Origin of the sequence: Sphingobium sp. TA15 (genome assembly GCF_037101235.1) — a bacterium.
GTDB classification, from domain to species: domain Bacteria; phylum Pseudomonadota; class Alphaproteobacteria; order Sphingomonadales; family Sphingomonadaceae; genus Sphingobium; species Sphingobium indicum.
Genome location: NZ_AP025355.1, coordinates 781,361 through 896,703 on the forward strand (window position 1 = coordinate 781,361; position 115,343 = coordinate 896,703).

At 65.1% G+C, this 115,343-nt stretch carries 99 protein-coding genes and 4 tRNA genes (2 of these 103 running past the window's edge); 56 read left to right on the forward strand and 47 right to left on the reverse strand.

Annotation, left to right across the window (positions count from 1 at the left end; all coding sequences use genetic code 11):
- The 3 genes from Sj15T_RS03925 to recN form a co-directional block, all read left to right on the forward strand.
- A protein-coding gene (locus Sj15T_RS03925) for a histidine kinase dimerization/phosphoacceptor domain -containing protein (RefSeq protein ID WP_013039965.1) crosses the window boundary here: on the forward strand, positions 1 to 272 show its final stretch. 742 nt of this gene lie to the left of the window's left edge; 272 of the gene's 1,014 nt are visible here — the last part of the coding sequence; the start codon falls outside the window, past its left edge; the stop codon is at positions 270 to 272.
- Between the two features lie 59 nt (positions 273 to 331).
- Positions 332 to 1,117 (forward strand): outer membrane protein assembly factor BamD, encoded by a 786-nt coding sequence (locus Sj15T_RS03930; protein WP_007689057.1) that lies wholly within the window; start codon positions 332 to 334, stop codon positions 1,115 to 1,117.
- A 150-nt stretch (positions 1,118 to 1,267) separates the two neighbouring features.
- Complete coding sequence (recN, locus tag Sj15T_RS03935) at positions 1,268 to 2,932, forward strand: DNA repair protein RecN (protein ID WP_013039966.1); 1,665 nt, start codon at positions 1,268 to 1,270, stop codon at positions 2,930 to 2,932.
- 82 nt (positions 2,933 to 3,014) lie between these two features.
- On the opposite strand, the gene Sj15T_RS03940 is transcribed toward recN, so the two are convergent.
- The 3 genes from Sj15T_RS03940 to Sj15T_RS03950 are packed head-to-tail and all read right to left on the reverse strand — an operon-like array spanning position 3,015 to position 4,467.
- Positions 3,015 to 3,698, reverse strand: a complete 684-nt coding sequence (locus Sj15T_RS03940) for an MIP/aquaporin family protein (RefSeq protein WP_013039967.1) — start codon at positions 3,696 to 3,698, stop codon at positions 3,015 to 3,017.
- Positions 3,695 to 4,126: an arsenate reductase (glutaredoxin) gene (gene arsC, locus Sj15T_RS03945; protein WP_013039968.1), complete on the reverse strand. Its 432-nt coding sequence runs from the start codon at positions 4,124 to 4,126 to the stop codon at positions 3,695 to 3,697. Before arsC ends, Sj15T_RS03940 begins: the two co-directional genes overlap by 4 nt.
- An 11-nt stretch (positions 4,127 to 4,137) precedes the next feature.
- On the reverse strand, positions 4,138 to 4,467 hold the full coding sequence (locus Sj15T_RS03950; RefSeq protein ID WP_013039969.1) for a metalloregulator ArsR/SmtB family transcription factor: 330 nt from the start codon (positions 4,465 to 4,467) through the stop codon (positions 4,138 to 4,140).
- 199 nt (positions 4,468 to 4,666) lie between these two features.
- On the opposite strand from Sj15T_RS03950, the gene ligA reads away from it, so the two are divergent.
- Entirely contained in the window at positions 4,667 to 6,802 is a 2,136-nt protein-coding gene (gene ligA, locus Sj15T_RS03955; RefSeq protein WP_013039970.1) for an NAD-dependent DNA ligase LigA, read from the forward strand.
- A gap of 64 nt (positions 6,803 to 6,866) precedes the next feature.
- Here the strand turns inward: ligA and Sj15T_RS03960 are convergent, their stop codons facing one another.
- Positions 6,867 to 7,340 (reverse strand): Lrp/AsnC family transcriptional regulator, encoded by a 474-nt coding sequence (locus Sj15T_RS03960; RefSeq protein ID WP_007689069.1) that lies wholly within the window; start codon positions 7,338 to 7,340, stop codon positions 6,867 to 6,869.
- A gap of 203 nt (positions 7,341 to 7,543) precedes the next feature.
- On the opposite strand from Sj15T_RS03960, the gene Sj15T_RS03965 reads away from it, so the two are divergent.
- The 7 genes from Sj15T_RS03965 (at position 7,544) to Sj15T_RS03995 (ending at position 15,323) form a co-directional block, all read left to right on the forward strand.
- Positions 7,544 to 9,259 (forward strand): HAMP domain-containing sensor histidine kinase, encoded by a 1,716-nt coding sequence (locus Sj15T_RS03965; protein ID WP_193377930.1) that lies wholly within the window; start codon positions 7,544 to 7,546, stop codon positions 9,257 to 9,259.
- Between the two features lie 49 nt (positions 9,260 to 9,308).
- Positions 9,309 to 10,346 (forward strand): polysaccharide deacetylase family protein, encoded by a 1,038-nt coding sequence (locus tag Sj15T_RS03970; protein WP_013039972.1) that lies wholly within the window; start codon positions 9,309 to 9,311, stop codon positions 10,344 to 10,346.
- Between the two features lie 25 nt (positions 10,347 to 10,371).
- A tRNA-Ile gene (locus Sj15T_RS03975) sits at positions 10,372 to 10,447 on the forward strand.
- A 432-nt stretch (positions 10,448 to 10,879) separates the two neighbouring features.
- Positions 10,880 to 12,160 (forward strand): CmpA/NrtA family ABC transporter substrate-binding protein, encoded by a 1,281-nt coding sequence (locus tag Sj15T_RS03980; RefSeq protein WP_013039973.1) that lies wholly within the window; start codon positions 10,880 to 10,882, stop codon positions 12,158 to 12,160.
- A gap of 31 nt (positions 12,161 to 12,191) precedes the next feature.
- The gene (gene ntrB / locus Sj15T_RS03985; protein WP_253720702.1) at positions 12,192 to 13,148 is read left to right on the forward strand and encodes a nitrate ABC transporter permease; all 957 of its coding nucleotides are present in this window, start codon (positions 12,192 to 12,194) and stop codon (positions 13,146 to 13,148) included.
- An 18-nt stretch (positions 13,149 to 13,166) separates the two neighbouring features.
- Complete coding sequence (locus Sj15T_RS03990; RefSeq protein ID WP_013039975.1) at positions 13,167 to 13,970, forward strand: ABC transporter ATP-binding protein; 804 nt, start codon at positions 13,167 to 13,169, stop codon at positions 13,968 to 13,970.
- 69 nt (positions 13,971 to 14,039) lie between these two features.
- Positions 14,040 to 15,323 carry an alginate export family protein gene (locus Sj15T_RS03995; RefSeq protein WP_013039976.1) on the forward strand — a complete coding sequence of 428 codons (1,284 nt, stop codon included), beginning with the start codon at positions 14,040 to 14,042 and terminating at the stop codon, positions 15,321 to 15,323.
- A gap of 448 nt (positions 15,324 to 15,771) precedes the next feature.
- Here the strand turns inward: Sj15T_RS03995 and Sj15T_RS04000 are convergent.
- From Sj15T_RS04000 to Sj15T_RS04010, 3 genes are all read right to left on the reverse strand, one after another.
- Positions 15,772 to 15,848: transfer RNA gene (locus Sj15T_RS04000), tRNA-Pro, on the reverse strand.
- A gap of 134 nt (positions 15,849 to 15,982) precedes the next feature.
- Positions 15,983 to 16,195 (reverse strand): hypothetical protein, encoded by a 213-nt coding sequence (locus Sj15T_RS04005; RefSeq protein ID WP_007689093.1) that lies wholly within the window; start codon positions 16,193 to 16,195, stop codon positions 15,983 to 15,985.
- Positions 16,196 to 16,350: 155 nt separating this feature from the next.
- Positions 16,351 to 17,721, reverse strand: a complete 1,371-nt coding sequence (locus Sj15T_RS04010) for a M28 family peptidase (protein WP_013039977.1) — start codon at positions 17,719 to 17,721, stop codon at positions 16,351 to 16,353.
- 102 nt (positions 17,722 to 17,823) lie between these two features.
- On the opposite strand from Sj15T_RS04010, the gene ettA reads away from it, so the two are divergent.
- The 8 genes from ettA (at position 17,824) to trxA (ending at position 31,462) form a co-directional block, all read left to right on the forward strand.
- Positions 17,824 to 19,509, forward strand: coding sequence for an energy-dependent translational throttle protein EttA (gene ettA / locus Sj15T_RS04015; RefSeq protein WP_013039978.1), 1,686 nt, complete (start codon positions 17,824 to 17,826; stop codon positions 19,507 to 19,509).
- A gap of 721 nt (positions 19,510 to 20,230) precedes the next feature.
- Positions 20,231 to 22,576: a PAS domain-containing sensor histidine kinase gene (locus Sj15T_RS04020; RefSeq protein WP_013039980.1), complete on the forward strand. Its 2,346-nt coding sequence runs from the start codon at positions 20,231 to 20,233 to the stop codon at positions 22,574 to 22,576.
- Entirely contained in the window at positions 22,569 to 23,027 is a 459-nt protein-coding gene (tsaE, locus tag Sj15T_RS04025; RefSeq protein WP_013039981.1) for a tRNA (adenosine(37)-N6)-threonylcarbamoyltransferase complex ATPase subunit type 1 TsaE, read from the forward strand. Before Sj15T_RS04020 ends, tsaE begins: the two co-directional genes overlap by 8 nt.
- Positions 23,024 to 24,010, forward strand: coding sequence for a phosphotransferase (locus Sj15T_RS04030; protein ID WP_041385858.1), 987 nt, complete (start codon positions 23,024 to 23,026; stop codon positions 24,008 to 24,010). The genes tsaE and Sj15T_RS04030 overlap by 4 nt, the downstream gene beginning before the upstream one ends.
- On the forward strand, positions 24,007 to 24,717 hold the full coding sequence (locus Sj15T_RS04035; RefSeq protein WP_013039983.1) for a nucleotidyltransferase family protein: 711 nt from the start codon (positions 24,007 to 24,009) through the stop codon (positions 24,715 to 24,717). The genes Sj15T_RS04030 and Sj15T_RS04035 overlap by 4 nt, the downstream gene beginning before the upstream one ends.
- Complete coding sequence (gene addB / locus Sj15T_RS04040) at positions 24,710 to 27,688, forward strand: double-strand break repair protein AddB (protein ID WP_013039984.1); 2,979 nt, start codon at positions 24,710 to 24,712, stop codon at positions 27,686 to 27,688. The genes Sj15T_RS04035 and addB overlap by 8 nt, the downstream gene beginning before the upstream one ends.
- A complete protein-coding gene (gene addA / locus Sj15T_RS04045; protein WP_013039985.1) occupies positions 27,669 to 31,112 on the forward strand; it encodes a double-strand break repair helicase AddA in 3,444 nt (1,147 codons plus the stop codon). Before addB ends, addA begins: the two co-directional genes overlap by 20 nt.
- 29 nt (positions 31,113 to 31,141) lie before the next feature.
- Positions 31,142 to 31,462 (forward strand): thioredoxin TrxA, encoded by a 321-nt coding sequence (trxA, locus tag Sj15T_RS04050; RefSeq protein WP_013039986.1) that lies wholly within the window; start codon positions 31,142 to 31,144, stop codon positions 31,460 to 31,462.
- Positions 31,463 to 31,568: 106 nt separating this feature from the next.
- Here the strand turns inward: trxA and Sj15T_RS04055 are convergent, their stop codons facing one another.
- The 3 genes from Sj15T_RS04055 to argJ are packed head-to-tail and all read right to left on the reverse strand — an operon-like array spanning position 31,569 to position 34,237.
- Complete coding sequence (locus Sj15T_RS04055; protein ID WP_007689113.1) at positions 31,569 to 32,180, reverse strand: glutathione S-transferase family protein; 612 nt, start codon at positions 32,178 to 32,180, stop codon at positions 31,569 to 31,571.
- An 18-nt stretch (positions 32,181 to 32,198) separates the two neighbouring features.
- Positions 32,199 to 32,996 carry an inositol monophosphatase family protein gene (locus Sj15T_RS04060; protein WP_013039987.1) on the reverse strand — a complete coding sequence of 266 codons (798 nt, stop codon included), beginning with the start codon at positions 32,994 to 32,996 and terminating at the stop codon, positions 32,199 to 32,201.
- Between the two features lie 14 nt (positions 32,997 to 33,010).
- A complete protein-coding gene (gene argJ, locus Sj15T_RS04065) occupies positions 33,011 to 34,237 on the reverse strand; it encodes a bifunctional glutamate N-acetyltransferase/amino-acid acetyltransferase ArgJ (RefSeq protein WP_013039988.1) in 1,227 nt (408 codons plus the stop codon).
- Between the two features lie 233 nt (positions 34,238 to 34,470).
- Between argJ and secA the strand changes: the two genes are divergently transcribed.
- The gene (secA, locus tag Sj15T_RS04070) at positions 34,471 to 37,200 is read left to right on the forward strand and encodes a preprotein translocase subunit SecA (RefSeq protein ID WP_007689124.1); all 2,730 of its coding nucleotides are present in this window, start codon (positions 34,471 to 34,473) and stop codon (positions 37,198 to 37,200) included.
- A 153-nt stretch (positions 37,201 to 37,353) separates the two neighbouring features.
- Here the strand turns inward: secA and Sj15T_RS04075 are convergent, their stop codons facing one another.
- The 3 genes from Sj15T_RS04075 to Sj15T_RS04085 all read right to left on the reverse strand — a co-directional run bounded on the left by Sj15T_RS04075 (position 37,354) and on the right by Sj15T_RS04085 (position 38,472).
- Positions 37,354 to 37,779 (reverse strand): DUF983 domain-containing protein, encoded by a 426-nt coding sequence (locus Sj15T_RS04075; RefSeq protein WP_020820873.1) that lies wholly within the window; start codon positions 37,777 to 37,779, stop codon positions 37,354 to 37,356.
- A 328-nt stretch (positions 37,780 to 38,107) separates the two neighbouring features.
- Positions 38,108 to 38,308, reverse strand: coding sequence for a hypothetical protein (locus Sj15T_RS04080; RefSeq protein WP_013039990.1), 201 nt, complete (start codon positions 38,306 to 38,308; stop codon positions 38,108 to 38,110).
- 74 nt (positions 38,309 to 38,382) lie between these two features.
- Positions 38,383 to 38,472 (reverse strand) — tRNA-Ser (locus tag Sj15T_RS04085).
- A 250-nt stretch (positions 38,473 to 38,722) separates the two neighbouring features.
- Here Sj15T_RS04085 and Sj15T_RS04090 point away from each other — a divergent pair.
- From Sj15T_RS04090 to mazG, 11 genes are all read left to right on the forward strand, one after another.
- Positions 38,723 to 39,760, forward strand: a complete 1,038-nt coding sequence (locus Sj15T_RS04090) for a lytic murein transglycosylase (RefSeq protein WP_013039991.1) — start codon at positions 38,723 to 38,725, stop codon at positions 39,758 to 39,760.
- Positions 39,761 to 39,840: 80 nt separating this feature from the next.
- The gene (locus tag Sj15T_RS04095) at positions 39,841 to 41,004 is read left to right on the forward strand and encodes a D-alanyl-D-alanine carboxypeptidase family protein (protein WP_013039992.1); all 1,164 of its coding nucleotides are present in this window, start codon (positions 39,841 to 39,843) and stop codon (positions 41,002 to 41,004) included.
- A complete protein-coding gene (tmk, locus tag Sj15T_RS04100; protein WP_013039993.1) occupies positions 41,001 to 41,642 on the forward strand; it encodes a dTMP kinase in 642 nt (213 codons plus the stop codon). Before Sj15T_RS04095 ends, tmk begins: the two co-directional genes overlap by 4 nt.
- Positions 41,639 to 42,601, forward strand: coding sequence for an AAA family ATPase (locus Sj15T_RS04105; protein ID WP_013039994.1), 963 nt, complete (start codon positions 41,639 to 41,641; stop codon positions 42,599 to 42,601). The genes tmk and Sj15T_RS04105 overlap by 4 nt, the downstream gene beginning before the upstream one ends.
- A gap of 43 nt (positions 42,602 to 42,644) precedes the next feature.
- Entirely contained in the window at positions 42,645 to 44,207 is a 1,563-nt protein-coding gene (gene metG / locus Sj15T_RS04110; RefSeq protein WP_013039995.1) for a methionine--tRNA ligase, read from the forward strand.
- A 4-nt stretch (positions 44,208 to 44,211) separates the two neighbouring features.
- The gene (locus Sj15T_RS04115) at positions 44,212 to 44,985 is read left to right on the forward strand and encodes a TatD family hydrolase (RefSeq protein WP_013039996.1); all 774 of its coding nucleotides are present in this window, start codon (positions 44,212 to 44,214) and stop codon (positions 44,983 to 44,985) included.
- A complete protein-coding gene (locus tag Sj15T_RS04120) occupies positions 44,982 to 45,761 on the forward strand; it encodes an MBL fold metallo-hydrolase (protein WP_013039997.1) in 780 nt (259 codons plus the stop codon). The genes Sj15T_RS04115 and Sj15T_RS04120 overlap by 4 nt, the downstream gene beginning before the upstream one ends.
- A gap of 16 nt (positions 45,762 to 45,777) precedes the next feature.
- A complete protein-coding gene (locus Sj15T_RS04125) occupies positions 45,778 to 46,413 on the forward strand; it encodes a TIGR02281 family clan AA aspartic protease (protein WP_013039998.1) in 636 nt (211 codons plus the stop codon).
- Positions 46,410 to 47,705, forward strand: coding sequence for an MFS transporter (locus Sj15T_RS04130; RefSeq protein ID WP_013039999.1), 1,296 nt, complete (start codon positions 46,410 to 46,412; stop codon positions 47,703 to 47,705). Before Sj15T_RS04125 ends, Sj15T_RS04130 begins: the two co-directional genes overlap by 4 nt.
- 134 nt (positions 47,706 to 47,839) lie before the next feature.
- A complete protein-coding gene (locus Sj15T_RS04135; RefSeq protein WP_013039050.1) occupies positions 47,840 to 48,841 on the forward strand; it encodes an IS30 family transposase in 1,002 nt (333 codons plus the stop codon).
- A 156-nt stretch (positions 48,842 to 48,997) separates the two neighbouring features.
- Positions 48,998 to 49,789, forward strand: a complete 792-nt coding sequence (gene mazG, locus Sj15T_RS04140) for a nucleoside triphosphate pyrophosphohydrolase (RefSeq protein WP_013040000.1) — start codon at positions 48,998 to 49,000, stop codon at positions 49,787 to 49,789.
- Between the two features lie 42 nt (positions 49,790 to 49,831).
- On the opposite strand, the gene hflX is transcribed toward mazG, so the two are convergent.
- The 7 genes from hflX to dusB form a co-directional block, all read right to left on the reverse strand.
- On the reverse strand, positions 49,832 to 51,163 hold the full coding sequence (gene hflX / locus Sj15T_RS04145; RefSeq protein WP_013040001.1) for a GTPase HflX: 1,332 nt from the start codon (positions 51,161 to 51,163) through the stop codon (positions 49,832 to 49,834).
- 65 nt (positions 51,164 to 51,228) lie between these two features.
- A complete protein-coding gene (hfq, locus tag Sj15T_RS04150; protein ID WP_013040002.1) occupies positions 51,229 to 51,723 on the reverse strand; it encodes an RNA chaperone Hfq in 495 nt (164 codons plus the stop codon).
- Positions 51,724 to 51,866: 143 nt separating this feature from the next.
- A complete protein-coding gene (locus Sj15T_RS04155) occupies positions 51,867 to 53,240 on the reverse strand; it encodes a sigma-54 dependent transcriptional regulator (RefSeq protein ID WP_007689171.1) in 1,374 nt (457 codons plus the stop codon).
- Positions 53,230 to 55,494, reverse strand: a complete 2,265-nt coding sequence (locus Sj15T_RS04160; protein ID WP_013040003.1) for a HAMP domain-containing histidine kinase — start codon at positions 55,492 to 55,494, stop codon at positions 53,230 to 53,232. Before Sj15T_RS04160 ends, Sj15T_RS04155 begins: the two co-directional genes overlap by 11 nt.
- Before the next feature lie 95 nt (positions 55,495 to 55,589).
- Positions 55,590 to 57,035, reverse strand: coding sequence for a nitrogen regulation protein NR(I) (gene ntrC, locus Sj15T_RS04165; RefSeq protein WP_013040004.1), 1,446 nt, complete (start codon positions 57,033 to 57,035; stop codon positions 55,590 to 55,592).
- Complete coding sequence (locus Sj15T_RS04170) at positions 57,035 to 58,144, reverse strand: ATP-binding protein (RefSeq protein ID WP_007689189.1); 1,110 nt, start codon at positions 58,142 to 58,144, stop codon at positions 57,035 to 57,037. The genes ntrC and Sj15T_RS04170 overlap by 1 nt, the downstream gene beginning before the upstream one ends.
- Positions 58,141 to 59,160, reverse strand: coding sequence for a tRNA dihydrouridine synthase DusB (gene dusB / locus Sj15T_RS04175; protein WP_013040005.1), 1,020 nt, complete (start codon positions 59,158 to 59,160; stop codon positions 58,141 to 58,143). Before dusB ends, Sj15T_RS04170 begins: the two co-directional genes overlap by 4 nt.
- Positions 59,161 to 59,266: 106 nt before the next feature.
- Between dusB and Sj15T_RS04180 the strand changes: the two genes are divergently transcribed.
- Together Sj15T_RS04180 and Sj15T_RS04185 are read left to right on the forward strand one after the other, a co-directional pair.
- The gene (locus tag Sj15T_RS04180; RefSeq protein WP_041385862.1) at positions 59,267 to 60,433 is read left to right on the forward strand and encodes a bifunctional 2-C-methyl-D-erythritol 4-phosphate cytidylyltransferase/2-C-methyl-D-erythritol 2,4-cyclodiphosphate synthase; all 1,167 of its coding nucleotides are present in this window, start codon (positions 59,267 to 59,269) and stop codon (positions 60,431 to 60,433) included.
- 5 nt (positions 60,434 to 60,438) lie between these two features.
- Entirely contained in the window at positions 60,439 to 60,957 is a 519-nt protein-coding gene (locus tag Sj15T_RS04185) for a CinA family protein (RefSeq protein ID WP_007689197.1), read from the forward strand.
- On the opposite strand, the gene Sj15T_RS04190 is transcribed toward Sj15T_RS04185, so the two are convergent.
- Positions 60,903 to 61,379, reverse strand: coding sequence for a type II toxin-antitoxin system RatA family toxin (locus Sj15T_RS04190; protein ID WP_013040007.1), 477 nt, complete (start codon positions 61,377 to 61,379; stop codon positions 60,903 to 60,905). The genes Sj15T_RS04185 and Sj15T_RS04190 overlap by 55 nt on opposite strands.
- 4 nt (positions 61,380 to 61,383) lie before the next feature.
- On the reverse strand, positions 61,384 to 62,367 hold the full coding sequence (lipA, locus tag Sj15T_RS04195) for a lipoyl synthase (protein ID WP_013040008.1): 984 nt from the start codon (positions 62,365 to 62,367) through the stop codon (positions 61,384 to 61,386).
- Positions 62,368 to 62,387: 20 nt separating this feature from the next.
- On the opposite strand from lipA, the gene Sj15T_RS04200 reads away from it, so the two are divergent.
- From Sj15T_RS04200 to Sj15T_RS04210, 3 genes are read left to right on the forward strand one after another with little or no spacing between them, the layout of a single operon-like run.
- Complete coding sequence (locus tag Sj15T_RS04200) at positions 62,388 to 63,038, forward strand: carbonic anhydrase (RefSeq protein WP_013040009.1); 651 nt, start codon at positions 62,388 to 62,390, stop codon at positions 63,036 to 63,038.
- 1 nt (position 63,039) lies between these two features.
- Positions 63,040 to 63,774: an NYN domain-containing protein gene (locus Sj15T_RS04205; protein ID WP_007689209.1), complete on the forward strand. Its 735-nt coding sequence runs from the start codon at positions 63,040 to 63,042 to the stop codon at positions 63,772 to 63,774.
- A complete protein-coding gene (locus Sj15T_RS04210; protein ID WP_007689210.1) occupies positions 63,774 to 64,055 on the forward strand; it encodes an acylphosphatase in 282 nt (93 codons plus the stop codon). Before Sj15T_RS04205 ends, Sj15T_RS04210 begins: the two co-directional genes overlap by 1 nt.
- A gap of 150 nt (positions 64,056 to 64,205) precedes the next feature.
- Here the strand turns inward: Sj15T_RS04210 and ahcY are convergent, their stop codons facing one another.
- From ahcY to Sj15T_RS04225, 3 genes are all read right to left on the reverse strand, one after another.
- Positions 64,206 to 65,615: an adenosylhomocysteinase gene (gene ahcY / locus Sj15T_RS04215; protein WP_007689212.1), complete on the reverse strand. Its 1,410-nt coding sequence runs from the start codon at positions 65,613 to 65,615 to the stop codon at positions 64,206 to 64,208.
- Between the two features lie 121 nt (positions 65,616 to 65,736).
- The gene (locus tag Sj15T_RS04220) at positions 65,737 to 66,288 is read right to left on the reverse strand and encodes a hypothetical protein (protein WP_013040010.1); all 552 of its coding nucleotides are present in this window, start codon (positions 66,286 to 66,288) and stop codon (positions 65,737 to 65,739) included.
- A 162-nt stretch (positions 66,289 to 66,450) separates the two neighbouring features.
- Positions 66,451 to 67,011, reverse strand: a complete 561-nt coding sequence (locus tag Sj15T_RS04225; RefSeq protein ID WP_007689217.1) for a YqgE/AlgH family protein — start codon at positions 67,009 to 67,011, stop codon at positions 66,451 to 66,453.
- Between the two features lie 145 nt (positions 67,012 to 67,156).
- On the opposite strand from Sj15T_RS04225, the gene Sj15T_RS04230 reads away from it, so the two are divergent.
- Together Sj15T_RS04230 and Sj15T_RS04235 are read left to right on the forward strand one after the other, a co-directional pair.
- A complete protein-coding gene (locus tag Sj15T_RS04230; protein WP_007689220.1) occupies positions 67,157 to 67,639 on the forward strand; it encodes a peroxiredoxin in 483 nt (160 codons plus the stop codon).
- Between the two features lie 74 nt (positions 67,640 to 67,713).
- Positions 67,714 to 69,168 (forward strand): AMP nucleosidase, encoded by a 1,455-nt coding sequence (locus Sj15T_RS04235; RefSeq protein ID WP_013040011.1) that lies wholly within the window; start codon positions 67,714 to 67,716, stop codon positions 69,166 to 69,168.
- A 130-nt stretch (positions 69,169 to 69,298) separates the two neighbouring features.
- On the opposite strand, the gene Sj15T_RS04240 is transcribed toward Sj15T_RS04235, so the two are convergent.
- From Sj15T_RS04240 to Sj15T_RS04260, 5 genes are all read right to left on the reverse strand, one after another.
- Positions 69,299 to 70,060, reverse strand: coding sequence for an alpha/beta fold hydrolase (locus Sj15T_RS04240; protein ID WP_013040012.1), 762 nt, complete (start codon positions 70,058 to 70,060; stop codon positions 69,299 to 69,301).
- 4 nt (positions 70,061 to 70,064) lie between these two features.
- Positions 70,065 to 70,745, reverse strand: a complete 681-nt coding sequence (locus Sj15T_RS04245) for a DUF2238 domain-containing protein (RefSeq protein ID WP_013040013.1) — start codon at positions 70,743 to 70,745, stop codon at positions 70,065 to 70,067.
- Between the two features lie 10 nt (positions 70,746 to 70,755).
- Positions 70,756 to 71,781, reverse strand: a complete 1,026-nt coding sequence (locus Sj15T_RS04250) for an aspartate-semialdehyde dehydrogenase (protein ID WP_013040014.1) — start codon at positions 71,779 to 71,781, stop codon at positions 70,756 to 70,758.
- 194 nt (positions 71,782 to 71,975) lie between these two features.
- Positions 71,976 to 74,192, reverse strand: a complete 2,217-nt coding sequence (locus Sj15T_RS04255) for a S9 family peptidase (RefSeq protein ID WP_013040015.1) — start codon at positions 74,190 to 74,192, stop codon at positions 71,976 to 71,978.
- 127 nt (positions 74,193 to 74,319) lie between these two features.
- Positions 74,320 to 74,394, reverse strand: a tRNA-Val gene (locus Sj15T_RS04260).
- Positions 74,395 to 74,528: 134 nt separating this feature from the next.
- Between Sj15T_RS04260 and Sj15T_RS04265 the strand changes: the two genes are divergently transcribed.
- A complete protein-coding gene (locus Sj15T_RS04265; RefSeq protein WP_007685859.1) occupies positions 74,529 to 74,657 on the forward strand; it encodes an entericidin A/B family lipoprotein in 129 nt (42 codons plus the stop codon).
- A gap of 18 nt (positions 74,658 to 74,675) precedes the next feature.
- Here the strand turns inward: Sj15T_RS04265 and Sj15T_RS04270 are convergent, their stop codons facing one another.
- The gene (locus Sj15T_RS04270; RefSeq protein ID WP_013040016.1) at positions 74,676 to 74,864 is read right to left on the reverse strand and encodes a hypothetical protein; all 189 of its coding nucleotides are present in this window, start codon (positions 74,862 to 74,864) and stop codon (positions 74,676 to 74,678) included.
- 171 nt (positions 74,865 to 75,035) lie between these two features.
- Here Sj15T_RS04270 and hslV point away from each other — a divergent pair, with 171 nt between their 5' ends.
- Both hslV and hslU read left to right on the forward strand, forming a co-directional pair.
- Complete coding sequence (gene hslV, locus Sj15T_RS04275; protein WP_013040017.1) at positions 75,036 to 75,602, forward strand: ATP-dependent protease subunit HslV; 567 nt, start codon at positions 75,036 to 75,038, stop codon at positions 75,600 to 75,602.
- Between the two features lie 147 nt (positions 75,603 to 75,749).
- Positions 75,750 to 77,051, forward strand: coding sequence for an ATP-dependent protease ATPase subunit HslU (gene hslU, locus Sj15T_RS04280; protein WP_007685854.1), 1,302 nt, complete (start codon positions 75,750 to 75,752; stop codon positions 77,049 to 77,051).
- A gap of 165 nt (positions 77,052 to 77,216) precedes the next feature.
- Here hslU and proS read toward each other — a convergent pair whose 3' ends face one another.
- Both proS and phaR read right to left on the reverse strand, forming a co-directional pair.
- The gene (gene proS, locus Sj15T_RS04285) at positions 77,217 to 78,743 is read right to left on the reverse strand and encodes a proline--tRNA ligase (RefSeq protein ID WP_013040019.1); all 1,527 of its coding nucleotides are present in this window, start codon (positions 78,741 to 78,743) and stop codon (positions 77,217 to 77,219) included.
- Between the two features lie 102 nt (positions 78,744 to 78,845).
- Positions 78,846 to 79,424: a polyhydroxyalkanoate synthesis repressor PhaR gene (gene phaR, locus Sj15T_RS04290; protein WP_041385865.1), complete on the reverse strand. Its 579-nt coding sequence runs from the start codon at positions 79,422 to 79,424 to the stop codon at positions 78,846 to 78,848.
- Between phaR and Sj15T_RS04295 the strand changes: the two genes are divergently transcribed.
- On the forward strand, positions 79,423 to 80,511 hold the full coding sequence (locus Sj15T_RS04295) for an alpha/beta hydrolase (protein WP_013040021.1): 1,089 nt from the start codon (positions 79,423 to 79,425) through the stop codon (positions 80,509 to 80,511). The two genes, phaR and Sj15T_RS04295, sit on opposite strands and share 2 nt — an antisense overlap.
- Positions 80,512 to 80,562: 51 nt before the next feature.
- Positions 80,563 to 81,735, forward strand: a complete 1,173-nt coding sequence (locus Sj15T_RS04300; protein WP_041386373.1) for an acetyl-CoA C-acetyltransferase — start codon at positions 80,563 to 80,565, stop codon at positions 81,733 to 81,735.
- Positions 81,736 to 81,873: 138 nt separating this feature from the next.
- Here Sj15T_RS04300 and alr read toward each other — a convergent pair whose 3' ends face one another.
- From alr to Sj15T_RS04340, 8 genes are all read right to left on the reverse strand, one after another.
- Entirely contained in the window at positions 81,874 to 82,920 is a 1,047-nt protein-coding gene (gene alr, locus Sj15T_RS04305) for an alanine racemase (protein ID WP_013040023.1), read from the reverse strand.
- 41 nt (positions 82,921 to 82,961) lie between these two features.
- Positions 82,962 to 84,551, reverse strand: coding sequence for an MFS transporter (locus Sj15T_RS04310; RefSeq protein ID WP_013040024.1), 1,590 nt, complete (start codon positions 84,549 to 84,551; stop codon positions 82,962 to 82,964).
- A gap of 242 nt (positions 84,552 to 84,793) precedes the next feature.
- Complete coding sequence (locus tag Sj15T_RS04315) at positions 84,794 to 85,165, reverse strand: tRNA-binding protein (RefSeq protein WP_013040025.1); 372 nt, start codon at positions 85,163 to 85,165, stop codon at positions 84,794 to 84,796.
- A gap of 73 nt (positions 85,166 to 85,238) precedes the next feature.
- Positions 85,239 to 87,224, reverse strand: a complete 1,986-nt coding sequence (locus Sj15T_RS04320) for an acetyl/propionyl/methylcrotonyl-CoA carboxylase subunit alpha (protein WP_013040026.1) — start codon at positions 87,222 to 87,224, stop codon at positions 85,239 to 85,241.
- 163 nt (positions 87,225 to 87,387) lie between these two features.
- Positions 87,388 to 88,374, reverse strand: coding sequence for a biotin synthase BioB (bioB, locus tag Sj15T_RS04325; RefSeq protein WP_013040027.1), 987 nt, complete (start codon positions 88,372 to 88,374; stop codon positions 87,388 to 87,390).
- A 116-nt stretch (positions 88,375 to 88,490) separates the two neighbouring features.
- Entirely contained in the window at positions 88,491 to 90,656 is a 2,166-nt protein-coding gene (scpA, locus tag Sj15T_RS04330; RefSeq protein WP_013040028.1) for a methylmalonyl-CoA mutase, read from the reverse strand.
- Positions 90,657 to 90,804: 148 nt separating this feature from the next.
- Positions 90,805 to 91,242: a methylmalonyl-CoA epimerase gene (gene mce / locus Sj15T_RS04335; protein ID WP_041386375.1), complete on the reverse strand. Its 438-nt coding sequence runs from the start codon at positions 91,240 to 91,242 to the stop codon at positions 90,805 to 90,807.
- A gap of 114 nt (positions 91,243 to 91,356) precedes the next feature.
- Positions 91,357 to 92,889 (reverse strand): acyl-CoA carboxylase subunit beta, encoded by a 1,533-nt coding sequence (locus Sj15T_RS04340; RefSeq protein ID WP_013040030.1) that lies wholly within the window; start codon positions 92,887 to 92,889, stop codon positions 91,357 to 91,359.
- 120 nt (positions 92,890 to 93,009) lie between these two features.
- On the opposite strand from Sj15T_RS04340, the gene Sj15T_RS04345 reads away from it, so the two are divergent.
- Complete coding sequence (locus tag Sj15T_RS04345; protein WP_013040031.1) at positions 93,010 to 94,425, forward strand: helix-turn-helix transcriptional regulator; 1,416 nt, start codon at positions 93,010 to 93,012, stop codon at positions 94,423 to 94,425.
- A gap of 83 nt (positions 94,426 to 94,508) precedes the next feature.
- A complete protein-coding gene (locus tag Sj15T_RS04350; RefSeq protein WP_013040032.1) occupies positions 94,509 to 95,222 on the forward strand; it encodes a 2OG-Fe dioxygenase family protein in 714 nt (237 codons plus the stop codon).
- 3 nt (positions 95,223 to 95,225) lie between these two features.
- Here Sj15T_RS04350 and gor read toward each other — a convergent pair whose 3' ends face one another.
- Complete coding sequence (gene gor / locus Sj15T_RS04355) at positions 95,226 to 96,572, reverse strand: glutathione-disulfide reductase (protein WP_013040033.1); 1,347 nt, start codon at positions 96,570 to 96,572, stop codon at positions 95,226 to 95,228.
- A gap of 101 nt (positions 96,573 to 96,673) precedes the next feature.
- Positions 96,674 to 98,179 carry a glucose-6-phosphate isomerase gene (gene pgi / locus Sj15T_RS04360; RefSeq protein ID WP_013040034.1) on the reverse strand — a complete coding sequence of 502 codons (1,506 nt, stop codon included), beginning with the start codon at positions 98,177 to 98,179 and terminating at the stop codon, positions 96,674 to 96,676.
- A 235-nt stretch (positions 98,180 to 98,414) separates the two neighbouring features.
- On the opposite strand from pgi, the gene lepB reads away from it, so the two are divergent.
- The 4 genes from lepB (at position 98,415) to era (ending at position 101,219) form a co-directional block, all read left to right on the forward strand.
- Positions 98,415 to 99,239 carry a signal peptidase I gene (gene lepB / locus Sj15T_RS04365; RefSeq protein ID WP_013040036.1) on the forward strand — a complete coding sequence of 275 codons (825 nt, stop codon included), beginning with the start codon at positions 98,415 to 98,417 and terminating at the stop codon, positions 99,237 to 99,239.
- Positions 99,194 to 99,907, forward strand: a complete 714-nt coding sequence (gene rnc, locus Sj15T_RS04370) for a ribonuclease III (RefSeq protein WP_013040037.1) — start codon at positions 99,194 to 99,196, stop codon at positions 99,905 to 99,907. The genes lepB and rnc overlap by 46 nt, the downstream gene beginning before the upstream one ends.
- Before the next feature lie 79 nt (positions 99,908 to 99,986).
- A complete protein-coding gene (locus Sj15T_RS04375; RefSeq protein WP_013040038.1) occupies positions 99,987 to 100,274 on the forward strand; it encodes a GIY-YIG nuclease family protein in 288 nt (95 codons plus the stop codon).
- A gap of 36 nt (positions 100,275 to 100,310) precedes the next feature.
- Positions 100,311 to 101,219: a GTPase Era gene (gene era, locus Sj15T_RS04380; protein ID WP_013040039.1), complete on the forward strand. Its 909-nt coding sequence runs from the start codon at positions 100,311 to 100,313 to the stop codon at positions 101,217 to 101,219.
- Between the two features lie 91 nt (positions 101,220 to 101,310).
- Here era and topA read toward each other — a convergent pair whose 3' ends face one another.
- The 3 genes from topA to plsY form a co-directional block, all read right to left on the reverse strand.
- Positions 101,311 to 103,899 carry a type I DNA topoisomerase gene (topA, locus tag Sj15T_RS04385; RefSeq protein WP_013040040.1) on the reverse strand — a complete coding sequence of 863 codons (2,589 nt, stop codon included), beginning with the start codon at positions 103,897 to 103,899 and terminating at the stop codon, positions 101,311 to 101,313.
- 113 nt (positions 103,900 to 104,012) lie between these two features.
- Positions 104,013 to 105,095, reverse strand: a complete 1,083-nt coding sequence (gene dprA / locus Sj15T_RS04390) for a DNA-processing protein DprA (RefSeq protein WP_013040041.1) — start codon at positions 105,093 to 105,095, stop codon at positions 104,013 to 104,015.
- Positions 105,092 to 105,706, reverse strand: a complete 615-nt coding sequence (gene plsY, locus Sj15T_RS04395) for a glycerol-3-phosphate 1-O-acyltransferase PlsY (RefSeq protein ID WP_041386377.1) — start codon at positions 105,704 to 105,706, stop codon at positions 105,092 to 105,094. Before plsY ends, dprA begins: the two co-directional genes overlap by 4 nt.
- 240 nt (positions 105,707 to 105,946) lie before the next feature.
- On the opposite strand from plsY, the gene murI reads away from it, so the two are divergent.
- The 4 genes from murI to Sj15T_RS04415 all read left to right on the forward strand — a co-directional run bounded on the left by murI (position 105,947) and on the right by Sj15T_RS04415 (position 111,024).
- Entirely contained in the window at positions 105,947 to 106,750 is an 804-nt protein-coding gene (gene murI, locus Sj15T_RS04400) for a glutamate racemase (protein WP_013040043.1), read from the forward strand.
- A 153-nt stretch (positions 106,751 to 106,903) separates the two neighbouring features.
- Entirely contained in the window at positions 106,904 to 108,124 is a 1,221-nt protein-coding gene (gene hemA, locus Sj15T_RS04405; protein WP_041386379.1) for a 5-aminolevulinate synthase, read from the forward strand.
- Between the two features lie 186 nt (positions 108,125 to 108,310).
- On the forward strand, positions 108,311 to 109,303 hold the full coding sequence (locus tag Sj15T_RS04410; RefSeq protein ID WP_013040045.1) for a ligase-associated DNA damage response exonuclease: 993 nt from the start codon (positions 108,311 to 108,313) through the stop codon (positions 109,301 to 109,303).
- Between the two features lie 137 nt (positions 109,304 to 109,440).
- The gene (locus Sj15T_RS04415) at positions 109,441 to 111,024 is read left to right on the forward strand and encodes a cisplatin damage response ATP-dependent DNA ligase (protein WP_013040046.1); all 1,584 of its coding nucleotides are present in this window, start codon (positions 109,441 to 109,443) and stop codon (positions 111,022 to 111,024) included.
- A 15-nt stretch (positions 111,025 to 111,039) separates the two neighbouring features.
- Here the strand turns inward: Sj15T_RS04415 and Sj15T_RS04420 are convergent, their stop codons facing one another.
- Positions 111,040 to 111,825, reverse strand: coding sequence for a hypothetical protein (locus Sj15T_RS04420; protein WP_041386381.1), 786 nt, complete (start codon positions 111,823 to 111,825; stop codon positions 111,040 to 111,042).
- Positions 111,826 to 112,277: 452 nt separating this feature from the next.
- Between Sj15T_RS04420 and Sj15T_RS04425 the strand changes: the two genes are divergently transcribed.
- The 3 genes from Sj15T_RS04425 to Sj15T_RS04435 all read left to right on the forward strand — a co-directional run.
- A complete protein-coding gene (locus Sj15T_RS04425) occupies positions 112,278 to 113,483 on the forward strand; it encodes a saccharopine dehydrogenase family protein (protein WP_041386383.1) in 1,206 nt (401 codons plus the stop codon).
- A gap of 92 nt (positions 113,484 to 113,575) precedes the next feature.
- Entirely contained in the window at positions 113,576 to 114,748 is a 1,173-nt protein-coding gene (locus Sj15T_RS04430; protein WP_013040049.1) for a carboxynorspermidine decarboxylase, read from the forward strand.
- A gap of 148 nt (positions 114,749 to 114,896) precedes the next feature.
- A protein-coding gene (locus Sj15T_RS04435) for a type III PLP-dependent enzyme (RefSeq protein ID WP_013040050.1) crosses the window boundary here: on the forward strand, positions 114,897 to 115,343 show its 5' end (the start). The gene runs 747 nt beyond the window's last position; only the first 447 of its 1,194 coding nucleotides appear in the window; the start codon lies at positions 114,897 to 114,899; its stop codon lies beyond the right edge, outside the window.

A 115,343-nucleotide genomic window follows, 5' to 3' on the forward strand; every position in this document is an offset into this window, starting at 1 on the left:
TGACCGAAGCGGTCAACAACGCCATTGAACATGGCCTGCCGCATCGGGGCGGCAGCATCCATGTCGGCCTGGACATCAGCGACGGTACGATAACGCTCGACATCACGGACGATGGAAAGGGACTGCCCGCCAATTTCGACCCTGGTTTCGGCCAGAGCCTGGGCCTGCGGATTTCCAACGCCCTTGCCGGCCAACTGAACGGCCGCTTCTCGCTCATGCCCGCGGCGAAGGGCGGCGCGACAGCGCGGCTCGACCTGCCTGTTCGCGCATAGCGACAGGCAGGCACATTCTGCCGCTTGGCGAGGGCCATTCCCTCGGCTATGACCCGGCCATGCTGACGAAAACCATGACGCGCATCGGCGCGGCTACCGCACCGCTTCTGCTCGCCGCCCTGCTGTCGGGCTGCGCGACGTCGAAGAACAAGGCCGACACACAATATGTCGCCCGCGACGTGTCCACGCTCTACAATGCCGGCAAATATCGCCTGGATCGCGGGCAGTACAAGCTCGCCGCCGCCCTGTTCGACGAGGTGGAGCGCCAGCACCCCTATTCGCCCTGGGCGCGCCGGGCGCAGCTCATGTCGGCCTTCAGCTATTACATGAATCAGGATTATCCGGAATCGATCGGCGCGGCGCAGCGCTTCCTGTCGATCCACACCGGCAACAAGGACGCGCCCTACGCTTATTATCTGATCGCGCTCTGCTATTATGAACAGATCGCCGACGTCACCCGCGACCAGAAGATCACGCAACAGGCGCTGGACGCGCTGGGCGAACTGATCCGCCGCTATCCCGACACGCGCTACGCGGCCGACGCCCGGCTTAAGCTCGACCTCGTGAACGATCACCTCGCGGGCAAGGAGATGGAGATCGGCCGCTTCTACCAGCGTCGCGGCCAATGGCTGGCCGCCACGCTGCGTTTTCGCACGGTCATCGACAAATATCAGACGACCACCCACACACCCGAAGCGCTGGAGCGCCTGGTGGAAAGCTATCTCTCGCTCGGCATCCCCGCCGAAGCGCAGAAGGCCGCCGCCGTGCTGGGCCGCAACTATCCCGGTTCGAAATGGTATGAGCGCAGCTACAAGCTGATGCGCGAACATCCGAACAAGGCCTGACCTGAATTATCCCCCTCCCGCAGGCGGGAGGGGCGAGGGGTGGGCCGCGAGCAAAGCGAGCGTTCCGCCCTAGCGTTGAAAGAAGCGCCGCTGGCGCGGCGCACCCACCCCCGGCCCCTCCCGCTTGCGGGAGGGGGGAGTCGCTCGCCTTTGCTGACCGCTCTCTCCATCCGCAACGTCGTGCTGATCGAGGCGCTGGACCTGGATTTCGGGTCTGGCCTCGGCGTGCTGACCGGCGAGACCGGCGCGGGCAAGTCGATCCTGCTCGATTCGCTCGGCCTCGCGCTGGGCGCCCGCGCCGACAGCGGCCTCGTCCGCAACGGGGAGGCGCAGGCCAGCGTCGCCGCCACCTTCGAAGCACCCCGCGCCGGTCATCGCGTGACCGACCTGCTGGCCGACAACGGCATAGACATCGAACCGGGCGAGCCGCTGATCATCCGCCGCATCGTCAAGGCCGACGGCGGCAGCCGCGCCTTCGTCAACGATCAGGCCTGTTCGGCCGCCCTGCTGCGCGACCTCGGCAGCGCGCTGGTCGAAATCCACGGCCAGCATGATGATCGCGGCCTGCTCAACCCACGCGGCCACCGCGCCTTGCTCGACGCCTATGGCCGCTGCGACACGGGCGCGGTCGCCCAAGCCTATCACGCCTGGCGCGCCGCCGCCGACCGCCTCGCGGAAAGCCGCGCCAGCGTCGAGACCGCCGCCCGCGACCGCGATTACCTGACCCACGCGGTGGACGAACTCACCCGCTTCGCCCCCGAACCCGGCGAAGAAGCCACGCTGGCCGAAGAACGCGCCACCATGCAGAAGGGCGCGCGCCTCTCCGACGACCTTTCCGCCGTCACCGAATGCTTCACCGGCTCCGACGGCGGCCTCGCCCAATTGCGCCAGGCCGCCCGCCGCCTCGACCGCATCGTCGGCGAATATGAACCGCTGGCCGAAGTCCTCGCCGCCCTCGACCGCGCCGTCATCGAAGCCAGCGAAGCGGAGGACCGCCTCAACGAAGCCGCCGAGGCCTTGAGCTTCGACCCCGCTCGCCTCGACGCCATCGAAACCCGCCTGTTCGACCTACGCGGCCTGGCCCGCAAGCATCAGGTCCAACCCGACGACCTCGCCGCCCTGCGCGACGAGATGGCGGCGAAACTCGCCGCCATCGAAGGCGGAGAAGACCATCTCGTCGCCCTGGAAACCGATGTGAAGGCCAAGGCCGCCGCCTATCGCGAAGCCGCCCAGTCCCTCTCCGCCGAACGCCGACAAGCCGCCGGAAAGCTGGACGCCGCCGTCGCCGCCGAACTCGCTCCGCTGAAACTGGACGCCGCCCGCTTCCGCACCGTCGTCGCGCCGCAGGAGGAGTGGCAATGGGCCCCCCACGGCATGGACCGGGTGGAATTCGAAATCTCCACCAACCCCGGCGCGCCCTTCGCCCCGCTGGTCAAGATCGCCTCTGGCGGCGAACTCTCCCGCTTCATCCTCGCGCTCAAGGTCGCGCTGGCGGAACAAGGCGGCGCGGACACGCTGATCTTCGACGAGATCGACCGCGGGGTAGGGGGCGCCGTCGCTTCCGCTATCGGGGAGCGCCTGTCCCGTCTGTCCCGGACCAACCAGATACTCGTCGTCACCCACAGCCCGCAAGTGGCGGCACGCGGCGCAGGCCATATGCTGATCGCCAAATCGAGCGACGGCACCGTCACACGAACCGGCGTCCATGCGCTGAGCGACGGCGAACGCCGCGAGGAAATCGCCCGCATGCTCTCCGGCGCCGAAATCACAGCCGAAGCCCGCGCCCAGGCCGAACGCCTGCTGGAAAAGCTATAAAGCAGCCGCGTTCCCGAAGTAGCCCGGCCGCAAGCAATCACTTGCAGTCATTCGTGTACGGAGCGCCGTTGCCGGCAAGCGGTCACGGCCCATCGGCAAGGGCGGCGTTTTGCGGGGCTGCGGGGAAGACGAGTCCGCTGACGATATGAGCGGTGATCGCGCCGCCCATCTGCGCGGCGACGAATGCAGGCACGCAGGATGGGGCGATCCCGGCGAAACTGTCGCTCAGCGATCGGGCAAGGGTGATGGCGGGGTTTGCGAAGCTGGTGGAAGAGGTGAACCAATAGGCGGCCACGATATAGAGGGCGACGCTGATCGGCACGCTTTCCGGGCGCATCCGCACGGTTCCGATGATCGTCAGAACCAGACCGAAGGTAGCGATGGCCTCACCGGCCCATTGCCCGCCGCCGCCGCGCAACTTGGCGGATAGCTGGAGCAATGGGACGTCGAACATCAGATGCGCCAGCCATACGCCGATGATCCCACCCGCCAACTGGGCGGCGGCATAGGCCAGCGCCGCGTCGATGCGTATGTGGCCGCGCATGCACATGACGAACGTGACGGCAGGATTCATGTGCGCGCCCGACACCGGCCCCAGCATCGTGATCAGCACGAACAGGATCGCGCCGGTCGCCAGCGTGTTGCCCAGAAGCGCGATGGCGATGTTCCCGCCCGCGATGCGTTCGGCCATGATCCCGGACCCGATGACGGTCGCAAACAGCAGCAGGCTGCCAAGCGCCTCGGCCAGAACAGCGCGGCGGTTCATGCCGGTCGAATGCGATTGCCGTCCGCGTCGACGACCTGCTCCCCATCCTCCTTCGCGAACGCGCCGCGCTGCTGCGCGGGAAGAATGTCCAGCACCACCTCGGACGGGCGGCACAGCTTCACGCCCAGCGGCGTCACGACCAGCGGCCGGTTGATGAGGATCGGGTGCGCCATCATCGCGTCGATAAGGGCGTCGTCGGTCAGCGTCTCGTCATCCAGGCCGAGTTCGGCATAGGGCGTGCCCTTCTCGCGCAGCAGATCGCGAGGCGACATGCCGGCGCGTTCGATGAGCTGGACAAGAAGCGCCCTTGCGGGGGGCGTCTTCAGATATTCGACGACATGCGGCTCCATTCCGGCGTTGCGGATCATGGCGAGCGCGTTGCGCGACGTCCCGCACTCCGGATTGTGATAGATGACGATGTCGGTCACGGGCTGGTCCTTCAGCAGCAGGCGAGTTCGGCGAGCAGCGGCTCGCACAGTTCGGCGCGCCCCCCGCAACAGTCTTTGGCGAGGAAGATCATCAGGCCGCGCAACGCATCGATGCTGACACGCTGTATCTGCCGTCGCCCGCGCTTTTCGGGGACGACCAGCCCGGCTTTTACCAGGACCGCCAGATGGGTGGAGAATGTGCTCTGGCTCAGCCCGCCAGCTTCCGCCAACTGCCCGGTCGAAAGGCCTTCCGGCTCATGCTGAACCAGCAGCCTGAAGGTCGCCAGGCGGGTTGGATGCGCGAGAGCCGCAAGAATTGAGAGCGCCGCTTCAGTTTCCATGCATCGGAATTATCCGATGGAATGCGGGTGGTCAATAACACATCGGATAATGTCGATGTGTTTCTGTCAATTGTCGGCCTCGGCTCGTCGTTAAGCCGATATTCCTCTTTTCACCAATAACCATTTCGACAACCCTGTTCCCCCGCGACCCCAGAATATCCGCTACCCGTGCGCAAAGGCCGACGCTAAAGACAGGCGCATGACCGACCTTACGTCCATGACCGAAGCCGAAGCCGCCAACCACCTCATGCGCCTGGCGCGGGAGATTGCGCGCCACAACCGGCTCTATCATGATCAGGACCAGCCGGAGATCACCGACGCCGCCTATGACGCGCTGATCCGCGAGAATAATGCGCTGGAAGCTGCCTTCCCGCACCTTGTCCGCAGCGATTCTCCCAACGCCCAGGTCGGTGCGGCCCCCACCTCCGCCCTCAAGAAGGTCCAGCACGCCGTCCGCATGATGAGCCTCGACAACGGCTTCGCGGACGAGGACATCGCCGAATTCATCGCCCGCGTCCGCCGCTTCCTCGCGCTCCCCGAAAACGCGCCCGTCGCCCTCACCGCCGAACCCAAGATCGACGGCCTGTCCTGCTCGCTGCGCTATGAGAAGGGCGAACTGGTCCTCGCCGCCACGCGGGGCGACGGCACGACGGGGGAGGACGTCACCGCCAATGTCCGCACTATTGCCGACATCCCTGAGCGCCTGACCGGCGACACCGTCCCCGACCTGTTCGAAGTCCGGGGCGAAGTCTATATGGCCAAGGCCAATTTCGTGGCCCTGAACGAACGCCTGCTGGCCGAAGCCGAAGACCCCGAAAAGGCCCGCCAGTTCGCCAATCCCCGTAACGCCGCCGCCGGTTCGCTGCGCCAGAAGGACGCCGCCGTCACCGCCAGCCGCCCGCTGCGCTTCCTCGCCCATGGCTGGGGCGAAGTCAGCGCCGTCCCCGCAGAAACCCAGCTCGGCGTCATGCAGGCCATCGCAAGCTGGGGCCTGCCCGTCTCCGACCGCCTGACCTGCGTCGACACGCTGGAATCGCTGATCGCCCATTACCGCGCCATCGAAGCCGCCCGCGCCGAACTGCCCTTCGACATCGATGGCGTCGTCTACAAGGTCGACCGGCTTGACTGGCAGCAGCGCCTGGGCTTCGTCGCCAAGGCCCCGCGCTGGGCCATCGCCCATAAATTCCCCGCCGAACGGGCGCAAACGACGCTGGAGGCCATCGACATCCAGGTCGGCCGCACCGGCAAGCTGACTCCGGTCGGCCGCCTGACCCCCGTCACCGTCGGCGGCGTCGTCGTCTCCAACGTCACCCTGCACAATGCGGACGAGATCGCCCGCCTCGGCGTCCGCCCCGGCGACCGCATCGTCGTCCAGCGCGCAGGCGACGTCATCCCGCAGGTGGTCGACAATCTCACCCGCGACGATCCGCGCGCGCCCTTCGCCTTCCCCGACCATTGCCCCGTCTGCCAGTCCGAAGCCGTGCGCGAGGAAGGGGAGGTCGACATCAGATGCACCGGCGGCCTCATCTGCCCCGCCCAGCGGTTCGAACGGCTGCGCCATTTCGTCAGCCGCGCCGCGCTCGACATAGAGGGGCTGGGCGAAAAGAGCATAGAGGAATTTCTGGACCTCGGCTGGATCGCGGAACCGGCCGACATCTTCCGCCTGAAGACGCACCGCGCCGACCTGATGGGCCGGGAGGGGTGGAAGGAGAAATCCGTCGACAATCTCCTCGCCGCCATAGAGGCCAAGCGCCAACCCGATGCTGCCCGCCTGCTCTTTGGCCTGGGCATCCGCCATATCGGCGCGGTGACGGCCCGCGACCTGCTGAAACGCTATGCGACGCTGCCTGCCATCCACGCCCTCGCGCTGGAGATCATCGCCCTGCGCGACGCCGCGCAGCCTGCGGAGGGGGAGGAGGAAAGCCGCTTCCGCAACCGCCTGGACAAGGCCATCGCCGAACAGATCGGGGTCGAGAATGTGGGCTCGGCGGTCGGCCACGCGCTGGCCGATTTCTTCCACGAACCGCATAATGTGGAGGTCTGGAACGACCTGCTGAGCGAAGTCTCCCCGCCCGACTATGTGGTCGAAACCACCGCCAGCGCGGTCACCGGCAAGACCGTCGTCTTCACCGGCAAGCTGGAAACCATGAGCCGCGACGAGGCGAAGGCGCAGGCCGAACGCATGGGCGCCAAGGCCGCCGGATCGGTCAGCGCCAAGACAGACCTGGTCGTCGCAGGCCCCGGCGCGGGTTCCAAACTGAAACAGGCCGCCGCGCTGGGCATCGAAGTGATCGACGAAGCGGCCTGGGCCGAAATCGTCAAGGCTGCGGGATAGGTGGGCAAGGCGACGACTGGTCCATTTCCTTCATGGTCCATTCCGCTCGCCAACCAGGGATTTCTCAAACCGGGAGCGGCACGCCCGGCAGGTTCTTCGATGTGCGGATGGTGAGCGAGGTCTTCACGCTCACGACATTGGGGGCGGGCGTCAGTTTTGACGTCAGGAACTGCTGGAAACTTTGCAGATCCTTCGCCACCACCTTCAGGATGAAGTCGATCTCGCCGTTCAGCATATAGCATTCGCGCACCTCCGGCAGGGTGGCGATATGATCCTCGAACGCCTTGAGGTCCGCTTCGGCCTGGCTTTTCAGGCTGACCATCGCGAAGACCGTGATGGTATAGCCCAGCATCGATGGGTTGACCACGGCATGGTAGGAGCTGATGGCGCCGCTTTCCTCCAATGCGCGGACGCGGCGCAGGCAGGGGGGAGCCGTCAGGCCCACCTTGCGGGCCAGCTCCACATTGGTCATCCTGCCGTCATCCTGCAATTCGCCCAGGATCTGGAGGTCGATGTCGTCAATATTGGGGCCGGCCATTATTCCGCTTATTTCCTTGCCTGTTAATATGGCGTTACCATAATAATATTTCAGGACAATGCAATTGTCCCACTATGCGACGTTCGCATAAGAACCCGTCCGCGGCCCTTCCCCTTTGCGGCCCGAAGCATTATTCCTGTGTAACGATCTCTCCGGCGAAGGTTGTTCAGCGCTGCGCCGGGGCTGGAATTTGGGGAATTTTGGTGCGCTTCAACGATCTCATGCAGACGGTTCTCGCCGCGGAAGGACGCAGCGGCCTGGGCGCGGTCACCTTGTGGCGGCAATGCGTGGATCTGCTGGCGCAAAATGACCGGCATGACCGTCCGATCGTGTCCGATGCGGAGCGCGCGGCCCTGCTGGAACGGCTGTCCGGACTGTTGCCCAAGCTGTCGGAAACGCAGCGGATCGCGACCGTGGTGGAATTGGGCGGGCGGTTGCGGTCGCCCAGGCTGGTCGAATTCTTCGCCAATGATCGCCCGGCGATCGCGGCCGCCGCCATGTCCCGCGCGCGCCTGTCCGATGCGGCCTGGGTGGAGATGTTGCCCCGCCTGACGCCCACGGCGCGCGGCGTGCTGCGGTCGCGGCGCGACCTTGGCCCCGCGACGTTGCAGGGGCTGGAGGCTTTCGGCGCGACCGACCTGGTGTTGACCAGCGATGTCGTCGTCGAGCAGGAAGACATGCTGCTGACAGAGGCGATGATCGTTCCTGCCGATCCCCCGGTCGATCCGGCCCCGGTCGATCCGGCCCAGGTCGAGCCGGCGGAGGAAGACCGCAGCCAGATCCGCAACCTGGTCGACCGGATAGCGCGCTTCACCAGCGCCCGGCGCGCAGGCGACGCGGACGAAGCGCCGCAACGCCCCGCCATCGCCGGGCCGCGCGCCTTCGCCTTCGAAACCGATGCGTCAGGGACGATCGTCTGGATCGACCAGGGGCCGCGGGCGGCGCTGATCGGCCTTGCGCTCAATGAAACGGCGCTGGAAGGCGGCAGCGGCCCGGACGGCCATGTCGCGGGCGCCTTCATGCGGCGCAGCGGTTTTCAGAACGGCCGCTACACGATCGTCGGCGGCACCATGGCGGGCGAGTGGCGGCTGTCGGCGACGCCCTTTTTCGATCCGCGCTCCGGCCGCTTCCAGGGCTATCGCGGGCAGGCGCGGCGGCCCTATCTCCACGAAGTCGCCGCCGAACCGCGTGCCGAACCCGTGTCCATCGCGGGCCTGTCCGCCGATTCGATCCGGCAACTGGTGCATGAACTGCGCACGCCGCTGAATGCGATATTGGGCTTTGCCGAGATCATAGAGCAGGAGCTGTTCGGTCCGGCCGGTCCTGAATATCGCGACATGGCGGGCAAGATCGCGGTGGATGCGCGGCATCTGCTGACGGCCTTCGACGATCTGGACCTTGCGGCCCGGGTGTCGCGGGGCGAGGGCGGGACCGAGCCGCCCCGCGCAATCGATCCCGCGCTTCTGGTGACGCAGGTGTCGACCCGCTTTCGCGAACAGGGCGACGGCGCGCAGATCGACATCGCCATGGCGCGGGGCCTGCCGATGGTGCGGATCGACCCGGTGCAGGGGGAGCGGATGATCCAGCATCTGCTGCGCACGCTGATCTCCGTCTCGCCGGCGGGGGAAGCGTTGACCGGCGCCTGCTGGTATCAGCCGGACGGGGCGGAAGGCCGCGTGGTGCTGGCCATCGACCGGCCGTCGACGCTGGCGGGAATGGAGGAGGAGCGGCTGCTCGATCCCGGCTATATGCCGGACGGCAATTGGGCGGACGGGCCGCTGCTGGGCCTGGGCTTTTCCCTGCGGTTGATCCGCAGCCTGGCGACCGGGTGCGGCGGCGCGCTGGACATCGAACCGGGCCGCTTCCTGCTCGCCGTGCCGGCCATGGCGGAGACGGAGGACGCCGTCGGCAGCGCCTGATGCGCCGGGGGAAAACCTATCGCAACCAAATCAGGGTAGCGGTGACGGGATGACCACGCTTTCCCATGACGGCAACCTGCTCCGCGCCCCGGCGGCGGAGGACAGGATCATGCTCGATCCGGATTTCGGCACGCGCTTCATGCTGTTCGTGGATACGGAGGAGGAGTTCGACTGGAACGCCCCCTTCCGCCGGACGGGCCATGGCGTGACGGCGTTGCAGGGGATGGAACGCGGCCAGGCCTATTTCGCGGCCGCCGGGGTGAAGCCCGTCTATGTGACCGACTATCCGGTGGTCGACAGCGACGCGGCGGCGGCGATGATGGGACGCTGGCTGACCGACGGCGCGGCCGACATCGGCGCGCATCTCCATCCCTGGGTCAATCCGCCGCATGTCGAGGAGGTGACGGCCGCCAACAGCTATGTCGGCTTTCTGCCGGAGGCGGTGGAGCGAGCGAAGCTGGAAGCGCTATGCCAGCGGATCGCGGAACGCTTCGGCGCGCGGCCCGTCACCTACCGGGCCGGCCGCTACGGCGTCGGGCCCAACAGCGCCCGCCTGCTGGAGGAGGCGGGGTTCCGGCTGGACAGTTCGGTGCGCAGCCGATTCGATTACAGCGCGCAATATGGCCCGGATTTCCAGGGCCTGCCGCAATATCCCTATTGGGCCGGACCGGGACGGAGCCTGGTGGAGCTGCCGCTGTCCACCGCCTTTGCCGGCCTGCTGCGCGGCGGCGGCGAGCGGCTGTACCGGACCGTGCAGCGCATGGGGCCGGTGGCCGGCGCATTGGCGCGAACCGGGATGTTGAGCCGCATACCGCTGACGCCCGAAGGCATCGGCGCGCAGGAGGCTATCGCCGCGATCGACGCCTTGCTGCGGGAAGGCGCGCCGGTGCTGAATTTCAGCTTCCATTCCCCGACGCTGGAGCCGGGGCATACGCCCTATGTGCGCGACGAGGCCGACAGGACAGCCTTCTATGGCTGGTGGGACGCAGTGCTCGATCATCTGGACAAGCGGAATGTCCGACCCGCGACGCTCGACGCCTTCCTCAAGGCGGTCCAACCGCGAGGACAGGCTTGCCAAGCGGCCTGATGCTGCCTATCCGGGCAACAAGGTGGGGCCTGTAGCTCAATGGTTAGAGCTGGCCGCTCATAACGGCTAGGTTGCGGGTTCGAGTCCTGCCGGGCCCACCAAATCCCTTCGCTTCGATCACCTTGGCGCATCTGTCTTGGGCGGGCATGCATGGTTCCGTGCTGTCTGCGGACGAATGCAAGAAGAGGCGGAGCGATTGCAGTTTGTGCAATGCAAAAATTTCGCTTGCGACTCGGAGCAATCGGTGACAGTTTTCGATCCGTCGAAGCATGGGCGCTTCGACACATAGGTTGAACCTGCCGATGACGGCGAGGGTTCGACTGCGGTCCTTCAAAGGTCCGACATGGCAATGACGCCGCCTGGACAAGGTCAATGACCTGCGTTCCGGCGGCTTTTTTTATTGATTTTCGCTGGCGGCATGGATGCCGCCGGGCGGCTTTCGACATCGATTTCGCACGCTGGACCGCTTCCGGCGGTGGCCGGTCGCGCACTGCTTCCGGCGGTCACGATCAACAAGGAAAGGGCATTGGGGAATGGCAGAGGGGGATAATCGGCATGGCGTCGACCGGCGCGGACTGCTGAAGACGAGTGGAACGGCGGCGCTGTTCGCCGCGGTGCAGCAGGCCTTTCCGTCGGGCGCGTTCGCGGCCGGTACGGGGCCGGAGGTCACGGGCGCGAAGCTGGGCTTCATCGCGCTGACCGATGCCGCGCCGCTGATCATCGCCAAGGAACTGGGTTTCTTCGCCAAATATGGCTTGCCCGACGTGCAGGTGACGAAGCAGGCCAGTTGGGGCGCGACCCGCGACAATCTGGTGCTGGGCAGCGGCGGCGGCGGCATTGACGGCGCGCATATCCTGACGCCCATGCCCTATCTGCTGACGCTGGGCGCCATCGGCAAGGCGACGCCGATGAGTATCCTCGCCCGCCTGAACGTCAACGGCCAGGCCATCTCCGTGTCCAAGGAATATCTGGGCGCCAAGGCGGACATGAACGCAGCCAAGATGAAGGGCGTCATCGCCCAGCGCAAGGGCGCGGGCAAGAAGATCACCATGGCCATGACCTTCCCCGGCGGCACGCATGACATGTGGCTGCGCTACTGGCTGGCGGCCGGCGGGATCGACCCGGACAAGGATGTGGAACTGATCACCGTGCCGCCGCCGCAGATGGTCGCGAACATGAAGGCCGACACCATGGACGCCTTCTGCGTGGGCGAACCGTGGAACGACCAGTTGGTCGCGCAGCAGCTTGGCTATACCGCCGTGTCGACCGGCCAGATGTGGATGAACCATCCCGAAAAGAGCTTCGCCATGCGGTCCGACTGGGTGGCGAAATATCCCAAGGCGGCGCAGGCGATCACGGCTGCGATCATCGAGGCGCAGCGCTGGGCCGACAATCCGGGCAACATCACCCGGCTGGCCGGAACGATAGCCGGGCGCGATTATCTGAAGTGCCCGATCACCGACATCGCCGACCGCTTGCAGGGCAATTTCAACATGGGCGACGGGCGCAAATTCCCGAACGCGGCCTTCAAGATGAAGTTTTTTGCGGGCTATGCCTCCTTCCCGTACAAGAGCCACGATCTCTGGTTCCTCACGGAAAACCAGCGCTGGGGCAAGCTGCCCATGTCGCTCGACACCAAGGGCGTGATCGCCAAGGTCAATCGGTCCGACATCTGGCGCAAGGCCGCCGCGATGCTGGGCGGCAAGGGGCCTGCCAGCGACAGCCGGGGCGTCGAAAAATTCTTCGACGGAAAGACCTTCGACCCCGCCAATCCCAAGGCCTATCTCGCCAGCCTGGCGATCAAGCGGGTCTGATGAGCAAGGCCAGATGAGCAAGGAGAGCAGCATGGCGTCGCCATCGCCCAGCAAAAATGGCGGACCGTCGGCTTCGGCCGGCGGTGCCGCCGCAGAATTGGGGGTCATCGTGCCCTATCCCGAAGAAGCCATCGCCCGCCGCAGCTTCGAGCCGGTGGCCGCGCCGGTGCACCCGCTGGTGCGCCGCGCCCGGTCCTTGGCGGCGGGCATGCTGCCGACCATGGTGATGATCGCCGTGCTGCTGGCCTTCTGGCAGTTGCTCTGCGGATCGCCGGACGCGACTTTCCCCAGCCCGCTCAAAGTATGGCAGGAAAGCCATGAGGTCATCGTCCACCCGTTCAAGGGCGTGGAGATCGGCTTCACCCATTTCAGCATCCAGGATGGGGGCGATGTCGGCATTGCCGGGCATGTGTTGACCAGCCTCAGCCGCGTGCTGATCGGCTACAGCATCGCGGCGGTGATCGGCGTGGCGCTGGGCATATTGATCGGGCAGAGCGTCTTCGCCTTCCGCGCCCTCGACCCGCTGTTCCAGGTGCTGCGCACCGTGCCGCCGCTGGCCTGGCTGCCGATCAGCCTCGCCATTTTCCAGCAGGCGCAGCCTTCGGCGATCTTCCTGATCTTCATCACGGCGATCTGGCCGATCATATTGAACACGGCGGCGGGCGTGCAGACGCTGCCGGTCGCCTATCGCAACGTCGCCAAGGTGCTGGCGCTCAATCCGGTCGAATATTTCGTCCGCATCATGCTGCCCGCCACCGTGCCGCACATGTTCACCGGCCTTCGCATCGGCGTGGGCATGAGCTGGCTCGCCATCGTCGCGGCCGAAATGGTGCAGGGCGGCACCGGCGTCGGCTTCTTCATCTGGGACAGCTACAACAGCTCGCTGCTGACCGACACCATCGTCGCGCTGATCTGGATCGGCATGGTGGGCTTCGCGCTGGACCGCATCGTCGCCTTTGCGGGCCGCATCATCGGTCGTGCAGGCTGAGAAGGGGAGGGCATTGCCATGAAACAGCGCAGCTATCTCGCGCTAGAGGGCATCACCGTCGAATTTCCGACCAGGGCAGGGCGCTTCTGCGCGCTCGACGGGATCGACCTGGAGGTTGAAAAGGGCCAGTTCGTGGCGTTGATCGGCCATTCGGGCTGCGGCAAGTCGACGCTGCTCAACGCCGTCGCCGGGCTGGTCAAGCCGACGCGGGGGGCGATCTTCCTCGATGGCGAACTGGTCGACGCGCCGGGGCCGGACCGGGCAGTGGTCTTCCAGGACCATAGCCTGCTGCCCTGGCTGACGGTCGAGGAGAATGTCCGCCTGGCGGTCGACAAGACGGCGGGCGGCAAGAGCAAGGCCGAGCGCAGGGATTGGGTCATGCACAATCTGGAACTGGTCCAGATGACCCATGCCGCCGCCAAGCGCCCCGGCGAACTGTCCGGCGGCATGAAGCAGCGCGTCGGCATCGCCCGCGCCATCGCCATGAACCCACGCGTATTGCTGATGGACGAGCCGTTCGGCGCGCTGGACGCGCTGACGCGGGCGGCGTTGCAGGATGTGGTCATGGATTTGCAGGCGCGGCTCAACAACACGGTGCTGATGATCACCCATGACGTCGACGAGGCGGTTCTGCTGGCCGACCGGGTCGTCATGATGACCAACGGCCCGGCGGCGCGGATCGGCGAGGACCGGGCCGTGACGCTGGCGCGGCCCCGCAACCGGCTGGAGGCCATCGACACGCTCGAATATGCGGAGGCGCGCTCCGCCGTCATCCACTTCCTGCACGAGCGTTACCGCAATCCGGCGACGCTCGCCGCCTGAAAATCCGGTTTGGAGAGGATGCCCTGAATAGGCCCAGAAAAGCCATCGGGAGCAAATGAAGGGGGATTTATGAAGAAGGTTTCTTTCCTGTTATCGGCGTCGGCCCCAATAATGGGACTGTCCGCGGTCGCGGCGCCGGCGCTGGCGCAGGATGTCGTGTTCAAGCCCATCGTGGAAGCGCGCCTGCGGTATGAGACGGTCGATCAGGCCGGTCCCGCGCCGCTCAGCAGCAGCCGCGACGCCCATGCCGTGACGATGCGGCTGCGCGCAGGCGGCGAGATTTCGAAGGGCCCCTGGGCCTTCCTGGCGGAAGCCGAAGGCACGCTGGCGATCGATGAGGATTATAACAGCGGCGTCAATGGAAAGGCGCTCTATCCCATCGTCGCCGACCCGGAGACGGTCGAGGCCAACCGCGTTCAGATCCAGTACCGCACCAAGCCGCTGGTTGTTACCGTGGGCCGCCAGCGGATCAACCTGGACGACCAGCGTTTCGTCGGTTCGGTCGCCTGGCGGCAGAATGAGCAGACCTTCGATGCCGTGCGCGTCGAATATATGGGGATCAAGAACCTGAAGGTCGACCTGACCTACGCGATTGCGGCGCGGACCATCTGGGGCATAGACGGCGGCAAGTTCGGTTCGGCCAACCGGCCGACGGACATTGAGGGCGACGATGTCTTCGCCAACATCTCCTACAAGACCAAGCTGGGGACGCTGACCGGCTTCGCCTATCTGGTGGACGAGGATGAGGCGGTCGTGGCGTTGCGCCGGAACAGCAGCCAGACCTATGGCGCGCGTTTCGCGGGCGCCGTGCCCTTCACGAAGAAGGTGAAGCTCAGCTATCTCGCCAGCTATGCGCGGCAGAGCGACTATGCGACCAATCCGGTCGACTATTCGGCGGATTTCGTAACGGCCGAACTGGGCTTGGACGTGGCCGCGTTCAAGCTGACGGGCGGCTGTGAACTGCTGGGGTCGGATGGGGGCGCGACGGGGATAGCGGGCGGCTTCGCCTTCCAGACGCCCTTCGCCACGCTGCACAAGTTCAACGGCTGGGCCGACAAGTTCCTGACGACGCCCGGCACCGGCATTCAGGACTATTATGCCGGGGTCGCCTATACGGTGCCGAAGGTCGGCAAGGCGGGGCCGCTGGTGGCGTCCTTCACCTTCCACCGCTTCAGCAGCGACCGCCTGTCCATCCATTATGGCGACGAATATAATGCGCAGGTCACGCTCAAGCTGAACAAGCATCTGAGCGCGCTCGTCAAATATGCCGATTACCAGCGCAAGGGCATCGCCAGCTTCACCGGCGATGCCGACACCAGGAAGTTCTGGGCGCAGATCGACTACGCATTCTGACTTCTGCCGGCGCGCCTCAGGGCCGCCGTCATGGGCCATCGTTGCCGGGATCATGGAAGGACCGGCAGCGATGGCCTTTGCTTTTTAGGGTGTGTGGGGATTCAGCCCATGGCGGGCTGCAAATAGCGGCTTTCTCCGCTTCCAGTGCTCACGTAATGAAGTACGCTGCGCGCCGGTTCTCGAAATCCACTATTTTCGCCGCGCCCTGGACTGAATCCCCACACACCCTAAAGGGCGCTCCAGGACCGGCAGCCGCCGCAATCGGGAAGGGCTGATCGTCGATCAGATGGCGCGTCCAGGGCCGAAACCTCAAAGCTGCCGCGACCGTTGGTCACGCGAAGGTAAAAGGCGGAGGATCGACAGGATGGGCAAGGGCATTTTGCTGTGGTTGCTATTCCGCTAAGCAGGCTATTCTAAAGCCTGCCGGAAGCCCTGATATTTCGGGTAATGGTCGGGGAGACAGGATTCGAACCTGCGACATCCTGCTCCCAAAGCAGGCGCGCTACCAGACTGCGCTACTCCCCGGCGCTCGCGGGCCTTAGCGGTGAAGCAACCGGCGCGTCAATCGCGCTTTTGTTTCCTCCGCCGTTCACCGCATGGAAAAAGGGCGGATCGTACGAAGACGATCCGCCCTTTCGAAAATCCCGCTGAAGCGAAGATTATTCGGCGTTCGCGGCGTTGCCAGCGACGTTCGCAGCGTTGGCGGCGTTGTCGGCAGCGTTCGCGGCGTTGTCGGCAGCGTTGGTGGCGTTTTCGACAACGTTCTCAACAACAGCGTTCGAAGCGTTCGCGGTCTCGTTGGCCGGCTTCTCACCGCAAGCGGCGAGGGCCATCAGGCCGGCCGAAGCGAAAACAACAGCGATCTTCTTCATTGTGTACGGCTCCCATAGCATTTTGCCGCGTTGCCACGCCAAAATCGTGACTTACGCGAGCGACCCGCATTAACGTGTGCGCTGCACAAATCAATGCTTTTCTGCGTCGGTGAAGCGACAGAATCACGCGACAAGCAGTTGTCTACAATAAAAGTTCAGTTAACGCCTAACGATTCCGGCGCATTCGCGATTTCGAAAAGCGCAACCGCCCAGGCGGCGACATTCTGCCGAAGCTGTGCCGGGTCGATCTTGTCCAGCGTGTCGTCCGGCGTGTGATGAATGTCGAAATAGCGGGTGCCGTCCTGCTGGAGATCGACCACAGGGACGCCCGCCTTTACCAGCGGCTCTATGTCGGAACCCCCGCCGGCGGGCAGGCGGCTGGCGCCGATGCCGAGCGGAGCCAGCCCGGCCGCGACCCGGCGGGCGAGCGCGTCATGGCCCTGCGGCAGCCTGAAATCCACGCGCCAGACGCGGTCGGCCCCGAAATCCGATTCCATCGCCATGGCATGCGCTTCCTTGCCATGGGCGTCGAAATAGGCGCGGCCGCCATTGCCGCCGACCTCCTCCGCACCGGCCATCAGCAGGCGGATGGTGCGGCGTAGCGGCGCGGCCTTGGCGGCCTGGAGCGCCGCGGCGGCCACGATGCCGCAGCCCGCGCCATCGTCTATCGCGCCCGTGCCCTGATCCCAGCTATCGAGATGGCATGCGGCGACGACGACGCCCGCCTTGGGATCGCTGCCGGGGATTTCGGCGATGACGTTGCCCGACGGCTGGTCCTTCAGCATTTTGGAGGTGAGCGTCAGGTGCAGCCGCACCGGATGGCCGCGAGAGACCATGCGGGCGAGCTGTTCGGCGTCCGGCACGCTGAGCGCGGCGGCGGGAATGGGCTTCACGCCATCGGCCCACATCTGGACGCCCGTATGGGGCTGGCGGTGGTTGTCGGTGCCGATGGAACGGATCAATATGGCGATGGCGCCCTTTTTCGACGCGATGCTTGGCCCCTGGCGGCGGGTCGCGCCGAAATAGCCGTAGGAACTGCCGTCCTGGGTCGCATGCATCGCATGGCTGACGAAGGCGATCCTGCCCTTCAGGCTGCCTTCCGGCGCGGCCTCCAGATCGGCCAGCGTGGGGAAATAGGCGACCTCCCCCTCTATTCCCTTGTCCGGGGTGGAGGCGCTGTTGCCCAGCGCGGCGAGGACCAGATTTTGCGGGAAGGGCGCGATCACGCGGGCTTCGTCATGGCCGCGCAGCCAGACGGGCATGGTGTAAGGTTCGGCGCGGACGTTGGAGAAGCCCAGGCTTTTCAGCTTCGCCACTGTCCAGTCGCGGGCGCGGGCCTCCTGCGGGGTGCCGGCGGGGCGGGGGCCGACTTCGGTGGTGAGGCCTTCGGTGAAGTCCATTGCAACCGTGTCCGTCAGGGCGGCGGCGCGAATCGCATCGATGCTGGACGCGGCCAGGAGGGGGGAGGGGGTGAGGATGCTGCCGAGGAGGAGGGCGGCAAGCGTGCCCGGTCGGATTTTCTGCATGGATGAAGGCTTAGCGGGGCATCCCCCATTTGCCAACGCGTTCCGCCTCCGCTAACCCGGCGCCGATTTCCAACGATTGTCCTTTCGGAGCAGCTTCAAGCCATGTCCGCCTCGTCCCAATACGCCTTCGTCATGAAGAGCATGACCAAGAGCTTTCCCGGCGCCGCCAAGCCGGTGCTCAACCAGATCAACCTGCAATTCTATCGCGGGGCGAAGATCGGCATCGTCGGCCCCAACGGCGCGGGCAAGTCGACCCTGATGAAGATCATGGCCGGCATCGACACCGATTATAGCGGGGAGGCATGGCCGGGCGAGAATATCACGGTCGGCTATCTGCCGCAGGAGCCGCAACTGGACCCGAACAAGACGGTTCTGGAGAACGTCAAGGACGGCGCGCGGGAGATTGCGGACAAGCTGGACCGCTTCAACGAGATCAGCTTGGAGCTGGCCGACCCGCCGGAGGACGTCGATTTCGACGCGCTCATGGAGGAAATGGGCACGTTGCAGGAGCAGATCGACGCCGTGGACGGCTGGACGCTCGACAACCAGCTTGAAATCGCGATGGAGGCGTTGCGCTGCCCGCCTTCGGACTGGCCGGTGGACAGCCTGTCAGGCGGTGAGAAGCGCCGCATCGCGCTCACGCGGCTGCTGATCCAGAAGCCGGACATATTGCTGCTCGACGAACCGACCAACCATCTGGATGCCGAAAGCGTCGAGTGGCTGGAAAACCACCTGAAGGAATATGCGGGCGCGGTGCTGATGATCACCCACGACCGCTACTTCCTGGACAATGTGGTCGGTTGGATCCTGGAACTCGATCGGGGCAAATATTTCCCCTATGAGGGCAATTACTCCACTTATCTGGAGAAGAAGTCCAAGCGTCTGGAGCAGGAAGACCGCGAGGCGACCGGCCGCCAGAAGGCGATCAACGACGAGCTGGAATGGATCAGGGCCGGCACCAAGGGCCGCCAGACCAAGTCCAAGGCGCGCATCAAGAAGTTCGAGGAACTGGTCGCCAGCCAGGAAAGCCGCACGCCGGGCAAGGCGCAGATCGTCATCCAGGTGCCTGAGCGCCTGGGCGGCAAGGTGATCGAGGCGAAGAATATCTCGAAGGCCTATGGCGACAAGCTGCTGTTCGAAAACCTCTCCTTCATGCTGCCGCCGGGCGGCATCGTCGGCGTCATCGGGCCGAACGGCGCGGGCAAGTCCACCCTGTTCAAGATTATTACCGGGCAGGAACAGCCCGATTCGGGCGAGATCGACATCGGTTCGACCGTGCGCCTGGGCTATGTCGACCAGAGCCGCGATCATCTCGACCCGTCGAAGAATGTCTGGGAAGAGGTTTCGGATGGCCTGGATTACGTCAAGGTCAACGGGCACGACATGTCGACGCGCGCCTATGTCGGCGCCTTCAACTTCAAGGGGCAGGACCAGCAGAAGAATGTCGGCAAGCTGTCGGGCGGCGAGCGCAACCGCGTCCACATCGCCAAGATGCTGAAGAAGGGCGGCAACGTGCTGCTGCTCGACGAACCGACCAACGATCTGGACGTCGAAACGCTGGCGGCGCTGGAAGAGGCGATCGAGAATTTCGCGGGCTGCGCCGTGGTGATCAGCCACGACCGCTTCTTCCTCGACCGGCTGGCGACGCATATCCTGGCCTTCGAAGGCGACAGCCATGTCGAATGGTTCGAGGGCAATTTCGCCATGTATGAGGAGGATAAGCGGCGTCGCCTGGGCGATGCGGCGGATCGTCCCACGCGGCTCGCTTACAAGAAGCTGACGCGCTGATTCCAGCGATGCGGCGCGAAAACCGTCAACGAATTGCAAACATTGCAATGGGCGGCGTGTTTTTCGCAATTGCAAAATGACGTGCTGCACTGCACATAGAAAAGGCCTTTCAGGCATCCTCTCCTAAAACTTTCAGGCCGGTCCTTCTGGGATCGGCCTTTTTTTTGGTGATGGGCGCCTCATTCATGGGCTTGTTCAGCGATGCGGATATTCCGGCGGCATATTCCGCCGATGCGCCCACCCATGCGGCCTTATCCCTAAGACGGCGTGGACAAATTCAAGACCCGGACTGAGCGATTTTGGGTGGAGAGCGGGCCTTCCCCCTATTCGTCACCTCTCCCCCCTATTCGTCACCCCGGACTTGATCCGGGGTCCCGCTGCCTTGGGCTGGGCGCGGTGTAGAGGCAAAAGCGGGACCCCGGATCAAGTCCGGGGTGACGGTGGGGCAATGTCCGGAACTAGCCATTTCCCGACATCCGCATTTGTCCACGCCGTCTGGGACACACCGGGTTTAATCAAATGCACGCTGTTCCTGAGCCCATCGAAGGGCTCAGTCTACTCAACGCAAATGGTCCCAATATTGCCCGATGCCCGAAGGGCGAATTCGCGGCAAAGCATGATTCTTTCCATCTCGGTGCTTCACGCTGCATCTGACTTGGGTTAGTCCCCTCAGGACCAGCGACTGGGGCAGACATTCGGCAATGAGGGCGAAGCAGGTTTAATGGCGTTGACCCCTCTTGCTGCCGTGATCCTGGGCGTCGTGCTGGCCTTGTGGCTGGGCGCGGCGATCTGGGCCTTGTCGAGCGGCCAGCGCAGGCGCCGCGAAGGCATGCAGGCGCAGGGAAAGCTCGACCGGCTGTCCGCCCTGATCGCCTCCGCGCCCGCCGCGCCCATCGTGATCCATTCCGACGGACGGCTGGAAGCGGCCGACAGGCTCGCCAAATGGCTGGGCAAGGAGCGGGTGCCGGCCTTCGTTTCCGAACTGACCGCGCCGGACGGCGGCCTGGAACCCGATGACGCGACCGCGCTGGCGCAGGAGATCGCGGCCGCCCAGCGCGCAGGGCGCAGTTTCGCGCTGCCGGTGCGGGGCGTCGATTCGTCGCGGTTGCTGCTGGTCCGCGGCGCGCCGGCAGGCTCGGTGCTGGCCGAAAGCGGCGGGGTCGTCCTCTGGATCTTCGACGCGACCGACAGCCAGTCGGAAATCCAGACCCTCAAGGGCCGGGTGGAGCAGCTTCGGGAAGCCCTGGAGGCGCTGGCGGGCCTGGTGGAGGCGGCGCCCTTTCCCATGTGGCATCGCACGGCGGACATGCGGCTCAGCTTGGTCAACACGGCCTATGTCCGGGCGGTGGATGGAGAGAACGCCCGCGAAGTCATCGCCAACGGCACCGAACTGGTCGAGACGGTCGGCGGACTGACGCCGCAGGCCGCCGCCGCCCAGACCCTTGCCGACGGCACGCCTGTCGAGCGCATGGTTCCCGCAACCATCGACGGCGAAAGGCGGACCATCCGCGTGGTCGATGTTCCGCTGGGCGCGGCGGGGGTGGCCGGTTTCGCCCTGGACCAGAATGAACTGGAACAGGCCCGCGTCGAGCATCGGCGGCTGGAGGCGGCGCAGCGCGACCTGCTGGACCGCCTGTCCGCGGGCGTGGCGCGTTTCGGGTCCGACCGGGCGCTGCGCTTCTGGAACCAGCCCTTCATGAGCCTGTTCGGGCTGGATCAGGAGCGATTGGCCGACAATCCGCCGTTCGAACGGGTGCTGGACCAGATGCGCGAGGCGCGGCGACTGCCGGAAAATCGCGATTTTCCGGCATGGCGGGCGGAGCGGCGCGACTGGTTCCTCTCGCCCGATCCGCGCGAGGAGAATTGGCTGCTGGCCGACGGCACCCATTTGCGGGTGTACGCGCAACCTTTGCCTGACGGGGGCCTGCTGCTGATCTTCGAGGATCGGACCGAGCAGGTCCAGTTGTCGAGCGCCCGCGACACGCTGCTCCGCGTCCGCACGGCGACGTTCGACAATCTGTTCGAATCGATCGGCGTCTTTTCCTCGGACGGTCGCCTGCACCTGTGGAACAGCCGTTTCCGGACGATCTGGGACGTTTCGGAGGATCTGCTGGCCCAGCATCCGCGCATCGACGAACTAATGCGGACGGTCCAATCGCGGCTGGCCAAGCCGCAGCAGGGCAACCTCGTCCGCGAACTGGTGCGCGCCGCCACGGTGGAGCGCAAGCAGCGCGTCGGCCATGTCGGCTTTGCGGACGGGCGCATCTTCGAATTCGCGGCGATTCCGCTGCCGGACGGCAATGCGCTGTTCACCATGCTGGACGTGACCGACAGCCGCCGCGTGGAGCAGGTGCTGCGCGACCGCAACGACGCGCTGGAGCAGGCGGACAAGGTGAAGACCGCCTTCGTCACCAATATGAGCTATGAACTGCGCACCCCGCTGACCACCATCGCCGGTTTCGCCGAGATGATGAGCGCGGGATATGCGGGGGAACTCAGCGCATCCGCGAAAGAATATGTCGACGGCATCCTGCAGAGCACCAACCGGCTTTCCATGCTGATCGACAATGTGCTGGACCTGACCCAGGGCGAGGCGGGGATGCTGCCGGTCGAAAAGGCTCCGGTGGACCTGGCGGTGGAGGCACGCGACGCCGTGGCGCGGATCAAGGGCGACGCCACCGCCAAGGGGATCGACCTGGCGCTGTCGCTCCAGGCCAGTCTGGGCACGATACAGGGGGACAAGCGGCGGATCGGGCAGGCGCTGGACCATCTGCTGGAAAATGCGGTGCGCTATTGCAGCCGGGGCGGCCGGGTGCTGCTGCATGGCGACGGGACGACGGACAATGCCCGGCTCGTCGTGTCGGACAATGGGCCGGGCATCAACGCCAAGCGGCAGGCGACGATCTTCGACGCATCCTCCCGGACGGAGCAGGCGCGCAACGGCGGCAAGGCGGGGATCGGCCTGCCGCTGGCCCGGCAGTTGGCGCAGGCGCATGGCGGGACGCTGCAACTGGTTTCGGAGCCGGGGCAGGGCACTATGGTCGTGATCGAGCTGCCCCGTGGCTGAGAGCGGGATCGTCCTGACCGGCGAGGGGGAGATGCTGGCGTTCGGGCGTCGGCTGGCCGCTTTCGTCCGCATCGGCGACGTCATCGCGCTGGAAGGCGGGCTGGGCGCGGGCAAGACGACCTTGGCGCGGGGCCTGTTGGAAGGATTGGGGCTGGAGGGGGAAGCGCCCAGCCCCAGCTTCGCCATCGTCCAGCCCTATGACATTCCGGAAGTCAGCCTGCCGGTCGCTCATGTCGACCTCTACCGGCTCGACGGGCCGGAGGAGGCCGAGGAACTGGCGCTGGACGAATATCTGACGGACAGCCTGCTGATCGTCGAATGGCCCGACCGGCTGGGCGAGCAGGCGTGGCCCCATGCGCTGCGTTTCCACATCGCCATCGAACCCGGCGGCGCACGGCGCTTGACAGCGGACGTGCCGGGCGCTTGGACGGAGCGATGGTCACAGATATGATCCCGCCCGCCGCCGCTCCCGCCTTTCTCGCGCAAGCGGGGTGGGAACATGCCGCCATCGTGCCGCTGGCCGGGGATGCGTCCTTCCGCCGCTATTTCCGGGTGATCGACGGCGCCCGCCGGGCGGTGCTGATGGATGCGCCGCCGCCGCATGAAGACCCGCGCCCCTTCATCGCCATTGCCCGGCATCTGACGGAGAAGGGCTTTGCCGCGCCCCGGATATTGGCGCAGGATCTGGACGAAGGGCTGGTCCTGATCGAGGATTTCGGCGACCTGCGCGTCAAGGAACATGTCGAGGACGCGCCGGAGGCTGAACGTGACGTCTACAGCCGCGCCGTCAACCTGCTGGCCGCCCTGCATCGCCTGCCTGCCGCCGATGTGCCGCCCTATGACCGTGAGGTCTATCAGCGGGAAGCGGGATTGCTGACCGAATGGTATTGCCCCGCCATCGGCCTGCCGGTGGATGAGCCGGGCTATGCCGCGGCATGGGATGCGGTGCTGCCTATCGTGGAGCGATCGGCCAGCCCCGTCGTCACGGTGCTGCGCGATTATCATGCGGAAAATATCATGCTGATCGACCGGGCGGAGTCGCATGGGCTGGGTCTGCTCGACTTTCAGGACGCGCTGGCGGGGCATCCGGCCTATGATCTCGTCTCGCTGCTCCAGGATGCCAGGCGCGACGTGTCGCCCGCGCTGGAGGCGGCGATGCTCGCTCATTATCGCGCCGTCGCCGACCCGCCCGCCGATTTCGACGCGGCCTATGCCGTGCTGGGTGCGCAGCGCAACGCGAAGATCATCGGCATCTTCACCCGCCTCTGGAAGCGCGACGGCAAGCCGCGTTACCTGAGCTTCCTGCCGCGCATGTGGGACTTGCTGGAGCGTGACCTCGCCCATCCGGCGCTGGCGCCCGTGGCGGCCTGGTTCGCGGCCAATATCCCGGCCGACAAGCGCCACCATGCTCTAGAGGACTATGCCCCCGCATGATCGACACGGCGATGCTGATGGCGGCCGGACTGGGCAAGCGCATGCGGCCGCTGACGGCGACCCGCCCCAAGCCGCTGGTCAAGGTGGCGGGCAAGCCGCTGATGGACCATGCGCTGGACCGGCTGGCGGCGGGCGGCATCCGGAAGGTGGTGGTCAATGTCCATTATCTGGCCGATACGGTCGAGGCGCATCTGGCCGCGCATCATAATGGCATGCGGATCGCAATTTCCGACGAGCGCGGGAAATTGCTGGAGACCGGCGGCGGGCTGATCCATGCAAAGGAGCAGTTGGGCGACGCGCCCTTCTTCTGCGCCAATAGCGACAATCTGTGGATCGACGGGCCGCAGGAGACGCTGGGCATGATGCGGAAGCTCTGGAACCCGGAGCGGATGGATGCGCTGCTGCTGCTGGTGCCGCTTGCCCGCGCCCATTGCCACCGCGGGCCGGGCGATTTCCACATGGACGCGAAAGGCCGCCTGACGCGGCGCAGGACGGCCCATGTCGCGCCCTTCGTCTTCACCGGCGTGCAGATCATGTCGCCCAGCCTGCTGGTCGATCCGCCGTCGGACGTCTTTTCCACCAACGTGTTCTGGAACCGGGCGATAGAGGCTGGGCGTCTCTATGGCGTATCGCACCAGGGGCTGTGGTTCGACGTCGGCACGCCGCAGGCCATTCCAGTGGTGGAGACGATGCTGGCCCATGGGTGATCGCACCCGCCCGGCTTTGTTCAACATCCCCGCGCATCGCGCCTTTTCCGATGCGCTGGTGACGGGCGTCCTGACCCAGCATGGCGACGATCCGATGCGGCTGGCGCAGGGCATGATCCTGCTGCCCAACAATCGCGCCATCCGGTCGGTCAGCGACGCTTTCGTGCGGAAATCGGGCGGCGGGCTGCTGCTGCCGCGCCTTGTCGCGCTGGGCGATCCCGATCTGGGCGAACAGGTGGGCGGCGCGCTCGATCCCCTGGGGGAGGACGACGACCCCATCCCCCCCGCCATAGCGCCGATGCGCCGCCAGATGATCCTGGCGCGGATGGTGCAGCAGGCGTCCGCGCATCCGGTGGACGCGGGGCAGGCGTTGAAGCTCGCCCAGGCGCTTGGCGCGGTGCTGGACCAGATCCAGGTCGAGCGGCTTTCCGTCGCTGCGCTGGCCGATCTCACCCTGTCGGACGAATTGTCGCGGCATTGGCAGACGTCGCTCAAGCTGTTCGGCATATTGCTGGCGCAATGGCCGCAGGAACTGTCGCGGCTCGGCTGCATCGACCTGGCGGATCGGCGCAACCGGCTGCTGGAACGGGTGGCGGCGCGCTGGGCGAAGGCGCCGCCGGAGGGCTTTGTGATCGTGGCGGGCATGTCGACCACCGCCCCGGCGATTGCCGGATTGTTGCGTAGGATCGCGCTGATGCCCAAAGGGGCGGTCGTCTTTGCCGGTCTGGATCAGGAGATGGACAGGGATGCGTGGGACGCCATCGGTCCCTTCGACGCCGATCCGCTGACTGGCCGGGCGCCCGCCGGGCATGAAACCCATCCGCAATATGCGTTGAAACGCCTGCTCGACCGGATGAGCGCCACCCGCGACGATGTGGCGCTCTGGCGTTGGGGCAGCGAGCATGACGCCCGCGCCGTTCGGGGGCGCAACATCTCCAACGCCATGCTGCCGCCTCGGCTGACCAGCCGCTGGCGCGACCTGAAGACGGCGGACCGCTCGCTGGCCGGGGTGGAGGCGCTGGAGGTCGCGACGCCCGGAGAGGAGGCGCAGGCCATCGCCATCGCCCTGCGCGAAGCGGTCGAGACGCCGGGCCGCACCGCCGCGCTGGTGACGCCGGACCGGCAGTTGGCGACCCGGGTGTCCGCGCATCTGCGGCGCTGGGGCATAGAGGCCGACGATTCCGCAGGCCTGCCGCTGTCGCGCCTGCCGCCCGGAACCTTGCTGATCGCCATGGCGGAGGCTTTGGCGGAACGGTTCGCGCCGGTTGCGCTGCTGACCCTGCTCAAGCATCCGCTGGTCATGCGGGGGGAGGAGCGGCTTGGTTGGCTGGAGGGGGTGCGCGGGCTGGACCTGCTGCTGCGCGGGCCACGGCCGCAGGCGGGGATCGTCGGCCTGGATCTGTTGCTGGCGGAGCGGGACGGCGAAGACCGGCAGTGCGTCCTGCGCGGCCGCACGCGGCTCTGGTGGGCGGAGGCGCGCGCCCTGCTGGAACCGTTGGAGCAGGCCTTTCTGGCCGCGCCCGACCTTGCGGCGCAATTGGCGGCCATTCGCGAACATGCCGGTCGCCTGTCGCATGATGCGGTCTGGGCCGGGCATCAGGGTCATGCCGCCGCCGACCTCTTCGCCGAGATGGAGGAGGCGGCCAGCGAAGGGCCGCGTCAGGCCGACATTCGCGCCCTGCCTGCCCTGTTCGACCATCTTCTGGGCGGCGTGTCGGTCCGTCCGCCGCAGGGCGGGCATCCGCGCATCGCCATTCTGGGCCTGATCGAGGCGCGGCTGGTGCAGACGGACCTCATCATTCTGGGCGGGCTCAATGAGGGCACATGGCCGGGGCTGCCCGCGCCCGATCCCTGGCTGGCGCCGCGCATCCGGCGGGAAATCGGCCTGCCGGGGCTGGAAAGCCGCATCGGCCTTGCCGCCCATGATTTCGCCAGTGCGTTGGGCGCACCGCAAATCCTGATCACGCGGGCGCGGCGGGGATCGGGCGGTCCGGCGGTCGCATCGCGCTTCTGGCTGCGGTTGAAGGCGATGGCCGGGCCGCAATGGAAGAGCGCCGGCCGCTATGCCGCGCTGGCGCAGGCGATCGACCATGCGGCGGAGCATCGGCCCGCCGGACGCCCCGCGCCGGTGCCGCCGCTTTCCGTGCGGCCGAAGGTCATTCCCGTAACCGATGTCGACCGGCTGAAGGCGGACCCCTATGCCTTCTACGCCAGGCGCATTCTGCGTCTGGCGCGGCTCGATCCGGTGGATGCCGATGCGGGACCGGCGTGGCGCGGCACGGCGGTGCATGAAATCCTGCAACAATGGGCGGAGGCGGGCAGCGGCGACCTCGCCGATCTGGAGGCGCGGGCGCGGGCGATGTTCGACCGGCCCGACGTGCATCCGCTGCTGAAGGCGCTCTGGCAGCCGCGCCTGATCGAGGCCATCCGCTGGATCGCCGCCGAAGTGGCGAGCGACCTTGCGGCGGGGCGCAAGATCCTCGCCGTGGAGATCGAAGGCCGGGCGGAGATCGCCGGGGTGACGCTGACCGGCAAGGCGGACCGCATCGACCTGCTGCCGGACGGGAAGCTGGGGATCGTCGACTACAAGACCGGCAAGCCGCCCAGCGCGCGCCAGGTCAAGGCGGGCTATGCGCTGCAGCTCGGCCTGCTGGGGCTGATCGCGGAGCATGACGGCTTTCCCGGCACCCATCCGGCCCCGGTCGCGGGCGGCTTCGAATATTGGTCGCTCGCCAAGAAGGGCGATTCCTTCGGCTATCGCGAAAGCCCGGTCGATCCCCTGGGCAAGCGGGACAAGATCGTCACCGCCGACTTCACGTCCCAGGTCTATTCGCAGTTCGAGGATGTCGCCGCCGCCTGGCTTACCGGACAGGCGCCCTTCGACGCGCAGGTGAACCCGGAAGTCGCCAATTACGGCGATTATGACCAGCTCATGCGGCTGGAGGAATGGTATGGCCGGGACGATGGCTAAAAAGGCGAAGGCCCTGCAACCGCTGGCGGGCGCTCAGGCGCAGGCGGCCGCGCCCGACGCCCATGTGTGGCTGTCGGCCTCAGCGGGCACGGGCAAGACCCATGTGCTGACCGCCCGCGTCTTCCGCCTGCTGCTTCAGGGCGTGCGGCCGGAAAATATCCTCTGCCTCACCTTCACCAAGGCGGGTGCGGCGGAAATGGCGGATCGCGTCCATGACCGGCTCGCCGCCTGGGTGCTGATGGACGAGGCGGACCTTTTCCACGATCTGGAGGCGCTGGGCGAGGAGTCCGGCCCGGAAGCCCGGAACCGCGCCCGCCGCCTTTTCGCCGAGGTGCTGGAATCGACCGGCGGCGGGCTGCGCATCCAGACAATCCATGGCTTTTGCCAGCAATTGCTGACGGCCTTTCCGTTGGAGGCCGATCTGCCGCCCGGCTTCCGCCCGCTCGACCAGCGCGAGCAGGCGACGCTGGCGCGCCAGACGCTGGCCGACATGGCGGTGGTCGCGCAGGAGCAGCACGATAAGGCCCTGATGGATGCCTTGCAGGCGCTGAGCCTGCGCATGGGGGAGGGCGGGGCCGAGAATTTCCTGCTGCGCTGCGCCGCCCGGCTGGATGCGCTGGAGGCCTTGCCGGAGGATATCGCCCCCTGGTTGCTGCGGGAACTGGGGCTGCCCGAAGGCGACATCGACGCGCATATCGCGGAGCAGTGCGGGGACGAGTCGTTCGACATGCGCACGCTCGTCTGGATCGCGCAGGCCAATGCGGATTGGGGCACGGGACGGGCGCTGGAACGCTGCGACCGGATAGCGCGCTGGCGGGCTCTCGATCCGGCGGGGAGGGCGGCTGCGCTGTCCGATCTCCATGCGGTATGGGCGAAGGCGGGCGGCGAACTGATTTCGACCGGCAAGGGCTGGGCGCCTTCGGTGGACGGATATGGCGACGCCATCGCACGGATGCACGAATGCTGTTCCGAACTGCTGGGCCTTCGGGTTCGGGCCGCCTATGCCGCCCTGCTCGCCAGGGCATTGCATGCGGGGCGCGCCTATGCCCGCGCCTATGCGGAGGCGAAGCGGCTTGCAGGCGCGGTGGATTTCGACGACCTGATCGCCAACACCGCCCAGCTTCTGTCCCAGCCCGGCATCGCCGACTGGATTCGCTACAAGCTCGACCAGCGGATCGACCATATTTTGGTGGACGAGGCGCAGGACACCAATGTCAGCCAATGGCAGATCGTCGGCGCGCTTGCGGCGGAATTCTTTGCTGGCGAGGGGGCAAAGGGCGACAGGGTCCGCACCCTGTTCACGGTCGGCGACTTCAAGCAGGCGATCTTCGGATTTCAGGGCACCAGCCCCGAAGCCTTCCGCGCTGCGCAGATCGTCTTCCAGCGTCATGCGGAGGATGCGAGCCAGATGTTCCACGACCTCTCGCTCCAGCACAGCTTCCGCTCTACGCCGGCGGTGCTGGACGTGGTCGACCGCACCATCGCGACGCTGAGCGCCGAGCGTTTCGGGCTGGAGGCGGGCGAAGTGCGGCATGTCAGCGCGAACCGCTTTCCGGGCGAAGTGCTGCTGTGGAAGCCGGTGATCGCGGGCCTTTCCGACGAGGCCGAAGGGGAGGAGGATTGGGCCGCCGATCAGGAGCGGGTGCTGGCGCAGACCATCGCGCGGCAGATCAGGCAGTGGATCGATGACGGGCTGATGCTGGAAAGCCGGGGCCGCTCGGTGACGGCGGGCGACATCATGATCCTGGTCCGCCGCCGCAGCGAACTGGCGCGGCTGATCGTGGCGCGGCTTTATGAGGAGAAGGTGGCGGTGGCGGGGATCGACCGGCTGCGCCTGAACGCGCCTTTGGCGGTGCGCGACCTGTTGGCGGCGCTGCGCTTCGCCGTGCAGCCGGAGGATGATCTGAACCTGGCCGCTTTGCTGGTGTCGCCGCTGATCGGGTGGACGCAGGACGAGTTGATGGATCGCCTGATCGGCCGCCGCGTCGGGCTGTGGCAGCATCTGACGCAGACGCTGGACGGCGCGCTGCTGGAGCCGTTGCGGGGGTTGCTGGGGCAGGCGGATTTCACCACCCCTTATCGCTATCTGGAAGCCATATTGTCCGGGCCGATGGATGGCCGCCGCCGCCTGGTCGAGCGGCTGGGAGCCGAGGCCGCCGATCCCATCGAGGAATTGCTCAACGCCGCGCTCGACTTCGAGAATGACGATTATCCCTCGCTCCAGCGCTTCATCGACTGGTTCGACCGGGGGGAGGTGGAGATCGTGCGCGATGCAGCCGCGCAGGGGGATATGCTCCGCCTGCTGACGGTGCATGGCGCGAAGGGGCTGCAGGCGCCCATCGTCATCCTTGCCGACGCCTGTCTCGATCCGGACGCGGGCAACCGCGCCGGCTCGCTGGAGTGGAACGGCCTGCCGATCATCGCGCCGCGCAAGGGGGAACGGCATGGGGAGATCGGACGGGTGGCGGAGGAAGCGAGCGCCGTCGAACGGGCCGAACATTGGCGCCTGCTCTATGTCGCGCTGACGCGGGCGGAGGAAAGGCTGGTCGTGACCGGATCGCTCGGTCCCCGCGCCAAGGGGGAGGTGAAGCCGGAAAGCTGGTATGCCGCTGTCGAGGGTGCGCTGATCTCCCTCGATGCGGAGTGGGAGGCCGATCCGCTCTGGGGCGCGCGGCGCAGGTGGCGGGGGCATGAGACGCTTCCCCCCAAGGCCGCGGAGGCGGACGTTGCCGAAAACGGCGCTGATCACGACGAGCCAGACTGGCTTCGCAAGCCCGCTCCCGCAGAAGCGCGGCCGCCGCGCCCGCTGGCTCCCTCCGCCGCCGTGGAGGACGATGTGCCCTATCCGCCGCCCACCCCTGCGATGCGCGATGCGGCCGAGCGGGGGCGTTGGCTGCACCGGCTGTTCGAGCGGCTGGCCGAGGTGCCGCCCGACGACCGCCGCGCCCGCGCCGACAAATGGCTGGCGCAGCAGGGGCTGGGCGATGAGGCGCGGCGGCATGACGTCATCGAACAGGCGTTGCGCGTGATCGGAGACCCGCAATATGCCGCGCTGTTCGGGCCGGACGCGCTGGCCGAGGCGCCCATCGCCGCAGTCGTGGGGGAGGCGGTGATCGCCGGAACCGTCGACCGGCTGCGCATCGGCGAGGATCTGGTGCAACTGGTCGATTTCAAGACCGGCCGGATATCGCCGCTCGCGGTGGAGGAGGTGCCGCTGGCCCATGTCCGGCAGATGGCCGCCTATGCCGCCGCGCTTCAGGTGATCTTCCCCGGCCGCCGGATCGAGGCCGGGTTGCTCTACACGTCGGCGCCGCGGCTGATCGCCCTGCCAACGGAATTGCTGGCCCGGCACAAGCCCGGCTTTCCGCCCGCGCAGGAGAATTTGCCGCTCCCGCCCGTTGAGACGGATGCGTCACCATCCTAAATATCCGCCAACCGAAGGAGATTCCCAAAATGGCTACCAAGGCAGTCACCGACCTCAGCTTCCAGCAGGACGTCATCAACGCGGACAAGCCCGTCCTCGTCGATTTCTGGGCGGAATGGTGCGGCCCGTGCAAGATGATCGGCCCGGCGCTGGAGGAGATTTCGGACGAACTGGCGGACAAGGTCGTCATCGCGAAGATCAATATCGACGAAAATCCCGATGCGCCCGGCCGTTACGGCGTGCGCGGCATTCCGACGATGATCCTCTTCAAGAATGGCGAAGCCGCCGCCACCAAGGTCGGCGCCGCGCCCAAGAGCGCCCTCAAGGGCTGGATCGAAAGCGTCCTCTAAGGCCTTCCACGTCCATGCCGTGCTCACGCCTTCGCGGGAGCAGCTTTTCTCATGCCGGAGCGGCGATCCGATTCGATCGGGTCGCCGCTCCGTCATTGCACGATGTCTACGTCAGCGGGATCATGACCGTCTCGGCATAGGCCGGCCTTTGGCGCAGCCTGTCATACCAGGCGCGCACATGCGGCACGTCGGGCCGGTTCATCGCCAGCGTGAAGAAACTGTGGGCATAGACGCCCATCGGCACGTCCGCGACACCGAAGCTGTCCCCGGAAAGCCAGGGCTGCGCGGCCAGCGCGCGGTCCAGGATCAGCATGGCCTCTCCCGATTCCCGCGCCGAATCCGCGATGGCGGCGGCATTGCGGTGTTCCGCCTTCCTGCGGACCAGGTTGAAAAAGGCGCCCCGCTGCGCGTCGGCAAAGCTGAACTGCCAGTCCATCCACTTGTCGCCCTGCGCCCGCGCCGCCGGATCGGCGGGCCACATGCTTTCCGGCGCGTAACGCGCGGCCAGATAGCGCAGGATCGCGTTGGATTCCCACAGCACGACGTCGCCATCCTCGATGGTGGGGATCAGCCGGTTGGGGTTCATCGCCACATAGGCGGCGCTCATCCCGAACCGGCCGCCGACATCGTGGCGGACATAGGGCAGGCCGATCTCCCCCGCGAACCAGGCGACCTTCTTCACATTATGCGAGTTGAGACGCCCCCAGATCGTCAGCATGTCCGTCCCTTTCCTTCTTCAGCGGAACAGCCGATCCGCCGCCAAGTCCCACAGCCGGGGGGATGAAGCCCCAAGCAGCCCGCGCCCCAGGTCGCCCACCATATAGGGCGAACCGTCCAGCCGCTGGCACCGCCCGCCCGCTTCGTTCACGAACAGCGTTCCCGCCGCATGATCCCAGGGCAAAGTGCGCGCGAAGACCGAAACGTCATTCTGCCCCAGCACCAGGCGCGGATATTGCTCGGCCGCGCAGCGGGGAATATCCACCAGTCGGAAAATGGCGTCCGACCGGCGCCTGACGTCGGCGCGCTCCTCCTCCGTCATGAAATAGACGGCAAGGGCGGCGACAGGCAGCGGCTCTCCGCTCTCCTTTGCATGAACCTGCTCGCCGTCGATATGGCTGCCAGCGCCCAGTATCGCATGGCACAGGCGGCCCGTCAGCGGGTCCAATATCCATCCGGCCAGGATCGTCCCCGCATCGGCCAGCGCGACGATGATGCCGAAGGGCGGCTTGCCTGCCGCGAAATTGCCGGTGCCGTCGATGGGATCGACGATCCAGTTCAGCCCTTCGCCCGCCCGGTCCAATATGGCGGGGTCGGCGGCGCAGGCTTCCTCCCCGATGATGCCCGCTTCCGGCAGGATGGCGGACAGCCCTTCGGCCAGCCGGATCTCGCTTTCCTTGTCGGCGATGGTGACGAAATCGTCGGCGGCCTTTTCGCTGACCTCATGGCTGGCGAGATTCCGGTAGCGCGGCATGACGATGTCCCGCCCTACTTCGCGCATCAGCGCGACGACAGGTTCGTGCAATTCCGTCGGCATCCGCTTCGCCCTGTTCAGCTACGATAATCCGCGTTGATCGAGATATAGCCGTGGGTCAGGTCGCATGTCCAAACCGTCGCCCGGCCGTCGCCCAGCCCCAGATCGACGCCGATCGCTATGTCCTGCCCCTTCAGATGCGCGGCCACCGGCGCTTCGTCATATCCCTCGACCGCCAGGCCGCCCGAAGCCACCTGGGTCGCGCCGAAGCGGATGGAGAGCCTGTCCCGGTCGGCAGGCTCGCCCGCCTTGCCGATGGCAGCGACCACCCGGCCCCAATTGGCGTCCTCGCCCGCGATGGCGGTCTTCACCAGCGGCGAATTGGCGATGGATAGGGCGATGCGGTGGGCGCTGGCGTCGCTTTCCGCGCCCTCGACCGAGATCTCCACGAATTTCGTCGCGCCTTCGCCGTCGCGCACCACCAGATGCGCAAGCTGGCGGCAGAGATCGCCCAGGGCCGCCGCGAAGGCGTCCGCCCCGGCATCGTCCATGGAGGTCAGCGGCGCATTGCCCGCCTTGCCGGTTGCGAAGGCCAGCACCGTGTCGCTGGTCGACGTGTCGCTGTCGACCGTGATGCAGGAGAAGGTCCGCTTGTTGGCGGCGGACAGCATCTGCTGCAACAATTTGGGATCGATGGCCGCGTCGGTGAAGATATAGCCCAGCATCGTCGCCATGTCGGGCGCGATCATGCCCGAACCCTTGATGATGCCGACCAGTTCGACCCGCGTGCCGCCGATCATGGCGGAGGCATGGGCGCCCTTGGCATAGGTGTCGGTCGTGCCGATGGTGGTCGCCGCATCCTCCCAGCCGCAGGGGGCGGCAATGAAGGCGGCGTCCAGCCCGGCCTCGGCCTTGTCCACCGGCAGCGGAACGCCGATCACCCCGGTCGAGGAGATGAAGATGTCCGAAGGCAGGCAGTCGAGATGATTGGCGACCTTGGCGGCGATGGCCTCCACGGCTGCGCGGCCCCTATGGCCGGTGAAGGCGTTGGCGTTGCCCGCATTCACCACCAAGGCCCGCGCCGATCCCAGCGGAATCGCGTCCCGGCACCATTCGACTTCGGGGGAGGGGCATTTGCTCTGCGTCGTGACGCCCGCGACGGCCGTGCCTTCGACCAGTTCCACATAGGTGAGGTCGCAGCGGTCCCAATTCTTGTAGCGCGCCCGCGCCACGCGCGCCGTGACGCCCGCGATGGGCGGAAGGTCGGGGAAAAAGGCGGGGGCAAGGGGCGAACGTTCGGTCATGCCCGTCGCTTAGCGCAATATGCCCGTCCGTCAACGGCGAAGGGCAAGGGGAACGGGCGTCCGGAAAGTCGCGCCACGCAACTTTGCGCCGATTGGGGTGGGCCATGCGCCTTTTCGCCCCTCGCCGACATGGCTGCTCTGATTGACTATCGCCTGTCCGCCCCCTAAATCGCCGCGCATGTCTGTGTGCGTCTTCTTGAAGTCGCATGCGTCCCCTTTTGTCAGGAACTTGCATGTTCGGCGCACTCGCCAAGTCCATTTTCGGCTCCTCCAACGACCGCTATGTGAAGTCGCTGGGCAAGACCGTCGAACAGATCGCGTCTTTCGAACCCACCATCTCTGCCATGACCGACGAGGAACTGGCGGCGCAGACCGTGCGATTCCGGGAGCGGCTGGCGCAGGGCGAGACGCTGGACGACCTGCTGCCCGAAGCCTTCGCCACGGTGCGGGAGGCGGCCAAGCGGACGCTCGGTCAGCGCCATTATGACGTGCAGATGGTCGGCGGGATCGTCCTGCATCGCGGCGAGATCGCGGAAATGCGCACGGGCGAGGGCAAGACGCTGGTCGCGACGCTCGCCACCTACCTCAACGCGCTGGAGGGGAAGGGCGTCCATGTCGTCACCGTGAACGACTATCTGGCCAGCCGCGACTGCGAATGGATGGGGCAGGTCTATCGCTTCCTGGGCCTCACCACCGGCGTCATCGTGCCGAACCTGTCGGAGGATCAGCGGCGCGAGGCCTATAACGCCGACATCACTTACGCCACGAACAACGAGCTTGGCTTCGATTATCTGCGCGACAACATGAAGTACGACCGCGCATCGATGGTGCAGCGGCCCTTCAACTTCGCCATCGTCGACGAGGTGGACTCGATCCTGATCGACGAGGCGCGCACGCCGCTGATCATTTCCGGTCCGACCGATGACAAGTCAGAGCTGTATGTCGCCGTCGACGCCATCGTGAAGCGGCTGGACGAGGCCGATTATGAGAAGGACGAGAAGCAGCGCACCGTCACCCTGACCGAGGACGGGACCGAGAAGATCGAGCGGATGCTGGAGGAGGCGGGGCTGCTGCAAGGCGCCAACCTCTATGATTTCGAGAACACCGCCGTCGTCCACCACGTCAATCAGGCGCTGCGGGCGAACGTCATGTTCCGCCGCGACATCGATTATATCGTCAAGGACGGCAAGGTCATCATCATCGACGAGTTCACCGGCCGCATGATGGACGGCCGCCGCTGGTCGGACGGCCTGCACCAGGCGGTGGAAGCCAAGGAAGGGGTGAATATCGAGCCGGAGAACCAGACGCTGGCCTCCATCACCTTCCAGAATTATTTCCGCATGTACCCCAAGCTGGGCGGCATGACCGGCACGGCCGCGACCGAAGCGACCGAATTCTTCGAAATCTACAAGATGAACGTCGTCACCATCCCGACCAACCGGCCGGTGCAACGCATCGACGAGGAAGACAGTTTCTACAAGAATCTGGAAGACAAGTTCCGCGGCATCGCCCGCACCATCCGCGAGCATCAGGAAAAGGGCCAGCCGGTCCTGGTCGGCACGGTTTCTATCGAAAAGTCGGAAATGCTGTCCGAATTCCTCAACCAGGAGGGCGTGAAGCACGCGGTGCTCAACGCCCGTTTCCATGAGAGCGAAGCCCATATCGTGGCGCAGGCGGGGCGCAAGGGCGCCGTCACCATCGCCACCAACATGGCGGGACGCGGCACCGACATCAAATTGGGCGGCAACCTTGAGATGCGCGTCGAGGACGAATTGCGCGACATGCCGGAGGGGCCGGAACGGGAAGCGGCCATCGCCCGGATCGAGGCGGAGATCGAGGCGGAAAAGCAGGAAGTGCTGGCCGCGGGGGGCCTGTTCGTGCTGGCGACCGAGCGCCATGAGAGCCGCCGCATCGACAACCAGCTTCGCGGCCGTTCGGGCCGTCAGGGCGATCCCGGCCTGTCGCGCTTCTACCTCAGCCTCGACGACGATCTGATGCGCATCTTCGGGCCGGACACGATGTTCGCGAAGATGATCCGCTCCAATCTGGAGGATGGCGAGGCGTTGCCGCCTTCGAAGTGGCTCAGCAAGGCGATCGAGACCGCGCAGAAGAAGGTCGAGGCGCGCAACTACGACATCCGCAAGCAGGTCGTCGAATATGACGACGTGATGAACGACCAGCGCAAGGTCATCTACGAACAGCGCAGCGACATCATGGACGCGGAGACGGTGGACGATGTCGTCACCGACATGCGGCATGAAACGGTCAACGATCTGGTCGGCGCCTCCTGCCCGCCGGGCACCTATCCCGAACAGTGGGACATGGATCGGCTGAAGGCCCGCACGGCCGAGGTACTGAACCTGGCACCCGATTTCGACGCCTGGCTGGCGGAGGATCATGTCGATCCGGAGATGATCGAGGAACGGCTGAGGGCGCTGGCGGACGAGGCCGTGGCGGACAAGGTCAAGGAACTCGACCCCGAAAACTGGCACATGATCGAAAAGTCGATCCTGCTCCAGAGCCTGGATCATCATTGGAAGGAGCATCTGTCGACCCTCGACGCGCTCCGCCAGGTCGTCCATCTGCGCGCCTATGCGCAGAAGACGCCGATCAACGAATATAAGCAGGAAGCCTTCGCTTTGTTCGAGCGCATGCTGGGCAATATCCGCGAGGATGTGACCGGCTCCATCGCCCGCGTCCAGTTCCGCATGGAAGAACCGCTGCCAGAATTCGACCTGCCGGTGCTGCCCGACTTCATCACCACCCATATCGACCCCTTTTCGGGCGAGGATAATAGCGGCGACATCGACGGCGGGCAGATCAGCGGCATCACGACGACCCTGCCGCGTCCTCCCGCAGGCGGGCAGGCCGGAGAGTTCGCCAATCTGGACATCAGCCGCAACGCGCCATGCCCCTGCGGTTCGGGCCAGAAATACAAGCATTGCCACGGCGCGCTCAGCTAGAGCGATTTCCAGGCGATCGGTACCGATCGCTGGTCAAGAAATCGCGGAAACGAAGAATCCGGAGCGAGTTTCGATCTGATCCAATCAGATCGAAACTCGCTCTAGGCGCGCCGGGACTCTTCCATCCGGAACATGTAATCGGTCGGCCCGCGCCTATTCGCCGGGCCGGCCATCGTGCAGTTTCGCCCATAATGCGGCGGTCCCGGCTTCCTGCGCCTTGTTCACATATTGCGCGGCGATCAGCCAGCCCTTGATCGGACGCAAGGGAAGCACGGTCGTCAGGATCAGCACCGGAACACCCACGGCCAGATGCACCCAAATTCCCGGACGCGCCAAAATCTCCAGCATGATGATGAAGATCACGCCGGGGACGCAGGCGAATAGCTGCACGAACACGGCTGGCCCATCCGCCGGATCGGCAAAGTCGTAGTTCAGCCCGCAAATCTCGCAATGATCGCGCACTGTGAGGAAGCCGCGGAAAATATGCCCAGCGCCGCAGCGGGGGCACCGGCCAAAGGGGCCGGTCTCCATCGGCGACAGCCGCTTCCAGCGGCCTCCCTCCTGGGTTGCCGGTTGCATCGCTGATATTCTGTCTGTGTCGCTCATCGTCATGCCATTCTGCCTATCGCAGAAATGTCGTCATATCCTGTGGATTTTCAATTGGGCTTTTTGCCCCAGGGGCCGTGGGCGCCGGATCACGGGATTGACGTTACGGAAAGCGCGAGTTTAGCTTTGGATAGATTGCCAGGCATATCCGCGCCTGCTAACCCGGCGAGGATTTGGATGCCCGACAGCAAACAAATCGCGCTCCCGGCTTCCCTTGCCCGGGAGCGCTTTTTTTTCGTAATTCAAGATGCCGGTGAAAGTTCCGGAAAACCGGGTCGGTCGACAAGGCGCATGAAGCCGATCAGGGCTCCCGCTCCATCGCATCGTGAAGCACCTGATCGGGGCAGGACATGGCAAGGGCCCTGACCTTGTAGCGCAGCGCGAGTTCGCGATGGGCGGCAATCTCCTGCGACGAAGCGCTGCGCCTTTGCGCGGCGTCGGCTTTCGCGGCTTCTTCTCTTGCACGCCGAAACAGGTAGCGGGCGTCGGTATCGGCAGACATCGTCACCTCCGATGATAGTCGACCGCTTCCTAGCACGAAGAAAATCGTCCCGCTTTAACGGGGATCAAATTGGATGGCGGACAGGGTGGGATTCGAACCCACGGTGAGCGTGAACCCACGGCGGTTTTCAAGACCGCTGCCTTAAACCACTCGGCCACCTGTCCGTCGCCACGCTTCCTAGAGCGATTTCCAAGCGATCGGAACCGATCGCTGGTTAAGAGATCGCGGAAAACACAGAATCTAGAGCGGCGATCTGATTCAACCAGATCGAAACCCGCTCTAGCGAAGCCGACGGCCTTGCCAAGCGTAAAATGGCGGATGCGCGGTTTCATCGCCGGAATGGCGCGGCGCGCCAATAAGGGGATTCACGGCGCGTCATCCCTGTGCAACAAAAGGGGTTAAGGAGATTCTTCAATGCGTTCGTCGATCATGTCGCTGTTGCTGGGGCTCGCCGCCGTGATGGCAGGCGGCCTGACGGCGGACAGCGTCAGCGCGCAGGAGGATGTCGCCTTTCGCGCCTATCTCGAATCCCTCCGCCCGAAGGCGCGGGCGATGGGCATCCGGGACATGACGCTGGACAGTGTGTTTCCGGGCCTGACGCCCAATCCCCGCGTCATCCAGCTCGACCAGAACCAGCCCGGCGGCGGCGCCTACGCCCCCATTCCCAATTTCGAGCCATATCGCCGCCAGCATGTCGACGCGGCGCGTATCGGCCGCGGCCGCACGGCCTATCTCGCAAACCGCGCCCGGCTCGCGCGGACCGAGGCGGAAACCGGCGTGCCGGAGGAGATCATGGTCGCCATTTACGGCCATGAGACCAATTATGGCGCCTATACCGGCGATTTCGACCTGATCCGCTCGCTCGCCACCCTTTCCTATGAGGGGCGCCGCCGCGCCTTGTTCGAACCGGAATTGCTGGCGACGCTCAAGATGCTGGACAATGGCGTGCCGCGCAGCCGCCTGGTGGGCAGTTGGGCGGGGGCGACGGGCTATCCCCAGTTCCTGCCCAGCGTCTATCTGCGGCTGGGCAGGGACGGCGACGGCGACGGCCGCGTCGACATCTGGAACAGCGAGGCAGACGCGCTGGCCTCCATCGCCAATTATTTCGTCCATGCCGGATGGCGGCGCGGCCAGCCGTGGGGCATCGCGGTGTCCGTGCCCGCCGGTCTTGATCGGTCCGCCCTTGCCGCCCGCACCAGTCCCGCCCGCTGCCCCCGCGTGTTCAACCGGCACAGCCGCTGGCTCAGCATGGCGGAATGGCGGCGCATGGGGATAGTGCCGAGCGGGGGCGGATGGCCCGCCGACCGGGTGATGGCGACGCTGCTGGAACCCGATGGTCCGGGCAAGACCGCCTATCTGCTCACCAGCAACTACCGGGCGATCCTCGACTATAACTGCTCGAATTTCTACGCCTTGTCGGTCGGCCTGCTCGCCGACGCGGTGAAGCAATAGAGCGCTTTGCTATTGGTCCTGCCATGGCTAATGAAAGCGCTAGGCACTCGAAGAATCCACCAGTCCGAAGGCAATCCTGCATGAAGAAGTCCATCGCCGCCCTCCTGTTCGTCGGGTTGCTCTCCACGCCGCTGACTGCCGCCGCTCCGCCCTATAGCAGCGAGGCGCCGATCGCCTATATGAAGGATCTCTCGTCAGGCGCGGTGCTCTACAACAAGGGTGGCGACACGCGGATACCGCCGGCCTCCATGGCGAAGATGATGACGGCCCATGTCGCCTTCCGCCTGATCCAGAAGGGCGACCTGAAACTGGAGCAGAAATTCACCGTCCGGCCGGAAACCTGGCAGCAATGGCACGGCCCCCAGGCCGGTTCGACCATGTTCCTGTCGCCCGGCGAGCAGGTGTCGGTGGAAAACCTGCTGCACGGCATCGTCACCCTTTCGGGCAACGACGCCTGCGTAGTGCTGGCGGAGGGGATCGCCGGGACCGAGCAGGCCTTCGTCGCGCTGATGAACCAGGAGGCGAAGCGCCTGGGCCTCAAGAACAGCAATTTCGGCACCAGCAATGGCTGGCCGGACGAAGGCGTGACCTATGTCACCGCCGCCGACCTGGCGGCGCTGGCCGAAGCGACGATCGAGGAAACGCCGAACCTCTACAAGAAATTCTACGCCACGCGCAGCTTCACCTGGGGCAAGACGATGGGCGGCGCGGACATCGAACAGGGCAACCGCAACCCCATATTGGGCAAGGTGGCCGGGGCCGACGGGCTCAAGACCGGACATACGCAGGAGGCGGGATTCGGCTTCACCGGATCGGCCGAGCAGGAGGGGCGCCGCCTGGTCATGGTCGTCGCCGGCCTCACCAGCTTCAATCAGCGGATCGCCGAATCCGTGCGCTTCATGGACTGGGGCTTCCGCGCATGGAAGGCGCAGCCGCTGTTCAAGAAGGGCCAGACGGTCGAGACCGCCGAAGTGCAGCTTGGCAGCGCGACCAGCGTGCCCCTGGTGGCGCCGCAGGACATGGCCGTGACCCTGCCCCGCGCCGCGTCGTCCAACATCTCGGTCAAGGTCGCCTATACCGGCCCGATCAAGGCCCCCATCGCCAAGGGGCAGCGGATCGCGCAACTGATCGTCTCCACCCCTGATACCCCACCGCAAATCCTGCCGCTCGTCGCCGGGGAGGATGTCTCCGAAGCCGGGATCTTCGGCCGATTGTGGAACGGGCTGAAGTCGTTTTTCGGGTGACGGCCCCGGGAAAGACGCGGGGTCGCTTCATCTCCCTGGAAGGGGGGGAAGGGGCGGGCAAGTCGACCCAGTTGCGGGCGCTTGCCGCTGCCCTGCGCGCGCGCGGCCTGGACGTGGTTGAAACCCGCGAGCCGGGCGGCAGCGAAGGGGCGGAGGCCATTCGCGCCCTGCTGCTGACCGGGGGCGCCGACCGCTGGAGTCCGCGGGCCGAAGCGCTGCTGTTCGCCGCCGCTCGCGCCGATCATGTCGAAAAGACGATCCGCCCGGCGCTGGAGCGGGGGGCATGGGTGCTCTCCGACCGTTTCCTGGACAGCAGCCGCGCCTATCAGGGCATGGGGGCGCTGACCGACGCGGACATATTAGCGCTTCACCGGATCGGCAGCGACGGTTTCCTGCCCGACCGGACCCTCTTCCTCACCCTGCCGGAGGAGGAGGCGAGCGCTCGCGCACGGTCCCGCGATGGGGATGCGGCGGACAGGATCGGCGGGCGCGACCGGGATTTTCACCTGGCCGTCTCCACCGCCTTCCATCGGTTCGCGGCGCAGGAACCGACGCGCTTCCTTGCCGTCGACGCCTCGGGCGAAGCCGGGGCGGTGACGGCTCGGCTGATTGAGGCGGTGCGGGACTTGCTGCCATGACGTCACTTCTCGGCCATGACGAGCAGGCCCATACTTTGCTGGGCGCGGCGCGGAGCGGCCGTCTGCACCATGGCTGGATTCTCGTCGGCCCACGCGGCATCGGCAAGGCGAGCTTCGCCCGCGCCATCGCGCTGCGCCTGCTGGCGGAGGCGGCGGGGCCGCCCATGGCGGCGGACGGGCTGGAGGTGCCGCAGGACCACCCGATCCGCCGCCTGTTCGAGGCCGACGCCCATCCCGACTATGCCGATCTTTTCTGCCTGGAAAAGGAAAGCGGCACGGCGCGCAACATCACGGTCGATCAGGTCCGGGGCCTCCAGCGCCTGATCCAGTCGGCTCCTTCCCTGTCCACGCGGCGGATCGTGGTGATCGACAGCGCCGACGATCTGGAGCGCGGCGCGGCCAATGCGCTGCTCAAGAATCTGGAGGAGCCGCCGGCCGACATGCTGTTCCTGCTGGTCAGCCATGCGCCCGGCCGGCTGCTGCCGACCATCCGCTCCCGCTGCCGCACGCTGCGCTTCGACAGTTTGGGCGAGGATGCCATGCGCAGCATTCTGCGCCAGGCGGACGCGGGCCTGTCTCCGGACGAACTGACGGCGCTGGTCCGCGCAGGCGAGGGCTCTCCCGGCAAGGCATTGCGCTATGCCGGCCTCAACATGGCGGACATGGAAAATTCGCTGGCCGCCATCGCGGCTGACGGCGACCCCGGCAATCGCCAGCGGCTGATGCTGGCCAGGATGCTGGCGTCCAAGGCGGCGCGGCCCCGTTATGAGGCCTTTCTGGAGCGTGCACCGGCCTTCATCGCGGCGGCGGCGCGCCAGCGGCAGGGAAGCGATCTCGGCAAGGCGCTGGACCATTGGGAAGCCGCCCGCCAGCTTGCGGGCGGAGCCATCATCCTGTCGCTCGAACCGGGGGCGGTGGTTTTCGAACTGGCCGGGCATGTCGCGGCCCTCGCCCGCTGAAAAGCGGCTTTGCGCAAGGGCTAACACCCGCTAGGGAAGGCCCATGTCCAAGCCCTATACCATCACGACCGCCATCAGCTACCCCAATGGCCGCCCGCATATCGGCCACGCCTATGAAGTGATCGCCACCGACGCGATCGCCCGTTTCCAGCGGATGATGGGCCGCGACGTCTTCTTCCAGACCGGCACGGACGAACATGGGCTGAAAATGGCCCAGACCGCGCGCAGCCGGGACATGGAACCGCGCGCGCTCGCCGATGAAATGTCTGGATATTTCAGGGCCATGAATGATGGCTTGAATATCAGCTATGATCGTTTCATCCGCACCAGCGAGCCGGATCACCATCGCGCCAGCCAGGCGATCTGGCAGGCGATGGAGGCCAATGGCGACCTCTATCTCGGCCGTTATGAAGGCTGGTATTCTGTCCGGGACGAGGCCTTTTACGACGAAAAGGAACTGACGGAGGGAGAGGGCGGCCAGAAGCTCTCGCCCCAGGGCACGCCGGTGGAATGGACGGTGGAGGAAAGCTGGTTCTTCCGCCTGTCCGCCTATCAGCAGAAGCTGCTGGACCTCTACGCCAACCAGCCGGACTTCATCCAGCCCGACAGCCGCCGCAATGAGATCATGCGCTTCGTCGAGGGAGGACTGTCCGACCTCAGCGTGTCACGCACCAGCTTCGACTGGGGCGTGAAGGTGCCGGGCAGCGACGGCCATGTCATGTATGTGTGGGTGGACGCGCTCACCAACTACATCACTGGCTGCGGCTATCCCGACGATACCGAACGCATGGCCCGATACTGGTCGGAAGGGGGCGACATCACGCACATCATCGGCAAGGACATCGTGCGTTTTCATACCGTTTACTGGCCGGCCTTCCTGATGAGCGCGAAGCTGCCCCTGCCCAAACAGGTCTTCGGCCACGGCTTTCTCCTCAACCGGGGGGAAAAGATGTCGAAGTCGCTCGGCAATGTGGCCGATCCGATGGAACTGGCGGAGCGTTTCGGCGTGGACCAGCTTCGCTATTTCCTGCTGTCGGAAGTCACCTTCGGCAATGACGGCAGCTACAGCGCGGAGGCGATCGTCGCCCGTTCGAACAGCGATCTCGCCAACAGCTTCGGCAATCTGGCCCAACGGACGCTGAGCTTCATCGCCAAGAATCTGGAAGGTCGCCTCCCTGAGACCGCGGCGCAGGACGTCGACCGCGATCTTCTTGCGACCGTCGGCGAAGCGGCCCGGACTTTCCAGGCGGCCATGGCCGACCTGGCGCCATCGACAGCCATCGAAGCATGGATGCGGGCCGTCTTCGCTTGCAACGCCTATATCGACGCGCAGGCGCCCTGGACGCTCCGCAAGACCGATCCCGCCCGGATGGAGGCCGTGCTCGCCACCCTCTATGAGGCCATCGCCGATCTTGCCATCGTCATCCAGCCGATCATCCCGGCAAGCGCCGCTGCCCTGCTGGAACAGATGGGGATAGCCGAGGATGGCAGGAGCTATGCCGCCATCGGTAGCGACTGGTATGCGCGGCTTCGCGCTTCCGGCTTCACCCTCAGCGCGCCCAAGCCGCTTTTCCCGCGCCTCGAACTGCCCGTCCAAGAGGTGTAAGGCTATGTTCATCGACAGCCATTGCCACTTGAATTACAAAGGGTTGGTCGAGGATCAGCAGAATGTGCTCGAACGGGCGCGTGGCGCCGGGGTCGGCCTGATGCTCAACATCGCCACACGCGAAAGCGAGTGGGACGATGTGCTGGACACCGCGTTGCGCGAACCCGACGTCTGGGCGACCGTCGGCATCCATCCGCATGAGGCGGACGAGCATCCGCATGTCGATACCGCGAAGCTGGTCGAGCGCGCAGCCCATCCGCGCATCGTCGGCATAGGCGAGACCGGCCTGGATTATTATTATGACCATAGCCACCGGGAACGGCAGCAACGCAGCTTCCGGGCCCATATCGCCGCGTCCCGCGAAACCGGCCTGCCGCTGATCGTCCACACCCGCGATGCGGAGGAGGACACGCTCGCCATCATGCGGGACGAAATGGGGAAGGGGGCCTATGGCGGCGTCATCCATTGCTTCACGGCCAGCGGCGCCTTTGCCGATGCCGCGATAGAACTGGGTTTCCATATCAGCATTTCTGGCATCGTGACCTTCAAGAGCGCCAGGGATTTGCAGGAAACGGCGGCTCGCCTGCCGCTGGACAGGCTGCTCATCGAAACAGACTCTCCCTTCCTTGCTCCGGTTCCCCATCGCGGCAGGCCTTGCGAACCGGCTTTCGTGGCCGACACGGCCCGTTTCCTGGCGAATTTGCGGGGCGAGAGCGTCGAGCAACTGGCCGAGGCGACCTCCGCCAATTTCCGCACATTGTTCAGCAAGGCGGCATGAGCCTGAAGCTCACCATTCTGGGCAGCGGCACTTCCTCCGGCGTTCCGCGGATCGGCAATGACTGGGGCGCCTGCGATCCCCAGGAACCGAAGAACCGCCGCACCCGCGCATCGATCCTGATCGAAAGCCCCACGACCCGGCTGCTCATCGACACGTCGCCCGACATGCGCGCCCAGTTGCTGGCGGCCGACGTAGTGCGGATCGACGCCATATTGTGGACGCATGACCATGCCGACCATAGCCATGGCCTGGACGACGTCCGTCAGCTTTACCACCATCGCGGCACGCCCGTGCCCGGCTATGCGCGCCCGCAGACCCTGCGCCTGCTCCGGGAACGCTTCGGCTATGCCTTCGAAGGACGCCATGGCTATCACCCGACGATCGAACCCCATGCGCTGCCGGACGGACTGCGCATCGGGGACATCAGCATCGCCTGCACCGATCAGCCCCATGGCGAGATATTCTCCACCGGATTCCGCTTCACGCATGATGGCCATTCCATTGGATATGCCACTGATTTTCACGATATAACCGCCGATATGCTGGCGCTGTACGACGGGTTGGACATCTGGGTGGTCGACGCCCTGCGGGAAAGGCCGCATCCAACGCATGCACATCTGGCGCTTACCCTGGACGCCGTGCAGGCGGTACGGCCCCGCCGCGCCATATTGATCCATATGGACCAGAGCATGGATTATGCGACGCTGTGCCGGACACTCCCGGAAGGCGTCGAACCGGGTTATGACGGGCTGGTGGCCGAATTGGGCGCGGCATAGGGGGCGGGGGCAGGCGATGGATGGCGATCAGGCGATGTCCAGTCTCTGGTACGTGCTGGCGCTCGTCCTGGTCGGATCGGCCCTGCTCGCTCGACGGGCGCCGACAGGCGGCCTCCTGCGCATGGCCGTGCTCTGGATCGTCATCTTCGCCATATTGTTGGGGCTGTTCAAGGCCGGCAAAAAATTCGGCCTGTTTTCCAGCCGCATATATGGGGAAGGGGGCGAGGCCCCGTCATCGTCGACCCATGACGCGCCGAAGGCCTTGCCGTCCGCGCGAGTGGAGGGGCAGGCGCTGCGCATACCCGTCGCGCCGGACGGCCATTATTGGGTCGAGGGAATGGTCAACGGCAACCCGACGCGCTTTCTGATCGACAGCGGCGCCAGCGTCACCGCCCTGTCGGTGAACGCGGCCCGGACATCGGGCCTTAATTTCGACCTGAATCCGCCCGGCCTCAGCATGATGACCGCGAACGGCAAGATCGACGTCAAGCGCTCGACCATCGCCACGCTCGTCGTCGGCCCGATCCGGGCGAGCGACCTCGACATCGTCGTTTCGCCGGCTTTCGGGGAGGTCAATGTGATCGGAATGAACATGCTGTCCCGGCTGAAAAGCTGGTCCGTGCAGAATGGAGAGATGGTGCTGACCCCATGACGTCATCGATTGCGCCACCCGATCAGCGCCAGCGCCTGAAGGCGATCATCGGCGGTTCCACCGGCAATCTGGTGGAATGGTATGACTGGTATGCCTATTCGGCCTTCACCCTCTATTTCGCCCAGCATTTCTTCCCCAGCGAAGACCGCACCGCTCAATTGCTGAGCGCCGCGGGCATTTTCGCGGTCGGTTTCCTGATGCGACCCATCGGCGCCTGGCTGATGGGCGTCTATGCCGATCGCCACGGCCGGAAAAGCGGCCTGACGCTCTCCGTGGCGCTGATGTGCGCCGGCTCTTTGCTGATCGCCGTCACGCCATCCTACGACCGCGTCGGGGTCGCCGCGCCCTTGCTGCTGGTGCTTGCGCGCCTGATGCAGGGCCTGTCGATCGGCGGCGAATATGGCGCCAGCGCCACCTACCTGTCCGAAATGGCGGGACGCAACCATCGCGGCTTTTTCTCCAGCTTCCAATATGTGACGCTGATCGCCGGACAGCTTGTCGCCATCTGCGTCCTGCTCGCGCTCCAGGCCATGCTCACAGAGGCTGAACTGGACGCCTGGGGTTGGCGCATTCCTTTCCTGATCGGCGGCGCGTTGGCGATCGTCGTCTTCTGGTTGCGGCGCGGACTGGCCGAAACCCAGAGCTTTGCCGTGGCCAAGGCGGAGGGCGCGCCCAGATCCGGCTTCGTGGAACTCGTAACCCGGCACCCGCGCGAGACGCTGACGGTGATGTTGCTGACGGCGGGCGGCACGATCGCTTTCTATGCCTATTCCATCTACATGCAAAAATTCCTGGTCAATACCAGCGGTCTCAGCCGGGAAACCGCGTCTCAGATCAATGGGATAACGCTCTTTCTTTTCATGCTGCTTCAACCTATCGCCGGTGCGCTTTCCGACCGGATCGGGCGCAAGCCGCTGATGATCGGCTTCGGCCTGATGGGCGTCGTCTGCACCTATCCCATCTTCGCGACGCTGGCCGTCACCAGGGATCCGTGGGTGGCGGGGCTGCTCGTGATGGCCGGCCTGGTGATCGTGACGGGCTACACCTCGATCAACGCGGTGGTGAAGGCGGAGCTGTTTCCGGCCCATATCCGCGCATTGGGCGTGGCCTTGCCCTATGCGCTGGCCAACACGCTGTTCGGCGGCACGGCGGAATTCGTCGCGCTCTGGTTCAAGCAGGCTGGCGTCGAACAGGCGTTCTACATCTATGTGTCGGGAATGATCGGCATTTCGCTGATCGTCTATATCCGCATGCGCGATACGCAGCGGCATAGCCGGATATTGGAAGATTGAGGGCCGCAAGGATCATCTGTGATTTAACATAATACTTATTATCGGACTTTCATATTCATGTGGGTGGATTCTATCTCGAAGTGCGAAATCCTTGGTTTTATAGGGGTTTGATCCCCTTTCCAGGAAGGCACGATATGGAAGGCTATCAGCATCTGGGTCTGGATGAGCGACGCGATATTTATCGACTGATCGGAACCGGACGCACAGTGAAGCAAGTTGCAGATGCGCTGCGACGACATCCTTCGACGATTTATCGAGAGATCAAGCGCAACCGGCATTTTGATGAAGAACCGCTGTTCCGAGGATATTTCCCGACTGCAGCGCAGACCATGGCCAGCAATCGTCGCGTGCGCGGAGGCAAGATTGCTCGCCAGCCGGAACTCGCCGCCTACATTGCTGATCGCTTGTTGGCGGCCTGGTCGCCAGAACAGATTGCAGGTTATCTTCGGCGTCATCGCGGTCAGCGGGAGGCGGTGTGCCACGAAACCATTTACCAGTATGTCTACGGCGCTGAGGGACGGCACCATAAGCTTTGGCGCCATCTGCCAGTTGCCCGCCGTTCGCGCCGGCAACGTTATGGCCGAAAGCCGCGCGGTCTCCATATACCCGTGGCAAATACGATCGGCGCGCGGCCGCAGGAAATCGCGGATCGCAGCAGTTTCGGCCACTGGGAAGGCGATCTCCTGATCTTCAGGAGAGAATATGGCAAAGCGAACCTCACCTCGCTGGTTGAGCGCTGTAGCCGCTTCACCTTCCTGACGCGTAATCCGAGCCGGCATTCTGCCGGTGTCATGGCCGGCATCGATCGGCATTTACGCGACATGCCGCCTCCCCTCCGGCGCAGCATCACCTTCGATCGAGGCACGGAATTTGCTGCCTTTGCGACCCTGCGGAACAGGCTCGGCATCACCAGCTATTTCTGTCTTCCCTCAGCGCCCTGGCAAAAAGGCGGCGTGGAAAATTGCAACGGGCGGATACGGCGCTTCCTACCCTCCGACACCGACCTGGCACTGCTCTCAGACAGGGAAATCCAGGCCGTTGCCGATCGCCTCAACAGCACACCGCGCAAGTGCCTGGGCTATCGCACCCCGCATGAGGTTCTGGGGGAGCAAATCGCCCTCCTCAAAGCCGGATAAATTTGGCCATCCGGGGTGGGGCTCGCCCCACCCCGGATGAAATGCTACGCATCACAACGGGTGTCGCACTTCAAATCGAAACCGCCGTCGAAAGCTGGCCTTCACCCTTCCGACGCCCTATCCATCGTCATCCCACCCACTGATCCAGAGTTTCCCATGTCATTCAACAGCAAGGCGAGCCCCGCCGACATCATGCCGCTCGCCAATGTCATGGCGCGCCTGCGCGATCCTGAAACGGGCTGTCCCTGGGACATCGAACAGGATTTCGCGAGCATCGCGCCCTATACGATTGAGGAAGCCTATGAGGTTGCCGATGCCATAGAGCGCGACGATATGGCGGCGCTGCGCGACGAATTGGGCGACCTGCTGCTGCAAGTGGCCTTCCATAGCCGCATGGCGGAACAGGCTGGCCATTTCACCTTGCAGGACGTCATCGACGGCATCACCGAAAAAATGATCCGCCGCCACCCCCATGTCTTTGGCGAAGGGACCGACCGCAAGGACGGCCACGCCCAATGGGAAGCCATCAAGGCGGCCGAGCGAGCCGAAAAGGAGCCGGATCAAAGCGCGCTGGCGGGCGTCGCCATTGCGTTGCCCGCCCTGCTCCGTGCCGAAAAGCTCCAGAAACGCGCCGCCCGCACGGGGTTCGATTGGCCCGACCTGGGCGGCGTCATCGACAAGATCGAGGAGGAACTGGGCGAAGTGCGGGCGGCCGCTTCCCAGGCGGAACGGGAGGAGGAGGTGGGCGACCTTCTCTTCGCCGTGGTCAACCTTGCCCGTCATCTGAAAGTCGATCCGGAGGTCGCCCTGCGCATCGCCAACGGCAAGTTCAACAAGCGCTTCCGCATCATGGAGACCCTGGCGGGCGACAATTTCGCTGCCCTTTCCCTGGATGAGAAGGAAGGTTTGTGGCAGCAGGCAAAAAGGCAGTTGCAGCCGCCGCGATAGCGCGACATGGCCCTCCCGCCAGCGCGGGGCGATCAGGAAAAGCTAATTCCCCCGGCGCTTGAGGAACCGCGCCAGCGCGGAGTCGGACAGCCGGACATCCACCAGCATATCCTCGCCCTCCGCGCTGCTGCCGATCACTTCGCCATGTTCGTGCAGCCATGCCATCGCCGCGCCATCGGCCAGCGGCACATGCAGCCGATGGATCTGCGCCCCGGCGGTCAGCCGGGCGCTGACGGCGCGTTGAAGGTCATCGACGCCCTCGCCGGTCAAGGCCGACAGGACCACCACATCGCTCCGCCGCGTCGCCGTCTCCCGCGCCAGCGTGGCCGCATCTTCGTCCAGCAGGTCCAGCTTGTTCCATGCCTCGATGATCGGCGGCGGTTCTTCGCCCTCTCCCGCTTCGAACGCCCCTTCCCCGGCTATGCCCAGTTCGCCAAGCACGTCCATGACGTCATCGCGCTGCGCATCGCTGTCGGGATGCGCGATGTCGCGGACGTGGACGATCAGATCGGCCGACAGCACCTCTTCCAACGTGGCCCGAAAAGCGGCGATCAACTGCGTCGGCAGGTCGGAAACGAACCCCACCGTGTCGGAAAGAATGGCCTTGTCCAGCCCCGGCAAGGCGATCTGCCGCATGGTGGGGTCGAGCGTCGCGAACAGCAGGTCTTCGGCCATGACGGCGGCGCCGGTCATCCGGTTGAACAGCGTCGACTTGCCCGCATTGGTATAGCCGACCAGCGCGATCACCGGCCAGGGCGCCCGCTGCCGCCGCGCCCTGTGCAGGCCACGGGTTTTCGTCACCTGGTCCAGTTCGCGGCGGATTTTCGCCATCCGATCGCGGATCATCCGCCGGTCAGCCTCGATCTGCGTCTCGCCCGGACCGCCCAGAAAGCCGAAGCCGCCGCGCTGCCGCTCCAGGTGGGTCCAGCTTCGCACCAGCCGCCCCGCCTGATAGTCGAGATGCGCCAGTTCGACCTGCAACCGCCCCTCATTGGTCGCCGCCCGTTCCCCGAAAATCTCCAGGATCAATCCGGTCCGGTCGATGACCTTGGTCTCGGTGGCCTTTTCCAGATTGCTTTGCTGCACGGGGCTCAGCGCGTTGTCGACGATGACCAGTTCGGCCTCTTCCATCCGCGCCAGAGTCGCGATCTGGTCCACCTGCCCGCTGCCGAACAGGGTCGCGGGCTTGCGGTCGCGCACGCGGAAGGCCTGTGCGGCGCGCACGTCGATGCCGATGGCGAGCGCAAGGCCCCTCGCCTCCTCCAGCCGCGCATCGCTGTCGCGACGCTCCGGCCCATGGACATCGGCGCGCACGACGATGGCGCGCGCGCCGCGCGACACCTCGTCAGCGGAATCTCTGTTGAAGACAGCCATGGGGGCTTAACGCTTCGCGCCTCCGCCGGCTTCACCGGAAACCGGCCGGAGACAAGAAAAAGCGCTCAATCCTCCCCCTCGCCCTCGCCGGTCAGATCCAGGGCATGCAGCGGCTGCACGGTGGAAATGGCATGCTTGTAGACGAGCTGGATCATGCCGTCCCGCTCCAGCAGCATGCAGAAAAGGTCGAAGGCGGCGATTTCGCCCTGCAACATGACGCCGTTCACCAGGAACATCGTCACCGGGCTGCCCGACTTGCGCACCGCGCTCAGGAAGATTTCCTGGAGCAGCTTCGACTTGCCGTTGCCGTCGCTGGCCTTGCGCAGGTCGGTAAGGTCCATAGACTGGGCGGGCATGACGGTCGAAATCGCATGCTTGTACACCAGTTGCGACTGCCCGTCGCGCCGCAGCAGGACGGAGAAATTGTCGAACCAGGTGATGATGCCCTGCAATTTCACGCCCTTGACCAGGAACATGGTCACCGGCGTCTTGCTCTTGCGCAGGCTGTTCAGGAATATGTCCTGAAGGTTGTTCACTTTCTCGGCCATGGTCTTCACCATTCCTTTATTGGCGGGACGTTACCCGCTCTCGCACCCTTAAGCAGAGTGTCTTGCCTGCCCCCGCCTGTCGGAAGCACGGCAAGCCTACCGCAATTGCGAAGAGGCGTCCATGCCCTGTTTGGGTGAAGATCGTTCGGTTCGCCTCAACCGTCCTTCCCATCGGTGATGCCCAGCAGCTTCAACTTGCGGTGCAGCGCCGAACGTTCCATGCCGATGAAGGTCGCCGTGCGGGAGATATTGCCTGAAAAGCGGCGGATCTGGATGCGCAGATATTCGCGCTCGAAGCTCTCCCGCGCCTCGCGCAGCGGCGCGCCCATGATCGCGGACTGGCCGATCCCTTCCGAACCGCCATTGCTCGTCAGTTCGGCGGGCAGCATGTCGAGTTCGATCCGCCCGATCCGCTCGCCCGGCGCCAGTATCATCGTGCGTTCGATGACGTTGCGGAGCTGGCGGACATTGCCCGGCCATTCATTGGCCTGCAGCGCGGCCATGGCGTCGCTCGCGATCTCCGGCGGCGGCACCCGGCGTTCCGCCGCGAAACGGGCGAGATAATGCTCGACCAGCGGGGGAATATCGTCCCGCCGCTCGGCCAGCGGGGGAATCACCAGGGGCACGACGTTCAGCCGGTAGAAGAGATCCTCTCGGAAACGCCGTTCCTCTATCTCGGTCGCCAGGTTGAGCGCGGTCGAGGAAATGACGCGCACGTCCACCTTCACCTGCCGCTGTCCGCTGACGCGGGTGAAGCTCTGGTCGGTCAGCACGCGCAGGATCTTCGCCTGCGTCGTGAGCGGCATGTCGGCGATCTCGTCGAGATAGAGCGTGCCGCCATGCGCCTGCTCCAGATAGCCCGGACGCACCAGCCCGCTCGGGTCCTCCACGCCGAACAATTCCTCCTCGACGCGGTCCGGGTCCATCCGCGCGGCGGCGACGATGATGAAGGGCGCGTCGGCCCGCCCGCTCCAGCTATGCAGCATGCGCGCCGCGACTTCCTTGCCGACGCCCGCGGGGCCGGAAATCAGCACCCGGCTACCCGTGCCCGCCACCTTCTTGATCGTGGCGCGAACGGCGTTGATCGCGGCGGAGGTGCCCGTCAGCTCGTCATCCTGCCCGAAACGCGCCCGCAGCACCTGATTCTCGCGTCGCAGGCGTTCCGTCTCGGTCGCTCGCGACACCAGATGCAGCAGCCGGTCGGCTTCGAACGGCTTTTCGATGAAGTCCGCCGCCCCCTTCCGGATGGCGGCGACGGCCGTGTCGATATTGCCGTGACCGGAGATCATCAGCACCGGAATGGTCGCGTCCCGCCGCTTGATCTCATCGAGCAGTTCCAGCCCGTCCAGCTTCGATCCCTGCAACCACACGTCCAGCAGCACCAGCGAAGGCCGCCGCGCGTCCAGCGCCTCTATCGCGCTGTCGCTGTTGGCGGCGGTGCGGGTGGTGAAGCCCTCATCCTCCAGGACGCCCGCCACCAGGTCGCGAATGTCCTCCTCATCATCGACTATCAGAATATCAAGAGCCATTGGCCGTCACTTTTCCAGCGGTTTTTCCATGGGGCATGGCGATCACCTGCCCCTCTTCCAGTTTCTCGAGCGCCGCCACCGGGAAGCGCAGCGTTACGCGAGCGCCCCCGCCGTCGGCATCGTCGAAGCGGATTTCGCCCATATGTTCCTCGACGATCTTCTTCACGATGGCGAGGCCCAGGCCCGTGCCCTTGGTCCGGGTCGTCATATAAGGTTCCAATATGCGTTCGCGTTCCGGCGGCAGGCCGATGCCATTGTCCTGCACCGCGATCAGCAGATTGCCGTCGTCATGCTCCACCGTCATGGACACCTGACCGCGCCAATCGCCGTCATCCGCGGCGGGCTTGGGCTCGATGGCTTCCACGGCATTCTTGACGATGTTGGTGAGCGCCTGCCCCAATTGCCGGCGGTCGCAGACCAGTTCCGCCTCGCCGTCCGTCGAATGATATTCGAAACGGATGTCGGGATGCGCGACTTCGTGCAGGAACAGCGCATGGCGGGCGATGTCGTCGATCCGCTCGCGCCGGAACACGGGCTTTGGCATGCGCGCGAAGGAGGAGAATTCGTCCACGATCCGCCGCAGGTCGCCAACCTGGCGCACGATGGTGCCGGTCAGGCGCGTGAAGGTGGCCTTGTCGCTCGTCACCTCCTCGGCATAGCGGCGTTGCAGCCGTTCGGCGGCAAGCTGGATCGGGGTCAGCGGGTTCTTGATCTCATGCGCGATACGCCGCGCCACGTCGGACCAGGCGGCGCGGCGCTGGTCGGAAAGCTGTTGCGTGATGTCGTCGAAGGTCAGGATGTGGCGCGACGCGTCCTCCGAAACCTTGACCGCCAGCGTCCGCACATCGCCATGGGCGCGGATCTGGACGATGCCCGCATCCTCCTCCGAAGCGATCAGGGCCGCCAGTTCGGGCGACACTTCGGTCAGCGGCCGGCCCACCGGATCGTCGCCCTCCCGCACCAATATGGCGGCCGCCGAACTGTTGAGCAGCAGGACGATGCCGTCGCGGTCCACCGACAGCACGCCGGCCGACACGCCCGACAGGATCGCCTCTATGAAGGCGCGGCGTTCATCCAGCTGGCTGTTCGCCGCCACCAGAGCGCCGGTCTGCGCCTCCAGCCGCTGCGTCATGCGGTTGAAGGCGGCGGCCAGCGTCCCGATTTCGTCCCGGCTCTGCGGGCTGGTCACGCGCGCCGACAGGTCGCCCGCCGTGATCCGCCGCGCCGCCATCACCAGTTCGTTCACCGGCCGCACCATCCAGTCGGCGACCTTCAGCGCGATATAGACCGCCACGCCCACCAGCAGCAGCGACCCCACGAACAGCAATATGTTGAAGCGCAACTGCAAGGCGCGGGACTGCGCGGCGAAAATGTCGTAATCCGACAACACCTTCTGCGCCCGTTCCACATTGCTGAACGCCGTCGAGCCGGAATCGCGGGTGGCGTAGAGATAGATTTTCGCATTGGGGTAGAGCAGCGTCACCGCCTCGATCTGGTTGGGCTTGGCCGCGACCACCACGTCCTCGCCCGACGCCAGCCGCTTCACCACGTCGGGCGTCAGCATTTCCGAAGCGGGCCGGCTTTCCGGGTCGACCGTCGCCGCCGTGCGCGCCACGCCGTCCTTGCCGATTTCTATGATCGCGGAACGGTTCAGCTTCCGCGTCACCACCTGATAGATATAGCCCTCCGCAAAGCGCGGGCTGGAGACGTTGGACTGGCTCAGATAGTCGCGCAGGTCGCTCGCCATGGTGACGGTTTCATCGCGCACGTCGCGCAGGTTCTGCTCATAATAGCCCCGCGCCAGGTCGCTCGCATTTTGCAGCATGCCCCGCGCGCTGTCGGAAAACCAGAACTGCACGCCATATTGGAACAGCAGGGACGCGAAGATCACCACCAGCAGCATCGGCACGCTGGCCACGATGGAGAAGATCGCCACCAGCCGGACGTGCAGCTGCCCGTCGCTGCCGATAGCGGACTGGGCAGCGCGCCGCTTCGCCACCCGCCGCCCCAGCAGCACGAGCAGGGCGATGGCAGGCACCAGATTGGCGACCAGCAGCAGCGCCACGATGGGCGGCGTCAGCAATGTGTAGGATTGCCCCTGAACCGTCAGCAGGAAATAGGTGATGCCCGCCATGCCCAGGAACAGGACAAGCGTCACCGCCTCCACCACCGCGGCAAGGCGGCGGCGCAGGAAAAGGGGAAAATGCCTTTTCCATGCCCGGCCCCGCGCCGGGAGAGTCACTGCGCCTTCCATAGTGGCTTGGTTACAACATTAATGTGCCCGATCAAACACAGTAATTGATCGGCACGGCGCTTCCGGTCGAAAAGGGCGGTCGGTTCGTCGCCCCTTCATTCCGCGATCCGAAGCTGAAGCGGATCGAGCCCGTAATCCGTCAGCTTCTTGCGCAGCGTGTTGCGGTTGATGCCCAGCAATCCGGCGGCGCGAATCTGGTTTCCGTCAACGCTCGCCAGCGTTTCCTGGAACAATATGGGTTCCACCACGGCCAGCAGATCGTCGTGCAGGTTTCGGTTCGGCTGGGTAAGGCCAATGCCCAGTTGCCGCTTGGCCCATTCCCGCACCGCCTGGCCCAGCAGGTCGCCGGGGGCGGCGTAATCGGCGGGCACGGCCTCCAGCGGCAGGCTGTTGCGCAGCATGTCGGCGGTGATCATATTCTCGCGGCTCAGCACCGCCAGCCGCTGCATGAGGTTTTGCAGCTCGCGCACATTGCCGGGCCAGTGATAGGCCATCAGCAGTTGCGCCGCGTCGTCGGACAACGACTTGCGCGGCAGCCCCTCCTGCGCTGCGCGGTCGAGGAAATGGCGCGCCAGCAGGATCACGTCCTCCCGCCGCTCGCGCAGCGCCGGCAGCGCGATGGGGACCACGTTCAGCCGATAATAGAGATCCTGCCGGAAACGATTGTCCTCGATCAGCTTCGGCAGATCCTTGTTGGTGGCCGCGATGATGCGGACGTTCACCTTGACCGATTTGGAGCCGCCGACGGTCGTGACCTCTCCGGACTGAAGGACGCGCAGCAGCCGGGTCTGCGCCTCCATCGGCATGTCGCCGATCTCGTCCAGGAACAGCGTGCCGCCCTGCGCCTGCTCGAACTTGCCGGCGGTGCGGGCATGGGCGCCGGTGAAGGCCCCTTTTTCGTAACCGAACAGTTCCGCTTCGATCAGTTCGCGGGGGATGGCGGCCATGTTGATCGGCACGAAGGGCTTGGTCCGCCGCTGCCCCAGGCTGTGGATCGCTTCCGCCACCAGTTCCTTGCCGGTCCCGGATTCGCCCAGCACCAATATGCTGAGGTCGTTCGACAGCACGCGCGCGATGGTCCGATAGACCTCCTGCATCGCCGGCGAACGACCCACCAGCGGTAGTCCGTCATGCGGCAGGCCGGCATCGGGCGCCTCCTCGTCCGCTCCCTTTCCCGATCCCAGCGCGTCGGACACGGCGCGCGTCAGTTCGTTGAGGTCGAAGGGCTTGGGCAGATATTCGAACGCCCCCTTCTCCGTGGCGCGGATGGCGGTGTTCAGCGTGTTCTGGGCCGACAGGATGATGATGCTGAGCGCGGGGCGCCGTTCCAGTATCTCCGCGATCCCGTCCAGTCCGTCGCCGTCCGGCAGCATGACGTCGGTGATCAGGACGTCCGGCGAAAAGCTCTCCAGCAGGGCGCTGCGCTCCCGGATGGAGGCCGCCGTCTTGACCCTGTATCCCTGCCGACGCAGCGCTTCCCCGACGACGACGCAGATCGCCGGATCGTCATCCACCACCAAGATCGCGCCCGTTGCCGCCATCAGCCCGTTCCCATCGGCAGAAGGATTCGGAAGGTCGATTCCCCCGCCTCATGATCGCGGGAATATTGCACGAACCCGCTCATGTCGCGCACCAACTTGTCCACCAGCGCCAGCCCCAGCCCCGTCCCATCCCGCCTTCCGGTGATGAAGGGGTTGAACAGATGGTCCAATATATGTTCCGGCACGCCCGGCCCATTGTCGACCACCAATATTTCGATGGGCAGCACGGCGCTGCCCTTCCCCTTGCCGACCACCACCGAAACGCCATGGCGGAACGCCGTTTCGACCCTTATCCTCGGCTTCCTGCTATGCTCCAGCGCCTCCGCGGCATTTTTGAGCAGGTTGATCATCACCTGCACCAGGGCATCTTCGTTGATATTGGCGAATGGCAGGGATGGATCATAACTCTTTATGATCCTTATGTCTTTTGCAAATCCGGCGGCCGCGATATTCGCCGCCCTGTCGATCAGCGGATAGATGTTGCCGCTGCGGCACTCCAGCGTCCGGTCGGTGGTGAAGTCCTGCATCCTGTCGATCAGCGCGGCGATCCGGTCGACCTCATTGCAGATGAGTTGCGTAAGGGCGGCATCCCGCCCGTCATTGCCCGATTCCAGCAACTGCGCCGCGCCCCTGATGCCCGACAGCGGATTCTTGATCTCATGCGCCAGGATCGCCGCCGCGCCGATGGCGGAGCGCGCGCCGCCGGCCGTGCCGCGATGGCCGATCTTGCGCGCCTGGCTCTGCGTGTGGATCGATACCACGCGCCAGCCTTCATGATCGACGATGGGCGCGATCATAAGGTCGATTTCCATCTCCGCCGTGCGCCCGGCGTGCACGCGGATGTCATAGGCGGCGATCGGCTTGTTGCTGTGCCATATGTCGAAGCGCGCGCCCATTTCCGCCATGCGGATGGTTCGCGCTATGTCGCTGCCCACGATGGCGGATCGCGCCATGTTGAGCAGCGTTTCGGCGCGCACATTGGCATCGGCAATGCTGTTGTCCGGCCGCACCACCAGGGTCGCGACCGGCAGCGCCGTCATCAGTTCTGAAAGCGAAGGCCCATCCTGTTGCGGTCGAAGCGACGGGATGGTCGTCATGGTCGCCGTCATGCCGCCTTGCGCGTCTCGACCGGCTCATCGTCGGCAATCAGCGGTTCGTAGAAGCGCGCCAGCATGTCCAGCACGACATCGCCGTCCGGCTCCTGGTTCACTGCGTTGCGGAACTCGGCCGAACCCGGCAGGCCCTTTGTGTACCAGCCGATATGCTTACGGGCCATGTTGACGCCGGTGTGATTGTCATAATGTTCCAGCATTGCGCGATAATGTTCGGTAATCACGCGATATTGTTCTTCCAACGAGGGATCGGCCAGCCGCTGCCCGGTGCGGAACCAGTGCATCACCTGGCCGATCAGCCAGGGCCGCCCATAGGCGCCCCGCCCGATCATCACGCCGTCCGCGCCGCTCTGCTCCAGCGCGGTTTCCGCATCGTCGATGGAGCAGATGTCGCCATTGACGATGACCGGCAGCGACACCGCGTCCTTCACGCTGCGCACGAAGGCCCAGTCGGCCGACCCCTTGTACATCTGGCAGCGGGTGCGGCCGTGGACCGTGATCAGCTTCGCGCCCAGATCCTCCGCGATCCGGGCCAGCTCCGGCGCGTTCAGGCTGGCATGGTCCCAGCCCATGCGCATCTTGACCGTGACCGGCACGTCCACCGCCTTCACCGTCGCCTCGATCAGCGAAGCCGCCAGCGGCAGGTCGCGCATCAGAGCGCTGCCCGCATCGCCGTTCACAACCTTCTTCACCGGACAGCCCATATTGATGTCGATGATCGCCGCGCCGCGATCCGCATTCAGCTTCGCCGCCTCGGCCATTTCGCTGGGCGAGCAACCCGCCAACTGCATCGACACCGGCTCCTCCAGCGGATGCCAGGCGGCCTTCTGCAAGGATTGGCGCGTCTCGCGAATCATCGCCGCCGTCGCGATCATCTCCGTCACGTTGAGGCCGGAGCCATAGCGCCGCACCAGCGTGCGGAACGGCATGTCCGTCACGCCCGTCATCGGCGCTAGCACGACCGGCATGTCGATCGTCACCGGACCAATGGAAATCGGAGAAAGCGTCTGCATCAAACCATCACTGCCTAAAAAACAGGCAGCCCTTAGCCGAAATCCGCTGCAACGGCAAGCGAAGCGGGGCTGGCGGTTGGCCCGCCGCTGCGATACAGGCGCGGCCATGACAGACAGAACGGTCGCATTGCTGGTCGCAGCAGGTCAGGGCAGCCGCGCAGGCGGCGACATTGCCAAGCAGTTCCGCCTGATCGGCGGAAAGCCCGTGCTGGCCCATGCCGTCGACGCGCTTTCCCGGCATCCGGCCATCGACTCCATCATCCTGGTCGTCGGCGCAGGTCAGGAAGCCGAAGCGCGCATGGCCATCGGGGGCCGCCCGGTCGCCGCCATCGTCCAGGGCGCGGACAGCCGCCGCGGATCGGTGCGCGCAGGGCTGGAGCATATCGCATCCTCCGGCGGGGCGGCCCGCATCCTCATCCATGACGCGGCCCGCCCCTTCCTGCCCGGCGCGGTGATCGACCGGCTGCTTTCCGCCTTGGCTCAGGCGCCCGGCGCTATCCCAACCCTGCCCGTCACCGACACCCTCGTCAGGAACGAAGCGGCCCGCGCCGGGGAAATCGTGGACCGCGACGGCCTGGCCCGCGTCCAGACCCCGCAAGCCTTCCATTTCGACGCGATCCTGGCCGCCCACCGGGCCTGGGACAGCGGGAGGGAAGCAACCGACGATGCCCAGATCATGCGCCATGCGGGTCATGACGTCATATTGGTCGCGGGCGATGAAAGGCTGGAAAAATTGACCTACGCCGAAGATTTCCTCCGCGCCGAAGCCCGGCTGGGCGCGGGCCGCAGCATCCGCACCGGCACGGGCTATGACGTCCACCGCCTGGCCGCCGATGAGCAATTATGGCTCTGCGGCGTCCGCATTCCGCACGATTGGGGCCTGGCGGGGCATAGCGACGCGGACGTGGCCATCCATGCCCTGGTCGACGCCCTGCTCGGCGCGCTGGCGGAGGGAGACATAGGCAGCCACTTCCCGCCTTCCGACCCGCAATGGCGCGGCGTCGCCTCCTCCCGTTTCCTGGAATATGCGGCGGAGCGCGTCGCAAAACGGGACGGCTTCATCGAACATGTCGACCTGACGCTGATCTGCGAGGCCCCGAAAATCGGTCCGCATCGGGATGCGATGCGTGGCCGGATCGCGGAAATACTGGGCCTGTCCCTCGACCGGGTCAGCGTGAAGGCCACGACGACGGAACGCCTGGGCTTTGCCGGACGCCGCGAAGGCATTGCCGCACAGGCTGTGGCCACCCTCTCCCTCCCCGCGCTAATCTGATCGTCATGCCCGATAGCATCCTTCCCGCGTCGCTGGTCGAACTGGCCGAGCGCGTCATCATCGCCAACCGCCGCGCCGGCCGCACCATCGCCGTGGCGGAAAGCTGCACCGGCGGCCTGGTCTCCGCCGCGCTGACGGAGATCGCCGGATCATCGGAAGTGTTCGAGGCAGGTTTCATCACTTATTCCAATGACATGAAAAGCGAACTTCTGAAGGTTTCGCAGGATGTCATCGAAACTTTCGGCGCGGTTTCCATCGCGACCGCCTGGGCCATGGCGCAAGGCGCGCTCAACAAGAGCCACGCCAATGTCGCCGTCGCCATCACCGGCATAGCCGGACCCGGCGGCGGATCGGAGCAGAAGCCCGTCGGCACGGTCGTCTTCGCCCGCGCCGAACGCGGCGCCAGCCCTGACAAGATCGTGGCCGACATGCGTTATTTCGGGGATACGGGCCGGGGCGGCGTGCGCCTTCAGGCGGCGCTGTGTGCGCTCGAACTGCTGCTGCCCGACTCGCCCGCGCCATAAAGCTCCGCAGCGCGGGTTTCGAAGGCGCCGATCATCTTGCGCAGCGCCTTGTCGAAAACCTGGCCCGCGAGCATTTCGAACAGCCGGTTCTTGAATTCGAACTCGACCTCGAAATCCACCAGAACCCCGCCCTTGCCGTCGTCGCGGAAATTCCATTCATTGTGGAGATGCTTGAGCGGCCCGTCGAGATAATCGACCCGCACATGGTCGGGCCGATGCTTGTGGACGCGGGACGTGAAGCTCTCCTTGATCCCCTTGAAGCCGACGATCATGTCCGCGACCATTTCCGACTCGGTGTCGGAACGGACCCGGATCGCGCTGACCCAAGGCAGGAATTCGGGATAGGCCTCCACATTCGCCACCAGGTCGAACATCTGTTCGGGCGTGTAGGGAAGCGGCCTTGTTTCGTTGTGCCTGGGCATCGGCTTATTGGGTGGCCTTCGCCAGTTGCGCCTCGCGGGCGGCGCGCATTTCGGCGAAATCCTTGCCCGCATGATAGCTGGAGCGGGTCAGCGGGCTGGACGCCACCTGAAGGAAGCCCTTGGCCCGCGCAATCGCCGCATAGGCGTTGAACGCCGCCGGAGTGACGAACTCCATCACCTTCGCATGCTTGGGCGTGGGCTGGAGATATTGCCCCATGGTCAGGAAATCGATGTCGGCGGACCGCATGTCGTCCATCACCTGATGGACCTCCAGCCGTTCCTCGCCCAGGCCCAGCATGACGCCCGACTTGGTGAAGATCGACGGATCGAGCTTCTTCACCGTCTCCAGCAGCCGCAGCGAGGCATAATAGCGCGCGCCGGGTCGAATGGTCGGATAGAGCCGGGGCACGGTTTCGAGATTGTGATTATAAACGTCCGGCCGCGCCGCCACGATCATCTCGACCGCCCGTTCATGCTTATTGCGGAAGTCCGGCGTCAATATCTCGATGGTCGTGTCCGGGGTCGTGCGGCGCAGCGCCTCGATCACCTTCACGAATTGCGACGCGCCGCCATCGGGCAGGTCGTCGCGGTCGACCGAGGTGATGACGATATGCTCCAGCCCCATTTCCGCGCAGGCGTCGGCCAGGTTCTGCGGCTCGTTGGGATCGACCTTGCGCGGCATGCCGGTCTTGACGTTGCAGAAGGCGCAGGCCCGCGTGCACACATCGCCCAGGATCATCACCGTGGCGTGCTTCTTGGTCCAGCATTCACCGATATTCGGGCAGGCCGCTTCCTCGCACACCGTCGCCAGCCCCTTGTCCCGCATCAGCTTGCGCGTCTCATGATAGCCGGGGCTGGTCGGCGCCTTCACGCGAATCCAGTCGGGCTTGCGGGCGCGCTCGGGGCGGTTGGCGGGCGCGGGGATCGGGACGATGTCGGTCATGCGCCCCAGATAGCGATGCAAGAGCGCTCTTGCCAGCCCCATCATTGTTCGGCACAGACCGGCGCATGACCGACTTCGCTGATATGCTTGCCGGCTATCGCCGCTTCCGCAACACCGGCTGGACCGAGCAGCGCGAGCGATGGGACGAACTCAACGAAGGGCAGAGCCCCCGCGTCATGGTCATCGCCTGCTCCGACAGCCGAGTCGATCCCGCGCAGATCTTCGATACCAGCCCCGGCGAGATCTTCGTGGTCCGCAACGTGGCCGCGCTGGTGCCGCCGTTCGAGACCAATCCCGGCCGCCACGGCGTTTCCGCCGCGCTGGAATTCGCCGTCCAGGTGCTGAAGGTGGGCGAGATCGTCGTCATGGGCCATGGCAAGTGCGGCGGCTGCAAGGCGGCGCTCAGCCATTCGCTGAAGGACGCGCCTCCGGGCGAAGGCGGCTTCATCCACAACTGGATCGAACTGCTGGACGAAGCGCGGGAAAAGGTCGTGCATCGCTTCGGCGAGGATCACAGCCGCGACGCCGAACGCGCCATGGAACAGGAAGGGGTGAAGGTCAGCCTGGCCAATCTGCGCACCTTCCCCTGCGTCCGCGTCAAGGAACGCGAGGGAGAACTCAAGCTGGTCGGCGCCTTCTTCGCCATCGCCGACGGGCAGCTTCATCTGCTGGACGAGGCGAACGGCGAATTCCATCCCGCGCCGCTGGACGCCTGACATGACCGCGTCGATCCCCAGCGGCAATATCGCCCTGCTGATTGACGCCGACAATGTTTCCGCCGACCATTTCGATCCGGTGCTGACGGTCCTGGCGGAACTGGGCACCGTCAACATCCGCCGCGCCTATGGCAATTGGAGCAAGCCCGCGCTCAAGGGCTGGGCGCGGCAGGCCGTGACGCAGGCCATCGAAACGCAGCAGCAGTTCGACCTGACCAGGGGCAAGAACGCCACGGACATGAAGATGACCATCGACGCCATGGACCTGATGGCGTCGGGCCGCGTCACCGGCTTCGGCCTGATGTCGAGCGACAGCGATTTCACGCCGCTTGTCACGCGCCTCCGGCAGGAAGGGCTGCCGGTCTATGGTTTCGGCACCGACAAGACGCCGCAGGCCTTTCGCAGCGCCTGCACGCGCTTCATCGATGTCGGGGCGCTCACCAGCGCAAGGGAAACGCCGGTCGAACTGGCGGAGTCGACGGAGGAGCCGCCCTCCCCCGACGCCCCCGAAGTCGCGCCCGACCTCGTCAAGCTGTTGATCGACGCCTATAATGCCGTGAAACGCGACGATCAGGGCTTTGCCCGCCTCAGCGAAGTCGGCCAGCTCGCGGGGAACCGCTCCAGCTTCGACACGCGCAACTATGGCTTCAAGCGGCTGTCGGACCTTGTCCGCTCCATCAAGAATTTCAAGGTGGAGAGCCGCGACGGCCAGACCTGGATCAAGCGGGTGCATTGATGACCGTCATCGCCCGTCGCCTGACGATCCTCGGCCGGGTTCAGGGCGTGTTCTACCGCAACTGGGCGGTGGAGACGGCGCGCGGCCTCGGCCTGGCCGGCTGGGTTCGCAATCGCATGGACGGCAGCGTGGAAGCGCTGGTGGAAGGATCGCAGGACGGCGTGGAGCGATTCATCCTGCTGGCGCGACAAGGCCCCCCTGCGGCGCGGGTAGCGCGGATAGATGCGACCGATGCGGCAGTCGAGGGCCATGAGTCGTTTCGAAAGCTGCCGACCGCCTGACTTTTCCGTTATCGCGTTCCCGGTTCAGCAGATCCTATCTGCTTGAAAACCTCTAGCCGAGCCGCGCCCAAAAGCCCCATCGGCCACGATCGACCGATCCCTTGCCCGAAAGAAAAAGGGGGAGGTCCGCGCCTCCCCCTTCCCATCCGCTCAGTAGCGGTAATGATCCGGCTTGAACGGCCCTTCCGCCGACACGCCGATATAGGCGGCTTGCTTCGGCGTCAGCTTGGACAGCTTCACGCCCAGTTTCTCCAGGTGGAGCGCCGCGACCTTCTCGTCCAGATGCTTGGGCAGCACATAGACTTCATTCTTATATTCGTCCGACTTGGTCCACAGTTCGATCTGCGCCAGCACCTGGTTGGTGAAGCTGGACGACATCACGAAGCTGGGATGGCCGGTGGCGCAGCCCAGGTTCACCAGGCGGCCCTTGGCGAGAACGATGATCTTCTTGCCGTCGGGGAACTGAACCTCGTCCACCTGCGGCTTGATCTCGGTCCACTGCATGTTGTTGAGGCCGGCAATCTCGATCTCGCTGTCGAAATGGCCGATGTTGCAGACGATCGCCATATTCTTCATGGCGCGCATGTGATCGACGGTGATGACGGCTTCGTTGCCGGTCGCGGTGACGAAGATGTCGGCGCGGGTGGCCGCTTCCTCCATCGTCACGACTTCATAGCCCTCCATCGCCGCCTGCAACGCGCAGATCGGGTCGATCTCCGTCACCAGCACGCGGGCGCCGCCGTTGCGCAGCGATGCGGCCGAACCCTTGCCGACGTCGCCGAAACCGGCGACGCACGCGACCTTGCCGGCCAGCATTACGTCGGTGGCGCGGCGGATGGCGTCCACCAGCGATTCCTTGCAGCCGTAGAGATTGTCGAACTTCGACTTGGTGACGCTGTCGTTGACGTTGATCGCCGGGAAGGGCAGCTTGCCCTTCTTCGCCAGTTCATAGAGGCGGTGGACGCCGGTGGTGGTCTCTTCCGACACGCCCTTGATGGCCTTGACCGTCTCGGTCAGATAGCCGGGACGCTCCGCCAGGAAGCGCTTGAGCGTTGCGACGAAGATTTCCTCTTCCTCATTGCCGGGTGTGAACAGTTCCTCCCCGGCCTCCACGCGGGCGCCCCACAGCGCGAACATGGTGGCGTCGCCGCCATCGTCCAGGATCATGTTGCAGACCGTGTCGCCCCAGTCGAAGATGCGGATGACATAGTCCCAATATTCCTCCAGCGTCTCGCCCTTGACGGCGAAGACCGGGATGCCCCGCGCCGCGATGGCGGCGGCGGCATGGTCCTGCGTCGAGAAGATGTTGCACGATGCCCAGCGGATCTCCGCGCCCAGTTCGGCCAGCGTCTCGATCAGCACGGCGGTCTGGATCGTCATGTGCAGCGATCCGGTGATGCGCGCGCCCTTCAGCGGCTTGGCGGCGCCGAATTCGGCGCGCAGGGCCATCAGGCCCGGCATTTCGGTCTCCGCGATCTCGATTTCCTTGCGGCCGAAAGCGGCAAGGCCGATGTCGCGGATCACATAGTCCTGCGCCTGGGTGGCGGGTGCGGTGGCCACGAGCCTGTCTCCATATCGTTAAGATTGAAGCCGCCGCCCGAATGAACGAACGGCGACGATGGGCTGGGCTTTACCAATCGCCGCCGTCCAAGGCAACTCAATATAAAGTTTTCTTTATGTCTTATTCCGCCGGCCCGCGCACCGCCACCCGCAGCGGCGCGTCGGACGCGGATTCGCCGGTTTTCCGCGCCTTCCCAGCCATCGCCGTGACGATGTCGCACCGGGCGCCCGACAGATGCGGGCCGATCGCAGCGGCGTCCGCCAGTTCCAGCAGGGCCGACCGGCTGGGCGGCAGGGCATTGGCGGCCTCCGTGATCGACTGTAGGTCGCGGCAGGCCAGCCCGTCCGCCCCCGCGCCGTAGATGTTGGCCAGGCCCGTGACGTAATTGTCATAAGCCCCCAGCGCGCCGACCGGCCCGGCGATCGAGCGGAAATGCTCCCGCAATTCGTCATTCACTTGCGTCAGCGTCTCGCGCTTTTCCCGGATGAAGCGGTTATAGCTGGCCAGGAAATCATGTCCCGTCGCCCGGCATCGCAGCGCGGACACCATCAGCATCATCTCGAAATCGCGGATCTGCGCCGCTTCCACGGCAGTCTGCTTCCAGCATGTCGCCGCCGTCGCCGGCGCAAGCGGCATCGTCGCGGCAAGCGCCGCTGCGATCAATATCCTCATGAGTTGAACCCCCGTCCAATTGCCCGATGATCAGGGTGCGCCCATCCGGTTGCCGGACTCTCAACGGCGAAGGTTAGCCGGATCTTACCGCAAAGGGTTCAGTTACGCCGGGGAAACAAGCGCCCGGAACGGCCATGCTTACGGCCGCGTTCCGACCATCGGTCAGGCCGATCCCGCGCCGCTGACCAGGTGGGAGGCGTCGACTCCGGCGGCGGCGAAGGCGGCCGACCATTTCCGCGCCGCCGGGACGTCGAACAGAAGCTCCGCGGTGCAGTCGGTCGGAAACCAGCTTTCCCCGTTCATTTCCTCGTCCAGTTGCCCCGCGCCCCATCCGGCATAGCCCAGGGCGACCAGATAGCGACTCGGCCCCTTTCCTTCCGCGATGGCCTTCAGGATTTCCAGCGATCCGGACAGGCCCCACCCTTCGCCCACGGCGACCATGTCATGTCCGTTCCAGTCGAGCGAATGCAGCACGAAGCCGCGCCGCGGTTCGACCGGACCGCCGCGCAGGACGGGAGTATCCGGAACGTCGCCGGGCTCGATGTCGAAGCTCTCCAGCAGATCGTGCAGGCTGACGCCGTCGATCTCGTCGCTGACGGCGATCCCCAGCGATCCGTTCTCGTCATGGACGCACATGGCGATGACGGAATGATCGAACCGCATGTCCTCCATTCCCGGCAGGGCGAGCAGAAACTGTCCGGCATAGGAGCGCGCTGTGATCATGGGGCAAATATACGCCCCTTGTCGCCTTTGCCAATGGCGGGCCGTCGCTTGGGCGGGGCGGCGCGCCATATTCCATGCCGCCCCCTTGACAGACCGCCCGCCAGGCCCAACGTGCCGCCGACCCAACAAGGCCAGGAGGCAGACCATGACCATTTCGAAGGGCGAACGCGTCCCCAGCACCACTTTCGTCAAGATGACCGAGAACGGCCCGGAGCAGGTCGCTTCGGACGATTTCTTCGCCGGTCGCACCGTCGCGCTGTTCTCCGTGCCGGGGGCCTTCACGCCCACCTGCTCCGCGCGCCATCTGCCCGGCTTCGTCGAGAAGGCGGAGGAACTGAAGGGCAAGGGCGTGGACGAGATCGCCTGCACCGCCGTCAACGACGCCTTCGTCATGGGCGCCTGGGGCAAGTCCGCCAATGCCGACGGCAAGGTGACGATGCTGGCGGACGGCAATGGCGAATTCGCGCAGGCCGTGGGCCTTACCATGGACGGCAGCAAGTTCGGCCTCGGCACGCGGGGACAGCGCTTCTCCATGATCGTCAAGGACGGCGTCGTCGCGGAACTGAATGTCGAGGCGCCGGGCGATTTCAAGGTGTCGTCGGCCGAATATCTGCTCGACCAGATCTGATTTTCGCCAGGATGCGCGCCTGCAATTCGGGCGCGCATCTTCCTTCGGCCCTATAAGTGCGTTACCAAGGGACGATGACAAGAAGCATCGGCAGTGCAATCGTCGCCGAACTCGACGACATCTATCGGAACTCCATCGAAAATCTCCGCGAGGCCATGCGCGCCTACGCCCGCGACGGCAGCGTTCCGCCAGCGGAAGCCAAGACCGACAGGCGTTTCTGCTATCCGGAATTGCGCATCGTCCATCATGGCGAGTCGGAGGCGCCGCCGCCCGGCCGCTCTTTCGCGCGGCTGTCCAGGCCGGGGCGCTATGTGACCACCGTCACCCGCCCCGCCATGTTCGGCGACTATCTGGCGGAACAGATCGACCTCCTCGTCCGCGACTATGGCGTGACGGTGGAAACCGGGATCAGCGGCCAGCAGATTCCCTTCCCCTATGTCCTGGACGGGTTGGACATGAGCGCGCTGGACGGCACGCCGCCCACCGAACTCGCCCGCCATTTCCCGGCCACCGAACTGGCGGAAATCGGGGACGAGATCGCGGACGGCCTGTTCATGCAGGATGTGGAGGGCGAAAGGCCGCTGGCGCTGTTCGACGGCCTGCGCACCGACTTCTCTCTGGCGCGGCTCAAACATTATACCGGCACTCCGGCGGAACATGTGCAGCGCTACATATTGTTCACCAACTATCACCGCTATGTCGACGAATTCGTTGCCTGGGCCTGCGCTGAATTGCAGCGGGAGGGCAGTCTCTATACCGCGCTGTCAGGGGCAGGCGGGGTCTATGTGACGCCGGAGACCGCCGATCCGGCCCGGATGATCGCGGACAGCGCCTGGCGCAAGCACCAGATGCCCGCCTATCACCTGATCGCCCCGGATCGCAGTGGGATCACGCTGGTCAATATCGGCGTCGGCCCGTCCAACGCCAAGACGATCTGCGACCATCTGGCGGTGGTGCGGCCGGAGGTCTGGCTGATGATCGGCCATTGCGGCGGCCTGCGCCCCAGCCAAAGGATCGGCGACTATGTGCTGGCGCACGCCTATCTGCGCGACGACCATGTGCTGGACGAGATGCTGCCGCCGGAAATCCCGGTTCCCGCCATTGCGGAGGTTCAGGTGGCGCTGGCCAAGGCGGCCGAGGCCGTGCTGGGCGGAGACGACCGGGAGGATTTCAAGCGTCGCCTGCGCACGGGCACGGTCGTGACGACCGACGACCGCAACTGGGAACTGCGCTATTCGAGTTCGGCCCTGCGGTTCAGCCTGTCGCGAGCCGTGGGCATCGACATGGAGTCCGCCACCATCGCGGCGCAGGGCTATCGCTTCCGCGTGCCCTATGGAACGCTGCTCTGCGTGTCAGACAAGCCGATCCATGGCGAACTGAAATTGCCGGGACAGGCCAACCGCTTCTATGAGGAGGCGATTGCGGGCCATTTGCGCGTGGGCCTGATGACCTGCGAGCTGCTGCGGCAGGAGGGGCCGAAACTGCACAGCCGCAAGCTGCGCGCCTTCAACGAGCCGCCTTTCCGGTAAGCGCGGCCATATCCCATGAAGCGATCACCCAACACCCGTTCGCCCTGAGCTTGTCGAAGGGTCTTACTTTCTTGAAGAAAAGGAAGAGGCTTCGACAGGCTCAGCCCGAACGGAGGGGGACGCCCGAAAATCAAGCCGTCAGGAAATCCGCCATCGCCTGCCCCAATTCCTTCCGGGTCACGGCATTCATATGGTTCCCCGGAATTTCGACATAGCGCCCATTGGGCAGCAGATCGGCCAGTTCCTGCGCCACGCCATTGTCCCGATCGTCGGCCCCGCAAATGACCTCGGTTGGCTGTTGGAAGCCGGCGATGACGTCCCTGGGCGTATCGACGAAGGTGTTGAGGATGTGCAGCATCGCGACAGGATCGCCCTTGGTGGTCTTCAGGAAGGCTTCCGTCATCCATTCCGAAGTCCCGCGCTCGAACGTGCCCAGATTTGTCAGGACTTTGCGATAATAGCCGCCATTGTCGAGCGTCTGGACCAGGCCGCGCAGCCCCATGCCGGCCAGGATCACCCTGCGCGGCGTCGCCCCCCGCGCCAGCATCCGCACGGTCGTCCGCGCGCCGAGCGAATAGCCGCCCAGATCATAGTCGGTCAGCCCCATCTGTTCGACCAGCGCCAGCCCGTCCTCCGTCAAGGCGTCCGGCGGATAGGCGGCCGGGTCATGCGGCTTGCCGCTTTCGCCATGCCCCCGCAGGTCCGGCAGGATGAGGCGGAAACCCGCCTCGACCAGTCTCGCGGCATGGCCGTAGCGTATCCAGTTGGTCCAGGCATTGGAGAAATAGCCGTGGATCAGCACCAGGTCTCGCCCCTGCCCCACCACATGCACGGCAAGCGGAAGCCCTCCCAAACCCTTGATCTCCAGCTTTTCGATGGGCAGGTCGGACACGCGGCTACTCCTTGGATGAATGCGGGTCCGGCGATATGGCCTCGCCCTGCGCTTGTCGAGTGGCGAGAAGCCAGACGAGAGCCAGGGCGCTGCCGATCTGCGCGGTCGCCATGTCCTTTTGCGGATCCCACATGTCGCCTTGCTGGCCATTATACCAGTCGGCGGTCCGGCCGGCTGCGACAACGCTCAGCAGCCATTCGAAAATCTCGTACAGGGCCCCCGCGAACCCCACGAAGATGAAGGCGAAGGCAAGGCTCCAGCCCGCCCGCATATTGCCATGACGCCGAACCGCCTCCGCCATGGGCGCCGTCAGCAGAGCGCCGAAGGCGAAATGCACGAGCCGGTCATAACCATTGCGCGCAAGCCCGAAAGTGCCGGAAACATCATGCCCGCTGACCGCCCGCGCCCAGGCGTCATAGGGCACGTAGGAATAGATATACCGACCGCCCAGCGTGTGCAGCAGCAGGAAAATGAGGATGCACGCCGCCGACCCGTTCGACAAAGGCCATCGCCGCAGCAGCCACGGCGCGACGAGGGCCAAAAGGAGCGTCGGCCCATGCTGGAGCGGAGCCAGTTCGGGATAGGGTTGTTCGACATTGGCGGCGACGATGGCCGCTACAGCCACAATGATCATCCGGCGCTGCGCGACTGGAACGGCTTTCCAGACAGCAGCGCCGGAGATCATGGCAAGAACCTCAGCCCTTCTTCAGGTGACGGCGGCCCAGCAGTTCCGCGATCTGCACGGCATTGAGCGCCGCGCCCTTGCGCAGATTGTCGCTGACGCACCAGAGGTTCAGGCCGTTGTCGATGGTCGAATCCTCCCGCACGCGGCTGATGAAGGTCGCATAGTCGCCCACGCACTCGACGGGGGTGACGTAACCGCCATCCTCGCGCTTGTCGACCAGCATCACGCCCGGCGCCTCCCGCAGGATGTTCTGGGCCTGCTCCGCCGAAATCTCATTCTCGAATTCAATGTTGATCGCTTCGGAATGGCCGACGAACACCGGCACGCGCACGCAGGTCGCCGTGACCTTCACCTTGGGATCGAGGATCTTCTTGGTTTCCGCGACCATCTTCCATTCTTCCTTGGTCGAACCATCGTCCAGGAAGACGTCGATATGCGGGATCACGTTGAAGGCGATCTGCTTGGTGAACTTCTTTGGCTCGGCCGGATCGCCGACGAAGATGTTGCGCGACTGTTCGAACAGCTCGTCCATGCCCGCCTTGCCCGCGCCGGACACCGACTGATAGGTGGCGACGACGACGCGCTTGATCGTCGCGGCGTCATGCAGGGGCTTGAGCGCCACGACCATCTGCGCGGTCGAGCAGTTGGGATTGGCGATGATGTTCTTCTTCTTGTAGCCGTCGATGGCGTCCGGATTCACTTCGGGCACGATCAGCGGCACGTCCGGGTCCATCCGGTAGAGCGACGAATTGTCGATCACCACGCAGCCCGCGGCAGCCGCCTTGGGCGCATATTCCGCTGTCGGGCCGGAACCCGCGGCGAACAGCGCGATGTCCCAGCCGGTGAAGTCGAAATGCTCGATATTCTTGCATTTGAGCGTCTTGCCGGTGTCACCGAAATCGACATCGGTGCCCTGCGACCGGGGCGATGCGACCGCCGCGATCTCGTCAATAGGGAACTCGCGCTCGGCGAGAATGGTCAGCATCTCGCGGCCCACATTTCCGGTGGCACCAACGACGACGACCTTGTAGCCCATGACTTAACACTCCACTCCATGCACAATTGCGGAGTGGGCGCCATAGCGGCATTGCGCCGTTTGTCCAGCGGCAAGCGGTTTATCGGGCCGAAGCGGGGCTTCTTATCTCCATCCTGCCGCTCCGTGCTCCTGCGCAGGCAGGAGCCTAGTTCCACCGTTGAACTGGGTTCCTGCCTGCGCAGGAACACGGAACCTCATTTTTCTGGCCCCGTCCCCTCCCGCGCCAGAAAATCCTCGATCGTCCGCCACAGATGCACGCTGATTCCCGGCCCGCCGACGCGATGGGTCTGGCCCGGATAGACCATCATCTCGAACGGCACGGCCGCGCCCTGCATCTTCGCGATCAGCGCGGTCGAATTGTCGAACACCACATTGTCGTCCGACATGCCGTGGACCAGCAGCAGCGGATCCTTGATCTTCACCGCCTCATCCACAGCGCCGGATGCGGGATAGGCGCTCGGCTTCTCCTGCGGCTGCCCCAGATAGCGCTCGGTATAATGGGTGTCGTACAATTCCCACTTCGTCACCGGCGCGCCCGCCACCGCCGCCGAGAAAACGCCCGGCGCCTTCTCCAGCAGCTTCACCGACATATAGCCGCCATAGGACCATCCATAGGTCGCGATCCGCCGGGGATCGACATAGGGCTGCGTCTTGAGCCACTCGACGCCCTTCAACTGGTCCTCCACCTCGACCGTGCCCATGGCGCGGTGGATCTGGTCCTCGAACGCCTTGCCCCGGTCGGGCGTGCCGCGATTGTCCACCGCGAAGACGATCCAGCCCCGGTCCACCAGATATTGGTAGATGGGCGAACCCCATGAATTGGTCACCTGCCGCCCGGCGCCCGGCCCGCCATAATGCAGCATGAAGACCGGATAGCGCTTCCCGGCCTCCAGCGGCGGCGTCATGATCCGGGTATAGAGCGTCGATCCGTCCGCCGCCCTGATCGTGCCGAACCTCGTCTTCGCATGGCTGGCGAGATAGGGCGCGTAGGGATGATCCCCCTTGATCGCATTTTCCGACAGCCAGTTCAGTTGCTTGCCCGCGCTGTCGGCCAGATAGACCTGCCTGGGCTGGTCCGCATTGCTGCGCGCCACGACGATGCGGCTAGCCGCGCCATCCATCACCGCGTCATTCCACCAGCCGGTCGCGGTCAATTGCCGCAGCGGTCCCGCCTTGGCCAGCGATGCCACGTAAAGCTGCTGCTCCAGCGGCGTTTCCCTGTTGCCGGTGAAATAGACGAGGCCCCTGCCCTCATCCACGCCCACCACGTCGCGTACTTCCCAATCGCCGCTGGTGAGCGCCGTCCACTTGCCGCCCCGCACATGGTAAAGATGCCCATGGCCGGTCCTTTCCGACCACCAGAGGAAGCTGCCGTCCTTGAGCGGCGTGAAATTGTTGCTGAGGTTGATCCAGCTTTTCGCCCTTTCGGTCAGGATCACCCGCGCCTTGCCGGTCGCTGGGTCGACCGCGAGCAGGTCCAACGTCTTCTGATCCCGGCTCTCGCGCTGGACATAGAGTGTCCTGCCATCCTTCGACCAGTCAACGCGGGCAAGGTAGATATCCCTCTCCGTCCCCAGATCGACCTTCACCTGGCCGCCGCCCTCCGGCTTCATGACATAAAGGTCGACCAGCGCATTGGGCGTTCCGGCCGCCGGGTAGCGCTGCTGATAGACCTTGGTGCCCTCGCCGCCGATGGCCGTGCGGGTGACGGTGCCGACCGGGCCTTCATCCACGCGGGCGACCGCGATCAGCCTGTCGTCGGGCGACCACCAATAGCCAGTCCGCCGGTCCATTTCCTCCTGCGCCACGAATTCGGCGACGCCCCAGCTCACCGTATCGCCGGCGCCCTGGGTCAACTGCCTTTCCGCGCCGCCCATCGGCTGGACGAAGAAATTGCCGCCGCGCACGAAGGAGACATAGCCGCCCTTCGGGCTGACCACTCCGTTCAGCTCCCCGTCCGGCGTATCGGTGAGCCGCGTCACCTTTCCGTCCAGCGCCGCCAGATAAAGGTCGCCATCGACCGGCACCAGGATGGATTTCCCGTCCGGCGCCCAGTCATAGCCGACGATGCCGGTGCTGCCCGCGACGGAGCGATCCCGCTCCCGCTGCATCTTCTCCGCCTCGGAAAGCGCCGCGCCGCTGCCGGTCTTCTTCGAATCGACCAGCATCCGCTCCGCGCCGGTGGACGTGTCGATGGCCCACAGGTCGAGCCGCTCCTTCTCATCCGTCCGCGGTTTCAGCAGCGTCACCAGCTTGCCGTCGGGGGACAGCTTCAACGCCCTGGGCTGCGGACCGGACAGGTCGGGGCTGGCGAAAACCCGCTCCAGGGTCAGTTTTTCCTGCGCCTGGGCGGAAATCACGGAAAGCAACAGCGCGCCGACAGCCGCGCCGCTTTTCAGATATGGCGACATTTTCATCCCTTGCTTGGACCGCGACAGAGCCGCAGCGCATGCGCGCGAAATTAGCGCCAAGCGGATGAAAAGATCAATGTTGGGAAATAATATTTCTTCAAACCCATGGCCGCTTCCAGATGGGCCATGGTGGGCGCGACAGGGATTGAACCTGTGACCCCACCCGTGTGAAGGGTGTGCTCTACCGCTGAGCTACGCGCCCCCTTTAAGGAGGAGGCGGCCATTGGCATCCACCGCGCCGCCTGTCAAGCACATCGCACAAGCTATTTTCCGAAAATGGACTTATCCGCTCCATCCGCGTTATAGTCGATACGCTTTCAGAAGGAGTGCCTATACATGCGTCAAACCGTCGCCCTGGTCATCGCCGGGCTGCTTCTTACCTCTTTGGCTGCGTGCAATACCGTTAAGGGCGCGGGCCGGGACATCGAATCCGTCGGCCGCGCCGGGGAAAAAGCGATCAACTGACCCGGCCGGATCGCCCGATCACTGGAGCATGCGGCTGGCGACGGCCGCATCCTTCTCCAGCCGGACGCCGTCGCATTCCGGCTCGCCGCAGTCGCAGGCTGCGATCGTGTAGCGCACGCCGCACATGACCAGCACGTCCTGGTCGAAGGAATAGTTGGATATTCCCGCCCGTTCGACCTTTTCCCGCGCTCTGGCCTTGAGGGTCATGATCCTGCCTCTCTGCAACATGCCTGGATGATTGTTGCTGCGTTGCACAATGTCAATTGAGCCAGATTGGTTCCTGAACGGATTGAAATAAATCCGTCCAGAAAATGCCACGATCCGGCGCTTATGCAGCGGATGCTTGCGCGCCGTCCTCATCGCTCCCATATGCCGGCCATGAACGACCAACGCTCCAGTTCCATGCCGGTCTGGCATGGCACCACCATCATGTCGGTACGCAAGAACGGGAAGGTGATCGTCGCCGGCGACGGCCAGGTTTCCATGGGCCAGACGGTGATGAAGCCCAACGCCCGCAAGGTCCGCCGCCTCCACGACGGATCGGTGATCGGCGGTTTCGCCGGAGCGACGGCGGACGCCTTCACCCTGTTCGAACGGCTGGAGGCCAAGCTGGAGCGGCATAACGGCCAATTGATGCGCGCCGCGGTGGAACTGGCCAAGGACTGGCGGACCGACAAATATCTCCGCAACCTGGAAGCGATGATGATCGTCGCGGACAGGGAAGTGACGCTGATCCTGACCGGCAACGGCGACGTGCTGGAGCCGGTGGGCGGCGTTGCGGCCATCGGTTCGGGCGGCAATTTCGCCCTCGCCGCTGCTCGCGCGCTGGTGGAATATGAGGAGGATGCCGAAACCCTGGCCCGCAAGGCGATGAAGGTGGCGGCGGACATCTGCGTCTACACCAACGATCAGCTTGTGGTCGAAGAGTTGGAAAGCGCGACATAATAAAGCCCCTCCCGCAGGCGGGAGGGGGTGGGGTGGGCCGCGAGCAAAGCGAGCTTCCAACCTATCCCTCAAACGTTGCAAGCGATTGCCGGCGCAATCGCACCCACCCCCTGCCCCTCCCTTGAATGGGAGGGGAGTGAGATGAAGATGAACGACAATCTGACCCCCAAAGCCATCGTCTCCGCCCTGGACGCGCACATCATCGGCCAGGCCGACGCCAAGCGCGCCGTGGCCGTCGCCCTGCGCAACCGCTGGCGCCGCCAGCGCCTCTCGCCCGACCTGCGCGACGAGGTGACGCCGAAGAACATCCTGATGATCGGCCCCACCGGCTGCGGCAAGACGGAGATCAGCCGCCGCCTCGCCAAGCTGGCTGACGCGCCCTTCGTCAAGGTCGAGGCCACCAAGTTCACCGAAGTCGGCTATGTCGGCCGCGACGTGGAGCAGATCGTCCGCGATCTGGTCGAGGAAGCAGTGCGCCTGGAAAAGGACCGCCGCCGCGAAGCCGTGCGCGAAGCCGCATCCGAAGCCGCCATGGCCCGCCTGCTCGACGCGCTCACCGGCAAGGAAGCGAGCGAGGCCACCCGCCTCTCCTTCCGCCAGCGGATCGAGAATAACCAGATGAACGATGTCGAGGTCGAGGTGGAAGTCGCCGACAGCCCCTCCATGCCGATGGAAATCCCCGGCATGGGCGGCCAGATCGGCATGATCAACCTGTCCGACATGATGTCGAAGGCCTTTGGCCAGCAGCAGAAGAAGCGCCGCAAGCTGCGCGTCGCGGAGGCCTGGGACAAGCTGGTCGAGGAGGAGCAGGACAAGCGCCTGGACCAGGACGACGTCGCCCGCGTCGCCATCAACAGCGCGGAGCAGAACGGCATCGTCTTCATAGACGAGATCGACAAGATCGCCGTCAGCGACGTGCGCGGCGGTTCCGTCAGCCGCGAGGGCGTGCAGCGCGACCTGCTCCCTCTGATCGAGGGCACGACGGTCTCGACCAAATATGGCCCGCTCAAGACGGATCACATCCTCTTCATCGCCAGCGGCGCCTTCCATGTGGCCAAGCCCAGCGACCTGCTGCCGGAATTGCAGGGCCGCCTGCCGATCCGCGTCGAACTGAAGGCGCTGACGGAGGATGATTTCGTGTCGATCCTCTCCGACACCAAGGCGAGCCTTGTTGCGCAATATCGCGCCCTGCTGGCGACCGAAGGCGTGACCGTCGACCTGACGCCCGACGGCATCCGCGCCGTTGCGAAGATCGCGGCGGAGGTGAACAGCGAGGTCGAAAATATCGGCGCCCGCCGCCTCCAGACCGTGATGGAAAAGCTGCTGGAAGACGTCAGCTTCGACGCGGAGGACCGCCAGGGCGAAACGCTGCTGGTCGACGCAGCCTATGTGGAGAAGCAGCTAAGCGCAGTCGCCCGCAATACCGACCTTAGCAAATATGTTCTGTAAGGGCGAAGCTGCCGCCTACTAATATCCGTGTTCCTGCGCAGGCAGGAACCCAGTTCAAATGCTGGGACTGGGTTCCTGCCTGCGCAGGAACACGATGCGATTTAACCGACGCCTCCGTCAATCAAGTGAAGGCGGGCGGTGTCCCGATTTGCCTAATGACTAACGTCAGTAGCTCCGCCCCACCAAAACCCGCTCCACCGCCTTCTCGCCGGTGAACACGCAAACCCCATCGGCCGCTTCCGCATCCGATGGCACATTGCGCAGCGTCAGCTTCTCGCCCTTCAACCACTCGACCACCTTGTCCAGCGTAGCCCCCGTCGGCCTGGCCCATTGCACCAGCGCCCAGCCAGGCTTTTTGCTCGCGCCGAAATAGGCCTTCAGCCCATCCAGCGAAGTCACCGACTTGTCGATATTCCCCAGCAACCGCGCCTGAGCGTCCGAGAACAGCGCCTGCTGTATCTCCTCCAGCATCCCGGTCGCGGCGCCAAGGAATTCACCCTTCGCCACGATCCGGCTGTCCAGCTTCCCATCCTCGCGATAAAGCCGGTCACGGCGGATGACAGACACATTGCCCCCGGCCACATCGCGCCCGCCGACCTCGATCACGATGGGCGCGCCCTTCTTGACCCAGCCCCAACGCTTGTTCGCCGCCTTGGCGGGCCGCCGGTCCAGCAGGGCGCGCACCGGCTCCCGGAACACATCCTGCCGGTTCAGTTCCGCTACCAGATCGCCGCAATAATCCAGGATCGCCGCATCCTCGTCCGTATCGCGCAACATCGGCACCACGACCACCTGATAGGGCGCGATGCGCGGCGGCACGCGCAGCCCGTCATCATCGCCATGCACCATGATCAGCCCGCCGATCATGCGCGTCGACATGCCCCAACTGGTGGTCTGCGCCAGTTCCTGCTGCCCCTCGGCATTCTGGAACTTGATATTCTGCGCCGAAGAGAAGGTCGTGCCCAGGAAATGCGAAGTCCCGGCCTGCAAAGCCTTCCCATCCTGCATCATCGCCTCGATGGAATAGGTCGCGACCGCGCCCGGAAAGCGCTCATTCTCCGGCTTCTCGCCCGCGATCACCGGCAGCGCCACGCACTCCTCGGCAAAGCCGCGATAGACTTCCAGCATCTTGAGCGTCTCTTCCATCGCTTCTTCGACGCTGGCGTGGGCGGTATGCCCCTCCTGCCAGAGAAACTCCGCCGTGCGCAGGAACATGCGCGTGCGCATCTCCCACCGCACCACATTGGCCCACTGGTTGATCAGCACCGGCAGGTCGCGCCAGCTCTGCACCCAGCGGGAAAAGGCCGCGCCGATCACCGTTTCCGAAGTCGGACGCACCACCAGCGGCTCCTCCAGCTTCGCATCGGGATCGGGCACCAGCCGCCCATCCTTCTGGATCAGGCGGTGGTGGGTGACGACCGCCATCTCCTTGGCGAAGCCGTCGACATGCTCCGCCTCCTTCTCGAAATAGCTCAGCGGAATGAACAGCGGGAAATAGCAATTTTCATGGCCCGTCGCCTTGATCCGGTCGTCCAGCAGCTTCTGCATCCGTTCCCAGATGCCATAGCCCCAGGGCCGAATGACCATGCAACCGCGCACGCCGCTTTCCTCGGCCATGTCGGCTTCGGAGATGACGGCCTGATACCAGGCGGAAAAATCCTGTTCGCGGGTAACGGAAAGGGCGTGCTTCACGGGGTCGACCTTAAAATTCGAGTGGATGGCGCGCCATAGGACAAGCGCGCCGCCCCTGTCGACTCCCAACGGTCACGATCCCGGCCAATGCCGGGATGACGATCAACTCAGCTTGTCGATCTTCGCGTTGAGCGCGGCAAGCTGCGCCTTCAGTTCCGCGATCTCGTCGTCCTTCGCCCCGTCGGAGGCGGGCGGGGAAGCGGGCGTCGGCATGCCGGGAATTCCGGGCATGCTCGTGCCGAAGGCGCTCGCCGCCGCCTCGAACATCTGCATGTTGCGCTTGGCGATCTCGGCCAGCGGGCCGCCGCCGAACGCGCCCTTCATCGCTTCCTGGAACTGCTGCTGGTTCTTGCGGAACGCGTCCATCGACGCTTCCAGATATTGCGGCACCATGGACTGCATGGAATCGCCGTACATGGCGATCAACTGGCGCAGGAAGTTGACGGGCAGCATGTTCTTGCCCCGCTGCTCCTCCTCCATGATGATTTGCGTGAGGACATTATGCGTGATGTCCTCTCCCGTCTTCGCATCGACGACGACGAACTCGCGCCCCTCGCGAGTCATTTGCGACAAAAGATCCAGCGTGATGTAGCTTGACGTTTCTGTGTTATAGAGCCGCCTGTTAGCGTACTTCTTGATAACGACCGGCTCGGATTCGTTCGCGGTCTTAGATTTGGCCATGGATACCTCTCCCACACCTGCATTTTCCGCATTAGCACAAGGCAATGCCGCGCCGCAACATGGCCCGCGGCCCTTACCCCTTTTTCTCAATATTTTATGGCGCGAAACGCAGGATGATCCCGAACTGCGCAAACGGGCTTTCCAGGGCCTGCGGAAATATCAGGAGGCCAGCCGCCCTTCCCCGCAGCCGGCCGTTCCGGTCGTCGCCAGCGCGGGCAGCGCCCGGCTGCTTCGATATGGGACGGAAAACGGCCGTTTTCCGGTGGTGTTCGTGCCCTCGCTGATCAACCCGCCGCAGGTGCTGGACCTGTCCGCCAGCCGCTCCATGCTGCGCCACATGAGTGCAGCAGGACATGACGCCCATCTGGTGGATTGGGGCACGCCGGCCGCGGACGACGGCGCGCTGGGCCTCGACCGGCATGTGACGGAACGGCTGCTGCCGATGCTGGCCGCCCTCGACCGACCGGCGATCGTCGTGGGATATTGCCTGGGCGGCAATCTGGCGATCGGCGCGGCGGCGCTGCACCCCGTAAAGGCGCTGGCGACGATCGCCACGCCCTGGGATTTCGACGGCTTCCCGGCCGCCGACCGGGAAGAGATCGGCGCGCTCTGGCGCAGTTCCAAGCCGATGTGCCAGCGGTTGGGCTATGTGCCGATGGAGGTGCTGCAATCGGGCTTCTGGGCGATGGACCCGGCCCGGACGATTCGCAAATATGCCGCCTTCGCCGACATGACGCCGGGTTCCGACGAAGAACATGCCTTTCTGGCGGTGGAGGATTGGGCCAATGGCGGTCCGCCGCTAAGCCATGCCGCGGGGCGCGACCTTTTCGAGCAATTCTATGCCGCAAATGCGAGCGGACGGGGGGAGTGGCTTGTCGGCGGCCGCGCGATCGATTCGCGCGGGCTGGCCTGTCCCACGCTGTCGATCCGTTCCGCCGCCGACCGCATCGTGCCCGCCGCCGCCGCGCCGGAAATGGCGGAGAACGCGACCCTGAACCTGGGCCATGTCGGCATGATCGTGGGCGGCCGGGCGCGAACGATGCTGTGGGAACCCCTGTCCCAATGGCTTTCCAGCCATGGCGGATGATGATATGTGCAACCGCGAAAGCATCACCCCTGGAACTGAGGATCAATGCCCTTGTCAGACATCGTCATCACCGCCGCCAAGCGCACCGCCGTCGGCGGCTTCATGGGCGCCTTCGGATCGACGCCCGCGCATGAGTTGGGCCGTACCGCCATCCTCGCCGCCCTCGCCCAGGCGGGCGTCGCGCCGGAGGAGGTGGACGAGGTCATATTGGGCCAGGTCCTGACCGCCGGCCAGGGGCAGAACCCCGCCCGCCAGGCCGCCGTCAACGCCGGCATCCCGGTCGAGCGCACCGCCATCGGCGTCAACCAGCTTTGCGGTTCGGGCCTGCGCGCCGTCGCGTTGGCGGCGCAGGCGATCCGCGCCGGCGACGCCCGCATCATGGTCGCGGGCGGGCAGGAAAGCATGTCGCTCGCCCCGCACGCCCAATATCTGCGCGGCGGCGCGAAAATGGGTCCGATCTCCCTGGTCGACACGATGACGCATGACGGCCTGACCGACGCCTTCAACAATTATCACATGGGCATCACGGCGGAAAATCTGGCGGAGAAATATCAGATCAGCCGCGAAGCGCAGGACGTCTTCTCCGTCGGCAGCCAGAACAAGGCGGAGGCCGCCCGCGCATCGGGCCGTTTCAAGGACGAGATCGCGCCCGTGACCGTCAAGGGCCGCAAGGGCGACACCATTGTCGACACAGACGAATATATCCGCGCCGGCGCCACGCTGGAGGCGATGCAGAGCCTGCGTCCCGCGTTCAGGAAGGACGGCACCGTCACCGCCGCCAATGCCAGCGGCATCAACGACGGCGCGGCCGCCCTGGTCCTGATGAGCGCGGAAGAAGCGGCGAAGCGCGACGCGCTCGTGCTGGCCCGCATCGCCAGTTTCGCGACCTGCGGCGTCGATCCGTCGATCATGGGCATCGGCCCGGCTCCGGCGAGCCGCCAGGCGCTGGCCAAGGCTGGCTGGTCGCTGGCAGACCTGGACCTGATCGAGGCCAATGAAGCCTTCGCCGCGCAGGCGCTGGCGGTTGGCCAGGAACTGGGCTGGGACGCGGAAAAGGTCAATGTGAACGGCGGCGCCATCGCCATCGGCCACCCGATCGGCGCTTCGGGCGCGCGCGTGCTCACCACCCTGATCTACGAAATGCAGAAGCGCGACGCGAAGAAGGGCCTTGCCACGCTTTGCATCGGCGGCGGCATGGGCGTCGCCATGTGCATCGAACGTTGAGCCTGCGGTAAACGAAAAGGGCGGCCGATCTCATTGCAGATCGGCGGCCTTTTCATGTCGGCTGATACCCACCGGCGAGGTTGAAGTTGGACCTGTTCCTGCGAAGGCAGGAACCCAGTCCCAACGTCCGCCCCGGACTCAACGCCACACCCGGTCGAACCGCGCCCCCAGCCCCGTCAGCAATTCATATTGCGACAGGCCCGAAGCCGCCGCCGCGTCGACCAGCTTGTAATCGACCTCCAGCCAGTCCTCCTCTGAAATGTCGGGCAGGCCGCTCACGTCCACGGCGGTCAGGTCCATCGATATGCGCCCCACCACCGGCAGGTGCCTGCCCCCCGCGCTCATGGAACCGCGCCCGGAAAAGCAGCGCAGATAGCCGTCGGCATAGCCCAGGTTCAGCACCGCGATCTGCATGTCCTTCGGTGCGCGATATGTCGCATTATAGCCGATGGTGTCGCCCGCCCGGACGCGGCGGCGTTGCAGCACCTGCGCTTCGGGGACCACGACCTGCCGGATGTGTCCGGCGGCTTCCCGACGCGGCACCCCGCCATAAAGCGCGATTCCCGGCCGCGTCATGTCAAAGGCATAGTCGGCGCCCATGCAGATGCCCGCGCTGTTCGCCAGGCTGTAGCGCGCCGCCTTCACCTGCCCCCGCAAGGCGGAAAACCGCTCCAACTGCGCGGGGCTGAGCGGCCCGTCCTCATCGGCGCAGGCCAGATGGCTCATCAGGGTCGCGATCTCCAGCCCCGCCAACCGCGCCGGAACATCGCCGCGCCAATCCAGCCCCAGCCGGTTCATGCCCGTGTCGACCATGACGTCGCAAGGGCCGCCGCCCGCATGCCTCCAGCGCGCGATCTGCCATTCGGTGCACAGCACCGGCCGCGCGCGGGAAGCCAGCGCCACGGCCAGATCCTCCTCCCGCACGCCATGCAGCACGGAAAGCGACACCCCCTCCGTCACGAGCGGTTCCAGAACCGCCGCCTCCGCCCAGTTGGACACGAAGAAATCGCGGCACCCCGCACCCAGCAAGCGCCGCATCACCTCCACGGCGCCCAGGCCATAGCCATCGGCCTTGATCGCGGCGCCGCAGGCCGCGTCGCCGCCCTGCCGCTTCAACCAGCGCCAGTTGGAAAGCAGCGCCCCTTCATCCATACGCAAGCGCAACGGTGCGGAAAATTCAGTCATGCCAGCCCCGTTAGCGTCCCGGAACGCGGCCGTCGAGACCATCAGTCCATCTTCGCCCCGCGCGTTTCCGGCAGGGCGACGATGCAGGTCAGCAGGGCGACCGCCACCACCGCCATGGTGTACCACAGCCCCGCATAGGGATCGCCCGTCCGCGCCACGATATATTGGCTGACCAGCGGCAGGAACCCGCCGAAATAGCCGGTCCCGATATGATAGGGGATGGACAGCGAACTATAGCGTATCCGCGCCGGGAAATATTCCGACAGCAGCGCCGCCACCGGGCCGTAGGTCGCTCCGGACAGCGTCCAGAGCAGCAGCAGCGCCACGAACAGCAACAGGGCGCGGGGCCAGTCGGGTGTCACCGCCGCCGAATCATATCCTCCCGCATGCAAGGCGGCATCCAGCCCATGGGGGCTGAGATCCGCGACCGGCACGGACCCGATGCTGACCGAAGGCGTCGCCGCCTCCCGCTTTTCATAGGCGATGCCGCGCCTGGAAAAATGATCGAGCAGCTTGCCGCAAGCGGTCGGCTGAACCTTGGCGAAGGGATCGAAGCTGCAATCGGGACCGCTGACGACCACCGGGGCGCGCTCCGCCGCCCGATAAAGCGCCGGGTTCGCCACGCTCCCCATGAACTGATAGAGCGGCAGCAGCAGCACCAGCAGCAGCGCATAGCCGACGATGATGGGCTTCTTCCGCCCCACCCGGTCCGACAGCCAGCCGAAGAAGATGAAGGAGCCGACCCCCACAAAGGCGCTGCCGCCCACCAGCAACTGCGCCATGCCCGGCGTCACATGCAAGCCGTTCTGGAGGAAATAAAGCGCCTGGAACATCGCCGTATAGGCGATGACGGTAAAGCCCGCCGCGAGGCCGATCATCGCCACCAGCATCCGCCGCCTGTTGCCGGGATAGGTGAACGCCTCCTTCAACGGGTTGCGCGATTGCTCGCCCGCCGCCTTCATCGCCGCGAAGATCGGGCTTTCGCGCAGCATCAGCCGCATCCAGAGCGAGATCGCCAGCAACGCCAACGAGAATATGAAGGGCAGCCGCCAGCCCCAATCCTCCCACACCGCCTTGCCGACGACCCATTGCGTGCCGACCACGACGATCAGCGACAGGACGAACCCGCCGATGACCCCCGCCTGGATGAAACTGGTGTAGAAGCCCCGCTTCCCCGGCGGCGCATGTTCCGCGACATAGATCGCCGCGCCGCCATATTCCCCGCCCAACGCCAGCCCCTGCGCGATCCGCAGCAGGATCAGGATGATGGGCGCGGCGATCCCGATGCTCGCGGCGGACGGGGTCAGCCCGACGCCCGCCGTCGCCGCGCCCATCAGCACGATGGTGGCCAGGAAAGTATATTTGCGCCCCAGCCTGTCCCCCAGATAGCCGAACAGCGCCGCGCCCAACGGCCGGAACCCGAACCCGATGGCGAAACCGGCGAGGGAATAGAGCAGTTCGACGGTCGGATTGTCGGTCGGGAAGAATGTCCGCCCGATGATCGGCGCCAGCACGCCGTAAATGTAGAAATCATACCATTCGAACAACGTGCCGAGCGCGGACGCGGTGATCACCAGCCGGTCCCGCCGGGCGTCCATCACATAGCCGGTGTCGACCCCATCCCCGCTCATTCCACCCCCCGCTCATCCTGTCCGTTCGCTGTCGTTGTAATGAAGCGCTGAATTCCGGCAAGCGCGAGAAGGACTATCGACGATATGGGTGGGGAGCGGCCATTCCCCTATTCGTCACCCCGGACTTGATCCGGGGTCCCGCTGCCTTGACTAGGCGCGGTGTAGAGGCAAAAGCGGGACCCGGATCAAGTCCGGGGTGACGGAAAACTGATGACCGCTACTGGCCAACAACCACCACCCCCTCAAAATAACCGCGACCCATCCGGCACCGCCCGATCCGGCGAGAACAGCACCACCGCCCCGGCCTCATCCGCAAACCCCAGCGTCAACACTTCGGACAGAAATTTCCCGATCTGCCGCGGCGGAAAATTGACGACCGCCGCCACCTGCCGCCCCGGCAAATCTTCCAGCGCGTAATTTTCGGTGATCTGCGCGCTCGATTTCTTTCGCCCTATCCCCGGCCCGAAATCGATCAGCAGCTTATAGGCGGGCTTCCGCGCCTCCGGATAAGGCTCCGCAGACAGGATCGTGCCGACGCGAATATCGACCTTCAGAAAATCGTCGAAGCCGACAAGGTCTGCGGCCGCCGCCGCGGGATCATGGTTCAGATGCATGCCGACAAGCTAATGCCAGCGGCCAGCCGAAGTCGAGGGACATGATCCCCCGACTCCGCCCAAATGGCCCGAATTATTCCAGTTCCAGGATGATCGCGTCGACCGGCAGGCTTTCGCCCTGCGCGGCGGACACGCTCTTCACCACGCCCGCCTTCTGCGCGCGCAGGATATTCTCCATCTTCATCGCCTCGATCACAGCGAGCGGCTGGCCGATCTCGACCTTGTCGCCTTCCTTGACGTTCAACGCGACCAGCAGGCCCGGCATCGGACAGATCAGGAAGCGCGACAGATCCGGCGGAATCTTCTCGATCATATGCCTGGCATGCACCGCCGCATGGGCGGGCAGGATGCGCAGCTTGTGGCTGGCGCCATGCGCGGTCAGCACGAAGCCGGAACGCACCGGCGCGATCTTCACCGCCAGTTGCTCCTCGCCGAACTCCGCCTCGATCAGCCGGTCGCCCGGCGTATATTCCAGCGCCAGTTCGATGGCCTCGCCATCCACCGTGACGTCGTCGCCGTTGATCACCACGTCATGGATCGCATCCCCGATCTTCACCTGCCATCCGGTCGGCGGCGCGAGGCGCTTGCCCAACTGCCCCTCGATCCGGCGGGCGCGGTCCGCCTGCGCCATGGCGGCGAAGGCGCCGATGGCCGACAGACGCTTCAGCAGCGTTTCCGAAGCCGGAGCGCCGGTAAAGCCCTCCGGATATTCCTCCGCGATGAAGCCGGTGGTGATGTTGCCCGAACGGAAGCGCTCATGTTGCATCAGCGCCGAGACGAAATCGATATTATGCCCCGGCCCCTCGATCTCGAACTGGTCGAGCGCCGCGATCTGCTTGTCGATGGCCTCCAGCCGGGTCGGCGCCCAGGTGATCAGCTTGGCGATCATCGGGTCGTAGAACATGCTGACTTCGCCGCCCTCGACCACCCCGTCATCGACGCGCACGCCGTCGACCGCTTCCGGCGGATTATAGCGGATCAGACGCCCGGTCGAAGGCAGGAAGCCGCGATAGGGGTCTTCGGCATAGACGCGGTTCTCGATCGCCCAGCCGTTGATCTTCACATCCTCCTGGCGGAAGCTCAGCTCCTCGCCATTGGCGACGCGGATCATCTGCTCGACCAGGTCCAGGCCGGTAATCTCCTCCGTCACCGGATGCTCGACCTGCAAACGGGTGTTCATTTCCAGGAAGTAGAAGCCGTCGCCCGTCTTGTCCGCGCCCGACACGATCAGCTCGACCGTGCCCGCGCTGAAATAGCCGACCGCCCGCGCCAGGGCGACACACTGCTCGCCCATCTTCCTGCGCATTTCGGGGCTGACGAAGGGCGAAGGCGCTTCCTCGACCACTTTCTGGTGACGGCGCTGGATCGAGCATTCGCGCTCGTTCAGGTAAAGGATATTGCCATGCTGGTCGCCCAATATCTGGATTTCGATATGGCGTGGGCTTTCGATGAACTTCTCGATGAACACGCGGTCGTCGCCGAAGCTGTTGAGGCCTTCGCGCTTGGTCGCCTCGAAGCCTTCGCGGACGTCCTGCTCGCTATAGGCCAGGCGCATGCCCTTGCCGCCGCCGCCGGCCGACGCCTTCATCATCACCGGATAGCCGATCTCGTTGGAGATGCGGACGGCATGTTCCGTATCCTCGATCACGCCGACATAGCCGGGAACGACATTGACGCCCGCTTCCTTGGCCAGCTTCTTCGACTCGATCTTGTCGCCCATCGCGGCGATGGCGTTTGCGGGGGGGCCGATGAAGACGATGCCCGCCTCGTCCAGCGCCTTGCGGAAGCTCTCCCGCTCAGACAGGAAGCCATAGCCCGGATGCACGGCGTCCGCGCCGGTCGCCTTGCACGCCTCGATGATCTTGTCGGCCAGCAGATAGGACTGGGCGGCGGGCGGCGGACCCAGATGCACGGCTTCGTCCGCCATCAGCACATGGGGGCTGCGCGCATCCGCATCCGAATAGACCGCCACGGTCTTGATGCCCATCTTCCGCGCCGTGCGGATGACGCGGCACGCAATTTCGCCACGGTTCGCGATCAGGATCTTGGTGATTGCCATTATCTATCCTTGCCCCAGTCCTTATGCTGCCGTTCGTTAGTCACTCAAGCACCCTCGTCATGCCGGACTTGATCCGGCATCCCGCTGTCTTCCCATGCGACGGCAGCGACAGGAAGCGGGACCCCGGATCAAGTCCGGGGTGACGAGCTAGTGCCTTAATCGATCACTCCGCAGCCTCCAGATGCCCATGCGGCTGCGCCATCATCGGCGTCAGCCCGAGCTTTCCGAGCAGCGCGCTATCCTTGTCGTCCCCGGCATTGGCCGCCGTCAGCAGCTTGTCGCCGGTGAAGATGCTGTTCGCCCCCGCCATGAAGCACAGCGCCTGACAGGCCTCGCTCATGCTCTCGCGCCCGGCGGAGAGCCGCACCATCGACTGCGGCATGACGATCCGCGCCACCGCGACGGTCCGCACGAACTCGACTTCATCGATCTTCGCGAGCGGCGTATCCTTCAGCATGTCGCCCAGCACCGTGCCCTCTACCGGCACCAGCGCGTTGATCGGCACGCTTTCGGGATGCGGCATGGTGGCCAGTGCATGCAGGAAACCGATGCGGTCGCTCCGCGTCTCCCCCATGCCGACGATCCCGCCGCAGCACACGTTGATGCCCGCGGAGCGCACATTCTCCAGCGTCTCGATCCGGTCCTCGAAGGTGCGGGTGGTGATGACGTTGGCGTAATTTTCCGGCGAAGTGTCGATGTTATGGTTGTAATAATCCAGCCCCGCATCGGCCAACTGCTTCGCCTGACCGGCCGACAGCATGCCCAGCGTCATGCAGGTTTCCATGCCCATCTGGCGAACGCCCTTCACCATTTCGATGAGCTTGGGCATGTCCCGTTCCTTGGGATTGCGCCACGCCGCGCCCATGCAGAAACGGCCCGAACCATGGTCCTTCGCCTGCGCCGCTGCCTGGAGCACGGCCTGCACGTCCATCAGCTTGGTCGCCTTCAGCCCGCTTTCCGCCTCGGTCGACTGGCTGCAATAGCCGCAATCCTCCGGGCAGCCGCCGGTCTTGATCGACAGCAGGGTCGACAACTGCACCTCATTGCGCGGGAAATTCGCGCGATGGATCGACTGCGCCTCGAACATCAGGTCGTTGAAGGGCAGGTCGAACAGCGCGGCGATCTCTTCGCGAGTCCAGTCGCACCGCACGCCCGCGGTGCGCCCCTGCGAAAGCAGGGGGCCAGAGTTCGGAGTGGGGTTCGGGGCGCTTCCTTTGGGGCCCTGGGCTCCTGCTTTCGCAGGAGCACTGGAAATATTCAGGTCGGTCAAGCGGCTTCCTCCAGCCCCGCTGGGGGCATGTTGTGGCCGAGGAGGCGCAGCACATCGGCGGCGCATTCCACGACGTTGGAACCCGGTCCATAAATCCCCTGAACGCCCGCGTCACGGAGGAAGTCGTAATCCTGCGGCGGAATGACCCCGCCCGCGATCACCTTGACATCGTTCCGCCCCTTCTCCCGAAGCTGCCGGATGAGTTCGGGGATCAGCGTCTTGTGCCCTGCCGCCAGCGACGAAGCGCCCACCACGTCGACGCCGCTGTCCAGCGCCAGCACCACCGTTTCCTCCGGCGTCTGGAACAGCGGCCCCGACACGATGTCGAAACCCATGTCCCCGAACGCCGAAGCGATCACGTTGGCGCCCCGGTCATGGCCGTCCTGCCCCATCTTGGCGATGAGAATCTTCGGCTTGCGACCGAGGCGCCGCTCGACGGCCTGCACCCCGTCAAGTACCTGTTTCCAGCGGGCATCCTGCGCATAAGGCTGGGCATAGACGCCCTTCACCGGCGTCGGCACCGTGCCGTAGCGGTTGAAGCTGTCCTCCATGGCGGAGGAGATTTCGCCCAGCGTGGCCCGCGCCCGCGCCGCCTCCACCGCATGGGCGAGGAGGTTGTTTTCGATGGATTGCGGACCGGCGGCGGCTGCACGCAGCGATTCCAGCGCGGCCTGACAAGCGGCCTCGTCACGCTCCGCCTTCACCTTGTTGATCCGGGTGATCTGCGCTTCGCGGACCTTCGTATTGTCGACTTCCAGCGTTTCCAGCAGGTCTTCATTGGCCAGCCGATATTTGTTGACGCCGACGATGACGTCCTCGCCCCGGTCGACACGCGCCTGACGAGCGGCGGCGGCGGTCTCGATCATCGCCTTGGGCCAGCCCGCGCCCACGGCCTTCGCCATGCCGCCCTCGGCCTCGACCCGGTCGATGATCTGCTGCGCGGCGTCGACAAGCTGCTGCGTCAGCGCCTCGACATAATAGCTGCCCCCCAGCGGATCGACGACATTGCACATGCCGGTCTCTTCCTGGATGACGATCTGCGTGTTGCGGGCGATGCGGGCCGAGAAATCCGTCGGCAGCGCGATGGCTTCGTCCAGCGCATTGGTGTGCAGCGACTGCGTGCCGCCCAGCATCGCCGCCATCGCCTCGATGGTGGTGCGCATGACATTGTTATAGGGGTCTTGTTCGGTCAGCGACACGCCCGACGTCTGACAATGGGTGCGCAGCATCTTGCTGCGCTCGTCCTGCGCCCCCAGCTTCGTCATGGCGCGATGCCACAGCACGCGTGCGGCGCGCAGCTTCGCGATTTCCATGAAGAAATTCATGCCGATGGCGAAGAAGAAGCTCAGCCGACCCGCGAACTTGTCGATGTCCAGGCCCGACGCCACGCCATATTTCACATATTCGATGCCGTCCGCGATGGTGAAGGCCAGTTCCTGCACCTGCGTCGCCCCGGCCTCCTGCATATGATAGCCGGAGATGGAGATGCTGTTGAACTTCGGCATCTCGCGGCTGGTATAGCCGAAAATGTCGGAGATGATCCGCATCGAGGGTTCGGGCGGGTAGATATAGGTGTTGCGGACCATGAACTCCTTGAGGATGTCGTTCTGGATGGTCCCGTCCAGCAGCTTGCGCTCGACCCCCTGCTCCTCGCCCGCGACGATGAAGAAGGCCAGGATCGGGATGACCGCGCCGTTCATGGTCATGGAAACGGACATCTTGTCGAGCGGAATGCCGTCGAACAGGATCTTCATGTCCTCTATGGTGTCGATGGCGACGCCCGCCTTGCCGACGTCGCCGACGACGCGGGGATGGTCGCTGTCATAGCCGCGATGGGTCGCCAGGTCGAAGGCGACGGAAAGCCCCTTCTGCCCCGCCGCCAGGTTGCGGCGATAAAAGGCGTTGGATTCCTCGGCGGTGGAAAAGCCCGCATATTGCCGGATGGTCCAGGGACGCCCCGCATACATGGAAGCGCGCACGCCCCGCGTGAAAGGCGCGAAGCCCGGCAGGCCCGGATCGCCAACTTTATCTGGGGTCACGTCATCCGCCGTGTAGAGCGGCTTGACGGTGATCCCTTCCGGAGTTTCCCAGTTCAGGTTCTTGCCCTTCACCTCCTTGGCGGCGGCGGCGGCCCACTGATCCAGCGTCGGCTTCTCGGTCATTGTCTCTAACCTACCCTCAAACCCAAATCCGTTCGCCCTGAGTAGAGGCTGAGCGTGTCGAAGCCTCGTATCGAAGGGCCTTGCGCAACCCGTCCTTCGATATGCCGCTTCGACAGGCTCAGCGGCTACTCAGGACGAACGGCGCTATTCAATGCGCCTCCCTGGGCGTCTCCATGATCTCCGTCAGCACCCCGTTCATATCCTTGGGGTGGACGAAGAAGATCAGCGTCCCATGCGCCCCGATGCGCGGCTCGCCGAGCACCCTCTTGCCGAGCCCTTCGAACCATTTCTTGGCCTCATGAATATCAGGCACTTCATAGCACATATGATGCTGCCCGCCCGCCGGGTTCTTGGCGATGAAGCCGTGGATCGGCGAGTTCTCACCCAAGGGTTCGATCAGCTCGATCTGCGTGCCATGGGTGCCGTTCTCGCCCGGCGTATCGACGAAACACACCTTCACCCCCTGCGCGGGCAGGTCGAAAGGCTCATGCGTCAGCGTCGCGCCCATGACGTCGCGATAATAAGCCAGCGAGGCTTCCAGCGAAGGCGTCGCCACGCCGATATGATTGAGGCGACCGAGTTTCATCATCTCATTCCCATCCTTGTCATTCCCGCGAAGGCGGGAACCCATCTCCTGCGCTCTCCCCAGATGCGACGTCTGGAGATGGATCCCCGCTTTCGCGGGAATGACGAGTTGAACTCACAGCGGAATATTGTCGTGCTTCTTCCAGGGGTTCTCCAACGCCTTGTTCCGCAGCTTGCGCAAGCCCAGAGCAATCCTCTTCCGCGTCGAGTGCGGCTGGATCACCTCATCGATGAAGCCCTTGCTCGCCGCCACGAAGGGATTGGCGAAGCGATCCTCATATTCCTTCGTCTTCTGCGCGATCTCTTCGGGCGTCTTGCCGCGGAAGATGATCTCCACCGCGCCCTTCGCGCCCATCACCGCGATCTCCGCCGTCGGCCAGGCATAGTTCAGGTCGCCGCGCAGATGCTTCGACGCCATCACGTCATAGGCGCCGCCATAGGCCTTGCGCGTGATGACGGTGATCTTCGGCACGGTCGCCTCGGCATAGGCGAACAGCAGCTTCGCGCCATGCTTGATGATGCCCGAATGCTCCTGCGCCGTCCCCGGCAGGAAGCCCGGCACGTCGACGAAGGTGACGATGGGAATCTCGAAAGCGTCGCAGAAACGCACGAACCGCCCGGCCTTCTTGGAGGAGTTGATGTCCAGCACCCCCGCCAGCACCATCGGCTGATTGGCGATGATGCCGACGGTCTTGCCCTCGACCCGCCCGAAACCGCAGAGGATGTTCCCCGCATGGGCGGGCTGCACCTCGAAGAAGTCGCCCTCGTCCACCACCTTGCGGATCAGTTCGTGCATGTCATAGGGCTGGTTCGCATTGGCGGGGATCAGCGTGTCCAGGCTCTCCTCGACCCGGTCCCACGGATCGGCGCTCGGCCGCTCCGGCACCGGCTCCTTGTTGGAGGCAGGCAGGAAGTCCACGAAATCGCGCACCGCCAGCAGCGCCTCGATGTCGTTCTCGAACGCCACGTCCGCCACGCCCGACTTGGTCGTATGCGTCACCGCGCCGCCCAGTTCCTCCTGCGTGACCACCTCGTTAGTGACGGTCTTCACCACGTCCGGCCCGGTCACGAACATGAAGCTGCTATCCTTCACCATGAAGATGAAGTCGGTCATGGCGGGCGAATAGACCGCGCCGCCCGCGCAAGGCCCCATGATCACGCTGATCTGCGGCACCACGCCCGAAGCCAGCACGTTGCGCTGGAAAATCTCCGCATAGCCGCCCAGCGACGCCACGCCCTCCTGGATGCGCGCGCCGCCGGAGTCATTGAGGCCAATCACCGGCGCGCCGACCTTCATGGCGATGTCCATGATCTTGCAGATCTTCATCGCATGCCGTTCGGACACCGCGCCGCCATAAACGGTGAAGTCCTGCGAAAACACATAGACCAGACGGCCGTTGATCGTGCCCGATCCGGTGACGACGCCGTCGCCGGGGATATGCTGCTCGTCCATGCCGAAGTCGATGCAATTATGCTCGACATACATGTCCAGCTCCTCGAAGCTGTCCTCGTCCAGCAGCACTTCCAGCCGTTCGCGGGCCGTCAGCTTGCCCTTGGCATGCTGGGCGTCGATGCGGCGCTGTCCGCCGCCCAGACGGGCTGCGTCGCGCTTGGCTTCGAGCTGTTCGATGATGGCGAGCTTCGACATATCAGGCATTTCTCCGGCTTGTCGCGGACATCTTTGCCCGCCCTTCCCAATCTTTCCGCATTTTCGCAAATGCGATTTTGCCAATTTGCAAATTGCGACTTTGCAAATTATGGACGAATCATGGCCCGTGGCAATCGAATCTTCGCAGGTCCGCGCCTGCGCCAACTCCGCCTGGATCACCGCATGGACCAGGCGACCATGGCCCATGCGCTGGGCATATCGGTATCCTATCTCAGCCAGCTGGAGAATGACGACCGTCCCCTGACGGCCAAGGTCAAGGCGGCCGTCGCCAGCGCCTTTCCCACCGACTGGGCCAGTTTCGACAGCCGGGAGGAGGAGCAGCTTCTGGGCGCCTTCACCTTCGCCCTCGCCCATCCCGAATTGCCCGGCACGCCGATGGAGCCGGAGCGGATCGAAAAGCTGCACCTGCATTTCCCCGAATTCGCGGCGCGCTATGTCGACCTCTACAACGCCCATATGCGCGCCAACGAACGCATCAACATGATCGAGGAGGCGATCGCCAACGATCATGCGGTGCAGGCCCGCCTGCCCTGGGAAGCGGCGCGGGACTGGTTCCACGAAGCCGGCAATTACGTCCATGTCCTCGACTGCCTGGCGGAGGACATGGCCGCCAGCTTCACCGCCGGCCAGACGCTGGACGAAGGCATGCTGGTGGAGGCGCTGGCCCGCCGCCACGGCATCGAAACGCTGATCGCCGAGACGCCGGATTCCGCCCTCCGCTCCTACACCAGCAGCGAAAAGCGCCTGTTCGTGAACGCGGCCCTGCCGACCGAAAGCCGCAAATTCATGCTCGCCCACCAGTTGATGATGCTGGAGGGGCAGGCCGTGATCGCGGACGTGGTCAACAAGGCGGCGTTGCCCGTGCCCGGCGCGGACCGGCTGCTCGCCATCGGCCTCGCCAATTATGCGGCGGGCGCGCTGCTGATGCCCTATGCCCCGTTCCGCGAAGCCGCTCGCGAAGTGCGCCATGACATAGACCGTCTCGCCCGCCGCTTCGGCGTCAGCTTCGAACAGGCCTGCCACCGCCTCTCGACGCTGCAAAGGCCCGGCCTGCGCGGCATCCCCTTCTTCTTCTGCCGCGTCGACATGGCGGGCAACATCACCAAGCGGCACAGCGCCACCCGCCTGCAATTCGCCCGCTTCGGCGGTGCCTGCCCGCTCTGGAATGTCCATGAAGCGGTCGCCGTCCCCGACCGGATCAACGTGCAACTGGGGGAAACGCCCGACGGCGTCCGCTATGTCTCCATGGCGAAGGGGCTGGTGAAACCCTCCGGCAGCTACAGCCGCACCCCCCGCCGCTTCGCCGTGGTGCTGGGCTGCGAGACCGCCCATGCGGCCAATTTCGTCTATGCCGACGGCCTGCAACTGGAGGTGGAGGGGGCGGCGACCCCCATCGGCATCACCTGCCGCCTCTGCCCCCGCCAAAGCTGCGACCAGCGCGCCTTCCCCCCCGCCGACCGCCCGATCCGCGTCGATCCCGACAATCGGCAGATCGTGCCCTACTGGATCGGCTGACAAGCAAAAGGGGCTTTTCCGCCAATCCTGCTTGCGGGAACTGGCCCTGTCGCTCGTCCGCCCTTCCGGATAAGGATTGATGGATGAGTGACGCGGATATTCTGACGAACAACTCCTTCCGGCAGGAACTGGAGGATGACGGCTATGCCCGCCTGCCGGGTTCCGGCCTGTTCGACCTGCTCGCGATCCGCACCGCCGATTGGGCCGCGCTCGCCCGAAGCTGGGACGATCTCGGCCCCGACCTCTATATGGCCGACGGCGGCCGGTATCGCCGCCGCCGCTACGCGACCTTCGCCTGCGATCAGGACGGCTTCACGCGCATGCCGCACCAGCCCCATTTCCAGAGCCGCGACTATAATCCGCTGAACGGCGACGTGCAGCGCTGGTTCGACCCCATCGAACAAAGCACCATCGACAATGCCGCGATGCAGTCGATCCTGGCCTTCTGCGTCCGCAGCTTCCCCCTGTCGGGACGGCAGCATGTCGAACTCCACCAGTTCCGCATAGAGGCGCGCAGCGGCGAGCGGGGCCGCCCCACGCCCGAAGGCATGCACCGCGACGGCGTCGACTGGGTGTTCGTGATGCTGGTCGAGCGCCGCAACGTCCGCGAAGGCGTCACCCGCATCGGCACGCCGCAGGGCAGGGAACTGGGCGAATTCACCCTCGCCCGCCCCGGCGACGCGGTATTGATAGACGACCACCGCATCATGCACGGCGTCACCGAAATCCATGCCGTCGACCCGGCCCGACCCGCCTGGCGCGACGCCCTGGTCGTCACCTTCGCGGCCACCGCTTGATCCCTATTTCAGCAGCACCAGTTCCTCGGCCATGCTGGGATGCAGGGCCACGGTGTCGTCAAAGGCCTGCTTGGTGAGACCGGCCTTCACCGCGATGGCCGCCGCCTGCAATATTTCCGGCGCGTCCGGGCCGATCATGTGCAGCCCAACCACCCGGTCGGTCGTCGCATCCACCACCATCTTGTAGAGCGCCCGCTCGTCCCGTCCGGCCAGCACATTCTTCATCGGCCGGAAATCGGACGTATATATTTTCACCGTGCCCAGCTTGTTCCTTGCCTCCGCCTCGGTCATCCCGACCCCGGCCAGCGGCGGATGGCTGAACACGGCGGACGGCACGCAGGCATAGTCGACCGTGCGCGGATTGTCCCCGAACAGCGTATCGGCAAAGGCATGCCCCTCCCGGATCGCCACCGGCGTCAACTGCATCCGGTCGGTGACGTCGCCCACCGCATAGATGCTCTCGCAACTGGTGCGGCTATAGTCATCGACCTTGATCGCGCCCTTGTCGCTGAGTTCGACTCCGGCATTTTCCAGCCCCAGCCCCTCGACATGCGGCCTGCGCCCGGTCGCAAAGAGGAGCAGGTCGCAGGCGATGGGATCGCCGCTCTTGAACCGGACGGTCAGCGTGCCGTCCTCCTTCTTCTCGATCTTCTCCATCTCCGCATTGAAGCGGAAATTGATCCCCTTCATCGTCGAAATCTGGAGCAGCCGATCGCGTATCTGCGCGTCATAGCCGCGCAGCAGCGTGCCCGAACGGTTCACCATGGTCACATGGCTGCCGAACTGGTGGAAAATGCCCGCAAATTCATTGGCGATATAGCCGCCGCCCACGATCACGATCCGCTTCGGGCACTCGTCCAGATGGAACACCTCGTTGGAGGTCACGCCATGTTCCGCGCCCTCGATGTCGGGAACGATGGGCCATGCCCCGGTCGAAACCAGGATATATTTCGCGCTGACTTCCCGCCCGCTCGCCAGCCTGACGCCATGCGGCCCGGTGATCGTCGCCCGTTCCGGGATCAGTTCGACCTTATGGTTGTCCAGCGTGTTCCTGTAGAGACCCTCCAGCCGGTCCACATCGGCCAGCACATTGTCGCGCAACGTCGTCCATTCGAAACCGCAATCCGGCACGTTCCAGCCGAAACGCCGCGCATCCTTCAGATCCTCCGCGAAATGCGCGCCGTAGACCAGCAGCTTCTTGGGCACGCAACCGCGAATGACGCAGGTGCCGCCGACGCGATATTCCTCCGCCACCGCGACCTTCGCGCCATGAGCCGCCGCCACGCGGGAAGCCCGCACGCCGCCCGATCCCGCGCCGATGACGAAAAGGTCGAAGTCGTAGTCGCTCATATAAGCCTCCGCTGCATTGCGCCCGCATATGGAGCGTCCCCGGCGGAGTTACAAATCGGAATCTGGCTAAGCCCGTCCCGCAAGCGGGATGGGCCTGCTCGTCAAACCCCGCCCAAGGCCAGGTCGATCAACGCCATGGTCGACGGATCGAAGCCCTGCGGCCCCTCCGCCTCGATGGACCGGGCGATCTCCTTGCCCAGTTCGACCCCGAACTGGTCGAACGGATTGATCCCCATCAGCACCGCATTGGCGAAGGTCCGATGCTCGTAGAAGGCGATCAGCGCCCCCAGCACTTCGGGCGTCACATCGTCCAGCAGGATGGTGGTCGAAGGCCGGTTGCCGGGATAGGCCCGCGCCGGATCGGCGTCATTCTCCTTCCCCCGCATCAAAGCCGCCCCCTGCGCGAAGCAGTTGACCAGCAAGGCCCGATGATGCGCCGGATCGAGCGCATGGCCCGGCTCGATGGAGGCGATGAACTCCACCGGCGTCAGGATCGTCCCCTGATGCAGCAACTGGAACACCGCATGCTGCGCGTCCGTGCCGACGCCGCCCCAGGTGATCGCCGCCGTCGGCCCGTCGACAGGCTTGCCGTCCCGCGTCACGCTCTTGCCGTTGCTCTCCATCTCCAGTTGCTGAAGATAGGATGGCAGCAGACGCAGCCTTTCGTCATAGGCGAACAAGGCCCGCGTCTGGCACCCCAGCACTCGCGCATAATATTGATCGACAAAGGCCGCGATCAGCGGCGCGTTCCGGCCGGGATCGCTCAGCCGGAAATGCCGGTCCATCGCCGCGGCGCCCTCCAGCAGGCTCTCGAACGCATCCCACCCCAGCGCCAGCGCCGCCGGAAAGCCGATGGACGACCAGAGCGAATAGCGCCCGCCCACGGACTCCGCGAAGGGCAGCACCCGCGTCTCGTCCACGCCCCATTCGATGGCCTTGTCCGGCGCGGCGGTCAGCGCGATCACCCGGCCATAGGGATCGTCCACTCCCGCCTCGACCATCCAGTTGATCGCGCTCGCGGCGTTCAGCATGGTTTCGGTCGTGGTGAAGGTCTTGGATGCCACGGCGATCAATGTCGCTTCCGGATCGAAGCGCGAAATCGCCCGTTCCAGCGCCGTGCCGTCGACATTGGACACGATGGCGACGTCATAACGCGCCCCGTCCCCGCCCAGCGCATCGACGATCAGGTCAGGCCCCAGCGCCGACCCGCCGATGCCGATATGCAATATATGCCGGATCGGCCCCAGCGCCTCGCCCTCTATCGCGTCGATCAGCGCCCGCATCCGCGCATGGAACATCTTGGCCCGCGCCACGCTGTCGGCATTGCCCTCGCCCCGCTCGGCGGGATGCTCGGCTGCGCGGCCCTCGGTGTTGTTCACCGCCTCGCCCGCGAACAGCGCGTCCCGCTGCGCGGCAAAGCCCTTCTCCTCCGCCAGCTTCAGAAAGCCCGCGAACAGATCGTCGGTCAGATGCGTTTTCGACCAGTCGAAACGGATCGGCCCCTGGGTCAGCGTGAACTTGCTCAGCCGGTCGGGATCGGCGGTGAAGATAGACTTGAGATCGGCCTGGGGAAGAGCCGCAAGCGCTGCCAGTGCAGGGCTGGACATTGGGGAATATCCTCTTGTTTCGCCGTTGATCGATACCGACGCTGCACCTGTCGATTCTTGCCCATCCTAGCCAAGTCGTTCCGCTATTGCACCGTTTGGACAGAAAATTCAGGTCACGAAGGGTCATCGGGTGATGATCGCTTGGTCTCTAGCCTGCTTGACGGCGGCTTTACGAACCCGCAAAAGCCGCGACGGCCTGTTTTCAGGGCGAATTGAAGGAAAAGACGACCAAAGCATGAGCGCAAAATCCGAAACGCGGGATTTCCTCTGGTTTCTCGCAAAGCTGGCGGTGTTCGTCTTCGTCCTGCGCAGCTTCATCGTGTCGCCCTTCAACATCCCGTCGGAATCCATGCAGCCCCGGCTGCTGATCGGGGATTATCTGCTGGTGGCGAAATGGCCCTATGGCTATTCGCGCTATTCGCTGCCCTTCGGCATTCCGCTGATCCCCGGCCGCATCCTCGCCTCCACGCCGCAGCGGGGCGACGTCGTGGTGTTCAAGGCGCCGCCGAACCAGAAGAACGACTATATCAAGCGCGTCATCGGCCTGCCCGGTGACATGATCTCCGTGCGCGGCGGCACCGTCTATCTGAACGGCCAGGCGATCCCGAAGCAGAAGGTGGCCGACCTCGTCATCCCCGTCACCCCCAATATGGAGGATGCGGCGGCGAAGGAAGGAAGCCCCTCCCCTTGCTACCGCCCGAAATTCGAGGAACCGCTTGCCGGGGGCGGCCGCCAGTGCCGCTACCCGCAGTTTCGCGAGACGCTTCCCGGCGGCAAGAGCTACAATGTCCTCGACCTGGTGCCGGACGGCGCGGCGGACGACCGCGACACGGTGGTGGTGCCCGAAGGCCATCTCTTCATGATGGGCGACAATCGCGACCGCAGCGCCGACAGCCGCTTCCCGGCGGTCGACGGCGGCGGCATCGGCCTGGTGCCGGAGGAAAATCTGGTGGGCAAGGCGATGATCTCCGTCTTCTCCACCGACGGCAGCGCCAACTGGCTGCTCCCTTGGACATGGGTGTCCGCGGCGCGCTGGAGCCGCATCGGGGAAGGCTTTTGACGAAAGCGGACACCGAAGGCTGGCTGAAGGCCCTGATCGGCCACGCGCCGAAGGACCGGACGGCCTTCCATCAAGCGCTGACCCATGGCAGCGCCCATGCGGTGAACTATGAACGGCTGGAGTTCCTGGGCGACCGCATCCTCGGCCTGCTGATCGCCGAATGGGTCTATGACCGCTTTTCGGGCGAACCGGAAGGCAAGCTCTCCCGCCGCTTCAACGCGCTGGTGTCGGGCGAGACCTGCGCCGAAGTCGCCCGCGGCGCCGGGGTTCCGGCGCATCTCATCCTCGGGAAGCAGGCCCGCGACGATGGCGCCGCCGACAGCGACAATGTGCTGGGCGACGTGATGGAGGCGCTGATCGGCGCGCTCTATCTGGAGGGCGGGCTGGAGGAGGCCCGCACCCTGGTCCGCCGCCTCTGGGCCGACCGCGTCGACACCCAGGCCAGCGCGCCCAAGCATCCCAAATCCGCCCTCCAGGAATGGGCCGCCGCCAACAAGCGCAAGCCCCCGGAATATGCGATGACCGACCGCTCCGGACCCCACCACGCCCTGAAATTCACGGTAACGGTCAGCATCAAGGGCGCAGGCGAAGCAAGCGCGACGGGCGGCTCCAAACAGGAAGCCGAAACCGCAGCGGCAAAGGCATTGCTGGACAAACTGACCGCGTAAACCGCCCACAACTAAGTCCAAAACCCCTCCCCGTTCGCCCTGAGCCTGTCGAAGGGCTTTTCTTTCTTCTGGAACGACATTGCCCTTCTGGACCTACCTCCTCCACTGCGCCGACCGCAGCTTCTACACCGGCCACACCGACAATCTCCAAACCCGCATAGCCCAACATGAAACAGGCGCAATCCCCGGCCACACCCTAAACCGCCGCCCGATAAAACTGGTCTGGTCGCAGGAGTTCGGAACCCGTATGGAGGCGCTGGAAGCAGAGCGCCAAATCAAGGGCTGGAGCCGGGCCAAGAAACTCGCGCTCATCCGCGAGGACTGGAAACTCATCTCCACCTTGGCGCAATCCGGAAAGAAAAAGTAAAGCCCTTCGACAGGCTCAGGGCGAACGGAGTTAAATTTGGACGGTTCAGAAGTTCAGCAACATTGCGGCGTCATCGCCATAGTCGGCGCGCCCAACGCGGGCAAATCCACCCTGGTGAACGCGCTGGTCGGCCAGAAGGTAGCGATCACCAGCCCCAAGGCGCAGACCACCCGCACCCGCGTCATGGGCGTCGCCATCGAAGGCGACGCACAGATGGTCCTCGTCGACACCCCCGGCATCTTCCAGCCCAAGCGACGCCTGGATCGCGCTATGGTGCAGGCCGCATGGGGCGGCGCGCAGGGCGCGGACCTGATCGCCCTGGTCGTCGACGGCAAGGCGGGCCTCGGCGCCAAGATGGAACCGATCGTCGGCGCCCTCGCCGCCCGCCCGGAAAAGAAATGGCTGATCCTCAACAAGGTCGACATCGCCATCAAGGAAAAGCTGCTGGTCCACACCCAGCGGCTCTACGAACAGCTCGACATAGCGGAGACCTTCTTCGTCAGCGCCGCGACCGGCGACGGCCTTCCCGAACTCAAGACCGCCTTCGCCAGGGCCATGCCCGAAGGCCCCTGGCACTTCCCGGAGGATCAGGTCTCCGACGCCACCGACCGCATGCTGGCGGCGGAAATCACCCGCGAGCAGCTATATCATCAACTCCACGCCGAACTCCCCTATGCCGCCGCCGTCGACACGGAAAAATATAGCGAGCGGGATGACGGATCGGTGGAAATCCACCAGCAGATACTGGTCGGCCGCGCCAGCCAGCGCGCCATCGTGCTGGGCAAGGGCGGCCAGCGCCTCAAGGAAATCGGCTCGAAGGCCCGCGCCGAACTGGCCAGCCTGCTCGGCGTCAAGGTCCACCTCTACCTCCACGTCAAGGTGAAGGAGGATTGGGAGGACGACCGCTTCATCTACCGCGACATCGGCCTGGACTGGGTGGAGTAAGCCGTTTCACCGTTCGCTTCGAGCGAAGTCGAGAAGCGAGTAGAGCGCACTTCTCGTTTCTCGACTACGCTCGAAACGAACGGAGGCCGGATTACTCCGCCGCCACCTTCTTCTTCGCAGGCGCCTTCTTCGCGGCAGGCTTTTTGGCACCGGCTTTTTTCGCCACCGCCTTCTTCCCCTTCTTCGCCGGCGCCGCCGCAGCCCGCGCATCGATCAACTGCGCCGCTTCCTCCAGCGTCAGGGCATCCTGCTCGATCGTCTTGGGCAGGGTCGCATTGGTCGTACCGTCAGTCACATAAGGTCCATAGCGCCCCGCCATCAGCTTGATCTCGGCCTCCGTGCGCGGATGCTTGCCCAGCACCTTCAGCGGCTCCCGCGATGAGGCCCCGCGCCCGCCCCTGTTCGCCGCATCCGCCAGCTTCGCGACGGCGCTGTTCATCCCCACCTCGAAAATCTCGGCGGTGGAGGACAGCCGCCCATATTTGCCGTCATGCAGCAGATAGGGCCCGAACCGCCCGATATTCGCCACGATGGGCTTGCCCGTCTCCGGATGCGGTCCGATCTCGCGGGGCAGGCTCAGCAGCTTCACCGCCCAGTCCAGCGTCAATTCGCCATCGGGCAAATCCTTGGGAATGGACCCGCGCTTCGCCTCCTTGCCCTCGCCCATCTCGATATAAGGGCCGAAACGCCCGGATTTCCGGACGATGTCCTGCCCGGTCTCGGGATGCTGGCCCAGCACCTCCGGTCCCGTATCCTCGCCATCCTTGTCGCCGCCGGGCTGCCCGAACTTGCGCGTATATTTGCATTCGGGATAGTTGGAGCAGGCGATGAACGCGCCGAACCGCCCGCCGCGCAACGACAATTGCCCATCGCCGCACATCGGGCAGGCGCGGGGGTTGGACCCGTCCGCCTTGGGCGGAAACAGCATCGGCTCCAGGAACTTGTCCAGTTCCGCCGTGATGTCCGACGGCTTCTGCTCCATCACCTCGGCGGTCTTGGGCTTGAAATCGCGCCAGAAGGCTTCCAGCACCGCCTGCCACTGGGCGCGACCGCCGGAAATATCGTCCAGCTCCTCCTCCAGCCCCGCCGTGAAGTCGTAGGAGACATAACGTTCGAAGAAACGCTCCAGGAAAGCCGTCACCAGCCGTCCGCTCTCCTCCGCGAAAAAGCGGTTCTTCTCGATCCGCACATAGTCGCGGTCCTTGAGCACCTGCAAGGTCGACGCATAGGTGGAGGGCCGCCCGATCCCCAATTCCTCCAGCTTCTTGACCAGCGACGCTTCCGAATAGCGCGGCGGCGGCTGGGTGAAATGCTGCTCCGCCGTCACCTTCCGCTTCGCCGGGGCATCGCCCGCCGCCATGCGCGGCAACAGCTTGCTGTCGTCGTCCTCGCCATCGGCGGAGGCATGTTTGCCGGAGCCGCGCTCAGGATCGTCCCGCCCCTCTTCATAGAGCGCCAGGAACCCCGGAAAGATCACCACCTGCCCCGTGGCGCGCAGCCCATGCTGCCCGGTCCCGTCCACCAGATCGACCGTCGTCCGTTCCAGCCGCGCCGACGCCATCTGGCTCGCCAGCGCCCGCTTGAAGATCAGGTCGTACAGCCGCGCATGGTCGCCCGATCCCACCTTGTCCCGGTAAAATTCGGTCGGTCGGATCGCTTCGTGCGCTTCCTGCGCATTCTTCGCCTTGGTCTGATATTGACGCGGCTTTTCGGGAAGATAGCCGCCGTCATAGCGCTCCGCTATCGCCTTGCGCGCCGCGGAAATGGCGCTGCCGTCCATCTGCACGCCGTCGGTACGCATGTAGGTGATCGCGCCGTCCTCATAAAGCTGCTGCGCGATCCGCATCGTATGGCTGGCGGAAAAGCCCAGCTTGCGCGCCGCCTCCTGCTGAAGCGTCGAAGTCGTGAAGGGCGGCGGAGGATTGCGCGAAACCGGCTTGGTCTCGACCTTCTCGACGGTGAAGCGCCCCGCCTCCACGTCCGCCTTCGCGGCCATGGCGTCGCCTTCCCGGCCGATGGTCAGCCGCTCGATCTTCTCGCCGCGCCACTTGACCAGCCGGGCGGTGAAACCCTGCCCCGCCTGCTCCATCTCCGCCGCGACCGACCAATATTCCTGCGGCACGAAACTCTCGATCTCGCGCTCCCGCTCGACCACCAGCCGCAGCGCCACCGACTGCACCCGCCCCGCCGACTTGGCGCCCGGCAGCTTGCGCCACAGCACCGGCGACAGCGTGAAGCCGACCAGATAATCCAGCGCCCGCCGCGCCCGGTAGGCGTCGATCAGATCCTCGTCCAGCGCGCGCGGCTGGGCCATCGCCTCCGTCACCGCCTGCTTGGTGATCGCGTTGAAGGTCACGCGGTCGACCTTCTGCGGCAAGGCCTTCTTGGCGCGCAGCACCTCCTGCACATGCCAGCTTATCGCCTCCCCCTCGCGATCGGGGTCGGTCGCCAGGATCAGCCGGGTCGCCTTCTTGGCTTCGTCCGCAATGGCCTTTAGCTGCTTGCCCTTGTCGCCATAATTTTCCCAACTCATGGCAAAGCCGTTGTCGGGGTCCACCGACCCGTCCTTGGGCGGCAGGTCGCGAATATGCCCATAGCTGGCCAGCACATGGAAATCGCCGCCCAGATATTTTTCGATGGTCTTCGCCTTGGCCGGCGATTCAACGATGACAAGCTGCATTCAAGCCCCGGTTCAAATTGTCTCTCACGTACACGCGCGAGTCTGAAAGCTGTTTCCGCCCCCCGTCAAGCCGCCGCGATGCAGGCGGCATTCCGCACGGTCAGGACGCCCCGTCACGACAGGCTGACCTTCCCGCCCGCATGCCGTTCCAGCCGGGCGGCGAGTTCCAGTTCCAGCAGCACGGTCTGCACCACGGCGGGGCCAAGGCCCGACAGCCTTATCAGTTCATCCACCGGCACGGGCGCCGGCCCCAGCAGCGCGACGACCGACGCCCGCTCCCGCTCGGCCACGTCGCCCGACGGCGGCTCGCCCGCAAAGTCGCCTCCGCCCTGCCGCACCATGCGCGCGTCGATGACGCCGATCGCCTCGATCACGTCGGCGGCGTTCTGGATCAGCACCGCGCCCTCGCGGATCAACTGGTTGCACCCCTGGGCGCGGGGATCGAGCGGGGAGCCGGGCACCGCCATCACCTCCCGTCCCGCCTCCCCCGCCAGCCGCGCCGTGATCAGCGAACCGGACCGGGGCGCGGCTTCCACGACGACGGTCCCCCGTGCCAGCCCGGCGATGATCCTGTTGCGCGCCGGGAACTGCCGAGCCAGCGGCTGCGTGCCCGGCGGATGCTCCGTGACCAGCAGCCCTTGCTCGGCCAGCCGCTCCTGCAACTCCGCATTTTCGGGCGGAAAGGCGATGTCGATGCCGCAGGCGATGACGGCGATGGTGCCGCTCTCCAGCGCGCCCTGATGCGCGGCCGTATCGATGCCCCGCGCCAGCCCGGACACCACCACCGCGCCCCGCTGCCCCAGTTCCTGCGCCAGCATGCGGGCGAACCGGCACGCGGCGGCGGAGGCATTGCGCGCCCCCACCATCGCCACGCATTCCCGCGCCGCCAGCGACACGTCGCCGCGCACGATCAGAGCGGGCGGCGCGCCCTCCATCTGGTCGAGCAGGAAGGGGTAATCGGCATCGCCCATGATCAGGTAGCGGGCGCCGGCCGCCCGGCTGCGGGCGATTTCCTGCTCGATTATCTTCGCGTCGACGATGCTGGCCTTGCCGCCGCCCCGCGCCGCCATGTCCGGCAGCGCCCGCAAAGCCTCGCCCGCCGTGCCGAAGCGCGCCATCAACTGGCGGAAGGTGACAGGGCCGATGCGCGGCGAACGGATCAGGCGCAAGCGGTTGAACCGCTCCTGCTCGCTCATTCCCCGGTCGGAGCCTTTTTCGAAGCGCCCACCTTCGGCTCGGTGCCCCTTAGGAGGCGCGCGATATTCTCCCGGTGCCGCCACAGCACGATCAGCGCCAGCGCCAGCGCGACGGGGACCAGGTCGATCCGGCCGAAGCACCACATGGCGACAGGCGCGCTCATCGCCGCCGCCATGCCACCCACGGACGACCATTTCGTCCCGAACAGCGCGCCCAGCCACACGACCGCGAAGACGATCCCGGCAGGCCAGTAAAGCGCCGTCACCACGCCCATCATGGTCGCCACGCCCTTGCCCCCGGCAAAGCGCAGCCAGACCGGATAGCAATGGCCGATGAAGGCCATGGCCCCCGCCATCGGCCCGCCGCCCTCGACCAGCGCCGCGCCCACCAGCACCGCTGCTCCGCCCTTCAGCAGGTCGAGCAGCAGCGTCGCCGCCGCCAGCCCCTTGCGCCCCGTCCGCAACACATTGGTCGCGCCGATATTGCCCGACCCGATCTTGCGCAGGTCGCCCGCCCCTGCGAAGCGCGTCAGCAACAGCCCGAAGGGTATGGAACCCAGCAGATAACCGATCAGCAGGACGAATGCGGGAAGAAGCCAGGGAGGAGTCATGATCTCGCCGAAATAGTTGCGGCGCGACCATAGCGCCCCCAACGCGCCGGGCAATGGCGAAGGCGACATATATGGAAACCCATCCCATTCCTCCCCATCGCAGATGGGGAGGGGGACCGTTCGCGAAGCGAATGGTGGAGGGGAAACCCACAGGTCGCGCCCATTCCCCTCCACCAACCTCAACATGATCCCCCTCCCATGTTGACAGGCCCGCCCCATCCCGCGACATGTCGGACCATAATGACAGTCGCACCCCAGGCACCCCTGCTCTTCTTCGATTCCGGCGTCGGCGGCCTTTCCATCCTGGCCCCCGCCCAAGCCGCCCTGCCCCACGCCCCGGTCGTCTATGCGGCGGACAGCGCAGGCTTCCCCTACGGCACAAGGAGCGAGGCGGAGATCGCCGCCCGCGTGCCCGCATTGCTGGGCCGCCTGGTCGAACGCTACCGCCCGCGCCTGGCGGTCATCGCCTGCAACACCGCCTCCACCATCGCCCTGTCGGCAGTCCGCGCCGCGCTGGACATCCCCGTCGTCGGCACCGTTCCCGCGATCAAGCCCGCCGCGCTGCTCTCGCAAAGCCGGGTCTTCGGCGTGCTCGGCACCGACGCCACGGTCCGCCAGCCCTATGTGGACCGGCTCGCCGCCGAACATGGCTCCGACTGCACGGTCCTGCGCCATGGCTCGGCTGCCCTCGTGCAACTGGCCGAAGCGAAATTGCGCGGCGAACCACTGGACCCCGCCGTGGCGCGAGACGCTCTGGCCGGATTGTTCGACCAGCCCGGCGGCGACCGGATGGACATAGTGGTCCTCGCCTGCACGCATTTCCCGCTGGTGGAGGCCGAACTGGCCGCCGCATCGCCCCGCCCGCTCCGTTTCGTGCACGGCGGTGAAGGAATTGCCCGCCGCATCGCCTATCTGACCCAGGGGCAGCCATGGCCGTCGGAACCGCAGCCCGGCACCGCCGTCTTCACCCGCCTGGACGAGAGCGTCGAACGGCTCCGCCCCGCTCTTGAAAGCTATGGCCTGCCAAGGATAGAGGGGCTTTGAAGGGGTGGACCTTTGGTCCAATCGCAAGCCTTTCTATCAGTGTGATAGGTAATTCTCCCTAAGGCTGCGAGCGGTTATCACTGGTAATAGGCCGAAACAGCGGATAAATGCCCCTCTAAAGAGGGGATGCGGGAACAGGGACTGGGCGTTCAAGTGAACTACAAGCATATCTTCACGCAGGCGATCGACCGGCTCCATAGCGAAGGTCGCTATCGGGTGTTCATCGACATCCTGCGCAACAAGGGCGCCTTCCCCAACGCCCGCTGCTTCCACGGCCATAACGGGCCCAAGCCGATCACCGTCTGGTGCTCCAACGACTATCTCGCCATGGGCCAGCACCCCAAGGTCGTCGCCGCGATGGAGGAGGCGCTGCACGATGTCGGCGCAGGCTCCGGCGGCACCCGCAACATCGGCGGCAACACCCATTATCATGTCGACCTGGAAGCGGAACTCGCCGACCTGCACGGCAAGGAAGGCGCGCTGCTCTTCACCTCCGGCTATGTCTCGAACGAGGCGACGCTGTCCACCCTGGCGAAGATCCTGCCCGGCTGCATCATCTTCTCCGACGAGCTGAACCACGCCTCCATGATCGCGGGCATCCGCAATTCGGGCTGCGAAAAGCGGGTGTTCCGCCACAATGATGTCGACCATCTGCGCGAACTGCTGGCCGCCGAAGACCCCGACGCGCCCAAGCTGATCGCCTTCGAAAGCGTCTATTCGATGGACGGCGACATCGCCCCCATCGCCGAAATCTGCGATCTGGCCGACGAATATAACGCGCTCACCTATCTGGACGAGGTCCATGCGGTCGGCATGTACGGCGCGCGCGGCGGCGGCATTTCCGAACGGGATGAGGTCGCCCATCGCCTGACCATCATCGAAGGCACGCTGGGCAAGGCGTTCGGCGTCATGGGCGGCTATATCGCCGCCGACCAGATGATCGTCGACGTGATCCGCAGCTATGCGCCCGGCTTCATCTTCACGACGTCCCTGTCGCCGGTGCTGGTCGCGGGCGTGCTGGCCAGCGTCCGCCACCTCAAGCAGTCGAGCGAGGAACGCGACGGCCAGCAGGCGTCCGCCGCGACCCTCAAGCGGATGATGGCCGAAGCGGGCCTGCCGGTCATGCCCTCGGTCACGCACATCGTCCCGCTGATGGTGGGCGATCCGGTGAAGGCCAAGCGGATCAGCGACATATTGCTCGCCGAATATGGCGCCTATGTGCAGCCGATCAACTACCCCACCGTCCCCCGCGGCACGGAACGCCTGCGCTTCACCCCCGGCCCGGCGCACAACGAAGAGATGATGCGCGAACTGGTCGACGCCCTGGTGGAAATCTGGGACCGCCTGGAACTGGAATTCAAGAAAGCAGCCTGACACCCGCATCAAAAATCCCCCCTCCCGCAAGCGGGAGGGGGTTAGGGGGTGGGCTGGCGCGACACCCGAGGCGATCTTCAACGGCGCGAAGCGCAACGCCACGCCGCCACGCGCCCCCCCCCCCACCCCGCGCCCATGCAAAGCCCTTGCGGAACCAACCCGCCTCCCTCACCATTTCAGACAGCCATGTCCCACTGGATCGAACCCCACCCGACCGGCATCTATGTCCGCCCGGCCGATGCCTGGATCGATCCGTCCGTCCCTCAGGAGCGCGCCCTCGTCACCCACGGCCATGCCGATCATGCGCGGGGCGGCCATGGCCATGTCTGGGCCACGCGGGAGACGCTGGCCATCATGGCCCTGCGCTACGGCACCGCATCCGGCACGGCGCTTCCCTATGGCGAAGAAATCCGCATGAACGGCGTCACGATCAGCTACATTCCCGCCGGTCACGTCCTCGGCTCCGCCCAGATCGTCCTCGACCATGCGGGCGAGCGCGTCGTCGTCACCGGCGACTATAAACGCCGCCCCGACCCCACCTGCCAGCCCTTTCAGCCCGTCCCCTGCGACATTTTCGTCACCGAAGCGACCTTCGGCCTCCCCGTCTTCCGCCATCCCGACACCGGCAGCGAAGTCGACCGCCTGCTCGCCGCCCTCCACGCCAATCCCGACCGCTGCGTCCTGGTCGGCGCCTATGCCCTCGGCAAGGCGCAACGCCTCATCGGCGAACTGCGCGCCAGGGGGCATCGCGACCCCATCCACATCCACGGCGCGCTCGACCGCATGTGCGCCCTCTACGCGCAATTCGGCGTCGATCTGGGCGACCTGCGCCCCGCCACAGACCAACCCGCCAAAGACCTGCGCGGCCGCATCGTCGTGGCGCCCCCCTCCGCCCTCAACGACCGCTGGAGCCGCCGCCTGCCCGATCCGATCACAGCCATGGCGTCGGGCTGGATGCGCGTCCGCCAGCGCGCCCGCCAGCGCAATGTCGAACTGCCCCTCATCATCTCCGACCATGCCGACTGGGACGAACTGACCGACACCATCCGCGAAGTCGCCCCGTCCGAAACCTGGATCACCCACGGCCGGGAGGAAGCCCTGCTCCACTGGTGCATGACCCACCAGATGCGAGCCCGCGCGCTGGCCCTGATCGGCCGCGAAGACGAGGATGAGGGCTGATGGCCCCCATCACGCCACATCCGTTCGTTTCGAGCGCAGTCGAGAAACGGATAGCACGCACATACCATTTGGCGTCGCTGAACTCAGTCCTGCCTCGTTTCTCGACTGCGCTCGAAACGAACGGGGGTCGGGATTAAATGCGCGCCTTCTCCCAACTGCTCGACGGCCTGGTCTACACCCGCTCCCGCAACGGCAAGCTGGACCTCATTGCCGCCTATATGCGCAGCGCCCCCGACCCCGACCGGGGCTGGGCGCTCGCCGCCCTTACCGGCAATCTGGACCTGAAGGCCGTAAAATCCTCCACCATCGCCGAAATGACCCGCGCCCGCGTCGACCCCGTCCTGTTCGAAATGAGCCGCGACTATGTCGGCGACCTGGCCGAAACCGTCGCCCTGCTCTGGCCCAAGGCCGAAGACCAGCCGCCGGAGGTGGACGACGGCTCCCTCACCCTCTCCGCCATCATAGACCGGCTCCACGCCACCAGCCGCGCCGCCGCCCCCGCGACCCTCGCCCGGATGATGGATCATCTCGACGCCTCCGGCCGCTTCGCCCTGCTCAAGCTGGCGACCGGCGGCCTGCGCGTCGGCATCTCCGCCCGCCTCGCCAAGACCGGCTTCGCGCAGGCCTTCAACCTCGACGTCGACGATGTGGAGGAATGCTGGCACGCCCTCGCCCCGCCCTATGCCGCCCTCTTCCAATGGGCGGAGGGGAAGGCCGACCGCCCCGACCCGGCGGGCACGCCCTTCTTCCGCCCCTTCATGCTCGCCCACCCGCTGGAGGCGGAAAGCGTCGACCTCACCGACTATGCCGCCGAATGGAAATGGGACGGCATCCGCGTCCAGATCGTCGGCACGCCCGGCGAAACCCGCCTCTACAGCCGCGCCGGGGACGACATCACCGGCAGCTTCCCCGACATAGCGCAGGCCCTGCGCCACCACGCCGTCCTCGACGGCGAACTGCTGGTGAAGGGCGAATTTCAGGGCGGAGAAGCCGCCAGCTTCAACGCCCTCCAGCAACGGCTGGGCCGCAAGGCGGTGACGGCGAAGATGATGGAAGACTATCCCGCCTTCGTCCGCCTCTACGACATATTGCTGGACGCCGACGAAGACCTCCGCCCGCTGCCGTGGGAACAACGCCGCGCCCGGCTGGAAAGCATCGTCCCGCAACTCGACCCGCACCGCTTCGACCTGTCCGCCCTGATCGAAGCGCCCGATTTCGACGCCCTCGCCGACATCCGCGCAGGCGCCCGCGACGCCGCCATAGAGGGCGTGATGCTCAAACGCCGCGACAGCCCCTATGTCGCGGGGCGAAAGGCCGCGCTCTGGTATAAATGGAAACGCGACCCGCTGACCGCCGACTGCGTGATGATGTACGCGCAGCGCGGCCACGGCAAACGCTCGTCCTTCTATTCGGACTACACCTTCGGCTGCTGGACGGAGGAGGGCGAACTGCTGCCCGTGGGAAAGGCCTATAGCGGCTTTACCGACGAGGAACTGAAATGGCTCGACCGCTTCGTGCGCACCAACACGATCAACCGCTTCGGCCCGGTGCGGGAGGTGGAAAAGTCGCTGGTGCTGGAGGTCGCCTTCGACAGCATCCACGAAAGCAGGCGCCACAAATCCGGCCTCGCCATGCGCTTCCCCCGCATTTCCCGCATCCGCCGCGACAAACCGGCGCATGAGGCGGACAGCATCGCCGGCCTCAGGCGGTTCCTGACCTGACCGCCCGTCCCGCCGTCAGGAACCGAAAGCCGGCGGAAGGAAAGCTTCTATGGGCCGCGCGCTTCCGGGCGTTCCTTCCAGCAAGGCTTGCGTAATGCCGATCCCGAAACCGCTATAGGCGATGAGATCGGCGAGGATCTGCGTCAGGACGATCGCTCCCACGCCCCAGAACCAGGCCGCATGGACATGGCCATGCCGCCGCTTGTCGGCGATCATGCCGATCACGGGGAAGATCAGCGTCGCCAATATCCCGATCCGCCAGGCATGGGGAATGAACAGCGGCATGGGCAGCAACCGCCCCAGTCCCGGTCCGGTCAGGATGGCCATGGCCGTCATCATCAACCGGCGGTGCCAACCCATGTGGCGGCGGCGGCGCAACGCGGTCATCGCCATCGCGCCGAAAAGCAGCAGCAGCATCGAATTGCTGAACAGAAACTCGCTCTGGTCGAAGAAGAAGGGTCCGCCCGTCCGGCGCAGCGACGTCAACATGATGGCGAAGCCCAGCACCACCATCACCGGAACCCAGCCATAGGCCAGCAGGCCCAGCTTCCGGTGCAGGGCGACATGATTGCCCGCGATCAGCCAGTTCTGCGCGACATAGAGCGCCACCCAGCCGAAAAAGACCAAGGCGTGGACATGATAGACGACCGGCACGGCAAAGGTCGATCGCCCCATCGCCAGATTGAGCGTAAAGCCCGCGACGATGACCATCGCCATCACGACCGCCATGACGCGGAAAAAATTGCGCTCGGCATCCGGAAAGCCCCGCTGCCGCAAGGCCTCATCGCTGATTGTCGCCATCTCCATTCCCCCCGTGATCAAGGCCGGAAAAGCAATGTCCTCTCCATCGCCCCCCATGCCCACGCCGCGATGCTTCCCCTGATATACCGTCCCCATGCCGATGAGAAGATGAACCGTGGTCCGCAGCATCCTCAAATCGGCCACCGTCACAAAAAGCCCCACCGCCGTCACGAGAACCCCACCACCGTCACAAAACCCACCACCGTCACAAAACCCACCCCCGTTACAAAAACCCACCCCCGTTCGGGCTGAGCTTGTCGAAGTCCTTCACTTCTTCCTTTCAAAACAAGCACCCCTCCAAGGCAGTCGCTCAGGAAGCACCGACAGGCTCAGCGCGAACGGTAGAGGGGTCGATCACCCCTCCTCCAACCTCCGACTTTGCGCTGTCACGCACAGTCCCTATATGGGCGCTTTCGCGCCTGAGGCGCGGCACAGCGATGGAGCAAGTTGAATTGAGCAAGGTTCTGGTCATTGGCGCGGGCGGCGTGGGTTCTGTCGCGGTTCACAAGATGGCCCAAAACCCTGATATTTTCAGCCATATCACCCTCGCCAGCCGCCGCATCGTGTCCTGCGAGAAAGTGGCCGAATCGGTGAAGGCCCGCACCGGCGTCACCATCGACGTGGCGCAGGTGGACGCGGACAATGTCGCCGAAACCGTCGCCCTCATCGAACGGGTGCAGCCGAAGCTGGTCGTGAACCTCGCTTTGCCCTATCAGGATCTGGCGATCATGGACGCCTGCCTGGCGACCAAAACAGATTATCTCGACACCGCCAATTACGAACCCCGCGACACGGCGAAGTTCGAATATAGCTGGCAATGGGCCTATCAGGACCGCTTCAAGGAAGCCGGGATCATGGCGCTGCTGGGTTCGGGCTTCGACCCCGGCGTCACCAGCGTCTTCGCCAGCTATATCAAGAAGCATCTGCTCGACCGGATCGACACGCTCGACATTCTCGACTGCAATGGCGGCGACCATGGCCAGCATTTCGCCACCAACTTCAACCCGGAAATCAACATCCGCGAAGTCACCGCCCCCTCCCGCCATTGGGAAGGCGGCAAGTGGGTCGAAGGCCCGGCGCTGAAGCACAAGCAGCCGTTCGACTTCGACCAGGTGGGCGAAAAGAACATGTACCTCATGTATCATGAGGAACTGGAATCGCTCGCCAAATTCTACCCTGAAATCAAGCGCATCCGCTTCTGGATGACCTTCGGCGACGCCTATCTGAAGCATCTGGAGGTGCTCCAGAATGTCGGCATGACCCGCATCGATCCGGTCATCTACAACGGCCAGGAGATCATCCCGCTCCAGTTCCTGAAGGCCGTGCTGCCCGAACCGTCCAGCCTGGGCCCGACCACCAAGGGCAAGACCAATATCGGCGACATCGCGACCGGCCAGAAGGACGGCCAGCAGAAGACCGTCTATGTCTATAATGTGTGCGACCATGAGGACGCCTATGCCGAAACCGGCAACCAGGCGGTCAGCTACACCACCGGCGTCCCGGCGATGATCGGCGCCGCGCTGATGCTGACCGGCGCGTGGAAGGGGGAGGGCGTGTTCAACATCGAACAGTTCGATCCCGACCCCTTCATGGACATGCTGAACAAGCACGGCCTGCCCTGGCAGGTAAAGGAACTGGCCGCGCCGCTCGACTTTTAAAAGCCACGTGCTCCTGCGAAGGCAGGAGCCCAGTCCCGCCGTCTGAACTGGGTTCCTGCCTACGCAGGAACACGGCATCGAATGGAATGCCCATGGAAACCAAAGCCGGCGACCCCGCCGCCTTCGCCCGTTTCGACCTCAACCGCGTCCCCTCGCCCGCCTTCGTGGTGGACGAGGCCGCGGTGCGCCGCAACCTGTCGGTCCTGCGCGACATAGGCGACCGCGCGGGCATCAAGGTGCTGGGCGCGCTCAAGGCCTTTTCCATGTGGTCCCTCGGCCCCGTCATCGCGGAATATCTGGACGGCGTCTGCGCCTCCGGCATCTACGAAGCCCGCCTCGCCCATGAGGAATATCGGGGCGAGATCGCCACCTATTGCGCCGCCTACAAGGCTGAGGATCTGGCCGAAATCCTGAAGATTTCCGACCATGTGATCTTCAACAGCCCCGGCCAGATCGCCCGCCTGCGTCCGGTCATCGAAAATGCTCGCAACAACGGTGTGAACTTCGACATCGGCCTGCGCATAAATCCCCTCCACGCGGAGGGCGAAGTCCCCAAATACGACCCCTCCCAGCCCCACAGCCGCCTGGGCTTCCCCATCGACCAGTTGCGCCCCGAACATCTGGCGGGCGTCGACGGCCTGCACGTCCATAATCTGTGCGAACAGGATTTCCTGCCGCTGGAACGCACCTGGGCCGCCATCGAATCCCGCGTCATGCCGCATGTCGGCGGTCTCAAATGGCTGAACTTCGGCGGCGGCCACCATGTCACCCGCGCCGATTACCAGACCGACCTGCTGATCGCCTTCCTCCAGCGGATCAAGGCGCGGACGGGCCTGGAGCTCTATATCGAACCGGGCGAAGCCATGGCGCTGGACGCCGGAATCCTGATCGGCGAAATCCTGGACGTCATCGACAACGGCATGCCCGTCGCGATCACCGACATCTCCGCCACCTGCCACATGCCCGACGTCATAGAGGCCCCCTACCGCCCCGCCATGCTGCATGAGGAGATGGAAGGCCAGCCCACCCGACTCGGTGGCCCGTCCTGCCTGGCAGGGGACATCATCGGCGATTATCGAGTCCCCGGCGGCGCGACTCCGGGACGGCGGATCGCCTTCCTCGATCAGGCCCATTATTCGATGGTAAAGACCAATACATTCAACGGCGTGCCCCTGCCGTCCATCTGGCTGTGGAACTCGGAAACCGACGAACTCCAGCAAATCCGCCAGTTTTCCTACGAGGATTTCAAGTCCCGCCTCTCCTGACGCACATTTCATAGCGGCAAGCGCAACAAAATTTACGGACGCGCTTTACAGGGGGACCCCCGCCGCATATATCGCCCTTCCGCTGCCCCATGGGACTTCCACCGCAAGGCAGCTTCTTTGCCAACGACTACCCTGGAGGTCCCTTGAGTTGCACAAGCATCATAGCGCGCTGGGGGTAGCGACCACCCTCAAACCGGCAGCTCCGGTAACGCTTGTTCGACCCCAGGCTGCGGCCCGGGCCGCCCGCTTCTTTTCCGAGAAGTTTCCGGGGCGCTCGCTCTATGCGGTCAAGGCGAATCCATCTCCCGATCTGATCCGCACCCTGTTTGCTTGCGGCGTCACGCATTTCGACGTGGCGTCCATCGCGGAAGTGCGCCTTGTCGCGGAGACGCTAGGGAATGAGGCGAAGCTCTGCTTCATGCACCCGGTCAAGGCCGAGGAAGCGATTGCAGAGGCTTATCACATCCACGGCGTGCGCACCTTCTCGCTCGATTCGATGGACGAGCTGGCCAAGATCATGCGCGCCACCAACGACGCGACGGACCTGGAACTGTGCGTCCGCCTGCGCGTGTCGTCGGAACATTCGGAACTCAGC

Coding starts and splice junctions, on each gene's coding strand:
- Sj15T_RS03930 (WP_007689057.1), top strand. CDS start 332: ATGCTGACGAAAACCATGACGCGCATCGGCGCGGCTACCGCACCGCTT.
- Sj15T_RS03940 (WP_013039967.1), bottom strand. CDS start 3,698: ATGAACCGCCGCGCTGTTCTGGCCGAGGCGCTTGGCAGCCTGCTGCTG.
- Sj15T_RS03950 (WP_013039969.1), bottom strand. CDS start 4,467: ATGGAAACTGAAGCGGCGCTCTCAATTCTTGCGGCTCTCGCGCATCCA.
- ligA (WP_013039970.1), top strand. CDS start 4,667: ATGACCGACCTTACGTCCATGACCGAAGCCGAAGCCGCCAACCACCTC.
- Sj15T_RS03960 (WP_007689069.1), bottom strand. CDS start 7,340: ATGGCCGGCCCCAATATTGACGACATCGACCTCCAGATCCTGGGCGAA.
- Sj15T_RS03970 (WP_013039972.1), top strand. CDS start 9,309: ATGACCACGCTTTCCCATGACGGCAACCTGCTCCGCGCCCCGGCGGCG.
- Sj15T_RS03980 (WP_013039973.1), top strand. CDS start 10,880: ATGGCAGAGGGGGATAATCGGCATGGCGTCGACCGGCGCGGACTGCTG.
- ntrB (WP_253720702.1), top strand. CDS start 12,192: ATGGCGTCGCCATCGCCCAGCAAAAATGGCGGACCGTCGGCTTCGGCC.
- Sj15T_RS03990 (WP_013039975.1), top strand. CDS start 13,167: ATGAAACAGCGCAGCTATCTCGCGCTAGAGGGCATCACCGTCGAATTT.
- Sj15T_RS03995 (WP_013039976.1), top strand. CDS start 14,040: ATGAAGAAGGTTTCTTTCCTGTTATCGGCGTCGGCCCCAATAATGGGA.
- Sj15T_RS04005 (WP_007689093.1), bottom strand. CDS start 16,195: ATGAAGAAGATCGCTGTTGTTTTCGCTTCGGCCGGCCTGATGGCCCTC.
- Sj15T_RS04010 (WP_013039977.1), bottom strand. CDS start 17,721: ATGCAGAAAATCCGACCGGGCACGCTTGCCGCCCTCCTCCTCGGCAGC.
- ettA (WP_013039978.1), top strand. CDS start 17,824: ATGTCCGCCTCGTCCCAATACGCCTTCGTCATGAAGAGCATGACCAAG.
- Sj15T_RS04020 (WP_013039980.1), top strand. CDS start 20,231: ATGGCGTTGACCCCTCTTGCTGCCGTGATCCTGGGCGTCGTGCTGGCC.
- Sj15T_RS04030 (WP_041385858.1), top strand. CDS start 23,024: ATGATCCCGCCCGCCGCCGCTCCCGCCTTTCTCGCGCAAGCGGGGTGG.
- Sj15T_RS04035 (WP_013039983.1), top strand. CDS start 24,007: ATGATCGACACGGCGATGCTGATGGCGGCCGGACTGGGCAAGCGCATG.
- addB (WP_013039984.1), top strand. CDS start 24,710: ATGGGTGATCGCACCCGCCCGGCTTTGTTCAACATCCCCGCGCATCGC.
- addA (WP_013039985.1), top strand. CDS start 27,669: ATGGCCGGGACGATGGCTAAAAAGGCGAAGGCCCTGCAACCGCTGGCG.
- trxA (WP_013039986.1), top strand. CDS start 31,142: ATGGCTACCAAGGCAGTCACCGACCTCAGCTTCCAGCAGGACGTCATC.
- Sj15T_RS04055 (WP_007689113.1), bottom strand. CDS start 32,180: ATGCTGACGATCTGGGGGCGTCTCAACTCGCATAATGTGAAGAAGGTC.
- Sj15T_RS04060 (WP_013039987.1), bottom strand. CDS start 32,996: ATGCCGACGGAATTGCACGAACCTGTCGTCGCGCTGATGCGCGAAGTA.
- argJ (WP_013039988.1), bottom strand. CDS start 34,237: ATGACCGAACGTTCGCCCCTTGCCCCCGCCTTTTTCCCCGACCTTCCG.
- secA (WP_007689124.1), top strand. CDS start 34,471: ATGTTCGGCGCACTCGCCAAGTCCATTTTCGGCTCCTCCAACGACCGC.
- Sj15T_RS04075 (WP_020820873.1), bottom strand. CDS start 37,779: ATGCAACCGGCAACCCAGGAGGGAGGCCGCTGGAAGCGGCTGTCGCCG.
- Sj15T_RS04080 (WP_013039990.1), bottom strand. CDS start 38,308: ATGTCTGCCGATACCGACGCCCGCTACCTGTTTCGGCGTGCAAGAGAA.
- Sj15T_RS04090 (WP_013039991.1), top strand. CDS start 38,723: ATGCGTTCGTCGATCATGTCGCTGTTGCTGGGGCTCGCCGCCGTGATG.
- Sj15T_RS04095 (WP_013039992.1), top strand. CDS start 39,841: ATGAAGAAGTCCATCGCCGCCCTCCTGTTCGTCGGGTTGCTCTCCACG.
- Sj15T_RS04105 (WP_013039994.1), top strand. CDS start 41,639: ATGACGTCACTTCTCGGCCATGACGAGCAGGCCCATACTTTGCTGGGC.
- metG (WP_013039995.1), top strand. CDS start 42,645: ATGTCCAAGCCCTATACCATCACGACCGCCATCAGCTACCCCAATGGC.
- Sj15T_RS04115 (WP_013039996.1), top strand. CDS start 44,212: ATGTTCATCGACAGCCATTGCCACTTGAATTACAAAGGGTTGGTCGAG.
- Sj15T_RS04120 (WP_013039997.1), top strand. CDS start 44,982: ATGAGCCTGAAGCTCACCATTCTGGGCAGCGGCACTTCCTCCGGCGTT.
- Sj15T_RS04125 (WP_013039998.1), top strand. CDS start 45,778: ATGGATGGCGATCAGGCGATGTCCAGTCTCTGGTACGTGCTGGCGCTC.
- Sj15T_RS04130 (WP_013039999.1), top strand. CDS start 46,410: ATGACGTCATCGATTGCGCCACCCGATCAGCGCCAGCGCCTGAAGGCG.
- Sj15T_RS04135 (WP_013039050.1), top strand. CDS start 47,840: ATGGAAGGCTATCAGCATCTGGGTCTGGATGAGCGACGCGATATTTAT.
- mazG (WP_013040000.1), top strand. CDS start 48,998: ATGTCATTCAACAGCAAGGCGAGCCCCGCCGACATCATGCCGCTCGCC.
- hflX (WP_013040001.1), bottom strand. CDS start 51,163: ATGGCTGTCTTCAACAGAGATTCCGCTGACGAGGTGTCGCGCGGCGCG.
- hfq (WP_013040002.1), bottom strand. CDS start 51,723: ATGGTGAAGACCATGGCCGAGAAAGTGAACAACCTTCAGGACATATTC.
- Sj15T_RS04155 (WP_007689171.1), bottom strand. CDS start 53,240: ATGGCTCTTGATATTCTGATAGTCGATGATGAGGAGGACATTCGCGAC.
- Sj15T_RS04160 (WP_013040003.1), bottom strand. CDS start 55,494: ATGGAAGGCGCAGTGACTCTCCCGGCGCGGGGCCGGGCATGGAAAAGG.
- ntrC (WP_013040004.1), bottom strand. CDS start 57,035: ATGGCGGCAACGGGCGCGATCTTGGTGGTGGATGACGATCCGGCGATC.
- Sj15T_RS04170 (WP_007689189.1), bottom strand. CDS start 58,144: ATGACGGCGACCATGACGACCATCCCGTCGCTTCGACCGCAACAGGAT.
- dusB (WP_013040005.1), bottom strand. CDS start 59,160: ATGCAGACGCTTTCTCCGATTTCCATTGGTCCGGTGACGATCGACATG.
- Sj15T_RS04180 (WP_041385862.1), top strand. CDS start 59,267: ATGACAGACAGAACGGTCGCATTGCTGGTCGCAGCAGGTCAGGGCAGC.
- Sj15T_RS04185 (WP_007689197.1), top strand. CDS start 60,439: ATGCCCGATAGCATCCTTCCCGCGTCGCTGGTCGAACTGGCCGAGCGC.
- Sj15T_RS04190 (WP_013040007.1), bottom strand. CDS start 61,379: ATGCCCAGGCACAACGAAACAAGGCCGCTTCCCTACACGCCCGAACAG.
- lipA (WP_013040008.1), bottom strand. CDS start 62,367: ATGATGGGGCTGGCAAGAGCGCTCTTGCATCGCTATCTGGGGCGCATG.
- Sj15T_RS04200 (WP_013040009.1), top strand. CDS start 62,388: ATGACCGACTTCGCTGATATGCTTGCCGGCTATCGCCGCTTCCGCAAC.
- Sj15T_RS04205 (WP_007689209.1), top strand. CDS start 63,040: ATGACCGCGTCGATCCCCAGCGGCAATATCGCCCTGCTGATTGACGCC.
- Sj15T_RS04210 (WP_007689210.1), top strand. CDS start 63,774: ATGACCGTCATCGCCCGTCGCCTGACGATCCTCGGCCGGGTTCAGGGC.
- Sj15T_RS04220 (WP_013040010.1), bottom strand. CDS start 66,288: ATGAGGATATTGATCGCAGCGGCGCTTGCCGCGACGATGCCGCTTGCG.
- Sj15T_RS04225 (WP_007689217.1), bottom strand. CDS start 67,011: ATGATCACAGCGCGCTCCTATGCCGGACAGTTTCTGCTCGCCCTGCCG.
- Sj15T_RS04230 (WP_007689220.1), top strand. CDS start 67,157: ATGACCATTTCGAAGGGCGAACGCGTCCCCAGCACCACTTTCGTCAAG.
- Sj15T_RS04235 (WP_013040011.1), top strand. CDS start 67,714: ATGACAAGAAGCATCGGCAGTGCAATCGTCGCCGAACTCGACGACATC.
- Sj15T_RS04245 (WP_013040013.1), bottom strand. CDS start 70,745: ATGATCTCCGGCGCTGCTGTCTGGAAAGCCGTTCCAGTCGCGCAGCGC.
- Sj15T_RS04250 (WP_013040014.1), bottom strand. CDS start 71,781: ATGGGCTACAAGGTCGTCGTCGTTGGTGCCACCGGAAATGTGGGCCGC.
- Sj15T_RS04255 (WP_013040015.1), bottom strand. CDS start 74,192: ATGTCGCCATATCTGAAAAGCGGCGCGGCTGTCGGCGCGCTGTTGCTT.
- Sj15T_RS04265 (WP_007685859.1), top strand. CDS start 74,529: ATGCGTCAAACCGTCGCCCTGGTCATCGCCGGGCTGCTTCTTACCTCT.
- Sj15T_RS04270 (WP_013040016.1), bottom strand. CDS start 74,864: ATGACCCTCAAGGCCAGAGCGCGGGAAAAGGTCGAACGGGCGGGAATA.
- hslV (WP_013040017.1), top strand. CDS start 75,036: ATGAACGACCAACGCTCCAGTTCCATGCCGGTCTGGCATGGCACCACC.
- hslU (WP_007685854.1), top strand. CDS start 75,750: ATGAACGACAATCTGACCCCCAAAGCCATCGTCTCCGCCCTGGACGCG.
- Sj15T_RS04295 (WP_013040021.1), top strand. CDS start 79,423: ATGGATACCTCTCCCACACCTGCATTTTCCGCATTAGCACAAGGCAAT.
- phaR (WP_041385865.1), bottom strand. CDS start 79,424: ATGGCCAAATCTAAGACCGCGAACGAATCCGAGCCGGTCGTTATCAAG.
- alr (WP_013040023.1), bottom strand. CDS start 82,920: ATGACTGAATTTTCCGCACCGTTGCGCTTGCGTATGGATGAAGGGGCG.
- Sj15T_RS04310 (WP_013040024.1), bottom strand. CDS start 84,551: ATGAGCGGGGATGGGGTCGACACCGGCTATGTGATGGACGCCCGGCGG.
- Sj15T_RS04315 (WP_013040025.1), bottom strand. CDS start 85,165: ATGCATCTGAACCATGATCCCGCGGCGGCGGCCGCAGACCTTGTCGGC.
- Sj15T_RS04320 (WP_013040026.1), bottom strand. CDS start 87,224: ATGGCAATCACCAAGATCCTGATCGCGAACCGTGGCGAAATTGCGTGC.
- scpA (WP_013040028.1), bottom strand. CDS start 90,656: ATGACCGAGAAGCCGACGCTGGATCAGTGGGCCGCCGCCGCCGCCAAG.
- mce (WP_041386375.1), bottom strand. CDS start 91,242: ATGAAACTCGGTCGCCTCAATCATATCGGCGTGGCGACGCCTTCGCTG.
- Sj15T_RS04340 (WP_013040030.1), bottom strand. CDS start 92,889: ATGTCGAAGCTCGCCATCATCGAACAGCTCGAAGCCAAGCGCGACGCA.
- Sj15T_RS04345 (WP_013040031.1), top strand. CDS start 93,010: ATGGCCCGTGGCAATCGAATCTTCGCAGGTCCGCGCCTGCGCCAACTC.
- Sj15T_RS04350 (WP_013040032.1), top strand. CDS start 94,509: ATGAGTGACGCGGATATTCTGACGAACAACTCCTTCCGGCAGGAACTG.
- gor (WP_013040033.1), bottom strand. CDS start 96,572: ATGAGCGACTACGACTTCGACCTTTTCGTCATCGGCGCGGGATCGGGC.
- pgi (WP_013040034.1), bottom strand. CDS start 98,179: ATGTCCAGCCCTGCACTGGCAGCGCTTGCGGCTCTTCCCCAGGCCGAT.
- lepB (WP_013040036.1), top strand. CDS start 98,415: ATGAGCGCAAAATCCGAAACGCGGGATTTCCTCTGGTTTCTCGCAAAG.
- rnc (WP_013040037.1), top strand. CDS start 99,194: ATGGGTGTCCGCGGCGCGCTGGAGCCGCATCGGGGAAGGCTTTTGACG.
- topA (WP_013040040.1), bottom strand. CDS start 103,899: ATGCAGCTTGTCATCGTTGAATCGCCGGCCAAGGCGAAGACCATCGAA.
- dprA (WP_013040041.1), bottom strand. CDS start 105,095: ATGAGCGAGCAGGAGCGGTTCAACCGCTTGCGCCTGATCCGTTCGCCG.
- plsY (WP_041386377.1), bottom strand. CDS start 105,706: ATGACTCCTCCCTGGCTTCTTCCCGCATTCGTCCTGCTGATCGGTTAT.
- murI (WP_013040043.1), top strand. CDS start 105,947: ATGACAGTCGCACCCCAGGCACCCCTGCTCTTCTTCGATTCCGGCGTC.
- Sj15T_RS04410 (WP_013040045.1), top strand. CDS start 108,311: ATGTCCCACTGGATCGAACCCCACCCGACCGGCATCTATGTCCGCCCG.
- Sj15T_RS04415 (WP_013040046.1), top strand. CDS start 109,441: ATGCGCGCCTTCTCCCAACTGCTCGACGGCCTGGTCTACACCCGCTCC.
- Sj15T_RS04420 (WP_041386381.1), bottom strand. CDS start 111,825: ATGGCGACAATCAGCGATGAGGCCTTGCGGCAGCGGGGCTTTCCGGAT.
- Sj15T_RS04430 (WP_013040049.1), top strand. CDS start 113,576: ATGGAAACCAAAGCCGGCGACCCCGCCGCCTTCGCCCGTTTCGACCTC.